The sequence below is a fragment of the Paenibacillus silagei genome, from assembly GCF_017874735.1.
In the GTDB taxonomy this organism is placed as follows: Bacteria; Bacillota; Bacilli; order Paenibacillales; family Paenibacillaceae; genus Paenibacillus_AQ; species Paenibacillus_AQ silagei.
Genome location: NZ_JAGGLV010000004.1, coordinates 113,509 through 228,851 on the forward strand (window position 1 = coordinate 113,509; position 115,343 = coordinate 228,851).

General features: G+C 54.1%; 98 protein-coding genes (2 of these 98 only partly in view). 41 read left to right on the forward strand and 57 right to left on the reverse strand.

Annotation, left to right across the window (positions count from 1 at the left end; translation table 11 throughout):
• From nirB to ric, 3 genes are all read right to left on the reverse strand, one after another.
• Nucleotides 1-116, reverse strand: the start of a protein-coding gene (gene nirB / locus J2Z70_RS07870) for a nitrite reductase large subunit NirB (protein WP_209871249.1). 2,311 nt of this gene lie to the left of the window's left edge; only the first 116 of its 2,427 coding nucleotides appear in the window; it begins with the start codon at nt 114-116; its stop codon lies off the left edge, out of view.
• 225 nt (nt 117-341) lie between these two features.
• Complete coding sequence (locus tag J2Z70_RS07875; RefSeq protein ID WP_209871252.1) at nt 342-1,028, reverse strand: hypothetical protein; 687 nt, start codon at nt 1,026-1,028, stop codon at nt 342-344.
• A gap of 132 nt (nt 1,029-1,160) precedes the next feature.
• Nucleotides 1,161-1,856 carry an iron-sulfur cluster repair di-iron protein gene (ric, locus tag J2Z70_RS07880; RefSeq protein WP_155991686.1) on the reverse strand — a complete coding sequence of 232 codons (696 nt, stop codon included), beginning with the start codon at nt 1,854-1,856 and terminating at the stop codon, nt 1,161-1,163.
• Between the two features lie 225 nt (nt 1,857-2,081).
• Between ric and J2Z70_RS07885 the strand changes: the two genes are divergently transcribed.
• Both J2Z70_RS07885 and J2Z70_RS07890 read left to right on the forward strand, forming a co-directional pair.
• A complete protein-coding gene (locus tag J2Z70_RS07885; protein WP_036698494.1) occupies nt 2,082-2,306 on the forward strand; it encodes a helix-turn-helix transcriptional regulator in 225 nt (74 codons plus the stop codon).
• Nucleotides 2,284-2,727 carry a DUF6773 family protein gene (locus J2Z70_RS07890; protein WP_209871255.1) on the forward strand — a complete coding sequence of 148 codons (444 nt, stop codon included), beginning with the start codon at nt 2,284-2,286 and terminating at the stop codon, nt 2,725-2,727. The genes J2Z70_RS07885 and J2Z70_RS07890 overlap by 23 nt, the downstream gene beginning before the upstream one ends.
• Before the next feature lie 204 nt (nt 2,728-2,931).
• Here J2Z70_RS07890 and J2Z70_RS07895 read toward each other — a convergent pair whose 3' ends face one another.
• The 4 genes from J2Z70_RS07895 to J2Z70_RS07910 form a co-directional block, all read right to left on the reverse strand.
• Entirely contained in the window at nt 2,932-3,654 is a 723-nt protein-coding gene (locus J2Z70_RS07895) for a hypothetical protein (protein ID WP_209871258.1), read from the reverse strand.
• 387 nt (nt 3,655-4,041) lie between these two features.
• Nucleotides 4,042-4,359 carry a winged helix-turn-helix transcriptional regulator gene (locus tag J2Z70_RS07900; RefSeq protein WP_036698497.1) on the reverse strand — a complete coding sequence of 106 codons (318 nt, stop codon included), beginning with the start codon at nt 4,357-4,359 and terminating at the stop codon, nt 4,042-4,044.
• A gap of 125 nt (nt 4,360-4,484) precedes the next feature.
• Nucleotides 4,485-4,811, reverse strand: a complete 327-nt coding sequence (locus tag J2Z70_RS07905; protein WP_209871261.1) for a hypothetical protein — start codon at nt 4,809-4,811, stop codon at nt 4,485-4,487.
• 32 nt (nt 4,812-4,843) lie between these two features.
• Nucleotides 4,844-5,779 carry a Gfo/Idh/MocA family protein gene (locus tag J2Z70_RS07910; protein WP_209871264.1) on the reverse strand — a complete coding sequence of 312 codons (936 nt, stop codon included), beginning with the start codon at nt 5,777-5,779 and terminating at the stop codon, nt 4,844-4,846.
• 161 nt (nt 5,780-5,940) lie between these two features.
• Between J2Z70_RS07910 and J2Z70_RS07915 the strand changes: the two genes are divergently transcribed.
• Both J2Z70_RS07915 and msrA read left to right on the forward strand, forming a co-directional pair.
• Nucleotides 5,941-6,552 carry a TVP38/TMEM64 family protein gene (locus tag J2Z70_RS07915; RefSeq protein ID WP_209871266.1) on the forward strand — a complete coding sequence of 204 codons (612 nt, stop codon included), beginning with the start codon at nt 5,941-5,943 and terminating at the stop codon, nt 6,550-6,552.
• Between the two features lie 98 nt (nt 6,553-6,650).
• On the forward strand, nt 6,651-7,637 hold the full coding sequence (gene msrA / locus J2Z70_RS07920; protein WP_209871269.1) for a peptide-methionine (S)-S-oxide reductase MsrA: 987 nt from the start codon (nt 6,651-6,653) through the stop codon (nt 7,635-7,637).
• A 682-nt stretch (nt 7,638-8,319) separates the two neighbouring features.
• On the opposite strand, the gene J2Z70_RS07925 is transcribed toward msrA, so the two are convergent.
• Nucleotides 8,320-9,459, reverse strand: a complete 1,140-nt coding sequence (locus J2Z70_RS07925; protein WP_209871271.1) for a DUF4349 domain-containing protein — start codon at nt 9,457-9,459, stop codon at nt 8,320-8,322.
• A gap of 372 nt (nt 9,460-9,831) precedes the next feature.
• Here J2Z70_RS07925 and J2Z70_RS07930 point away from each other — a divergent pair, with 372 nt between their 5' ends.
• Nucleotides 9,832-9,984, forward strand: coding sequence for a DUF1540 domain-containing protein (locus J2Z70_RS07930; RefSeq protein WP_076079942.1), 153 nt, complete (start codon nt 9,832-9,834; stop codon nt 9,982-9,984).
• Between the two features lie 191 nt (nt 9,985-10,175).
• Here J2Z70_RS07930 and metE read toward each other — a convergent pair whose 3' ends face one another.
• Together metE and J2Z70_RS07940 are read right to left on the reverse strand one after the other, a co-directional pair.
• Entirely contained in the window at nt 10,176-12,476 is a 2,301-nt protein-coding gene (metE, locus tag J2Z70_RS07935; RefSeq protein WP_209871274.1) for a 5-methyltetrahydropteroyltriglutamate--homocysteine S-methyltransferase, read from the reverse strand.
• A gap of 194 nt (nt 12,477-12,670) precedes the next feature.
• Entirely contained in the window at nt 12,671-13,531 is an 861-nt protein-coding gene (locus J2Z70_RS07940; protein WP_209871277.1) for an undecaprenyl-diphosphate phosphatase, read from the reverse strand.
• Nucleotides 13,532-13,728: 197 nt separating this feature from the next.
• Between J2Z70_RS07940 and J2Z70_RS07945 the strand changes: the two genes are divergently transcribed.
• From J2Z70_RS07945 to J2Z70_RS07960, 4 genes are all read left to right on the forward strand, one after another.
• A complete protein-coding gene (locus tag J2Z70_RS07945; RefSeq protein WP_209871279.1) occupies nt 13,729-14,760 on the forward strand; it encodes an NADH:flavin oxidoreductase/NADH oxidase in 1,032 nt (343 codons plus the stop codon).
• 88 nt (nt 14,761-14,848) lie between these two features.
• Entirely contained in the window at nt 14,849-15,283 is a 435-nt protein-coding gene (locus J2Z70_RS07950) for a MarR family winged helix-turn-helix transcriptional regulator (RefSeq protein WP_209871284.1), read from the forward strand.
• Nucleotides 15,284-15,412: 129 nt separating this feature from the next.
• Complete coding sequence (locus J2Z70_RS07955) at nt 15,413-15,691, forward strand: PQ-loop domain-containing transporter (protein ID WP_209871287.1); 279 nt, start codon at nt 15,413-15,415, stop codon at nt 15,689-15,691.
• A gap of 72 nt (nt 15,692-15,763) precedes the next feature.
• Entirely contained in the window at nt 15,764-16,501 is a 738-nt protein-coding gene (locus tag J2Z70_RS07960) for a class I SAM-dependent methyltransferase (RefSeq protein WP_209871289.1), read from the forward strand.
• 472 nt (nt 16,502-16,973) lie between these two features.
• Here the strand turns inward: J2Z70_RS07960 and J2Z70_RS07965 are convergent, their stop codons facing one another.
• The 5 genes from J2Z70_RS07965 to J2Z70_RS07985 all read right to left on the reverse strand — a co-directional run bounded on the left by J2Z70_RS07965 (nt 16,974) and on the right by J2Z70_RS07985 (nt 22,368).
• Nucleotides 16,974-17,660, reverse strand: a complete 687-nt coding sequence (locus J2Z70_RS07965) for a YitT family protein (RefSeq protein WP_036698508.1) — start codon at nt 17,658-17,660, stop codon at nt 16,974-16,976.
• 321 nt (nt 17,661-17,981) lie between these two features.
• Entirely contained in the window at nt 17,982-18,482 is a 501-nt protein-coding gene (locus tag J2Z70_RS07970) for a Crp/Fnr family transcriptional regulator (protein ID WP_036731809.1), read from the reverse strand.
• Between the two features lie 176 nt (nt 18,483-18,658).
• On the reverse strand, nt 18,659-20,608 hold the full coding sequence (locus J2Z70_RS07975; RefSeq protein WP_209871292.1) for a PTS fructose transporter subunit IIABC: 1,950 nt from the start codon (nt 20,606-20,608) through the stop codon (nt 18,659-18,661).
• A 47-nt stretch (nt 20,609-20,655) separates the two neighbouring features.
• The gene (gene pfkB, locus J2Z70_RS07980; RefSeq protein WP_209871737.1) at nt 20,656-21,567 is read right to left on the reverse strand and encodes a 1-phosphofructokinase; all 912 of its coding nucleotides are present in this window, start codon (nt 21,565-21,567) and stop codon (nt 20,656-20,658) included.
• Between the two features lie 39 nt (nt 21,568-21,606).
• Complete coding sequence (locus tag J2Z70_RS07985) at nt 21,607-22,368, reverse strand: DeoR/GlpR family DNA-binding transcription regulator (protein ID WP_036731798.1); 762 nt, start codon at nt 22,366-22,368, stop codon at nt 21,607-21,609.
• Between the two features lie 388 nt (nt 22,369-22,756).
• Between J2Z70_RS07985 and J2Z70_RS07990 the strand changes: the two genes are divergently transcribed.
• Nucleotides 22,757-23,074, forward strand: coding sequence for a hypothetical protein (locus tag J2Z70_RS07990; protein ID WP_209871792.1), 318 nt, complete (start codon nt 22,757-22,759; stop codon nt 23,072-23,074).
• 26 nt (nt 23,075-23,100) lie between these two features.
• On the opposite strand, the gene J2Z70_RS07995 is transcribed toward J2Z70_RS07990, so the two are convergent.
• Nucleotides 23,101-23,568: a general stress protein gene (locus J2Z70_RS07995; RefSeq protein ID WP_036731792.1), complete on the reverse strand. Its 468-nt coding sequence runs from the start codon at nt 23,566-23,568 to the stop codon at nt 23,101-23,103.
• 184 nt (nt 23,569-23,752) lie between these two features.
• Between J2Z70_RS07995 and J2Z70_RS08000 the strand changes: the two genes are divergently transcribed.
• A complete protein-coding gene (locus J2Z70_RS08000; RefSeq protein ID WP_051478588.1) occupies nt 23,753-24,889 on the forward strand; it encodes an AI-2E family transporter in 1,137 nt (378 codons plus the stop codon).
• 164 nt (nt 24,890-25,053) lie between these two features.
• On the opposite strand, the gene J2Z70_RS08005 is transcribed toward J2Z70_RS08000, so the two are convergent.
• From J2Z70_RS08005 to J2Z70_RS08020, 4 genes are all read right to left on the reverse strand, one after another.
• Nucleotides 25,054-25,458: a hypothetical protein gene (locus J2Z70_RS08005; RefSeq protein ID WP_036731789.1), complete on the reverse strand. Its 405-nt coding sequence runs from the start codon at nt 25,456-25,458 to the stop codon at nt 25,054-25,056.
• A gap of 31 nt (nt 25,459-25,489) precedes the next feature.
• The gene (ung, locus tag J2Z70_RS08010; RefSeq protein WP_036731786.1) at nt 25,490-26,158 is read right to left on the reverse strand and encodes a uracil-DNA glycosylase; all 669 of its coding nucleotides are present in this window, start codon (nt 26,156-26,158) and stop codon (nt 25,490-25,492) included.
• Between the two features lie 71 nt (nt 26,159-26,229).
• Nucleotides 26,230-26,895: a ribonuclease H gene (rnhA, locus tag J2Z70_RS08015; RefSeq protein WP_036731783.1), complete on the reverse strand. Its 666-nt coding sequence runs from the start codon at nt 26,893-26,895 to the stop codon at nt 26,230-26,232.
• A 157-nt stretch (nt 26,896-27,052) separates the two neighbouring features.
• Nucleotides 27,053-27,628: a TetR/AcrR family transcriptional regulator gene (locus J2Z70_RS08020; RefSeq protein WP_209871295.1), complete on the reverse strand. Its 576-nt coding sequence runs from the start codon at nt 27,626-27,628 to the stop codon at nt 27,053-27,055.
• A 159-nt stretch (nt 27,629-27,787) separates the two neighbouring features.
• Here J2Z70_RS08020 and J2Z70_RS08025 point away from each other — a divergent pair, with 159 nt between their 5' ends.
• The 3 genes from J2Z70_RS08025 (at nt 27,788) to J2Z70_RS08035 (ending at nt 30,774) form a co-directional block, all read left to right on the forward strand.
• A complete protein-coding gene (locus J2Z70_RS08025) occupies nt 27,788-28,342 on the forward strand; it encodes a hypothetical protein (RefSeq protein ID WP_209871299.1) in 555 nt (184 codons plus the stop codon).
• A 93-nt stretch (nt 28,343-28,435) separates the two neighbouring features.
• The gene (locus J2Z70_RS08030; RefSeq protein ID WP_209871302.1) at nt 28,436-29,797 is read left to right on the forward strand and encodes a metallophosphoesterase; all 1,362 of its coding nucleotides are present in this window, start codon (nt 28,436-28,438) and stop codon (nt 29,795-29,797) included.
• Between the two features lie 74 nt (nt 29,798-29,871).
• Nucleotides 29,872-30,774 carry a manganese catalase family protein gene (locus J2Z70_RS08035; RefSeq protein ID WP_036731772.1) on the forward strand — a complete coding sequence of 301 codons (903 nt, stop codon included), beginning with the start codon at nt 29,872-29,874 and terminating at the stop codon, nt 30,772-30,774.
• Between the two features lie 120 nt (nt 30,775-30,894).
• Here J2Z70_RS08035 and J2Z70_RS08040 read toward each other — a convergent pair whose 3' ends face one another.
• Nucleotides 30,895-32,004, reverse strand: a complete 1,110-nt coding sequence (locus J2Z70_RS08040) for a DNA alkylation repair protein (protein ID WP_209871305.1) — start codon at nt 32,002-32,004, stop codon at nt 30,895-30,897.
• Between the two features lie 201 nt (nt 32,005-32,205).
• Here J2Z70_RS08040 and J2Z70_RS08045 point away from each other — a divergent pair, with 201 nt between their 5' ends.
• The 7 genes from J2Z70_RS08045 (at nt 32,206) to J2Z70_RS08075 (ending at nt 40,264) form a co-directional block, all read left to right on the forward strand.
• Nucleotides 32,206-32,424, forward strand: coding sequence for a hypothetical protein (locus J2Z70_RS08045; protein WP_245368070.1), 219 nt, complete (start codon nt 32,206-32,208; stop codon nt 32,422-32,424).
• A 214-nt stretch (nt 32,425-32,638) separates the two neighbouring features.
• Complete coding sequence (locus J2Z70_RS08050; protein WP_209871308.1) at nt 32,639-33,634, forward strand: LacI family DNA-binding transcriptional regulator; 996 nt, start codon at nt 32,639-32,641, stop codon at nt 33,632-33,634.
• Between the two features lie 135 nt (nt 33,635-33,769).
• Nucleotides 33,770-35,191 (forward strand): tagaturonate reductase, encoded by a 1,422-nt coding sequence (locus tag J2Z70_RS08055; protein WP_209871310.1) that lies wholly within the window; start codon nt 33,770-33,772, stop codon nt 35,189-35,191.
• A gap of 63 nt (nt 35,192-35,254) precedes the next feature.
• Complete coding sequence (locus tag J2Z70_RS08060) at nt 35,255-36,742, forward strand: UxaA family hydrolase (protein ID WP_209871313.1); 1,488 nt, start codon at nt 35,255-35,257, stop codon at nt 36,740-36,742.
• 250 nt (nt 36,743-36,992) lie between these two features.
• Complete coding sequence (uxaC, locus tag J2Z70_RS08065; protein WP_209871316.1) at nt 36,993-38,414, forward strand: glucuronate isomerase; 1,422 nt, start codon at nt 36,993-36,995, stop codon at nt 38,412-38,414.
• 8 nt (nt 38,415-38,422) lie between these two features.
• Entirely contained in the window at nt 38,423-39,145 is a 723-nt protein-coding gene (locus J2Z70_RS08070) for a rhamnogalacturonan acetylesterase (RefSeq protein ID WP_245368071.1), read from the forward strand.
• Between the two features lie 276 nt (nt 39,146-39,421).
• Nucleotides 39,422-40,264 (forward strand): sugar phosphate isomerase/epimerase family protein, encoded by an 843-nt coding sequence (locus J2Z70_RS08075; RefSeq protein WP_209871319.1) that lies wholly within the window; start codon nt 39,422-39,424, stop codon nt 40,262-40,264.
• A gap of 1,353 nt (nt 40,265-41,617) precedes the next feature.
• On the opposite strand, the gene fucU is transcribed toward J2Z70_RS08075, so the two are convergent.
• The 4 genes from fucU to J2Z70_RS08095 are packed head-to-tail and all read right to left on the reverse strand — an operon-like array spanning nt 41,618 to nt 46,187.
• Nucleotides 41,618-42,058 carry an L-fucose mutarotase gene (fucU, locus tag J2Z70_RS08080; protein ID WP_036698546.1) on the reverse strand — a complete coding sequence of 147 codons (441 nt, stop codon included), beginning with the start codon at nt 42,056-42,058 and terminating at the stop codon, nt 41,618-41,620.
• 23 nt (nt 42,059-42,081) lie between these two features.
• Nucleotides 42,082-42,732, reverse strand: coding sequence for a class II aldolase/adducin family protein (locus J2Z70_RS08085; RefSeq protein WP_036731751.1), 651 nt, complete (start codon nt 42,730-42,732; stop codon nt 42,082-42,084).
• A 53-nt stretch (nt 42,733-42,785) separates the two neighbouring features.
• Nucleotides 42,786-44,396 carry a rhamnulokinase gene (locus J2Z70_RS08090; RefSeq protein ID WP_245368072.1) on the reverse strand — a complete coding sequence of 537 codons (1,611 nt, stop codon included), beginning with the start codon at nt 44,394-44,396 and terminating at the stop codon, nt 42,786-42,788.
• A 24-nt stretch (nt 44,397-44,420) separates the two neighbouring features.
• Nucleotides 44,421-46,187, reverse strand: coding sequence for an L-fucose isomerase (locus J2Z70_RS08095; RefSeq protein WP_339310559.1), 1,767 nt, complete (start codon nt 46,185-46,187; stop codon nt 44,421-44,423).
• A 320-nt stretch (nt 46,188-46,507) separates the two neighbouring features.
• Between J2Z70_RS08095 and J2Z70_RS08100 the strand changes: the two genes are divergently transcribed.
• Nucleotides 46,508-47,281 (forward strand): DeoR/GlpR family DNA-binding transcription regulator, encoded by a 774-nt coding sequence (locus tag J2Z70_RS08100; protein ID WP_209871324.1) that lies wholly within the window; start codon nt 46,508-46,510, stop codon nt 47,279-47,281.
• A 3-nt stretch (nt 47,282-47,284) separates the two neighbouring features.
• Here the strand turns inward: J2Z70_RS08100 and J2Z70_RS08105 are convergent, their stop codons facing one another.
• Nucleotides 47,285-48,124: an MBL fold metallo-hydrolase gene (locus J2Z70_RS08105; RefSeq protein WP_209871327.1), complete on the reverse strand. Its 840-nt coding sequence runs from the start codon at nt 48,122-48,124 to the stop codon at nt 47,285-47,287.
• Between the two features lie 191 nt (nt 48,125-48,315).
• On the opposite strand from J2Z70_RS08105, the gene J2Z70_RS08110 reads away from it, so the two are divergent.
• Entirely contained in the window at nt 48,316-50,253 is a 1,938-nt protein-coding gene (locus J2Z70_RS08110) for an NAD(+) synthase (protein ID WP_209871330.1), read from the forward strand.
• Between the two features lie 90 nt (nt 50,254-50,343).
• On the opposite strand, the gene J2Z70_RS08115 is transcribed toward J2Z70_RS08110, so the two are convergent.
• The 3 genes from J2Z70_RS08115 to J2Z70_RS08125 all read right to left on the reverse strand — a co-directional run bounded on the left by J2Z70_RS08115 (nt 50,344) and on the right by J2Z70_RS08125 (nt 52,473).
• On the reverse strand, nt 50,344-50,772 hold the full coding sequence (locus J2Z70_RS08115; RefSeq protein WP_036731739.1) for a GreA/GreB family elongation factor: 429 nt from the start codon (nt 50,770-50,772) through the stop codon (nt 50,344-50,346).
• A gap of 173 nt (nt 50,773-50,945) precedes the next feature.
• Nucleotides 50,946-51,878 (reverse strand): class I SAM-dependent methyltransferase, encoded by a 933-nt coding sequence (locus J2Z70_RS08120; protein WP_209871334.1) that lies wholly within the window; start codon nt 51,876-51,878, stop codon nt 50,946-50,948.
• 193 nt (nt 51,879-52,071) lie between these two features.
• Nucleotides 52,072-52,473 (reverse strand): RrF2 family transcriptional regulator, encoded by a 402-nt coding sequence (locus J2Z70_RS08125; protein ID WP_209871337.1) that lies wholly within the window; start codon nt 52,471-52,473, stop codon nt 52,072-52,074.
• Nucleotides 52,474-52,570: 97 nt separating this feature from the next.
• Between J2Z70_RS08125 and J2Z70_RS08130 the strand changes: the two genes are divergently transcribed.
• Entirely contained in the window at nt 52,571-53,302 is a 732-nt protein-coding gene (locus J2Z70_RS08130) for a right-handed parallel beta-helix repeat-containing protein (protein WP_209871340.1), read from the forward strand.
• Between the two features lie 21 nt (nt 53,303-53,323).
• Here the strand turns inward: J2Z70_RS08130 and J2Z70_RS08135 are convergent, their stop codons facing one another.
• Entirely contained in the window at nt 53,324-55,996 is a 2,673-nt protein-coding gene (locus J2Z70_RS08135) for a glycoside hydrolase family 78 protein (RefSeq protein ID WP_209871343.1), read from the reverse strand.
• Between the two features lie 157 nt (nt 55,997-56,153).
• Between J2Z70_RS08135 and J2Z70_RS08140 the strand changes: the two genes are divergently transcribed.
• The gene (locus J2Z70_RS08140; RefSeq protein WP_209871346.1) at nt 56,154-57,062 is read left to right on the forward strand and encodes a helix-turn-helix transcriptional regulator; all 909 of its coding nucleotides are present in this window, start codon (nt 56,154-56,156) and stop codon (nt 57,060-57,062) included.
• Between the two features lie 82 nt (nt 57,063-57,144).
• The gene (locus J2Z70_RS08145; RefSeq protein WP_209871350.1) at nt 57,145-58,890 is read left to right on the forward strand and encodes an ABC-F family ATP-binding cassette domain-containing protein; all 1,746 of its coding nucleotides are present in this window, start codon (nt 57,145-57,147) and stop codon (nt 58,888-58,890) included.
• A 132-nt stretch (nt 58,891-59,022) separates the two neighbouring features.
• Here the strand turns inward: J2Z70_RS08145 and J2Z70_RS08150 are convergent, their stop codons facing one another.
• The 3 genes from J2Z70_RS08150 to J2Z70_RS08160 all read right to left on the reverse strand — a co-directional run bounded on the left by J2Z70_RS08150 (nt 59,023) and on the right by J2Z70_RS08160 (nt 64,437).
• Nucleotides 59,023-62,226 carry an alpha-mannosidase gene (locus tag J2Z70_RS08150; protein WP_209871352.1) on the reverse strand — a complete coding sequence of 1,068 codons (3,204 nt, stop codon included), beginning with the start codon at nt 62,224-62,226 and terminating at the stop codon, nt 59,023-59,025.
• A gap of 513 nt (nt 62,227-62,739) precedes the next feature.
• The gene (locus J2Z70_RS08155) at nt 62,740-63,789 is read right to left on the reverse strand and encodes a LacI family DNA-binding transcriptional regulator (RefSeq protein ID WP_209871356.1); all 1,050 of its coding nucleotides are present in this window, start codon (nt 63,787-63,789) and stop codon (nt 62,740-62,742) included.
• 132 nt (nt 63,790-63,921) lie between these two features.
• Complete coding sequence (locus J2Z70_RS08160) at nt 63,922-64,437, reverse strand: stalk domain-containing protein (protein WP_209871359.1); 516 nt, start codon at nt 64,435-64,437, stop codon at nt 63,922-63,924.
• Between the two features lie 249 nt (nt 64,438-64,686).
• Between J2Z70_RS08160 and J2Z70_RS08165 the strand changes: the two genes are divergently transcribed.
• Nucleotides 64,687-65,700, forward strand: a complete 1,014-nt coding sequence (locus J2Z70_RS08165) for an ABC transporter substrate-binding protein (protein ID WP_209871362.1) — start codon at nt 64,687-64,689, stop codon at nt 65,698-65,700.
• 454 nt (nt 65,701-66,154) lie between these two features.
• Here J2Z70_RS08165 and J2Z70_RS08170 read toward each other — a convergent pair whose 3' ends face one another.
• The 6 genes from J2Z70_RS08170 to J2Z70_RS08195 all read right to left on the reverse strand — a co-directional run bounded on the left by J2Z70_RS08170 (nt 66,155) and on the right by J2Z70_RS08195 (nt 73,329).
• On the reverse strand, nt 66,155-67,501 hold the full coding sequence (locus J2Z70_RS08170) for a glycoside hydrolase family 30 protein (protein ID WP_209871366.1): 1,347 nt from the start codon (nt 67,499-67,501) through the stop codon (nt 66,155-66,157).
• A gap of 61 nt (nt 67,502-67,562) precedes the next feature.
• On the reverse strand, nt 67,563-69,203 hold the full coding sequence (locus J2Z70_RS08175; RefSeq protein ID WP_209871369.1) for a type 2 periplasmic-binding domain-containing protein: 1,641 nt from the start codon (nt 69,201-69,203) through the stop codon (nt 67,563-67,565).
• Nucleotides 69,204-69,236: 33 nt separating this feature from the next.
• Nucleotides 69,237-70,124 (reverse strand): carbohydrate ABC transporter permease, encoded by an 888-nt coding sequence (locus tag J2Z70_RS08180; protein ID WP_076081195.1) that lies wholly within the window; start codon nt 70,122-70,124, stop codon nt 69,237-69,239.
• 13 nt (nt 70,125-70,137) lie between these two features.
• Nucleotides 70,138-71,133 carry an ABC transporter permease gene (locus J2Z70_RS08185; protein WP_209871372.1) on the reverse strand — a complete coding sequence of 332 codons (996 nt, stop codon included), beginning with the start codon at nt 71,131-71,133 and terminating at the stop codon, nt 70,138-70,140.
• Between the two features lie 125 nt (nt 71,134-71,258).
• A complete protein-coding gene (locus J2Z70_RS08190; protein WP_036731707.1) occupies nt 71,259-72,278 on the reverse strand; it encodes a LacI family DNA-binding transcriptional regulator in 1,020 nt (339 codons plus the stop codon).
• 295 nt (nt 72,279-72,573) lie between these two features.
• Entirely contained in the window at nt 72,574-73,329 is a 756-nt protein-coding gene (locus tag J2Z70_RS08195; RefSeq protein WP_209871375.1) for a YheC/YheD family protein, read from the reverse strand.
• 217 nt (nt 73,330-73,546) lie between these two features.
• Here J2Z70_RS08195 and J2Z70_RS08200 point away from each other — a divergent pair, with 217 nt between their 5' ends.
• Together J2Z70_RS08200 and J2Z70_RS08205 are read left to right on the forward strand one after the other, a co-directional pair.
• Complete coding sequence (locus J2Z70_RS08200; protein ID WP_209871747.1) at nt 73,547-74,362, forward strand: DUF6492 family protein; 816 nt, start codon at nt 73,547-73,549, stop codon at nt 74,360-74,362.
• Nucleotides 74,363-74,378: 16 nt separating this feature from the next.
• Nucleotides 74,379-75,704, forward strand: coding sequence for a sugar phosphate nucleotidyltransferase (locus J2Z70_RS08205; RefSeq protein ID WP_209871378.1), 1,326 nt, complete (start codon nt 74,379-74,381; stop codon nt 75,702-75,704).
• A gap of 64 nt (nt 75,705-75,768) precedes the next feature.
• Here the strand turns inward: J2Z70_RS08205 and J2Z70_RS08210 are convergent, their stop codons facing one another.
• A complete protein-coding gene (locus J2Z70_RS08210; RefSeq protein ID WP_209871380.1) occupies nt 75,769-76,563 on the reverse strand; it encodes a Nif3-like dinuclear metal center hexameric protein in 795 nt (264 codons plus the stop codon).
• 30 nt (nt 76,564-76,593) lie between these two features.
• Nucleotides 76,594-78,678: an alpha-glucuronidase family glycosyl hydrolase gene (locus J2Z70_RS08215; protein WP_209871383.1), complete on the reverse strand. Its 2,085-nt coding sequence runs from the start codon at nt 78,676-78,678 to the stop codon at nt 76,594-76,596.
• A 185-nt stretch (nt 78,679-78,863) separates the two neighbouring features.
• Between J2Z70_RS08215 and J2Z70_RS08220 the strand changes: the two genes are divergently transcribed.
• Nucleotides 78,864-79,769, forward strand: coding sequence for an AraC family transcriptional regulator (locus tag J2Z70_RS08220; RefSeq protein WP_245368073.1), 906 nt, complete (start codon nt 78,864-78,866; stop codon nt 79,767-79,769).
• Between the two features lie 207 nt (nt 79,770-79,976).
• On the opposite strand, the gene J2Z70_RS08225 is transcribed toward J2Z70_RS08220, so the two are convergent.
• Complete coding sequence (locus J2Z70_RS08225) at nt 79,977-80,630, reverse strand: GntR family transcriptional regulator (RefSeq protein WP_036731680.1); 654 nt, start codon at nt 80,628-80,630, stop codon at nt 79,977-79,979.
• A gap of 227 nt (nt 80,631-80,857) precedes the next feature.
• On the opposite strand from J2Z70_RS08225, the gene uxuA reads away from it, so the two are divergent.
• Both uxuA and J2Z70_RS08235 read left to right on the forward strand, forming a co-directional pair.
• The gene (uxuA, locus tag J2Z70_RS08230) at nt 80,858-81,934 is read left to right on the forward strand and encodes a mannonate dehydratase (protein WP_076081214.1); all 1,077 of its coding nucleotides are present in this window, start codon (nt 80,858-80,860) and stop codon (nt 81,932-81,934) included.
• Nucleotides 81,935-83,551, forward strand: a complete 1,617-nt coding sequence (locus tag J2Z70_RS08235) for a mannitol dehydrogenase family protein (RefSeq protein ID WP_209871386.1) — start codon at nt 81,935-81,937, stop codon at nt 83,549-83,551.
• Nucleotides 83,552-84,262: 711 nt separating this feature from the next.
• Here the strand turns inward: J2Z70_RS08235 and J2Z70_RS08240 are convergent.
• From J2Z70_RS08240 to J2Z70_RS08250, 3 genes are read right to left on the reverse strand one after another with little or no spacing between them, the layout of a single operon-like run.
• A complete protein-coding gene (locus tag J2Z70_RS08240; protein ID WP_209871389.1) occupies nt 84,263-85,849 on the reverse strand; it encodes a glycoside hydrolase family 43 protein in 1,587 nt (528 codons plus the stop codon).
• Complete coding sequence (locus J2Z70_RS08245) at nt 85,846-87,825, reverse strand: YjhG/YagF family D-xylonate dehydratase (RefSeq protein ID WP_425355102.1); 1,980 nt, start codon at nt 87,823-87,825, stop codon at nt 85,846-85,848. The genes J2Z70_RS08240 and J2Z70_RS08245 overlap by 4 nt, the downstream gene beginning before the upstream one ends.
• 41 nt (nt 87,826-87,866) lie before the next feature.
• Nucleotides 87,867-88,625, reverse strand: coding sequence for an IclR family transcriptional regulator (locus J2Z70_RS08250; RefSeq protein WP_209871391.1), 759 nt, complete (start codon nt 88,623-88,625; stop codon nt 87,867-87,869).
• Between the two features lie 96 nt (nt 88,626-88,721).
• Between J2Z70_RS08250 and J2Z70_RS08255 the strand changes: the two genes are divergently transcribed.
• Both J2Z70_RS08255 and J2Z70_RS08260 read left to right on the forward strand, forming a co-directional pair.
• Entirely contained in the window at nt 88,722-89,636 is a 915-nt protein-coding gene (locus tag J2Z70_RS08255) for a dihydrodipicolinate synthase family protein (RefSeq protein ID WP_209871394.1), read from the forward strand.
• Nucleotides 89,637-89,933: 297 nt separating this feature from the next.
• Nucleotides 89,934-90,962, forward strand: coding sequence for a CdaR family transcriptional regulator (locus J2Z70_RS08260; protein ID WP_209871397.1), 1,029 nt, complete (start codon nt 89,934-89,936; stop codon nt 90,960-90,962).
• 602 nt (nt 90,963-91,564) lie between these two features.
• Here J2Z70_RS08260 and J2Z70_RS08265 read toward each other — a convergent pair.
• From J2Z70_RS08265 to J2Z70_RS08295, 7 genes are all read right to left on the reverse strand, one after another.
• Nucleotides 91,565-92,710 carry a glycerate kinase gene (locus J2Z70_RS08265; RefSeq protein ID WP_209871400.1) on the reverse strand — a complete coding sequence of 382 codons (1,146 nt, stop codon included), beginning with the start codon at nt 92,708-92,710 and terminating at the stop codon, nt 91,565-91,567.
• A 27-nt stretch (nt 92,711-92,737) separates the two neighbouring features.
• The gene (locus J2Z70_RS08270; protein ID WP_209871402.1) at nt 92,738-94,039 is read right to left on the reverse strand and encodes a GntP family permease; all 1,302 of its coding nucleotides are present in this window, start codon (nt 94,037-94,039) and stop codon (nt 92,738-92,740) included.
• 415 nt (nt 94,040-94,454) lie between these two features.
• On the reverse strand, nt 94,455-95,057 hold the full coding sequence (locus tag J2Z70_RS08275) for a pentapeptide repeat-containing protein (protein WP_209871405.1): 603 nt from the start codon (nt 95,055-95,057) through the stop codon (nt 94,455-94,457).
• An 11-nt stretch (nt 95,058-95,068) separates the two neighbouring features.
• Entirely contained in the window at nt 95,069-95,209 is a 141-nt protein-coding gene (locus J2Z70_RS08280) for a hypothetical protein (RefSeq protein ID WP_209871408.1), read from the reverse strand.
• Entirely contained in the window at nt 95,184-95,672 is a 489-nt protein-coding gene (locus J2Z70_RS08285; RefSeq protein ID WP_209871411.1) for a hypothetical protein, read from the reverse strand. The genes J2Z70_RS08280 and J2Z70_RS08285 overlap by 26 nt, the downstream gene beginning before the upstream one ends.
• 365 nt (nt 95,673-96,037) lie before the next feature.
• On the reverse strand, nt 96,038-96,283 hold the full coding sequence (locus J2Z70_RS08290) for a hypothetical protein (RefSeq protein ID WP_209871414.1): 246 nt from the start codon (nt 96,281-96,283) through the stop codon (nt 96,038-96,040).
• A gap of 13 nt (nt 96,284-96,296) precedes the next feature.
• A complete protein-coding gene (locus J2Z70_RS08295; protein ID WP_209871417.1) occupies nt 96,297-98,393 on the reverse strand; it encodes a hypothetical protein in 2,097 nt (698 codons plus the stop codon).
• Between the two features lie 694 nt (nt 98,394-99,087).
• Between J2Z70_RS08295 and J2Z70_RS08300 the strand changes: the two genes are divergently transcribed.
• The 5 genes from J2Z70_RS08300 to J2Z70_RS08320 all read left to right on the forward strand — a co-directional run bounded on the left by J2Z70_RS08300 (nt 99,088) and on the right by J2Z70_RS08320 (nt 106,251).
• Nucleotides 99,088-100,878 (forward strand): sensor histidine kinase, encoded by a 1,791-nt coding sequence (locus tag J2Z70_RS08300; protein ID WP_209871420.1) that lies wholly within the window; start codon nt 99,088-99,090, stop codon nt 100,876-100,878.
• The gene (locus tag J2Z70_RS08305) at nt 100,871-102,463 is read left to right on the forward strand and encodes a response regulator transcription factor (protein WP_209871423.1); all 1,593 of its coding nucleotides are present in this window, start codon (nt 100,871-100,873) and stop codon (nt 102,461-102,463) included. The genes J2Z70_RS08300 and J2Z70_RS08305 overlap by 8 nt, the downstream gene beginning before the upstream one ends.
• 87 nt (nt 102,464-102,550) lie before the next feature.
• Entirely contained in the window at nt 102,551-103,507 is a 957-nt protein-coding gene (locus J2Z70_RS08310; RefSeq protein ID WP_036731659.1) for an ABC transporter permease, read from the forward strand.
• A gap of 12 nt (nt 103,508-103,519) precedes the next feature.
• Nucleotides 103,520-104,419 (forward strand): carbohydrate ABC transporter permease, encoded by a 900-nt coding sequence (locus J2Z70_RS08315; RefSeq protein WP_076081237.1) that lies wholly within the window; start codon nt 103,520-103,522, stop codon nt 104,417-104,419.
• 77 nt (nt 104,420-104,496) lie between these two features.
• Complete coding sequence (locus J2Z70_RS08320) at nt 104,497-106,251, forward strand: ABC transporter substrate-binding protein (protein ID WP_209871425.1); 1,755 nt, start codon at nt 104,497-104,499, stop codon at nt 106,249-106,251.
• Between the two features lie 677 nt (nt 106,252-106,928).
• Here the strand turns inward: J2Z70_RS08320 and J2Z70_RS08325 are convergent.
• Nucleotides 106,929-108,134, reverse strand: a complete 1,206-nt coding sequence (locus J2Z70_RS08325; RefSeq protein WP_209871428.1) for a helix-turn-helix domain-containing protein — start codon at nt 108,132-108,134, stop codon at nt 106,929-106,931.
• Between the two features lie 175 nt (nt 108,135-108,309).
• Between J2Z70_RS08325 and J2Z70_RS08330 the strand changes: the two genes are divergently transcribed.
• Both J2Z70_RS08330 and J2Z70_RS08335 read left to right on the forward strand, forming a co-directional pair.
• The gene (locus tag J2Z70_RS08330; RefSeq protein WP_209871432.1) at nt 108,310-109,656 is read left to right on the forward strand and encodes an MFS transporter; all 1,347 of its coding nucleotides are present in this window, start codon (nt 108,310-108,312) and stop codon (nt 109,654-109,656) included.
• An 83-nt stretch (nt 109,657-109,739) separates the two neighbouring features.
• Entirely contained in the window at nt 109,740-110,528 is a 789-nt protein-coding gene (locus J2Z70_RS08335; protein WP_209871434.1) for a nucleotidyltransferase domain-containing protein, read from the forward strand.
• 147 nt (nt 110,529-110,675) lie between these two features.
• Here J2Z70_RS08335 and J2Z70_RS08340 read toward each other — a convergent pair whose 3' ends face one another.
• The 4 genes in view from J2Z70_RS08340 to J2Z70_RS08355 are tightly spaced (at most 16 nt apart) and all read right to left on the reverse strand, a layout consistent with a single transcriptional unit that may run on beyond the window.
• Nucleotides 110,676-111,701 carry a Gfo/Idh/MocA family protein gene (locus J2Z70_RS08340; RefSeq protein ID WP_209871439.1) on the reverse strand — a complete coding sequence of 342 codons (1,026 nt, stop codon included), beginning with the start codon at nt 111,699-111,701 and terminating at the stop codon, nt 110,676-110,678.
• Nucleotides 111,698-112,891 carry a radical SAM/SPASM domain-containing protein gene (locus J2Z70_RS08345; protein WP_209871442.1) on the reverse strand — a complete coding sequence of 398 codons (1,194 nt, stop codon included), beginning with the start codon at nt 112,889-112,891 and terminating at the stop codon, nt 111,698-111,700. Before J2Z70_RS08345 ends, J2Z70_RS08340 begins: the two co-directional genes overlap by 4 nt.
• Complete coding sequence (locus J2Z70_RS08350; RefSeq protein WP_209871445.1) at nt 112,891-114,012, reverse strand: glycosyltransferase family protein; 1,122 nt, start codon at nt 114,010-114,012, stop codon at nt 112,891-112,893. The genes J2Z70_RS08345 and J2Z70_RS08350 overlap by 1 nt, the downstream gene beginning before the upstream one ends.
• A 16-nt stretch (nt 114,013-114,028) precedes the next feature.
• Nucleotides 114,029-115,343, reverse strand: partial view of an ATP-grasp domain-containing protein gene (locus J2Z70_RS08355; RefSeq protein WP_209871448.1) — the 3' portion only. Its footprint extends 29 nt past the window's final position; the window shows 1,315 of its 1,344 coding nt (coding positions 30-1,344); its start codon lies beyond the right edge, outside the window — the gene reads right to left on this strand; the stop codon is at nt 114,029-114,031.

A 115,343-nucleotide genomic window follows, 5' to 3' on the forward strand; every position in this document is an offset into this window, starting at 1 on the left:
TCACTGCCGAAGACAGTAATATCATAAGCGCCGCCCAGCTTCAGAATCTGCTCAATAGTGCCTACTCCCGCCATGCCATTCCCAATCAGCACTAACTTTTCTCTTTCCGCTGCCACTGGTAGACCCTCCTTCAGAAACTCTGATTTCTTCAATAACTTTACCTGATAGAGAAATTATACTGTCCCCAATTCCATGACAAGTGTGACCACAGTCACACATTATGTGAATTTTTTCACACAAGTGGAGATGACTTCTCCTGTCCAAAAAAAACGGATACCCATGCAGTTTCGCACAGATATCCATTCATTTGATACACGATCTCACTCCTATACTTCATTCACTTATTTCAGTACCAGAGAGATCTCCAGCTTGTCCTGCGGACTGAGCTTCATGTCCACTCCATTACCGAGCAGACCTTTATCATTGACCTTCAGTCTCCATTCCTCGCTGCTGAGCGGGGTATATTCCATCACGGTAAGCACCGTCCGGTTATCCTCGGCAAGCCGGACCATACCGCTGTTCTTGAGCAGTCCCTTGACGGACATATCCTGCATAAAAGAAAGCACATGCGAATGTGTCAGCTCCGGCTGCTCGCTCCCCCCGTTCACCGTGATGATGACAGGCTGAAACATCTTTCCGGTTCCGGCAGGCCCTGCTGACATCGTAACGGCCGAACCCGGTTCCAGCGTCGTATTCAGCTCTTGAACCTTCTTGCCGTTCACCTGAACCTCCCAGCTCATATCCGGACCCAGGGAGACCTTATTCACCTCAAGAATACTAGTTCCATCCGCTGAAAATGTAACAACGCCGCTCTTTCTGAACAGCTCTATTATTGAATTCCCAGGCACGTAAGCTTCGTTAAGCAATCTGGCCGAGCTTCCGGCCATTTCACTGTCACCCACCTTGACTGAAAAGGTTAATCCTTGGCCTCCGTTACTGCTGCCGCCATTCTCTGATCCCAAGCCACAACCGCTTGCCGCGGCCAGCAAGAGAAGGCACAGCATGAAGCGCATCCATTTCGTGGACATCCCACGGCACCGCCTTCATATGTATTTTCCCAGACTCTTTAAGGATAACGCATAGAGGAAGGGTTCTCAAATCATTTCTGCCTGAAGAAAAAGTAAAAAGCCCCCGAAGGGACTTCTACCTTGCAGCAGGTCCTATTGATAACGCAGGAACAAAATATTGTTCTCCAGATGTACATGTTCGAAAGTCATGCCTTCGAGTTCTTCAAGGCGGGCATAGGTCAGGCGATAAGTCGTGCAGGCATGTGCGGGCGGTGTGTAGTCATTAGTTACTCTGCGCAGCTCGCGCAGAATCTCTCCGGCCCCGTCATGCTCAGCTTCCAAATTATGCAGCAGTCCGCGCAGCTCCGCAAGTCCTTCTTCGGTCGGGTTCTGAGTGTAGGCCAGCATCTTAGGGAATTCGCTCTCTTCTTCCTTCGCTGTATGCTGCAGCAGCTCTTCACGCAGCATATTGAACAGACGGTGCATCTCTCCGAGGTGCGGTGAATCCTCACCGTGAACGCGGAACACCTTGGTTACATTTTGGCTGATTAGCGGAAGCTCTTCACGCAGATAACGGTGATGCTTGTTCACAATATAATCCACCAGCTCCTCCGAAGAAGCCTCGTTCCAGGCGGTATCCTCTTCCAGAACCGGGTGCTGCTCTTGCAGCTTGTTCAGCTCCTGCACCATTGCTGCCGGATCAAGACCCTTCTCGGCAGCGGCTTCAGCCAGCGGCTTGGCACCTCCGCAGCAGAAATCGATCCGCTGTGCTTTGAAATAATCTGCTGCTTTGGGGAACTGCAGAACAATATCTCTGACCATTGCTTCCGGGGTGAACCCAGGATGAATTGTAGTATCGTTTAATTGATTGGACGCCATGTTGGCCCCTCCTCAGGTTAGATGTAGGTTTGTGCTTCTTTTCACTTCTATACCTTATCACTGGCCTTAGGCGGAACTTGTGATTGTACGCACTGAATATAACAAATTTTAATGAACGCGAACTTTTAGTATTCTTATGTAAAATATACTAGACATTTTGTTTTATATATTTTACAATATGCGTGAGGTGAGGGAATGGGGAAGAATCTGAGGCTCAAAGCCTCCAGAGCGGCAAAAGACATGTCGCAAAAGCAGCTGGCGGATGCCGTGGGGGTCACAAGACAGACAATTATCGCGATTGAGAATGGTGATTACAACCCCACCCTGAGGTTGTGTATTGACATTTGTGTAACCCTTGGGAAGACGCTGGATCAATTATTTTGGGAGGGAACGAAGGATGAGCAGAACGAACCTGGATGAGAGACAATTGCAGCAGCGGCACAAGGCGGGGAATCAGGCATTTCTTTTGATGGCATTCTTATTGCTGGCAGACATGGCGCTGCAAAACTACGGAATGAAGTGGCTGGAATATCCGCTTAGTAATTACGCAATTTTCATGCTGGGTGTGGGTTCCTATCTCGTACGGCTGATCTGGAGCGGTGCATATGTGGGACCGGGCGGAGCACAGGGCGGAGCAAAAGGGAAAAACGTTCTGGGTGCACTGCTGGCGATCGTGGTGGCAGCCTGCATCCTTATCGTTACCTTCGTGAATCCAACCGCCCAATCAGCAGCAAACAGCGGTGCGAACGGGAAGGTGATTCTGATCATTTCCGTTACAGCAGGACTGGTCATCTTAAGCACCGTGTACTTGATCCGGCGGAGGAATAACCGGGCGGAGTAGAGTGGCTTGTACTGCTGAAGCAAAAGAAGCGGAGGGGAAATTTGGAACTGGAGGAGCGGAGCGATCGCCTTTGTGTTTGGATTTCTACCGCGAAGAGCGGTTTGTATCAGGAAATCCAAACACAATAGCGGCCGGAAGTTCAAATGTTCACCGCAGCGACGACTTGGTTTCAAGTTCAACTCTTTTTTTCGAGCTTCACCTTTTCTATCGAACCGTCGCCTGCATGTAAGTCCGCTTGCCCTGCGCATCCTTCAGGTAGGGGCCAAGTCCGGCGAACCGCGAATGATCCACATATACACCCGTCATCCATCTGCCTTCGGTCAGGCCGCCGTTCCACTGCAGCACCAGATCGGGGGCAGAGATCCATTCCTGATACACTCTGATGTTCTTATCCTTATATTCTTTGGCCGGTTTGTTCAATTCGCTCAGCGGTGCCGGGGTAAGGTAGGTGGGCACGAAATATACAGAGATCAGCTCCATATCCTCCTCACTCAGAAAAGCCTCCTCCCCCAAGTAAGGCTGGAGCAGCCGGGTATTCTCATACATGGACCATATCACAGCTTGAAGTACCATGCTCTGGCTAATTCCATTATGAAAAGTAAAACGGCGCTGAGCATTTGAGCCACTCCCTCCCTTAGCCGTTACCGGCTCCAGGCAATGCCGTTCACAACCGATACATTTCCAGCCGGACGGGCCTTGAATCCATTTCTGAAACACACTCCCGCTGTCATTATCCCCTTTATATAGAGAAGAAATGATCTCATACGGCACACCGATCCACGCAGCCCACAGAGAATCCGGGAGATAGCTATGAAGCATGAACAACACCTTGTCATAGATCAGCTGTACTTTAATCGAAGCAGTCTCCAGTTCGGCGACATCCTTTTTTCCATAGGTTATTTCCCGGGAAAACAAGGTGATGGTCATGGTCCTCGCCTCCTAAAAGTTGTGTGAGCCCTCCGCTTCCTTCCATCAGCATCGTCCAAAACACATCCCGTAAGCATCCGCCTGCCGCATAACCCTGGGCTTTTCCTACTTTTGTTAACGCTTCCACACATCCGTAATATTTAGTATGTTCTATTATATTACACAGGTAGGGCCTAAGTGCAAGGTTTATTTGGGCAAAATTTGCATAAACAAGCGGAAACGGCATTGCCGTCCTTATAAAGGACGGTACCGTTTCAGCGAGAAATAGAAGGATAAGTTATCGTGTGCAACCTATAAATTCTTATCTTTCAAGCAGAACAGCATATGAAAAGCCCCTTACCCGGATACCCGGCAAGAGGCTGTCATCAAAAATATATTACGGTACTGCTACTCCACCCAGCTCTCGGCCCAGGACTGGATTTGCTGCATGACCGGCTCAAGCGCACGGCCCTTCACTGTTAATTCATACTCAATGCGCACCGGTGTCTCCGGGTACACATGACGTACCAGAATGCCCTCGCATTCCAGATCCTTCATGCGCTCGGACAGCATCTTATCGCTCATTGACGGAATCAGTCCGGAAATATCCTTGAACCGCTTGGGGCCGCTCATCAAGGTCTGAATAATGAGTCCGTTCCAACGCTTGCCCAGAAACGAAAACGCCGTCTCAAATCTCGGGCACATCGTCAGTTGATGTTCTTCCATGGTTATCACCTCTCACTTATGAAGCTTACAATTAGTTAGTATATATAATTTTACCACATTTATTCTGGAATGAACATCGTTTGTCAAAAAAAAGTTCATTAACCACTATTATTATATTTCCGCTCTCAATCCTTGGTGTCTTCTCCCTTGTGTCTTAGCTGGATGGCCTCTGTAACCACATAGGCAAGATCATCGTTGCTATAGAGAGAGAGTACGCCCAACACCGTATCATCAGATATGAACCCGGCCTCCTCCTCGGATACCGTCAGAGCCAGCGCATTGGCCAGCGCCTGATTGCCCTCCTGCTGCGGATAAGCCTGCAGATATAGGGCATGCGGGTCCAGCTTGTTATTCACACACCACTGGGCAAATACGAGAATCATCATTTCCTCGTCCCGCTTATAGCTCTCGATGATCCGCTCTTCCATCGACTTGTTGTCATAATCCTCCATGTTGTTCTCCTCTCTGCTGCGAATCTGACCGCTCAGCGGCTTAGTCTTGCTGCTAATTCATGGCTCGGCAATACAGCCGAAGCGGAAATGCCACACTGCTCCGGTGTCGCTATATTGCTGAGATAATGGCTGACCGCTCCGCTGAAACCTCTGCGCTCCAGCACGGTATCCCAACTTCCGAAGTTCTGCGTGCGCGGCAACGAGCCCTGCTCATATAATATAACCCGTTCCATGTCCGTCACCTCAACCGATCTGCCATGTCCGTGCAGCTCCAGCTTCTCCAGGTCGGCCCCGGCATCCCGGACCATGCTGTAATGGCCGTTGGTGCCGTTCTCCCAGCCCAGCATTCCCGAAGCCTGCAGAAGTCGCCCCTCCACATCCGCCTTCAGGCTGCTGTGCAGCAGCTCATAATCCCCGCCGGACAGCCAGAGCAGCAGATCCAGCATATGGATCAGGTCATCATGGATCGTCTCATGGCTGCTACCCTGCTGCAGCTTCGTCCGGTGTTTGACTGCGGTGGCTTGGCTGATGCCTCCGGCCTTATGCAGCCAGGATTTGGCGGCGGCATACATCGGAGCATAGCGGCGGTTGAAGCCCACTCCCAGCAGCAGCCCCTTGTTCTCAGCAAGCTCTGCCATCCGGCGGGATTCATCCAGATCATAGGAGAGCGGCTTGTCCACATACACGGACACCCCATGCTCCAGGCAAGAGGTCACAAGCTCATAATGCGTAGTTGTAGGACTATGTATGAACACAGCGTCCAGATCCCAGGACAGCAGCTCCGTAAGCTCGGTTGTCCCCCGCTGAAGGCGATATGCCTGGACTGCCCGCTCGACCGTAGCAGAGGAATGGCTGAGCACTCCCACCACCTCGGCCTGATCATGCCGGGAGAGCAGCGGCAAATAGACTTTACGGGCAATATCGCCTATGCCGATCATTGCCACTCTTTTGCGGACAGGTAGTTTCATTAACAGCATCTCTCCTTACATGTTGGGGGAATTTCTATTCCCTTATAGATGTATTATACCGTGACATGCTGCGGGAACAATGATCTTTGCTTCAATAATTGCTTTAATTGCTTTTTTTTCAGTATGATGAAATGGATGGAGTGAAGAAGGGGCATAGTATAATGAGAAAATGGCTAACGGTTATTCTATATGTTTCGTGCATAATCCTCGCGTTTATCTACAGGTATGAACTCCTGGCCTGGCTTAGAGAGGATCATCCCTTGTATTTGTCCATGCTCGCCGCCACAGTGCTGGCCTTATTTCCGGTCCTGCCCTACAAGCTGATTATCGGTCTGTTCGGGTATGCCTATGGAAGCTTCGCAGGAGCGTTAATCTGCTGGAGTGCTACTACGATCGCGGCAGCCCTTGTCTATGGAGTCGTTACATCCATGTTCCGGAGCAAATCTATGGCCTATCTAAGCAGTATTTCGGCGCTGGACAGATTTGTGTCCGCTGTGGAGCAGCGTCCTTTTGCATCCGTAGTGATTGCCCGGCTGGCACCGTTTATCCCGCAGATGGCTGTGAATATCTACGCCGGTGCCGCCGGACTGCCTTTCTGGAGCTATCTTGGAGCCACCGCACTTGGCAAAATCCCCGGCATCGCCCTCTACGCCTTCCTCGGAGGACAGATGTTCCAGCACCCGCGAAGTGCAGCTGTAGCTATAATCGTGTATATTGCCGTACTGGCTGTGGCCGGATTATCCATGCGCCGCCGTCCTACTGCGGGCCGCTAACGCTTCAAGAATTTCCGGTGTGCTGGCAGTAAGCCTCTATTTGATTTATAATTAAATTGTGATCTATTTAATTGCATTCTACAGATGGAGGGATAACAATGAGTGAATTTCAAGCTGATTCTATAAATGTCAAGACCGAGCAAGCCACCTTCGCCGGTGGATGCTTCTGGTGTATGGTATCCCCTTTTGAAGAGCTTCCCGGCATTGTCAAAATTATCTCCGGCTATACAGGCGGACATACCGTGAATCCGACCTACGAGGAAGTATGCTCGGAAACGACGGGACATGTTGAGGCGGTGCAAATTACGTTCAATCCGGATATTTTCCCATATAGCAAGCTGCTTGAGCTGTTCTGGCAGCAGATTGACCCCACCGATGCCGGAGGGCAATTCCATGACCGCGGCACTTCTTACGGAACGGCCATCTTCACCCATTCGGAGGAGCAGCGCCAGCAGGCAGAGGCTTCCAAGGCGGCCCTTCAAGCCAGCGGACGATTCTCAGCTCCCATTGTGACGCCTATTCTTCCAGCTAAGCCCTTCTATCCCGCTGAAGAATATCATCAGGGCTATCATCACAAGAATCCAGCCCATTACAAGCGTTACCGCAAGGGTTCGGGCCGGGAAGCATTCATCGAAGCTCACTGGACGCATAAGGAGGACCCGCAGAGCCTGAAGGAGCGCCTGACTCCGCTTCAATATGAAGTAACGCAGAACAGCGCTACGGAATCTCCATTCCGCAACGAATTCTGGGATCACCACGGAGACGGGATCTATGTGGATATTGTCTCCGGGGAGCCACTGTTCAGCTCAGAGGACAAGTTCGATTCCGGCTGCGGCTGGCCGAGCTTCACGCGTCCGATCCGGGACTATGTGGTCAAGGAGAAAACCGACCTCAGCCACCTGATGGTCCGCACTGAGGTACGCAGCAAGACAGCGGATTCCCACTTGGGCCATGTATTCAATGACGGACCCGGAGCGAACGGACTGCGGTACTGTATCAACTCGGCAGCTCTGCGCTTTGTTCCCAAAGAGGACCTGGAGAAGGAAGGCTATGGCGAGTACCGTGTGCTCTTCCAGCATGCTTAAGGCTGGAGATCCCGGCTTGCCTCAAGCTATAGCTTCATAAATTGCATAACTTACGTGTGGCTCGAATGTATACTGTTTTCCGCATACATTCGGGCCACACGCCTGTGCATCAGCACAATGTATGCTGTTTTTCGCATACATTCGGGCCACATGCCTGCGTACCTGTACAATGTGTGCTGTTTTCCACATACATTCGGGCCACACGCCTTCGTATCAGCAAATGTATGTTGTTTTCCGCATACATTCGGGCCACACGCCTGCGTACCTGTACAATGTGTGCTGTTTTCCACATACATTCGGGCCACACGCCTTCGTATCAGCAAATGTATGTTGTTTTCCGCATACATTCGGGCCACACGCCTTCGTATCAGCAAATGTATGTTGTTTTCCGCATACATTCGGGCCACACGCCTTCGTATCAGCAAATGCACGTTTTTTTCCGCATACATTCGGGCACACACTTTATCCACAACAGAAGAAAATCATAAATTCCTGAACAACAAGTGGAAACGGCATTGCCGTCCCTATAGAGGACGGTACCGTTTCAGCGAGAAAGATAAGGATAATTATAGCGCGAAGCATATGTATTCTTATCTTTGAATAAAGCCTCCAGCCCGGATTCACGGGTAGGGAGGCTTTATTCTTTACATAAATGATCCTATGTTTATTCGTACAGCCTGCTCTACTTGTTCTGCTTATCTGAATTCTCCTCTTCCGGTGCGGCCGGTACTACAGGTGCCACTTCAGGATGAGGCTGCGATTCCCGGCCTGGCAGACGGTTGCCGCCCAACCGCACTTGTTCAGGATGTGCAGGTTGCCGACGCTTGAAGCTTTTCCGTAACCAGAGCACCAGCGCAACCACCACTCCAGCTACCAGCAGGACGGGGAGAGCAGCCGCCAGTACAACAACAAGCCACTGGAACATCACAGACAACGCCTTCATGCTGCTCTTGAGCGCTTCCGAAGCCCGTTCACCCAGCGGCCCCTCGGAATTAGTCTGTGTAAGGGTAAGACTCTTCTCCGTCTGGTAGAGGCGAAGCTCCACTGTAGAGAACGATACGTTCTGATCAATATACCGCATTCTGCCCTTGATCTGTTCGATTTGCTCCTGAATTTCCCCAAGCTGGTTGGCGAACTGGACGAGATCGGCCGGTTTGGTTGCTTTTTTCATAAAATCAGTATACTGCGCCTCCATCATCTGCTTCGCCTTAAGACGTGACTCCAGGTCCACATATTCCTCCGACACATCCTGCCCCTGGATGCTTCTCTGAAGCTTCTCATGTTTAATCTTCTCCAGATTGTTCAGAAACGGTGAGAAGCCCGCCGCAGGCACTTTTAGGATAAAGGTTCCACCCTGTTCATATTCAGACATATTCTCTGAGAATTCAATAATGTAGCCCCCTGCCAGAGTAACCATATTCCGCACTTCAGTCTGCGCTGCCCCGTAGTCGGTTACCTCCATATTGAGGTTCGCCTTGTAGATCAGCTTCTTGTTCAGCCCTGCTACCACATCGGTTCCGGTGAATCCGGGAGAAGCATCTGCCCCTTGCTCAGCCCCCGCCCCAGGGACTGCCGAATTTCCGCCGCCGCCCTTCACTGCAGCCTGATCATTGACAGCCATCGCCGTGTTAGCTAGACTATCCTCCTTAGCCTCTACCGCAGCAGGCGCACTCTCCGCTGATCCGTCTGATGCTGCTTGATTACTGAACGCGCTTTCTGAATTCGCTGCCGAATCTGAATTGTTACTCGACGCGCCGCATCCCGTCAGAACCACGGCTACAACCACTAGATACAATAAGTAATGCAGACCCCATTTTCGCATGCTCATTCCTCCACTAAGTGTAATTGTATACTGCTTCCGGTGCTTCAGCTTCCGCGGCGAAAGGCCGTTATCTGTATCGGTCCGTTCCGCGCTTATCCCTCTTGACGTTCCAAAAGCTGGAAGGTTGCAGTCATTTAAGCAAAATAACAAATAAGACCATTCAGCCATAGATAGCCTAGTCTGGTCCTGTTTGCGTATTGCCTCTTTATTTGTTACAATTACGATGATAAAACGGCAAAAAAACACCAAAAACCCTATTCGCATAGAATAAGGTTATGGCGCTATTCGGACAAGCTCCACCTTGCCCGGGCAGCTGTAATTGATTTCTTGCCGATTTATGATGCCTACTACTACAAGAGGAGGTGAACCCTCATGGCAAAAGACGTATTGTGCGCAGTTAATTCTTGCACCTACTGGGCTGAAGAGAACAAATGCAACGCTGAGTCCATCTTCGTTGCCTACCACAGCTCCAAGCAGCCTACACAATCTGAGGAAACAGATTGCAAAACCTTCGAAAGCAAATAATGAATCTTTACAGAATATGAAGGAGCCCTCCACAGGTTCCTTCTTTCTTTTTTCATTCTATCAAGAATGAGAATTATTATCAAGTGTTTCCTGCAAAAAACAAACCACTGCGGGCCGGGGATTATACTCTCCCGCTTGCAGTGGTTTTTCTGTCCAAATCTAAGAATCTTAAACGGAATAGCTCCGCCCTGTTAACGGGTCACTGCGCCATGCTGCTCTCTCACCAGGACAGCGGCCTTCACCATGTTGCGCAGTGCGCCTGTGGTCTCTTCCCAGCCCCGTGTCTTCAGTCCGCAGTCGGGGTTAATCCAGAACTGCTGGACATCCAGCACGCGCAGCGCACGTTCGATGGCTGAAGTCATCTCCTCTACCACCGGCACGCGCGGACTGTGAATATCATACACACCCAGTCCAATCCCCTTGTCGTATTCCTGCTCCTCGAAGCTGACGATTAGCTCACCATGGCTGCGCGAGGTCTCAATGGAGATGACATCCGCATCCATCGCCGAGATCGAACCGATCATGTCGTTAAATTCACTGTAGCACATATGCGTATGCACCTGCGTGGTGTCCTTGACATGGTTCGTGGCGGTCCGGAAGGATTTCACCGCCCAGTTGAGGTAACACTCATGATCTCTCGCCTTCAGCGGCAGGCCTTCGCGGATCGCCGGCTCATCGACCTGGATCATCTCGATACCAGCCTCCTCGAGTGCGGATACTTCATGACGCAGGGCGAGGGCGATCTGTCCGGCCACCGCCTCGCGGCTGAGGTCATCGCGGACAAAGGACCAGTTCAGGATCGTGACCGGTCCGGTCAGCATTCCCTTAACAGGCAGCTTCGTTAGTGACTGGGCATACACGCTCTCCTTGACGGTCATCGGCTCGATAAAAGCAACATCGGCATAGATTACCGGCGGCTTCACGCAGCGTGATCCGTAGGACTGAACCCAGCCGCCTGCGGTGAACAGATAGCCGGCCAGCTTCTCCCCGAAGAATTCCACCATATCCGTACGCTCGAACTCTCCGTGTACCAGCACATCCAGACCTAGCTCCTCCTGAAGCGTAATCGCTTCAGCGATCTGCCGCTTGATGAACAAGTCATAACGCTCCTGGTTCCAGACTCCCTTGCGCCATTTCAGACGGGCCTGGCGGACTTCAGCCGTCTGCGGGAAGCTGCCGATGGTCGTGGTCGGCAGCAGCGGCAGACGCCACTTCTCCTGCTGAACCTTGACACGCTCGGCGAAAGGAAGACTGCGGCGGTCCGGCAGCTGGGCAAGGGCACGCACCTGCTCGGCTACATCCTCACGCCCGCGCTCCGGCAGAGCACGGAATACGGCCAGCACCTCACGGCTGCGCTCCAGCTCGGCGGCATAACGCTCTCTTCCCTCGTTCGCGGCTGCCGCAATGAGAACCAGCTCGGCCAGCTTCTCATTGGCAAACGCCAAGGCATTCTTGACCGCAGCCTTCAGCTTGACCTCGCCCTCAACCGTTACAGGCACATGCAGCAGACTTGACGCTGGCTGGAGAATTAACCGCTCCTGAGGCACATAGGTCAGCAGCTTCGCTACCAGCTCCAGCTTGGCATCGGTATCGGCGCGCCAGATGTTGCGTCCGTCAAGGATACCGGCTCCGAGTGTCTTATCCTGCGGCCACCCGAGGCGAGCAACCGACTCCAGATTCTTGCCGCCGTCATGGACGAAGTCAAGACCCAGACCCTGCACAGGCAGCGCCAGCAATGCTTCAAGCGGCTCTGCAGCTTCGAAGTACGTCTGCAGCATCAGGTTCAGTCCTGGTACGGCAGCAGCAATCTCACTGTAAATGTTCTGGAGCAGTGCGGTATCCTCAGCCGTTAAGCCGGTAACAATCGCCGGTTCATCGATCTGTACCCAGGCCACTCCTTCAGCCTGCAGCTCCTGCAGCAGTTGTACATACAACGGGAGGAAGCGTGCGGCAACGGCGGCGATGTCTGCTGCCGGGAAGCCCTTGGACAGCTTCAGGAAGGTATACAGTCCGACTATAACGGGCTTGCCCTCAATGCCTGCCCGCTCCTTGGCGAAGCGGTAGGCAGCCAGCGGTTTATTCGCTGTCAATACCGGAGTCAGGCTGCCGATCTCAGGCACAATGTAATGGTAATTCGTATTGAACCATTTCGTCATCTCACAGGCCGGGGCCTCTGCATTGCCGCGCGCCATTGCAAAATACAGATCAAGCGGAATCTCTCCGCCCTTATATCCGTAACGCGCCGGTACGATCCCGAACATAGCGGCGGTATCCAGCACATGGTCATAGAAGGTGAAATCGCCCACCGGAATCAGATCAATTCCGGCCTGCTGCTGGGTCTGCAAATGCTGAAGCTGAATATCCTCCATCTGCGAGCGGAAGCTCTGCTCATCGATTTTCCCGGCCCAATAAGCCTCCAATAATTTCTTCCATTCACGGTTCTTGCCGATTCTCGGATAACCGAGGCTGCTTGTCTTGATTCCTTTACTCATAGGTGTCCACTCCTCTGTATAATTGTCTGCCCTCATGTCTGCAAGCCTTAATCTGATGCCATCTTACTGCACGCCTTCCGCGCCCTGCAACAGATTCCACGCAATCCGGCTATACAGATTCCCTATAGCAAAACGCCAAAAAAAGCTGCACCCCCATGAAGGAGGAGCAACTTAGACTCTGAGACCCGGCGAAATCAGAACCAGATCAGATAGACCACACCGGCAAGCACAATCCGGTAGATTGCGAAGGGCAACAGCTTGATCCGGTTAATCAGCTTCAGGAAGAAACGCATCGATACCAGTGCGAATACGAAGGCGCTGATGAACCCGGCAATGAAGAACGGCAAGGCATCCAGCGTAAAATACTGCCAGTTCTTCAGCAGTGAAATCAGGCTCGCCCCGGCCATAATCGGCACCGCCATGATGAAGGTGAAATCGGCTGCCGCACGGTGGCTCATGCCCAGCAGAACCCCGCCGGATATCGTCGACCCGGACCGCGAGAAGCCCGGCCACAGGGAGATACATTGGATCAATCCGACTGATAGCGCCTGCCTATATGTAATTTGATCCACACTCTCAGTCCGGGCATTCGCAGGCGCAAAACGGTCGGCACAAATCATGAATAACGCTCCAACCACCAGTCCAATCAGCACAGTAAAGGTTGAGAACAGATGCTCATCGATGTAATCCTCCAGCAGAAATCCGAAGATGCCGGCCGGTAGCAGTCCGACAAGGATATGTGTCAGCTTCAGCCGCCCTTCCGCCGGAGCCTGCCGCTGCCCTTCCGGCACTACGGCCAAGTCCTTGCGGCTGAGCTTCCCGAGGCCCAGCAGATCAATGAACCGGTTACGGAAAATAATTACGACTGCAAGAATGGAGCCTAATTGAATCACTACCTTGAAGGAGTTGGCCGTGTACTTCCCCAGGAACTCCTGCGATTTAAGCCACATATCATCTACGATGATCATATGGCCTGTCGAGGATACCGGAGCGAATTCGGTCAGCCCTTCCACAATTCCCAGAATGATTGCTTTGACAATGGTCAGCAGCTCCATGGCGATCCCCCTTTATTGTTTTCAATATAATAATTGTAAACTCGCACAGCTATTTCTGAAACTTACAGCTCTCTTGCAGTATGGAAAATTTTAATCATAACGCTGACTTGACAGGCAGAAACCAACAGCATATATTTATATGCATGCGCATGCATTTATTGTGTATCCATCCCATGTAGAACGAAGGAGCGAAATTCATGACGAAAGATCTGTTCACCCCCTATGAGTATAAAAACTTAAAACTGAAGAACCGGGTGGTAATGCCGCCCATGTGCCAATATTCAGTTACCAATAAGGATGGCATCGCTAACGACTGGCATTACAACCACTATGTAAGCCGCGCTGTCGGCGGCACCGGACTGATCATTGTCGAGATGGCTGATGTGGACCCGGACGGCCGGATTACCGATTATGATCTGGGCCTCTGGTCTGATGAGCAGATTCCTGCGCTGGCGCGGATTGTGGAAGCCAGTCATGCCCATGGAGCCAAAATCGGAATTCAGGTGGCCCATGCCGGACGCAAGGCGGAGGATGCCAAGGTTCCTGTCTCTTCTTCCGCTATTCCTTTTGACGGCAAGTCCAAGACTCCTCATGCCCTGACAACAGAAGAAGTTAAAGACATGGTACAGAAATTCAAACGGGGCGTAGAGCGTGCGGTCCAGGCCGGATTCGACACTATTGAGCTGCACGGCGCCCACGGCTATCTGATTCACCAGTTCCACTCGCCGCTGACCAACCAGCGGACTGATGAATACGGACAGGATCTGACCTTGTTCGGCCGGGAGGTTATCGCTGCCGCCAAGAGCGTGATGCCTGAGGATATGCCACTGATCATGCGGATTTCCGTCAGAGAATATGTGAAAGGCGGCTACGGCCTCCAAGAGGGTCTGGAGATCAGCAGAGCCTATAAGGAAGCCGGGGCCGATATTTTCCATATCAGTTCAGGTGGTGAAGGAGCCGTTGACGCAGAGAATGGACCGGGCAACCATGCAGCCTATCAGTTACCGCTGGCCAGAACGATCCGCCAGGAGCTGAACGTACCGGTGATTGCTGTCGGCCGCTTGGATGAAGCGGTTCTTGCCAACGCCGTCATTAGCAATGAAGAAGCTGACTTGGTGGCGGTGGGCCGGGGAATGCTCCGTAATCCTTACTGGACGCTGGAAGCCGGTGTGACGCTGCGCAAAGACGCAAATATACCTAAGCAGTACGCATTAGGATTCCCGCGTTAAGGACAATTCGTCAGCAGCTTGCCTATGGTGATGGTATACTGTATAACAACTACTATTCATTACAGGTATACACCGGGAGGATGAAGACATGACTAACCCCCCTTCAAATGATCTGATTAACAGCTGGTTATCGCTCTCTCTGATACAGATGAAGGTGGCCGCAGTCCTTGAAGCGAAGCTGACCGAGAACTATGAGCTATCGCTTAAGGAATTCTATGTATTGCTGTTTCTGTCCGAAGCCCCTGAGCAAAAGCTGAAGCTCCAGCAGCTGGAATCGATGGTCGGGCTTAGCCAGAGTGCTGTGTCCCGGCTGGTCAGCCGCTTCGAAGCCAAGGGCTGCGGAGCGCTGGAGCGCAAGTCCTGCGAGGCAGACCGCAGAAGCATCTATACGTCCCTGACTGCCATTGGGCAGGACAAGGTTGACCGGGCGAAGCAGACCGTTCATGAAGTGCTGCAGGAAGCCTTTCCTGTAGACGACACGCAGCAGCTGCTGAAGCAGCTTATCCAGCTGAAGCAATCCTAGACCCGGGCAGCTGCCTGCCGGGTGAACCCGCCGTCCCTCCCGAGGGGCGGCGGGTTTTTGTCTGAACCTCCCTCTCCCCCTGAGCATACACCATACTATTAAGAAATTAAGTATAGCGGGGTGCAGCATATGTTATTCACAGCTATGCAGCTGGTTGGCGGTCTTATTCTCTCTGTAGGCTGGATTCCGCAGATTGTGCAGATCATCAGGACCCGTTCGGTTGCAGATCTCAATCTGAAAGCTTACCTGCTGATGCTGCTGGGCATCCTTCTTATGGAGGCTTATGCGGTTAATCTGGCGGCGCAGGGGGTCGGACTTGCTTTTCTGATCACCAATTCCCTGTCGCTGGCGGTCGTAACAACGGTCGTCCTGCTGATTATCCGCTACCGTTCCCGAGGGCAACAATGAATTCTGTAGGCTGCACCTCCGTCCCATCTGCGTTATACTTTCTGTAATAAAAGGATGTGGGAGGTTCAATGAATGAAGCAAAATAAGTATGACGACGCGGGTTTTTTTGCGAATTACAGCCAGATGCCCCGCTCTACGGGCGGACTGGAGGCTGCCGGAGAATGGGAGGTCTTCCGTACCCTGCTGCCTGATCTGGCGGGCCAGCGGGTGCTTGATCTAGGGTGCGGGTTCGGCTGGCACTGCCGGTATGCCCGGGAGCAGGGGGCGGCTTCCGTCGTAGGCATAGATCTCTCCGCCAATATGCTGGAGCGTGCCCGTACGATGACAGACGACCCGAAGATTGAGTATCTTCAGCTCGCGATTGAGGATGCCGCATTCGGGGCAGAGCAATTTGATACCGTGATCAGCTCGCTGGCGATCCACTATATTGAGGATTTCGGCAGCCTCTGCCGCCAGGTCCGGCATTGCCTGAAGCCCGGGGGAGCCTTCGTCTTCTCTGTAGAGCATCCGATCTTCACCGCGCTCGCCGCGCAGGATTGGCATTACAGCCCGGACGGGAAGAAGCAGCATTGGCCCGTGGACAACTACCATCTCGAAGGGCTAAGACTGGCTGATTTTCTCGAACACGAGGTTGCAAAATACCACCGGACCACAGCCACCTACCTGGGTACGCTGCTCGAATCAGGCTTCGTCCTGAAGCAGCTGTCGGAGCTGCAGCCGACCCCTGAGATGCTGGAGAAGAATCCGGCCTGGCAGGAGGAGACGCGGCGTCCGATGTTCCTGCTGCTGTCGGCGGTGAAGCAGGAATAGCCGAATTCCGCAGAACAAAATCATCGTACTGGATGAATGAGATTACCTGCGCGCCAGCACAATGTATGCTGTTTTTACCATACATTCGAGCCATGCACCTGCGCGCCCGCATATTGTATGCTGTTTTTACCATACATTCGAGCCATGCACCTGCGCGCCCGCATATTGTATGCTGTTTTTACCATACATTCGGGCCATGCACCTGCGCGCCCGCATAATGTATGCTGTTTTTACCATACATTCGGGCCATAGGCCTGCGCACCGCACAATGTATGCTGTTTTTACCATACATTCGGGCCATAGGCCTGCGCACCGCACAATGTATGCTGTTTTTACCATACATTCGGGCCGCATAATTAAATAAGGGGTAAGCTTCGCTTCCCCCAAAACATATAAATTCTTATCTTTTCAAAAAAAAGACCAGCCGGACGGTAGTCCGCTGACCTTTTATCATCCCCGTGGTTCACGGAGTTCACATTGCATTATTCACATTCACTGTACCTTCCTGAGTCTTGGCAAGTGCGGACGGAATCTTAGGTGCCTGAACCAGCTTCCGTCTGCCCAGAGAGGTTGTAAAAGTGATTACATAACCGGCTACAACTACAGCCATCACAGTGTACAGGGTTTCTCTTAACGGCATATAGAAGAGGGAAAAAGCCAGAACGATTACATCCATCAGGATAAATACGGTTCCTACCTTAATACCTTTCCATTCACTGATCAGCACGGACAAAATATCGTCCCCGCCGCTCGCCCCGCCGCCCAGCAGGACCATTCCTGCGCCCAGACCTGTCAATACCCCGGACAACAGCGCCGCAACCGGCAAGTTATCCTGCAGGTCAATAACCCAGCCGGAATAGCGTTCCATCAGCCCGTAGAATACCGTGAAGGCCACTACGGAGATGAAGGTGTTCACTACGAATGATTTTCCTTTGAAAATGATTGCGATGATGAGTACCGGAATGTCCAAAATCAGGATGCTAAGTGATGGTGAAATCCCCAGTACATACTTGCCGAGCAGCGACAATCCTACGAATCCGCCTTCGGTCAAGTGGTTCTGATAATTAATGTGATAATACGTAAATGCAAGCAATAGTGTTCCGGTCAAAATAATAGCTAACCGGAGCGGCAAACTCATGCCACTGTCTTGTTTCCTCATTACTCGGTCTCCCCTTATCGTATATGGCGGCTAGACGTTCGTGCCAGCCTCTACGGGGGGTTATACCGGAGGAGATGTTGCTCCTTCGCATACAATACTCCCTTCCCTTCGCAGAAGCGGCTTCGTCAATGAACAACGGTTCGCGCACATTCTACAGGGAAGCTAAGTATAAGACAGATCATAACGTTTCCAAATCGTCCTTTGGGGAATCGTCCTTCGGGGACACATGGTATCCTGATCCTTTCTTTAGTTTGATATGTTCTGAATAGATTATACCACGCGGAGGGGCCACTCTAAACAGTTTCCATTAAAAATAAGCAATCAGCCCGGATTCCGCAGCAGACGGTTGACAGTCTCGCGGCGGACGCCGATCAATTGTCCGATCTCTTCCTGTGTCAGCAGATCTGTGAGCTGTGCGCCATGAGAATATTCGGTCAGCCAGCGGGTCAGCAGGGCCATCCGCTCCCCCGGCGTTCCAACCGTGAGATGATCGAGCCTCGTCTGCATGAACCGCACCTTCTCCTGAAGCAACAGGGCGATCTCCATCACCTTCTCAGGCTTCTCCCTCAGCTCCCGGTACCATTCTGCAGCCGGAATCAGCTCGACTTCACTTTTCATCATTGCCACTGCGGTTCCATGCGCCTCCTTCGGCGAAATGAGGGAATGATGCGGAACGGTCTCACCCGGATATAGCAGGTTGAACAATACCATGTTCCCGTTCTCATGCAGTCTCGTGACCTTGAACAGTCCGCTCTTCACCTTGAACAGGTTCTGGCCGCCGTCTCCCTGGCGGAATAAGACCTCACCTCTGTGCAGAATCATTTCGCATTCTCCTTTGCCTTCTCTGTATATATATTTTTAATTATACCGAAATAAGACACCAAATTGGAGGGGCAAGCGTAAAACAGCCATTCTCCCAGAGTTCAACAGCAAAGAAACCGCCTGGGAGCAGAGACTCTTCTCTGCCCCCAGGCGGTTCCAGGGATAGGTATAATACGTTATTTCACTGTGACCGGCTTCTTCCAAAGTCCCAGGATCAGCCCGGAAATTACAGAGCCGATCAGCACAGCCAGCAGGAACAGCGCGGCATTGCTGGACAGGAAGGCTACGAACACACCGCCATGCGGTGCGGGAACATTGAGGTTCCACAACTGGGTAAGTCCGCCGGCTACGGCAGAGCCCAGAATACAGGAGGTGAGCACACGAAGCGGATCAGCCGCAGCGAACGGAATGGCCCCTTCGGTGATGAACGACAAGCCCAGCACATAGTTGGTTACACCGGATTTGCGTTCGGTCTCCGTGAATTTATTCTTGAAGAACGAGGTTGCCAGGGCAATCGCCAGCGGAGGCACCATCCCTCCGGCCATCACTGCTGCCATCATCATTCCGTTTGTATTGCCGCTGGACGTAAACACGCCGATGGCAAAGGTGTAGGCTGCCTTGTTGAATGGACCGCCCATATCAATGGCCATCATCCCGCCAAGCACCAAGCCCAGCAGAATCTTGTTGCCGGTACCCAGATTGTTAAGCGCATCGGTCAGTCCTCCGTTAATCCAGCTGAATAACGGATCGAACAGGAAGAACATAACCGCGCCGGTAATTAGCAAGCTGAATACGGGATAGAGCAGAATCGGCTTCAGACCGTCCAGTGTGCGCGGCAGGCCGGAGAAGGCTTTGCGGAGCATTACCACTACATAACCAGCCAGGAACCCGGCAGCCAGACCGCCGAGGAAGCCTGAATTGGAGTTAAGGGCCATCAGACCGCCGACCATACCCGGCATCAGCGCAGGCCGGTCACCGATGCTCATCGCGATAAATCCGGCAAGGATCGGAATCAGGAAGTGGAAGGCTCCGTCACCGCCGCCGATGCTCTGCAGCAGCTTGACCAGCGCATTGTCGGGACTGGCCACCTGTTCAATCAGGAAGGAGATCGCCAGCAGAATGCCTCCGCCGACTACGAACGGCAGCATATGCGAGATGCCGTTCATCAGGTCTTTGTAGATTTTGCTTCCAATAGAACCGGACTTCACAGGTGCTGAGCCTTCTTCATTGCGTCCAGAGCCGCGGTAGATAGGTGCATCTCCTGCAACTGCGATCCGGATCAGCTCCTCTGACTTGCGGATACCGTCGCTAACCGGACGCTGAAGCACAGGCTTGCCGCTGAAGCGCTCCATCTCCACGTTCTTGTCGGCGGCAACAATGACCCCGCTGGCCCGGGCGATCTCGTCTGCGGTCAGCACATTCTGCGCACCCTCCGAGCCGTTCGTTTCGACACGGATATTGACCCCCATCTCCTTAGCCTTCTTCTTGAGGGCATCCTCTGCCATGTAGGTATGGGCAATACCTGTAGGACACGCTGTTACAGCAACAACGAAGCTCTGTGAATCCGGGTTCCCGGTAATGATTCGTGCCGGTTCAGCTTGCGGTGCGGCTGCCTTAGGAGCAGCCTTCACTGCCGCTGCTTTGGCTTCCGCTTCTGCCTGGGCTTCAGCCTCCGCTTGCTTGGCATCGAATAAGGCGGACACCTCGGCAGGGGTCTTGGCACTCATAATTTGTTCGATGAATTCGCTTTCAATGAGTAACCTGGACAGTGCAGCGAGTGTCCGCAGGTGCATATTTCCAGCTCCGTCCGGCGCCGCGATCATGAAGAATAGGTGGGCCGGCGCTTCATCCAGGGAGGCAAAATCAATTCCGGCGCTGCTCTTCGCAAATACCACCGTTGCTTCGCTAACGGCCTTGGTCTTGGCATGAGGCATAGCAATGCCTCCGCCAATGCCTGTGCTGGACTGGGCTTCACGCTCCATAATCTTCTCCTTGAACAGCTTCGCATCCGTGATGCGTCCGCTGGCCGCGAGACTGGCAATCAGCTCGTCAATGGCTCCTTCTTTCGTTGTAGCCTGCAGCTCCATAATCATCGTTTCCTGTATCATTAAATCTGTAATTTTCATCAATTCTCAACTCCCCGAATGTACTTGAACCTGTTAACCTCTGTTATTCATAGCTGAGATATGGCAATAAGCGGACGAAGCTCTTCAATTAAAACCCGGTCTGCCAGATCATCAGAGAACGCTGTGGCACTTCCTGATGCCACACCGGCACGGAATGCTTCCAGCACATTCCCTGTCAGCGACAAGGTGCCCACGAATCCGGCAATCATCGAATCTCCCGCACCTACTGAATTCCTAACCTGGCCCTTAGGAGCGCTGGCGTGGTAGACTTCTTGCCCCGTAATGAACAATGCACCTTCGCCAGCCATGGAGACCAGTACATGCTTGGCCCCGCCCGTAAGCAGCTTGCGTCCGTAAGTGATAATCTCCTCCCGGGTGCTGATCTGAACTCCGAACAGCTCTGCCAGCTCATGGTGATTCGGCTTGACCAGCAGCGGTCCCTGGGATAAGGCGTCCTGCAAGGCCTGCCCGGTCGTATCAATAACGAACTCCGCACCCTTCTGCTTGATTACTGCAATCAGTTTGCTGTAGAAATCTCCGCCCAGCGAAGGTGGCGTGCTGCCTGACAGAATCACTATGTCACCCGGCTTCAGGGCTTCCAGCTTGTGCAGCAGTGAAGCCGTCTCGGTCTCCGTAATGACAGGGCCGGCCCCGTTAATCTCCGTCTCCTGGCCAGCTTTAAGCTTAATATTGATCCGGGTATCGTCCGCAATAGTAACGAATTCGCCGGCTATTCCCTCCTGGCCCAGCCAGGTGTCAATGTAGCCGCCGGTGAAGCCGCCAAGAAATCCGGTGGCCGTATTCTCGACGCCGAGCTGCTTTAGAACACGGGATACGTTAATCCCTTTCCCTCCGGGCAGCTTCATATCGCGCTTCATCCGGTTGAGTCCGCCCAGTGTTAGCTCTTCTACCTCCACGATATAATCGACGGAAGGATTGAGTGTCACCGTATAAATCATCATTCATCCCTCATTTATAATGTTTGTCTTCCCATCCCATCACACCAGTGTATAATCCACATCCAGCTTCTCAAGCTGCCTCCGGAAGCTATCCGGAATCCCCGTATCCAAAATGCAGTGGTCCATCTCCTGCAGATCCGCAACCTTGCAGAAGGAGATCTGCCCGATCTTGCTATGGTCGGCCAGCAGGATCGTCTGCTTCGCTACCGCGATCATTTTGCGCTTGGTGGCCGCTTCCAGCATATTCGGCGTCGTAATCCCTTCGCGGATATCCAGCCCGTTGGTGCCGAGGAAGGCCTTATCTACCCGAACCATATCCAGCGAGCGTTCGGTCATCGGTCCGACAAAAGCCATGGTGTCCGGCCTTAGCATCCCGCCTGTAATAGACACCTCAATATGGCGGCAGTCCTTCAGCTCGTTCAGCGCCATGATTGAGTTGGTAATGACCTTGAGATTGCGGAACGATTTCAGCGCCCGGGCAATCTGCAGGGTGGTGGTACCTCCGTCAAGGAGAATGGCATCACCATCTTCAATCATCTCCACAGCCTTCCCGGCAATCCGCAGCTTCTCTTCCAGGAACCGGTCTTCCTTGTCAGGAACCGCCGCTTCAAAGTTCACACTCTGCAGGGACACCGCCCCGCCATGCGTACGCTTCAGCAGCCGCGCCTCTTCCAGCTCCTTGAGGTCCCTGCGGATGGTGGATTCAGAGACGGACAGCTCCTGGCCCAGCTCCTGAACCGAAGCTCTTGTATGCTTCTCGACAAACAGCAGAATCATCCGTTTGCGTTCTTCTTCAAACATGCAGCTCACTCCTTAGGATGTGCAGCTACCCGCTGCCGGATTCCTATATATACAGTAACTACTGAATTGAAAGATAAGATGACTGGATTCAAATCACTTGTGACTGATGTTGATCATTTGTGCTCATTTATGATTGTAACAGCGTTTTCATGAACTGTAAAGAGGCTTTCTCTGCTTATTTTTCGCCATAAAATCATGAGTTTAACCCTAACTTTCCAGCCGGATACACTATTGCTGTAAGAATTGGCGTATGCTCTGCTCATTTATGCTCATTTCAGCCTTGTAACTATATCATCCGGTGCGGCAAATTACCTCCCGATTGCCCATTTCACAATGGCAGCGAGCGACATATTTATATTACATATGGGGAAAAGCGGGTGAACAGGAGATGGCCTATTACAATAACAACGGATATGGCAGCGCGGGCGGTAACGGCGGTAATGGCAGTAGCAGCGGCATTAACGGCCACGGAGGGGGCGGCAGTGACGGCCCAGTAGAAACCGAGGAGCTCAGTGCAGAGGATTATGCGATTATTGCCGCCGGCTTCGGCGTGCTCGGGGAACTGTTTGCTTTTTTCTCTCTGGTAAAAGCCAAGCAGGTGACCAAGGAAACTGGCGGGAAGGTAGCTACAGACATCGACCCGGTGCTGTTCGTACAGAACCGCAAAAAAAAAGCAGCCAGACGAAAGTCCCGCCGGCTGCGTTGATCCCTTATATTTTCCGAATCCATCACTTACTTCAAAGGAATGACCTCATGCTTCGCAAATATGACCTGCACCTTCTCCCTCAGCTCCTCTTCGGGCAGAAGGACAATGACAATAATATGCTCCAGATCAGCATGCTCCGCATACGCCTCCGCGTCATCTTGCGGAATCCCCATTCCGATCAGGCTGACCGCAAGACCATCTGTCTCCAGATCCGCCCCCGCGAGCTTGCGGGCTGCCGGACCTGCTGCGACCGCAGAATCCGCGACCATATCCAGGCCTACCCCAAGCCCGCGGGCTGTACCGTACAATCCATTATTCCCCTGCCCCGTCTCCACATCTCCAATCGCGGCATCCTTGCTGATGATCTCCAGCGTGTTCTTCTGCTTCGTGACAGCAGAGATATGCTTCGCCTTGATCCCATTCTTCTTCAATTCTTCGATCGCCAGCACCGCATCACTCCGGTGTCCAAAAATCCCCAATACCAATGTTGGCATGCGGCATCCCTCCTATTACTGCTGCTGCAATATTACCACTCTGCTACTGCGATATTACCACTCTGCCTGTGGCTTGAATCCCGCATGTGGCGGCGGCTCCCGGTCAGGCCTGAATCAATCTCTTCTAATTGGGTTATAAAGATACGTATACATAAACATAACTTAAGAGATAGGGGGGGCTGCTGTGCTTCAAAGCAAGTATTTTCGGACCTGCCTGGCCATTATCGCCTTTTTGACGATTCTGTACCTGGGCTCGAAGGTCATTTTTCTGTTCACACCGCTGGTATCTATCATTCAACTGCTGCTCGTACCCATGATGCTGTCGGGCTTTATGTATTACCTTCTGCGGCCGATTGTCAACTATCTGGGGACCAAAAATGTTAACCGCGGGTTGTCCGTCCTGCTGATTTATCTTGTGTTTACCGGACTGTTCGTCTTATTCTGGGTGCTGGTCTGGCCTACACTGCGCGAGCAAATCCAGAACTTCATTGACAATACGCCTTATCTGGTCGAGGGTATACAGAATCAGTTCAACAAGCTCCAGAATGATCCGTCGTTCTCCCGCTTCTTCAAGGGTGACACGGATGTGACCACACGCCTGACGGAGTATGTGAACAGTGCCATTAATTGGGTGACCAATTCGATGTCCAACCTGATCACAGTGATCTCCAGTATTGTCGTGGTTATCGCTACCCTGCCGATCATTCTCTATTACATGCTGAAGGACGGGCACAAGCTGTCCCCGATTCTTCAGGGCCTGATTCCGAGAAAGTACCGCAAGGAAGGCCAGGAGATGTTCAAGGATATTGACTCTGCACTCAGCGGCTTCATCGTTACACGTGTCCTGCTTAATGTGGTGCTGGGCATCTTGCTATACATCGGATTTTTGCTGATCGGCCTGCCTTATTCTCTGCTGCTCGCCGTGATCTCCATCCCGCTGAATTTCATTCCCTATGTGGGCTCGCTGCTGGCGGCGGTTCCGGTTGTTATCGTGGGGTTCATAGAATCGCCTTCTATGGCTATCTGGTCAGCGGTCGTCATTCTGATCGCGCAGCAGATTCAGGATAACGTGCTGTCACCGGTCATCTATGGCAAGTCGCTGGATGTTCACCCGTTGACAACAGTGCTGCTTGTACTTGTGGGGGGCGACTTCTATGGACTGATCGGCGTCCTCATTGCGCTTCCGGTCTATATGATTATCAAAATCATCTTCCTGCGCATTTACGAGATCATTATCGCCGAACGGGTGGATCAACCCGTACCCGAGCCAAGTGCTCCGCCGGGGATTGAGATTGAGATCGTCAAGGACGATAAGGTATAGTAAAACAACCCCACAAAGTGGGGCTTTAGCGTAGGTGATAACTCAGGTACTTTGCGGGGGCCCCAAAACATATAAATTCTTATCTTGTAATAAAAAGCCCTCCGGCGCTGATGATCTCCGCGCCGGAGGGCTTTTCAATGTACATGCTTGAATGTATCCAGACTTTAGCCCCGCAGCGAGCGGACCACGAAAGTGTGGTTGCCCTTAGGCAGGTTTTGCCCGCCATGCAGCGTCACGGAGCCTTTGGTATGTGCGATGATCGTCGCATTGAATGCCACCAGCTGGTCCCCTTTCCAGACAGTAACCGCTGATTTGAAATAGACGGCATTATCAAACTGCAGACGTTCTCTCATGATATATCCGACCGAATGGAGAACCGGGGGCAAAGCCCTCTCTTTGGGAGCCAGAGCTTTGATGTACACAATATCGCGGAAAGGGACGGCAATCTCCTGATGCCCAATGACAGCTACCGAAGCTGCAAGATCCCATCTGCGCAGAACGCCTTTCATGATCGTATATGGCTGCTCGCCGCAGTACATAATGACCGGTCTGCCAACCCAATGCTTCATGGCTCCACGCCCTTCCCTGTGCCTGAACTACTTATACCTTCGGTATGGACCAGTCTATGCCCTTAAGCCCATGCTGCTCCAGATACTGGTTGGCCTGAGAGAACGGGCGGCTGCCGAGAAATCCCCGGTGTGCAGAGAACGGGCTCGGATGCGGAGACTGGATCACCTTATGCCTGCTGCGGTCAACTACCGCGCCCTTGAGCTGGGCATGACTGCCCCACAGGATGAACACCATCGGTTCTGTACGCTCGTTCAGCTTCTCCATAATAGCATCCGTGAAGGTCTCCCAGCCCAGCCCCTTATGCGAATTCGGCTGGCCCTCGCGTACTGTCAGGACGGCATTAAGCATCAGCACGCCCTCTTCCGCCCAGTGCAGCAGCGATCCGTGGCCCGGCACCTCTATACCGAGATCACTGTGCAGCTCAGCGTAGATATTGCGCAGCGACGGCGGAATCCTTACACCCGGCTCTACCGAGAAGCTAAGGCCATGGGCCTGTCCTGCGCCGTGATAGGGGTCCTGTCCGAGAATCACTACCCGGGTCTTGCTGTAAGGCGTCAGCTTCAGCGCCGAGAACAGCTTGTCCTTCGGGGGGTAGACTGTATACTGCTTATACTCGCGTGCCAGGGCATAGCGCAATTCCTCAAAGTAAGGCTTCTGCGTCTCTTCCTGCAGCACTTCATCCCAATCGTTGCCAAACATTCGGTTCTCCTCCCAATTCCCCTGCTATTAGTATTGTTTCATTACCTGTTATTAACCAGAATAACAGGAACTTATTTGCGGCCATAGTCCGCCTTGATCTCGCCCCATGACTTCGTCTGCCATTTCAGCACCTTGTTGTCATAAGTATGGCTGCGCAGCCAGCTCTCCGCCCGGTCAATCAGCTGCCAGATCTCCTCTGTAGAGGCATCTCGGGGCAAGGTCGTGGCCACCTTTTTCTGCTTGACCCATTTCATTGCATTGACAGAATCACTATAGACCGTCTTGCTGCTGCCTTCCTGCTTAAGATGAGCCAGCGCATGCACAATCGCCAGGAACTCTCCAAGGTTATTAGTCCCTTTGCGGATCGGACCGCAGGAGAAAATCACATCCCCGGTCTGGGTATCTACGCCTTTGTATTCGACCGGTCCGGGATTCCCCCGGGTGCCTACATCCACGGAGATGCTGTCATAATCAATCTCCTCAGATGTCTCCACGCCAGCACTCCTGCTCCAGGACTTGCCTGATTTGCTTGTGCCGGACGCCCCTGAAGCTGCCGCACCGGTTCCCCAGTTGCCCTTCCAGCCTGCCTTGAAGGCTGTCTCAGCCGCCGACTTGCTCTCATAAGACTTATATTTCGCTCCGGTATAATGATCCGTCTGCGCCTGGCATTCCGCCCATGTATTGTAGACTCCAGGCTGCTTGCCTTCCCATACAACGTAGTATTTCTGCTTAGCCATTCCTGTTGCTCCCTCCTGCCGGTGTAACCTTATCCAGAAATCTATTGTAATGCATACCGCGTTCATATTGAAGCCTGAACACACTCACACGCCTGCTGCCAGCCCGAATATCTATTTGGATAAATACCGGCAGGCGCGTTCATACTAATACGGCAGCTCAGTCCAGCACAGCCAGCGTAGTATCAATAATGGTCTGGAGCTTGCCCGCATCCCCCGTTGCCTTGACCATAACCCGCAGTCCAACTAAGGCATTGTGCAGATAAGCAGCAAGCGCCGGAGCCGCATGCCGGGAGGAGAGTTCTCCGGTCTCCTGTCCATGCAGGATCAGCTGTTCCATTAATCTCTCGGTATTCAAAAAAGCCTCATTGGCCCGCTCAGCAGCTTCCGGATCATGAGCCGACAGCTCCACTGCCGTATTCACTAGCATACAGCCCTTCGGCTCCGCTTCACTTCTGTGAACTGTGGCTTCGAATAAGAGGCGGATGGCAGCCTTGGCAGAGGTGATGCCCTCGATCCGGCTCTCCAGCCGGGAGCTTTGAAGGGCTGCAAAGCGCTCCAGCGCTTTTATATATAAGGTATGCTTGTCTCCAAAGGTGTCATACATGCTTCGCTTGTGAATTCCCATGCCGGCTACAAGATCCTGCATGGACGTCTTCTCATAGCCCTGCTGCCAGAAAATCGTCATTGCCTTGAGCAATACATCATCAATGTCAAACTCTTTGCTTCGCGCCATGATCATGCTCCTTTCGCGGTCTATTTTACCATTTATAGAACGATCGGTAAATATTATTGTAGCCGTGTTAACTAAATCACATTAATTCCGCACCAATCATTCTATATTAATTTCAAGGAAAATACCATCAGCATTACACACCCCAAGGAGGTTAACACAATGAGAAAGTTCGCAGTAATACTGGCGGCATTCACCCTGACCCTGCTCATCGGCTGCGGCAACGCAAATAAAAATGCAGGCAACACGGGCACAGCAGGGAACACGGGCAATACGGCAGCTACTGCTGCACCGGATGCAGTCACTTCAGCTTCGGTAGTCGATAACGGAGAAGCCTTCAAGAAGGCGATCAGCAAAGACGGCACCTGGATTGCAGCTACGCTGAAGGACTTGAGCTTCTCCGAGGAGCTTGTGCTCGACGGACAATTCATCCATAAGGAAGAGCCTGCCCGCAAAATCGCGCTCTATACCCAGGATGCCGATCACAACATCACGAACTCCTTCAAGCTCACCGCGCCCAAATTAACGATCCGTAGCGAGAATGCCCGGATTCAGGGAGGGACCTTTGTGGGTGATGTCTACGTAGAGGCTAACGGCTTCGCCGTCGTGAATGCCACCATTGAAGGTAATGTCTATTTCTCCGATGACAAATATCAGGCTACCTATTCCGCAGCAGACCAGGGTAAGGTAACCGGCGTCACCGAAGTGAAAAAATAATGCGGCAGGGTGCGGGGTGTTCCTCTTCGGGCAAGCGGCCGGGGAGAATACCCCTTTTTCTTGTTGTTGCCCGCGAAAAGAGGTGCTGGCCTAATGAAGTTCATCCATAAGTATGCTATCCTTCCCCTTCTGCTCGTGATTCTCTCCTCCTGCGGCGGACAGGACTTAGCGGAGCCGGAGCCGCAATACCGGATTCAGTCCGGCCATGATCTGAGGATTCTGACAACGAGTGACACCCATTATTTAGCGCAGGAGCTAAGGGATCTCGGACCTGCCTTCCAGCAGTTTCTGGCTGCCGGTGACGGCAAGCAGCTCGGCTACAGCAAGGAGATGATGGAGGCGCTGGGCTATGATATCGGAATCCGCAAGCCGGATGTAATGATTATCAGCGGGGATCTCAGCAACAACGGGGAAGAAGCCAGCCATAAGGAGCTGGCCGGACATCTGAAGCGCATCGAGCAAGACACCGGAACCCGGATCTATGTGATCCCGGGCAATCATGATATCCGGAATCCCTGGGCCCGGAGCTTCCGCGATAAGCGCCAATACGCCACAGATTCCGTGAGCGCCAAGGCATTCCGCCAGATCTATGGCAGCTTCGGTTATGATGAAGCCCTGCTGAGAGACGAGGATTCGCTCAGCTATCTAGCTGCCCCGTCAGAGGAGCTATGGCTGCTAATGCTCGATACTGCACAGTACGGAGACAATAAAGCGCTGGGCCATCCCCAGCTGGAGGGCCGGGTCAGTGACCGGACCCTGGAATGGATCGCCGCCTGCGGTGCGAAGGCCGCTGCCGCAGGCGCGCAGCTCGTGACGGTCATGCATCACAGCCTGCTGAATCACAGTGAATTCATTCAGGAGGGCTTCACTGTAGAGGACCATGCCAAGGTTACAGATGCCTTGATGCAGAGCGGTGTACGGACGGTTCTCAGCGGGCATATACACATTCAGGACATCAGTGAATATAGCCATGACGGGGAGCGTATCTATGACATCGCCAGCAGTGCTTTATCTGTTTTTCCCCATCAATACGGACTCTTAACCTATTCCTCCGCCCGTCAGACTCTGGATTACAGCACACAGCGATTAGGGATGGAGCAATGGGCAGCAGCCACCGGCAATACCGATCCGAATCTGCTGGGCTTCAGGGCCTACAGTGAAGCCAATTTCCGCAAGCGGTCTGCCACCCGGAGTTATTCCCGTCTGGCTGAAGATCCCGCTTACGCCAGTTATACGGAGACTGAGCTGAAGCAAATGGCTGACGTTGTCGGAAGGCTGAACGAGAATTACTTCGCAGGCTCTGCCAGTACGGGCAATGCCGCCGTGACCGCCACAGCAGGCTACCGGCTCTGGCAGGACGCCCCGGCAAGCGGAACGAGAAGCTATGTTCTGGAGATGGCCTCGCAGCAGCCGAAGAACAATCATGAACTGCATGTCCAGCTTCCTCAGCGGTGATGTTTGAAAAACTGGAAATAGGTGTAAAATAGACAAGTATGCTTACACCTACTGCTGAGGAGATGATGATCACCATGTTCACACGTATGGATGAGATTATGATTGAAATCCCGGACGTCGAGAAACCAGATCCTAATGCTGCAGCAGCCGTACAAGAGCTGCTCGGAGGCAAATTCGGTGAAATGTCAACACTCAATAACTACTTGTACCAGTCCTTCAACTTCCGCTCCAAGGACAAGCTGAAGCCCTTCTACGACCTGGTAATGAGCATTACCGCCGAAGAGCTGGGCCATGTTGAGCTGGTCTCCCACGCCGTGAACAAATGTCTAAGAGGTTCCACGGCTTATAAGAAACCGGATTCCACACCGCTTGCGGATGTCAAAGACGCACGGCTGTCTTATCATTTCCTGGCGGGCGCGCAGGGGGCCATGCCGTTCGATTCGATGGGCAATCCATGGACCGGAGCCAATGTGTTCAACAGCGGTAATCTGGTGGAGGACCTGCTGCATAACTTCTTCCTGGAATGCGGGGCCAGAACCCATAAAATGAAGGTCTACGAAATGACCGACCACCCTGCAGCCCGGGCGGTAGTCGGCTTCCTGCTTGTCCGTGGAGGTGTTCACGTGGTCGCTTACGCCAAGGCGCTGGAGATTGCCACAGGCGTCAATGTTACCAAGCTGGTGCCCATTCCTTCCTTGGACAACAAAGCTTTCAATGAAGCCAGAAAGTACGAGGAAAAAGGCGTTCATACGAAGCTGTACACCTGGAGCGATAAGGATTTCAGCTCCATTGACCAGATCTGGAAGGGTACTCATCCCGAGGACGGGCTTCCGCTTGAGGTTATTCAGGGCGTACCGGAAGGCTTCCCTATCCCCGAGGCTCCGGAAGTGAAGGAAGAATTCGCACCGGGCATCTCTGCCGAGGAATTCAAGGAGATTGCAAAACGGCTGAAAATGGCCGGGAATATTCATGACTAGCAGCCAGAGCCAAGCCTAGCGGATAATAGCACCGATAGAGAAGCGGATGTCCCGGAAGCCATGAACTGGCTGCCGGAACATCCGCTTTGTTTGGGTATGGATACTTCTAAGATCTCTGCCTTATAACTCCGGCTCAAGCAGCAGTGAGGTATCGGCAACAGCCCGCCCATTCACAAGCAGCACAAGGGTATGCTCTCCGGGATAGTGCTTCCGTGTAGTCAGGTTGGCCCAGCGGTGGGTCCGTGTACCGGAGAGTCTGGTGCCGCCGGGCACGGTTTTGTCGGATAACAGAAACAGCTTGCGCGAGGTCTTGCCGCCGGCCTTGACGAAGTTGATCCCGTATTCAATGCGGATGCGCACCGGACCGCCCTCCCGGATTGTCAGAGTGTATTGCAGCTCACAGTGCTCCCCAATCCGCAGCTCGGCCGGGTCGGCCGTTAGGACAGCCAAGCTGACCAGCGGGGTGCCGCTCTCCTCCGGGGCATATCCGAACAGCTCCATGATCTCAGGGTCCGCCTTGCGGATCAGAGAGCGGCAGCCATGCCGCACAATCCAGTTCGTCTTTACATTACTGCCCAGCCAGCGGCGGGCGGTAGCTATCACGATATCAGGGTGATCCTTCGCGATATCGTTCAGGTTGTTGGCTACACTTTTGCGCACATAGAGTGACGGGTCAGCCTTCAGCTTCTCCAGCAGCGGCAATAGCGGAGACGGATCGCGCTTGAACATCGGCAATGCCTGGCCCCAGGGCAGGCGGGGACGGCTGCCCTCGCTGGCGAGCCGCCGCACATGCTCCCCCGGATGCTCCGCCCAGACCAGCATTTGAGCCATCATCCGCTGCGGGTCACGCAGCAGGAACGGCCTGACGGCAAATTCCGCCGAGGACTTCGGGGTGAACCGTTCCAGCGCCTCCATCGACAGCTCCCAGTGCTCTTCGCTTCCGCCATACACTTCCACGAAATCCGGGAAGATCAGATACGGGAAGCCGACACAGTCCTTATCTATCGCATACAATATCTTCAGTGCTTCCTCATAGGCCGGGGGCAGGCAGCTGCCCAGCGTCTCTGTAATCCTCCGCATCCGTGCCTTCAGCTCCAGCTCCTCCCACGGCTCCCTCATCGCCTCAGCCATGAAGCAGCCTAGCTCGAACGAACTGTAAACGGTTTTAATTTTCATTCCCAGGCTATGCAGGAATTCTTGGTTGTACATTGCTTTCAGGGGTTCGGCCATTCTTGAATTCCTCCTGCTGATGTAATTGGATTCTCTTATAATGAGAGCATACCATACGAACCGGACATCCCTGTGTCAACTTTCGGCTGGATATATATACACCAAGTATAGCCTATGTTCAAATCCGGCAGCCTGTCGTACAATAAGATTTAAGTTTTTTCCCGCTGACGATGAACTTATTTGATGAAAGGACTGGGACTTTTGCCACAGACACTTATTAAAAACATTGACTTTTTCGTAGCCGCACTGTCACAGACCTTCGTATCCGCCCTCCAGCTTGACCCTGACGGAATGTACTCCCAGGTAGGCAGCGGAGTCGTTGACAAATTCTCTGATGAGTATGTCCGGCTAAAAAGATTCGACGGCACCACCTCGCATTACGCCCGCGATATTACAAAATTCCAGCATAACCATGCCTGAGAAGCTTCGGGGTCTCTTCATCAGAGGAGAAGCAGCGCTCGCCTGTGATCCTTTCTCCCCTCTTCAAACGCAGACCCTGGACCCTGATCCGGGTCTGTTTTTGCGTTAACTTTTCACAAAATATTAACGTGTGCATTTCAATAAACTATTGACTTGACGCTGCTGGAGAACTAAACTGAAATCGTTAACAATTCCATGTACCCGGGGAGAACCTATGATTACCATCAAAGATATTGCCCGTGTTGCCGGTGTGTCCCATACTACTGTATCGAGGGCGCTGAACGGCAACCCGCTGATCAAGAAGGCCACCCGGGATAAGATTGAACGGATTGCCGCCGAAATGAATTATGTGCCCAATTACAGTGCCAAGAGCCTGGTCACCAAAAGATCGTTCATCATCGGCCTGTTCTTCTCCAGTATTGAGCAGGGGACTTCCTCAAGCTTCCTGGTGGATGCCATCAAAGGCATTACGCACATTCTCGATGAGAACTATAATCTGACGGTGAACGGGATCGACGGTGTGCAGCATTTCAGCAATATTCAGCCGCAGCGCTTCGACGGCATTCTGGTCATGAGCCAGAGCGATGAAGACAATGCCTTCATCTATCATGTGAAGAAAACCGGCATTCCGCTAGTGGTGCTGAACCGCCAGCTGGAGGACCCCGGCATCATGAACGTGGTCGCCAATGACCGCGAAGGCGTCAAGGAAGCGATTGATTATGCTGTGCAGCAGGGTCACCGCAAGCTGGCTATTATTGAAGGCAAGCCCGGCTTCAAGTCCTCAAGCGAACGTAAGCAGGGCTTCCTGGACAGTCTGATTGCAGGCCGGCTTCCGCTGAACCCTGATTATTTTGCCCCGGGAGATTACAGCATCGAGAGCGGATATGCGGCGATGAGCAAGCTGCTTAGCCTGGAGGACCGGCCTACGGCTGTGTTCTGCTCCAATGATGATATGGCGATTGGCGCCATGAATGCCTGCTATGCCCACAAGGTGCAGGTGCCGGAGCAGATCTCACTGATCGGCTTCGATGATATGATGTTCGCCCGCTATACGAATCCTGCCCTGACCACGGTCCGCAAGCCGATTGCCGAGATCAGTGAGCTCGGCATTACCATGCTGATCCAGCTTCTTCAGCAGCCGGAGACCCCGCCGCAGCAGCTGTTCGTTAACACTTCGCTGGTGGTAAGGGATACGGTTGCAGGAATATAACTCTATTTCAACCCACCGCTATTTTCTGCAGATACGGAGCCTTCCTGGACAAGAGAAGGAATTCCGGATCTTGCTTAAAATAAAATGTTAACGTGTGCAATTTATCACTGTATTCTAAAGGAGATCATGACCACTATGACAAACCGTTTATCCAGAAGCACTCACCCGGGGCTAACCCTCCATCCGGAACGGATGATTCAGTTCGGCGAAGGCAACTTCATGCGTGCGTTCGTAGACTGGCAGCTGCAGCAAATGAACAATCAGGGTCTGTTCAACGGAAGCGCTGTCCTCATTCAGCCCATTGCGCAGGGAACCGGAGGCGTAGCTGATCTGATGGCCGCTCAAGACAACCTCTACACCGTGCTGCTTAATGGCATCATGGACAACGAGACCGTCAATTCCCGCGAAATTATCAGCTCGGTCAGCCGGGTGATTAACCCATACATGGATTATGAAGCTTATCTCGCGCTCGCCGAGAATGATGATCTGGAGTTCATCACCTCCAATACTACCGAAGCCGGCATTGCCTATCTTCCAGGCGACCGCGCAGACGATGCCCCCCCTAAGAGCTTCCCAGGCAAGCTGACTGCGCTGCTCCACCGCCGCTTCGAGCTTGGCAAGAAAGGCTTCGTCATTATCCCCTGCGAGCTGATTGACCGCAACGGCGAGAAATTACGTGAGATCGTAGAACGTTATGCGGCTGACTGGAATCTTGGTGCTGAATTCCTGCAATGGCTAAAGTCCGAGAATACCTTCTGCTGCAGTCTGGTGGACCGGATTGTCCCTGGTTATCCGCGTGACCAGGCTGCCGCCCTCGAAGCTGAACTCGGCTATCTTGATAACGTAATGGTAACCGCAGAGCCGTTCCTCTTCTGGGTCATTGAAGGACCGGAGTCTCTGACAGAGCGCCTGCCGCTGGCTAAGGCCGGACTGAATGTCGTGGTGACACCGGATATGACGCCTTACCGCGAACGCAAGGTTCATCTGCTGAACGGACCGCATACCGCTATGGTCCCTCTGGGCCTGCTCGCCGGTCTTGAGACGGTTGAAGACGTCATGAATGACGGTACCTTCTCCCGCTTCGTGAAGCAGTTGATTGAAGAGGAGCTGATCCCTATGCTGGATCTGCCTGCCGGGCAGCTATTGTCCTACGCCGATGCCGTACAGGAGCGCTTCCGCAATCCGTTCATCCGCCATGAGCTGACCTCCATCTCGCTCAACAGCATTTCCAAATTCAAGGCCCGCCTGCTCCCGGTTCTGCTTCGCTACCAGCAGGAACGCGGCCAGCTTCCGGAGCGGATGACCCTCGCCTTCGCCGCCCTGCTGCTCAGCTACCGGGGCGACCGTATTCCCCGGCAGGACGGCGCAGAGGTACTGGCAGTGTTCGATCAGGCCTGGAGCCAGCCGGACAGCTTCGTGAACACCATTCTTGGCGACAGCAGCCTGTGGGGACAGGATCTGACCCGGCTGCCGGGACTGGCTGATGCGATAGCCGCCCATTTGCAGCAGCTGGAGCATGAAGATTCCCGCGCAGCATTACAGGAACTCGTCGGCTGAACCCGCGAGTTTGCACGAAGAAGTTCAGGGAAGCGCAGCTTACAAACTTTTAGGAGGGCCAACATGAAAAACTTAATGAAAATGAACCCGAGAGATACGGTAGCTGTAGCCTTACGGCCGATTGCTGCCGGAGAAGAACTCACGATAGACGGACTAACGCTTCAGGCCGCCCAGGAGATTCCGCAGGGGCATAAGATTGCCCTGACGGGTTTCAGCAGCGGAGACATCATTACCAAATACGGTTCCCCGATCGGCCATGCCACGGCTCCGATTGCCGCAGGCGACTGGATTCATACGCATAACATCAAAACCAATCTGTCCGGGGAGGAAGAATACGAGTATGTGCCTGATGTCCATCCGGTAATTTATCCGCGCCGTGATTTGACCTTCCAGGGGTACCGGCGGAGTAACGGCAAGGTGGGCATCCGTAATGATCTGTTCATTATTCCGACCGTGGGCTGTGTGAACGGCGTTGCCGAGCAGATGCTTCAGGAGTTCAAGGCCGAGCATCCCGATCTTGGCGGATTCGACAACCTGACCGTGCTGAAGCATCCTTACGGCTGCTCCCAGCTGGGCGATGATCACCGCATGACCCGCAGCATTCTGCTCGATGCCGTTAATCATCCCAATGCAGGCGGTGTACTCGTCTTCGGCCTTGGCTGCGAGAACAATATCGTCTCCGAGTTCCGCAGCATGCTGGGCGATTATGACGGGTCCCGGGTTAAGTTCCTTGTGGCCCAGGAGGTAGGCAATGAGCTGGAAGCCGGTCTTGTGCTGCTGGAGGAGCTGTATGAAGCCGCTGCGAACGACGTTCGTGAGCCGGTTCCGCTCAGTGAGCTGAACATCGGGCTGAAATGCGGCGGCTCGGACGGATTCTCCGGCATTACGGCCAACCCGCTGCTGGGCGCATTCTCCGACTTCATCATCTCTCAGGGCGGAACCTCGGTGCTGACTGAGGTGCCGGAAATGTTCGGTGCGGAGAAGGTGCTGATGGCCCGTGCAGAGAGCAAGGAAGTCTATGAAGATATCGTCTCACTGATCAATAACTTCAAGCAGTATTTCCTCTCTTACGGCGAGCCTGTCTATGAGAATCCGTCTCCGGGCAACAAGGCCGGCGGCATCAGCACACTGGAGGACAAATCGCTCGGCTGCACCCAGAAGGCCGGTTCGTCGCCAGTGGTGGATGTATTGCAGTATGGCGTGAAGCTGCGCAAAAAAGGGCTGAGCCTCTTACAGGCTCCCGGCAACGATCTGGTCGCTGCGTCTGCGCTTGCCGCTTCCGACTGCCAGCTCGTGCTGTTCACCACCGGCCGCGGCACGCCTTTCGGCAGCTTTGTGCCTACGGTTAAGATAGCAACGAACAACGACCTTTTTGCCAAAAAAGGCCACTGGATGGACTTCAACGCAGGCCCCCTGCTGGAAACACCGATGGCCGATGTGCTGGAGGAATTCATCACGTATATCATTGATGTCGCCAGCGGCCAAAAAACACGGAACGAGCAGAATGAAGTGCGTGAGCTGGCTATTTTCAAAACAGGCGTAACTTTATAGAACTTATCCTATATCGATTGAACTTGAAGATTACAGATAAGGAAAAGTGACGGAGGAGAATTTTGGAACTGTAGGAGCGATAGCGTCCGCCTTTGTCACCGGATTTCTACCGCGATTAGCGGTTTAAATCAAGAAATCTGGGGACAACAGCGGCCGGAGGGCCAAACATTCTCTGGAGTCACGGAAATCCTATAACAGAAATATACAAGTACAATCTATATAATAATCCATTCAAAGGGAGATCCTACTCATGTTCCTAAACGAGGACTTCATGTTGTCCGGCGAAACAGCACGGCTACTCTTTCATAATCACGCCAAAACCATGCCCATTATCGATTACCATTGCCATCTGGACCCGCGCGAAATCTATGAGGACCAGCCCTTTGAGAATCTGACCGCAGCCTGGCTGTACGGTGATCATTACAAGTGGCGGCTGATGCGCGCGAACGGCGTTCCTGAATCGCATATTACCGGCGACGCCTCTGATTATGATAAATTTCTGGCCTGGGCCCGTACACTGCCTAAGGCAGTAGGCAACCCTCTGTATAGCTGGACGCATCTGGAGCTCCGCCGTTTCTTCGGTGTAGAGGAGCTGCTGAATGAAGCCACGGCGCCGGCCATCTGGGAGAAGGTCAACCGCAAGCTGGCTGAACCGGGCTTCACCCGGCGCGGCCTGATCCGCAGCAGCGGTGTCAAGGTGATCTGCACCACCGATGATCCGGCAGATTCCCTGGAGTATCACAAGCTGCTGCAGGGGAGTGAGACCGCCTTCCAGGTGTTCCCGACCTTCCGTCCTGACAAGGCGCTGAACATCGATGCCGAAGGCTTCGCCGCCTGGACCCTTAAGCTGGAGTCGGCCTCCGGCCTGCCGGTCAAGAGCTACGCCGGGCTGCTGGATGCCCTGCGTAACCGGGTTGCTTTCTTCCACGAGCAGGGCTGCCGCCTGTCGGACCATGCGCTGGATATCCTGCGTTACGAAGCAGGTGCGCCTGAGATCGTTGAAGCTATATTCGCCAAAAGAATGCAGGGTGCTGTGCTGTCACCGGAGGAAATCACCCGCTACCGCACAGAGCTGCTGACCGCGCTGATCGGCTTCTATCATGACAAGGGCTGGACCATGCAGCTTCACCTGCATGCTTACCGCAACAATAACACGCCGATGTTCCAGCGATTGGGACCGGATACCGGCTATGACGGCATCAACGATCTGCCGCTGACCACAGCGCTGTCGCAGCTGCTTGACCGGGCCGAGAGCGGCAGCGGCCTGCCGAAGACGATCCTCTACTCGCTGAATCCCGGCGACTACCCTGCCCTGCTGGCTCTGCTGGGCTGCTACCAGAAGGACACCCCCGGCAAGCTCCAGCTTGGCTCCGGCTGGTGGTACAACGATACGCGCAGCGGCATGCGCCAGCAGCTGACCCTGCTGGCTGAGGGCAGCCTGCTCGGCAACTTCGTCGGCATGCTGACCGATTCGCGCAGCTTCCTGTCGTATACCCGGCATGAATATTTCCGCCGGGTTCTATGCGGGCTGCTCGGTGAACTTGCCGAACGCGGGGAAGCGCCGGATGACCTCGAGGTCCTGGGGGCTATGGTCCGGGATATCTCTTACAATAACGCAGCCGGATATTTCGGTTTCCAGACTGCCGGCAGCGAAGCCGAAGTCACCGTCTAGATGGAGGCATGCTGAAGATGCCTACTCTCTATATCGCAGGAGACTCTACCGCCGCCCAGAAGGGCGGCGGGGAATGGCCAATGGCCGGATGGGGCGAGTACCTGCAGCAGTATGTCAGCCGGAAGGTGCAGATTGAGAACCGGGCCATCAACGGACGGAGCACACGCTCCTTCCTGGCAGAGGGCAGACTGGCAGACATGGAGCGGGATTTCCTCCCCGGAGACTTTCTCCTGATCCAGTTCGGCCATAATGACCAGAAGCTGGAGGACCCTCTCCGTTACACGGAGCCGCATACCGAATACCGCCGGAATCTGAAGATATTCATTGATTCCGCCCGCAGCCGGGGCAGCTTCCCTGTACTGCTGACTTCCGTGAGCCGCCGCCGCTTCACTACGGACGGGGAACCGGACCCGCAGGCTGTCGGACTCTATCCGCAGGTTATGCGGGAGGTTGCAGGGGAGACCGGGACACCTCTGCTTGATATTTTTGCCGCCTCCCAGCAGCTCTACCGCAGACTGGGAGTGGAAGCATCGGCCGGGCTGTTCATGCACCTGCCGCCGGGCGCACGCCCCAACTACCCGGACGGCATTACCGATGACACGCATTTCTGCAGCTCCGGGGCGCAGCAGATCGCAGCGCTGGTAGCCCAAGCGCTCGCACAGTGCGCGGAGCTGAAGCTGCTGCATCCGTATCTGCGTGCGGGTGTAGCTGGGGGTCGGCAGGCGAGGTAGCCGAAACGCTAGCGCAGTCCGTGAAGCTGAAACTACTGCACCCGTAGCTGTGGGAAGCAGACAAGTGTGTAGTGCGGATTAGGTTATGCATGAGCCTGTGGAGCATTGCAAACATAGCGCACATTATTCGCCATCCTTACATGTTGCTTCAATCCTCAGACAGTATGATCGGGCCGCCTGTGACCACTTTTGGACATAGGCGGCCTTTTTAGTGGAAACCTGCCCTTCGGCGCTCCATGCGAACTCTTATATCTGAATACAAAGGAGTCTAACCCTATGACCGTTCCATTTCACCTGGGCGTCCGTGCCCATGACTTCAAGCGGTGTCCGCTGCCGCAATTAATAGATAAGCTGAAGGAGCATGGCTTCCCGGCGATTCAGTTGGCGTTACATAAATCTTTTCCGGAGAGTGTGGCTGAGCTTGGCGCACTAAGTCCGGGTGCTGCTGCGTACTATGGCGATGCCTTCAGACAAGCAGGTATCAAGATTGCTGTCCTTGGCTGTTATGTGAACATTATTGATGCTGACCCTGCCAAGCGCGCGCAGGCGCTGAGCGACTTCAACACTCATCTGCGGCTGGCCCGAGACTTCGGCGCGAGTCTGGTCGGTACAGAGACCGGCAGTGTAGGTCAGGGGTATACACCGGATAACTTCACGGAGGAGGCTTTTGAACAAGTGGTTGACTCCGTCAGTGCCATGGTTGCTGAGGCCGAACGCTTCGGAGTAACTGTAGGCATCGAGGCAGGCGTCAACCACCCGCTCTACACGGCTCCGTTAGCCCGGCGTCTGCTGGATACTGTACCGTCTAATAACCTGCAAATTATACTGGATGCCGCGAATCTGATGACCCCGGACAATTACCTTCAGCAGGAGCAGATTGTGGCAGAAGCACTGGAGCTCCTCGGAGACCGGATCGCGGTCCTGCATCTGAAGGATTTCACGGTGAAGAACGGCGCCATCGACATCGTTCCTGCCGGACAAGGCATGCTGAACTTCACCCCGCTGCTCCGCTACATGAAATATAAGCGCCCGCATATCCAAGGCCTGCTGGAGAGTACTCCTGAGGAATATCTCCAGGCCAGCGCGCAATTCCTGCGGAACATGTATAACGAGGTTTAACAAAAGTGCTCTGCGGATGGATGTTGGGAGGTTGGATGGGAGATGCTGGATGAGAGATTAGAGATGATGAATGATGAATGCTGAAAGATGAATGAGAGATAATGAATGAGAGATGAGATAAGGAGTTATACGGTCCACACAGTTGGTGTCCTTACCTCTGCCTTACCCATCCGCTCACCTTTGGGGCATTCGCGAATTCAGGGGCATTAGTGCTCTTCATTTGCTCATTTCGCCTGCGTGTGCTGAATTCAGGGGCATTAGTGCTCTTCATTTGCTCATTTCGCCTGCGTGTGCTGATTTCAGGGGCATTAGTGCTCTTCATTTGCTCATTTCGCCTGCCTGTGCTGAATTCAGGGGCATTAGTGCTCCTCATTTGCTCATTTCGCCTGCATGTGCTGAATTCAGGGGCATTAGTGCTCTTCATTTGCTCATTTCGCCTGCATGTGCTGATTTCAGGGGCATTAGTGCTCTTTATTTGCTCATTTCGCCTGCATGTGCTGAATTCAGGGGCACTTGTGCTCCTCAGTAACTCCCTTTGGGCTTTATCCTTCTTTACGCGCGCCTGTGACTGCCCAATGTATTCAGTTTTTCACACACATTTGCTCCACTTGCCTCACTACCCAATGTATTCGGTTTTCCATACACATTTGTTCTACGTGCCTCACTGCAGCCCAATGAATTCGGTTTTTCACACACATTTGGTCCACTTGCCTCACTACTGCCTATTGTATTCGATTTTTCGCACACATTTGCTCTACGTGCCTCACTACTGCCCATTGTATTCGGTTTTTCACACACATTTGCTCCACTCACCTTCGCGCCAGCACATTGCGTCCCAACTTTATACTCCTCTCTACACACAGACGCATATTACAATTACTGTATAGTACAAATAGTGCCCCCGTATCGACGTATGAGGCACTTGTACTGCATTCTTGTGCTGGATTCCTGCACTATAATGTACAGTGGGCAGATACTTTATACGTAAGACTAACAGAGTAATAGAGTAATAGCATAACAAAGCAATCGAGCAATAGACTTTCAAACTAACACCAATAATCTTGCACAAACTGCAGCTTCTCCCCCAACATATACACTCATAGCTGGAATTGTTGCACAAAAGGCAGGATTCCTCCTCTAACTAAGCATCTTGGCCTGCACATTCCTGCATTTCCTGCAACAATCCTCTAGCAGGCCCCTATTTCGGGGTAGCCAGGTTGCATAACTTGCAACATTTGAGGGTATTTGCTCTAAGTGAGCGGTCCTCTAAACGAGTGCTCCCGTAAGCGGATCACTTTAGAAATAGCAATAATACCGCCCAGAGTTAACCGGGCGGTCCGTTGCTTGGTGCAGCTATTCCCCGGCCTCGGGGGAAATCACACCTTTTTTGAGTATAATATTCCCGTAGAGTGCCTCTTCCCCTGTAATTAGAATGGCGTAGCTGTGCTTGGAGCGGTCATAGAAGTCGAAACGCTCTTCATACTCCACCTGCACCGCAGGATCATGCCGGGTGAGAATCTCCTTGTACGTGTCCCATATCACAGGGACTGTGGGGTCTCCCTCCACTACAGCCATGAAGGCCGCCTGAGCCGGAGCATAATGATCCAGCGGTAGCAGCTCCAGGATGGCGTCCAGCAGCCGGGGGATACCGATTCCGTCAGCCCGCAGCACCCGGGAATGCAGCGCATGTCCCGGATAATTGGCGTCTGCCAGCACCAGCTCATCCCCGTGGCCCATCTCCATCAGGGTGCGGACGAGCTCGGGGGAGAGCAGTTTGGGTATTTTTTTGAGCATATTCCTATCTCCTCTCGGCTTCATTACATCCCGTAAAATGATCTCAGCGCCACCAGCTCCTCAATCCGGTGCGGCGGCAGCTCACGCTCTCCCCCGATCATGCGGGTCAGGAAGGTCAGCTTCGCCGTGTACTCAAGCCGCTCCATGTTCATATAAGCAGCCATTACATCCTTGCCCCAGGTCAGGGCCCCGTGGCTCTCCAGCAGCACAGCGGTCTTCTTGCCCAGGAAGGGAGTCAGCGAATCCGGGATCTCTTCGGTCGAAGGCGTCCCGTATACCGCCAGTGGAATGTCTCCCATGGCAATGACGGATTCCGGCATCATCATTTTGTCCAGCGCTTCCCCCTTGATGGCAAAAGCGGTAGCATACGGCGGATGCGCATGAACCACCCCGCCCATCTCCGGCAGCTCGTTGTAGATCTTCAGGTGCATCTTCACTTCCGTGGACGGCCGGTAGCCCTCCGCTGCATCCAGGATCTCTCCCTGCAGATTGACTTTGACCAGCATATGCGGCTGCAGATAGCCTTTGCTGACTCCTGTGGGCGAAGTAATGACCTCAGTGGCCGACAAGCGGGCTGAGATATTGCCGTCATTGGCCGCGATGAAGTCCTTGTTGAACAGATTCCGGCCGATATCGCAGATTAGACGCCGTAGTTCTTCTTCATGATTATTCATAATTGCCCCCTTGATTGCTGCTTGATTGCTGTATGATTGCTGTATGAAGCTTGTCAGTTCTGATGTGAAAAAGACGGCTGGTACCGGAGCGTTGAACAGGACCGGGCTGCCACCCTTCGGACCTCTGCGGGATCGACAGCACCGAGCGCCGTCAATTGCACCAAAAGGTTGCCGATCGCGCTCGCTTCTACCGGTCCGGCAATAACCTCTTTACCGGTGGCATCCGCCGTCAGCTGGCACAGCAGCTTGTTCTGAATGCCGCCGCCGACCATGTGAATACGGCGCACCGGACGGCCGGTGAGCGCCTCCAGCTCGCGGATCGTATCCGCATAAGACCGGGCCAAACTCTCCAGAATCGAGCGGATGATCTCCGCCCGGGTCTGCGGCACCGGCTGCCCGGTGCGGATGCAGTAGGATTCAATCCGCAGCGGCATATCGCCCGGTGTGCTGAAGAGCGGATCATTCGGGTCCAACATGGCGATGCACGCCTTGGACCGGTCCAGCTGCCCGGCCAGCTCGGCGGCTTCCTGATGGCTGAGCGGTTCGCCCGCTTCAGCCCAGCACCGCTGGGTCTCCTGGAGCAGCCAGAGGCCGGTGATATTCTTCAGCAGCCGGTTGGTGCCGCCGAAGCCGCTCTCGTTGGTGAAGCCTCTGGCCCGGGCGGCATCGCATAATACAGGCTCTGCTGTCTCCAGGCCCACCAGCGACCAGGTTCCGCAGCTGATGAATGCAGCGGACGGCAGCGTGGGGCTGAGTCCGGCGGGCCGGTCAGGTCCGGCGGAGCTTGGATCTGGGGAGCTAAGATCGGCGTTGCTAGGATCAGCGCTGCCAGGGCCGACACAGCTAGCATCGGCACAGTTAGAGTCGAAGCCGCAGTAAGGAATGGACGCCACGGCCGATGCGGTGTCATGTGAAGCTCCGGCGATGATCTGGAGCGGGCCGCTGCCCAGCTCTTCCTGGAGTGCGGGCCGGAGCTCCCCCAGCACCGTGCCTGCCGGAACCAGCCGGGGCACAAGCGTCACCGGCAGCTCCAGCCTGCGCAGCACTTCGGCTGCAGGCGCTGTGGACTGCGGATTGAGCAGGCCGCTGGTGCTCCAGATGGTCTGCTCGGCCACGGCCACACCGCTGAGCATATAATTGAACAGATCCGGCATCAGCAGCAGCTGTCTGGCGGTTGTCCGCAGCTCCGGCTTCGCCATAAGATCGGCAAACAATTGATACACCGTATTAATCGGGCTGGATTGGTTGCCCGTCAGCTTGAATTGCTCTGCCGGAGGCAGCGCAGCCTCTAGTACTGAAGCGAAGTCCGCCGTCCGCTGATCCCTGTAATGATGCGGAGCGTACAGCAGCCCGCCCTGCTCATCCAGCAGGCCGTAGTCGACTCCCCAGGTATCCACGCTCAGAGAGCGCAGCGGGCCATACTTTGCCGCAGCCGCTGCAATCCCTTGCTTGATCTCCTCAAGCAGCCGCTGCACATCCCAGTGCAAATGTCCGTTGACCTCTACCGGTCCGTTAGGGAAGCGGTGAATCTCCTCCACTGTCACCTTCCCGTCCCTGTAGCTTCCCAGCATCACTCTGCCGGAGCTGGCTCCCAGGTCGATGGCCAGCAGCCGGATTCCTTGGTTACCGGTTACCTCCATAACTTGCGTCTTCGCCTCTGTCATCTTCCCACCTCTTCACGTGGAGGATTAGTAGAGCGGGCCAAAGTTGCGGCAGGCTCTGTAATCGGCACTCTCCAGATTCTCTGTGCCGAACAGCGACCAGACGCGCGGGCGGAAAATCCGCGCTTCTTCCACGTTATGCATACTAACCGGAATCCGCAGGATCGAGGCCAGCGTAATGAGATCTGCGCCAATATGTCCGTAGCTGATCGCCCCGTGATTGGCACCCCAATTGTTCATCACATCGTAGACAGACTGGAAGGAGCCATGACCGGTCAGCTTCGGAGCGAACCAAGTTGTCGGCCAGGTAGGGTCTGTGCGCTGGTCGAGCGTGTCATGAACCTCTCCCGGCAGTTCTACAGTGTAGCCCTCTACCAGCTGGAGTACAGGTCCCAGCCCCTTGACCAGATTGAGCCGGGCCATGGTGACCGGCATGCCGCCCCGGGTCAGGTAGTCCGTGGAGAAGCCGCCTCCCCGGAAATATTCCTGGGAAGCCGGGCGGAACTGGGTCTGTGCGATACAGGCAGCTGCCTCTTCATCCGTGATGTCCCAGAACGGCTTGATCGCCGGCTTGCCGTCAATGCTCTGCTCGCCGGTGCCGTCCAGCGCTGCCGAGCCCGAATTAATCAGATGCAGCAGACCGCCTGCTGCCGCTCCCTCCAGCTCATACCCGGTCACTCGCTTCACGGCAGCCGGACTCCAGAAGGTGCGCACATCGGCAAAGATCTGCGCTGTATTCGTCAGCAGATAATTGAACAGCATCGTTACCCCGTTCAGGCTGTCATTCTCGGTGGCGACGATATAAGGCGCCCGTCTGCCGTTCCAGTCGAACGAGGAGTTCAGAATCGTCTCCATGAAGTCGCCGTTCGGGAAATGGTCGGTCCATTGCCGCTGGCCCTGGAAGCCGCCCAGCAGGGCATTGTGACCGCCCGCTTCCTCCTCGAAGCCGAGCTTCGCAAGCTGCGGATTGCCGGTCATGAGATCACGGGCAATCAGCGTCATTTTGACAACCGTCTCCCACTGCTCTTCCTTAACCTCTTCACTGAGCTGCAGATGCTGCGGGTTATTATCCGCCCCCACTCGGCAGTTGTCCTTCACCCAGGCCAGCGCCCGCGCGAACTCCTCAGGATCATAGATCCCTTCCTCAAATCTGCGTACAAATTCAGACATATCGATGTATTCATTGCGCATGCCGAGATATTCCTGGAAGAACTGCTCGTTCACGATGGAACCGGCGATTCCCATAGACACGGAGCCCATCGACAGATAGGACTTCCCCTTCATCAGAGCGGCCGCCAGCGCGGACCTCGCGAACTGCAGCAGCTTCACCTGAACATCTGCCGGGATCTCCTCGCTGCTGGATTCCTGGACATCCTCTCCGTAGATGCCGAAGGCCGGAATGCCTTTTTGCGCATAAGCAGACAGAACTGCCGCCAGATATACCGCCCCGGGGCGCTCCGTTCCGTTGAAACCCCATACCGCATGCGGGATGGTCGCATCCATGTCCATCGTTTCCGATCCATAACACCAGCACGGGGTGACTGTAATGGATACGCCTACACCGGCACCCGCGAACTTCTGCGCCGCCGCCGCAGCCTCCTTCACGCCGCCAATCGTAGAATCGGCAATGATACACTCCACCTGTGAACCATCCGGATACCTTACATTCTCCTGCAAAAATGCCGCTACGCGCTGCGCCATGCCCATCGTTTGTGCCTCCAGCGATTCGCGCACCCCGCGTCTTCTGCCGTCAATCGTCGGCCGGATTCCAATCTTCGGATAATTTGCTGTCACTGCTGTTCCTCCCCGAATCGTAAGTTGATAGTATGAGAACATTACACTGGAGCTATGGCTCCGATTAGTAAGCGCTACCAAATACAGCCTCTGCGGTCTGCACACTTTTGTCTTTCATCGCAGGCTTTCCATTTCTTCTACATCATAAAATCACTCACCTTCAAAGTCAACACTATTCCACACATTAATTTTGGTTGTTATGTGGTTTTGTGTGATATAATGACGTTAAACTGTGGAATCCTCTGTAATTGCGGGATTTATGTTAGGCGGCAGATTATAGTAAACTGTATACAACTACATAACGTAAGGGTGGGCATGATATGAAGGCTTTTGAACGGCGGGATCTGGTCATTAATGAGCTCTACAGGCATAAGAAGGTTCACGTTGCGGATCTGGCGCAGAAATTCGGTGTATCGGAGGAGACGATCCGGCGCGATCTCGACCGGCTGGACAAGGAGGGCATTGCCAAGAAGAATTACGGCGGGGCGATTCTGAACGCTCACACCAACGAGGACCCCTCTTACTCGCACAGGCATCAGGTCAACATTGAAGCGAAGCGGAGGATTGCGGTAAGGCTGCTGGAGCTGATTAATGACGGGGACAGTGTGATGACGGACACCAGCACAACGGCTTTTGAAGGCTTGCGGAGAATCGTGGAGGACAAAAAAAATCTGACCATCATCACCAATTCCCTGGCGGTATTGTCAGAATTCCAGCATTCCGGGCAAAAGCTCATCTGCACGGGAGGCCTGCTCGGGCCGGAGACCAGCTCTTTCGTAGGGCCTACGGCCTCGCAGACGATTCTGAAATATAATGTGGATGTGGCCATATTCAGCTGCAAGGCACTCTCCATGGCGGGCGGACTCTGTGATTCCAACGAAGCGGAGACCGAGCTTAAGGTGCTGATGCAGCAGCAGGCGAGCAAGGTGATCCTTCTGGCTGACCATTCCAAGTTCGACCGAATCGCCTTCATCCGTCTGTTCAGCTTCGACAAGGTCGATTATATCGTCACCGATCAGCGGCCGTCTGAGGAATGGATGGAGTTCCTTGCCAAGTATCAGATCTCCCTGCTCTACCCTGTTGACTCACAATAAGTCTTAATTTTCACGCTTAAAAGCCTGCGCCGACACGTACACGAACCGTTCCGCTCTGGCCATCATATGGAACTTCTGCTCCGGGAAGTGGCGGTACAGGTAATCCACGAAATAGCCCGGATTCTCGGCATTGCCGGCGAACAGGTCATAATGCAGCGGCACCACAGTCTCAAAGCCTGAGGTCGCCGCGAACTCCGCCGCTTCCCGGTAATTCATATTGCCGACGATATTGCGGCTCCCCCGGTAATAATCGCGTCCATTAATCGGCAGCAGCGCCAGATCGATCTTCCGGCTGCCTACCTCCTCAATCAGCTCAGGGAACAGCACGGTATCCCCGGCATGATACAGCCTGACCCCGTTCAGCTCCAGAATGTAGCCCACGTACTTAGGATGACCCTGTTCATCACGCTCCAGTTGCTCATGCGCCGCTGCCACCGGATATACCTTCAGCCCTTGTGCGGGCTCTGCCTCCTGACCGGGCAGGGCAGCAGCCAGACGCTCCGTGCCGATGCCCAGCTCCTGCAGACGCTCCAGGCAGACAGCCGGAGCCATGAACTGCGCGCCCGGATTCAGTCCGGCCAGCACCGGGAGGGCCTCCTCATCCAGATGATCCGAATGGTCGTGGGTAATCAGGCAGACCTCCATATTCGTAATCTCCCCGGGCAGGGCTGGCGGCGGGAAAGTGCGGTCCGGGTTCGGGGATACATAAGGATCAATATAGACGGTCACCCCCGCCCCCTTGACAATAACGCTGGCTTGTCCGAGGAACCAGACCGCCAGGCAGCCGTAAGGCACCTCTGTGCTGCGGATTTCTTCGATCAATTCTTGTCCTGTTAATGGCATAATAGTATGCTCCCTTCCTCTTCTATCTCTCATTCATCATGGCTGGCTGTTACATCCCTGTTTAGTTTATACCCGCCGGAAGTCAAATGGAAGCGCTTGTACAAATCCCTGCTTGTTACGGGTGCCGAATGATGGGTACAATTATTAAATAGTGTAACTACAACAGGATAGGTAAAGGACAGGTGAAATGAATGCAGAATTACGGATTCGCAAGAGTCGCCGCCGCTTCCCCGGAACTCCGGGTGGCTGACTGCGTATTCAATGCAGACCAGATTATTGAAGCCATCAATACAGCCAGCACCCAGGAGGTGGAGTACCTGGTACTCCCGGAGCTGTGCATCACCGGCTACAGCTGTGCGGACCTGTTCCTCCAGCCCCGGCTGCTGGAATCCGCGATGCAGGCGCTGCTGCGGATTACAGCCGCAACGGCAGAGCACCGGATGATTGTCATTGCCGGTCTGCCGGTCTCCATCAAGAGCAGGCTGTTTAACTGTGCCGCTGTCCTCCAGCAGGGCCGGATTCTAGGGATTGTGGTCAAGACCTGCATTCCCGGCTACAGCGAATTCTATGAGCCGCGCTGGTTCGCCGGAGCGGAGGAGCTGGAGGTGACCGAGCTGCGGATCGGCGGATCGGCGGTGCCGGTGGGCAATGATCTGATTTTTGCCTGTGAGAGTGACGGGAACCTGTCGTTCGGTGTGGAGATCTGCGAGGATCTCTGGGTGCCGGTGCCGCCAAGCAGCCTGCTGGCCCAGGCCGGGGCCACGCTGCTGTTCAACCCGTCAGCCAGCAACGAGCTGGTCGGCAAGGCTGATTACCGCCGCCAGCTGGTCGGCAGCCAGTCTGCCTCCTGTGTGGCCGGTTATGTCTATGCCAGCTGTAATACCGGCGAGTCGACAACAGACGTTGTCTTCGGTGGACATTCGCTGATCGCAGAGAACGGCCAGCTGCTGGCCGAATCGGAACGCTTCACCCACGAGAGCCGGATGATTACCGCCGACATTGACCTTCCGCGGCTTCAGTATTCCCGCACCGTGATGGGAACGTTCCGGGCCGGCAAGGGCGGACGCAATTACCGCGAGATTCTCTACGCTGCGCCGCTCAGCAGCAGCACCCGGCGGGAGCTGAAACGAAGCGTAGGCGTCAACCCGTTCGTGCCGGGCAATCCGCTCCAGCGGGACGAACGCTGCCAGGAGATTCTCTCGATCCAGACCTCCGGCCTGATGAAGCGTATCCGTCACATCGGCACCAAGCAGGCTGTGATCGGCATCTCCGGCGGCCTCGACTCTACGCTTGCGCTGCTGGTTGCCGTGCGGGCTATGGAGCTGCTCGGGCGTCCGGCCAGTGATGTGCTGGCGGTCACAATGCCGGGCTTCGGCACGACCAGCCGCACGTACGACAACGCGGTAGGCTTGATCAAGGCACTCGGCGCCTCGATGAAGGTCGTTGACATCAAGGCGGCCTGCCTCCAGCATTTCGCGGACATCGGCCACGACCCCGAGGTGCATGACCTGACTTACGAGAACGTACAAGCCCGCGAGCGTACCCAGATTCTGATGGACCTCGCCAACAAGAACGGCGGGATTGTCATAGGTACAGGCGACCTGTCCGAGCTTGCGCTGGGCTGGTGTACCTATAACGGCGATCATATGTCGATGTACAGCGTGAATTCGGGCATTCCGAAGACGCTGATCCAGTATGTTGTCGCCTGGTATGCGGACCACGAAGCAGACGAGACGGTGAGCAAGTATCTCTACAGCATCATCGAGACCGGAATCAGTCCGGAGCTGCTGCCGCCTTCGGCAACCGGAGAGATTGTCCAGCTGACCGAGAATATTCTGGGCCCTTACATTGTGCATGACTTCTTCCTGTATTACATGCTGCGTACAGGCGCTTCTCCCGGCAAAATGCTCTATCTCGCCCAGCACGCCTTCGGCGAAGCCTACCCTAAGGAGCAACTAACCGCCTGGCTGAAGGTGTTCGTCACCCGCTTCTTCACCCAGCAGTTCAAGCGCTCCTGCCTGCCGGACGGACCGAAGGTCGGTACGGTCAGCCTCTCGCCGCGCGGCGACTGGCGCATGCCAAGCGATGCTTCCGCCGCGCTCTGGCTCCAGGAAATCGAAGAACTGTAGCTCCTGGCCGCAGCAGCATGGCCTAAGGCAAAGAGGCGTCCCCCATCATCACAGGATGATCAGGGACGCCTCTTTTGTCAGCAATCTGCTTCACTCATACCGATTATCAAGAATCAAGACTTCATCGCTGCCGAACGGAGTCTGAATCGTTACCGTCTCTCCCGGGCACGCCAGAATCAGCCCTCTGCCCATGGGCGACCAGAGTGAGATGCAGAATTCATCCAGCTCGGCTTCACCGGGGATGACAATCCGGTACGGCTCATCAAGCGTCTCCTGGCCGATCCGCAGCGACACCCGGGACCCGACCAGCACCATAGAACGCTCCAGCGCATCGTTGTCACCGGACAGAATCCGCTCCACCGTCTCCTGATAGCGCTTGATCATCGCCTGTACCTCTGCCCGCTCAGCCGGAGACTCCCACGTTCCCCTGTCCAGAATGGAGAATTTATGCTCATCGAGATAGACCAGCTGCTGCACCAGCTCCTCGCGTAAGGAAACGGTTCTGAGACTATGGCTCATAGTAGATTTCACCTACCTTCTTCATCAGGTCATGCTCGAAAATACGCTGGTTCCTGCTCATAGCCCTCAGTCCTCCTATATAAGAAAATAGGTCCCGCGCAGGGACCTATTCTCTATGATAGCATCTTTCCCGGGAAAGACAATCTCATGTGCAGGGGATGGCGTGCTCCGGTTCAACCCTTCACAGAATCGGCAGATTTCCCGGATGTTCCGGCAGCGGCCCGGCTGTACATATTCAGGTCCTGCAGCTTAATCAGCACCTTGCCGAATCGTCCTCCTTGGCGGACAACGACTTGCTGCTGCGGGTAGGCCGTGTGCAGATAGTCTGTAACTACCTTGAGGGTAGCCTCTCCCCCGTCCAGATGATGCAGCGGCAGCATCTCCATCACCTCAGCGGCTGCTGCTTCCAGTGACAGCTCCTTGCTTTTCGCTTCGCGGGTAATGATCGTCTCATAGGAATAGCCCTTCAAATATAATAATTGGGTCAGATAAGCCATATCCGAGGACTCTGCATGAACCTCCCGGCCCGTCAGCAGCGGCAATACTTCATTCATCAGGCTATGCTCCTGCACACCTGCCGAGGTGCTGATATAGCAGTATTGCCGGGCACAGCTGATCACCTTCTCCGTGCTCTCCCAGTCGAAGACCGCAGGACACATGGAGACGAAGACCAGATCGAAGGCGTTCAGCCAACCCCGTGCGGCAATGTCGATATTCTCGAATGCTTCATGCACCAGCTCCACCTGTCCCGTAGCCGCTCCGGCCGTGTTCTTCAGGAACAGCTCCGCCAAGGGAACATTAGGCTCTACTGCTGTAACCTTGGCCCCCCGCTCGATAAAAGGAACCGTGAACCCGCCCGAAGCCGCCCCCACATCGAGAACAGTCAACCCGTTAAAATCCACGCCCTGGCCTTCCATCCAGCCGATAATCCGCTCGCTCCGGTCCCGCCCGGCACTGCTGAATACCTCTTCATTGAACACCTGCGCTTTATGATCGAAGCTCGTGTGCGGATTCATACCCATCGCCTTGAACTTGTTGGCCATTGCCTTGGGATCTTCCTTCCAGGCCTTCTCCCATACGCTTGCATCGAATAATCCGTTATTCATTACTAATTCATCCTCTCCTGAATGTCTTGATTTTCTTAACTGCAATGCAATTACATAGACTTAAAAGATTTTGAATATCTATAATACCCGCTAAATAAAAACGGCTGTACCGCCCCTGAGGGGACGGTATCCGTTGCAGCGGGAAATAGCAGCACACAGAATGGCGCAGAATGACATTGCATGATGCCAGCGCTTATTGACAGGCCAGCATCTTCTCGGCAAGCTCGGACATCATTTTGTTACGCAAATAGTCTTCCATCTGCCCTTCGGCCTTGACCATCTCCTGCTGAATCAGACACTCACTGGGATGGTCCAGGGTACAGTCGAACAGCGACGCTGTGCCTTCAATGGCATGGATGATATCCAGAAACGAGATTTCGTCCCCCTTGCGCCGCAGACGATACCCGCCATTCGCCCCGGAGGCAGACTCGATCAGCCCGGCCTTGACCAGCTTCGTCAGAATCTTAGATAAATACGTAGGCGATACATTCTGCCGCTCGGCCAGCTGCTGCACGCCCATCGGCTTATCGGGAGTGTGCGCGACCAGGAACAGCATCGTGTGCAGAGCGTAGTTCGTTGCTTTGGAGTATTTCATCTCTTATTCCACCTTACATAAGGACTATGTCTGAAATTACAGACTTTATTTATCTATAATAGCGCTTATGTGGGGAGATTGCAAGGGGCAGGGGGGAATGAATGGGGCAAGGGATGGGGGAAGAATCAAAAGTGAATGCTGCTTTGTTGTTATTTCAGCAGGCAACCTACGTCCGCACCGGCACATTGCATTCGGTTTTCCGCCTACATCCAGCCCGCGCGCCTCCGCACTGCCCATTGTGTTCGGTTTTTCGCCTACATTTGGTTCGCGCGGTTCACACCTGCCCAATGTGATCGGTTTTTCGATTACATCTGGTCCGCACAGCACCATCCAGCGCAATGTGATCGGTTTTTCGATTACATCTGGTCCGCACAGCACCATCCAGCGCAATGTGATCGGTTTTTCGATTACATTCGGTCCGCGCACTACCATCCAGCGCAATGTGATCGGTTTTTCGATTACATTCGGTCCGCGCACTACCATCCAGCGCAATGTGATCGGTTTTTCGATTACATCTGGTCCGCGCACTACCATCCAGCGCAATGTGATCGGTTTTTCGATTACATTCGGTCCGCGCACTACCATCCAGCGCAATGTGATCGGTTTTTCGATTACATTTGGTCCGCGCACTACCATCCAGCACAATGTGATCGGTTTTTCGATTACATTCGGTCCGCGTACTACCATCCAGCGCAATGTGATCGGTTTTTCGATTACATTCGGTCCGCGCACCTCGCACTGGCACAATGTATTCACACTTTCCAGCACAACAAAAAAACAGAGCCCCGTACTCCCGAGGGCTCTGCATCGCAGCATTATCAATGGCTGAAATAGCCCGTCTACACGCCACTTACTTCCGCAAAGGGTACTGGAATCTGTATTCCCCGGAGCCGAGTGTAACCTTCACCACCTGTGCCAGCTGCTCAGCGGAATGAATGCCGGGGACCTGCTCAAGCGGCTGCCCGGCCGCCATTCCTGTCTCCGACACTTCGCCCAGCAAGGCGTCCGGCAACAGCACCGTAGCTGAGGTATTCGGGGGAATCACGGCGATCAGCCCGATTGTCCCGGAATCTATCGTCCATTCGGAGCGGATCGTCCCGTACATGGATTCCAGACTGGCGGCAGCCGAGGTCAGTCCGCCTCCCGGATGCGGCTGGATCAGGAACTGCTTATAGCCCGGCCCTTCCTCTGTCTGCTCGATCCCGGCCACATGGCGGTACAGGAAATCCCCTACCGCCCCATAAGCATAGTGGTTGAAGGAATTCATCGACGCACTCCAGAAGCTTCCGTCCTCCTTCACTCCGTCCCAGTGCTCCCAGATCGTAGTTGCGCCGTGGGTAATCGGATACAGCCAGGATGGATAGTCCGTCTGGAGCAGCAGCTTGTAGGCAGCCTCGGAATGTCCCGCATCCGCCAGCACCAGATTCAGATAAGGCGTTCCGACGAAGCCGGTCGTAAGGTGATACCCGCTCGCTTCCAGCAGCTGTATTAGTCTCGCCACCGTACGGTCCTTCGCACTCCCCTCCACTAGTCCGAACATTAACGCCAGCACACAGGCCGTCTGGGTAGCTGGCCCTTCCTCCCCCGCTGGCAGGATATACGCTTGGTTGAACGCATCTTTGACCTGGTGATGAAGCTGAGAGTATTTCTCTACATCTTCTGTCCTGCCCAGCACCTTCGCCGTCTTCTCCATCAGCTGGACCGAATAGGCATAGAAGGCCGTTGCGATATAATTCCGGTCCGTTGCACCCACATGACTGTCGGCCTTGGCATCCAGACCCAGCCAATCTCCGAAGTGGTCGCCGGTATTCCACAGGAACTCATCCGTACCCTGGCGGCGGATATACTCCACCCAGCCCTGCATGCTGCTGTACTGCTGCTCCAGAATCCGCTTATCCCCGTAACACTGGTAGACTGTCCACGGACAGATGACCGCCGCATCGCCCCAGGCTGCAGAGGAATGCGCCTCCTCCCCAAGCACATGCGGAATCACGTAGGGAACGCCGCCATCCTCCCGCTGATCCGCAGCCAGATCCCCCAGCCATTTGCTGAAAAACGGTGCTACATTCATCAGATACGCCGCCGTGCGGATGAACATCTGTGCGTCGCCGGTCCACCCCAGCCGTTCATCCCGCTGCGGGCAGTCGGTCGGCACATCGACGAAATTGCCCTTTTGCCCCCAGAGGATATTGTGCTGGAGCTGATTCAGCAGTGCATTGGAGCAGGTGAAGGTGCCGGTCGGCTCCATATCGGAATGCAGCACCACGCCTGTGAAGTCCTGCAGGTCCAGCGGGTCCGGGAAGCCGATCAGCTGGACATACCGGAAGCCCTGGAAGGTAAAACGCGGCTGGAAGCTCTCCCGGCCCCCGCCTCCGGCGATATAAGTAACGGTCTGCCGGGCTGTCCGCAGGTTCTCGGTATATACATTTCCCTGCTGATCCAGCACCTCGAAATGCCGCAGCTGATATTCCTGACCCGCCGCGCCATCTACGGTGAACCGCAGCCAGCCGACCATATTCTGGCCCATATCGAGCACTGTCTCCCCCGCAGGAGTGCGGATGAGAGCAACAGGTGCCAATTCCTGGACCGCCCGGACCGGATCATTCTCCTGTGCAAGCAGAATATGCTTGGCATACGGAAGAATCTCCGCAGCCAGCCACAGCGTGTCATCGTAACCCGGCGTGCTGAAGCCGAGCTGCGCCAGGCGGGCGTCATAGGTCTCCCCGTGATACAGCTCCGACATTAGCAGCGGGCCGGGCAACACCTTCCACTGCGGACCGCTCCCTATGATCTGCTCCGTGCCGTCCTTATAGGTGAGATGGAGCTGCAACAGCAGCGCTGTGCGGTTGCCATAGATATGCTTCCTGTGCTCCCAGCCGAGATTCCCTTTGTACCAGCCGTTCCCGAGCCAAGCTCCGGCCACATTGTCCCCTACCACCAGTTGTTCCGTTACATCATACGTCTGATACTGCAGGCGGTGGCTGTAACTGGTCCACCCAGGATTAAGATAAGTATCTCCGACCCGCACTCCGTTCAGCTCCAGCTCGTACAACCCGAGACTGGTCACATAGATCCGGGCCCGGGCGAGCGGCCGGTCCACCTGGAAGCTTCCGCGCAGCAGCGGACTTTGCTCCGCATCTTCCGCAAGGCAGGCCAAAGGAGCCGTAATCCATTCTGCGGTCCACTCCTCCGGCGAGAGCAGCCCCATCTCCCACCAGGCCGCCTGTGACCACTCCGTAGGGCGGTTGTGCTGATCCCATATTTTCACCCGGTAATAATAAATCTGCCTGGACTGCAGCTCCAGCCCCTTCAACTCGATATGGAGAGATTCACCAGACTCCACTCTGCCCGAGTCCCACCATATGCTCCCGAAATCCGCCGCACCTGCCACCTGTAATTGATACGCCTGCTGCCTCACATCGCGCTCATCCGCATGCAGCTGCCAGCTGATTCTCGGTAAGCGGATATCCAGTCCCAACGGATTCTCCTGGTACTCCACTCGCGGTTTTTGGATAGCTATCATTGAATACACCTCACCTTTTATAGGATTAATCCTGTATACCTGTATATATGATGCGCTTTCTATTACAATTATAGGATTCCGCTTGGTTTGCATGACCTGCAATATGGACATTACACCGGGGTAAAAAGGACTTTATGCCATCTGGAGGAGGGAACTGATGGATTCGGCCAACCATACGCTAAAAGGGGAGTATTTCTTCCGGGGCAATCTCCTGTTATATGTGAACCGCGCTACCGAGACCTATGATCTTCCGCTTCACTCCCATGACTTCATGGAGCTGACCTTCGTGGCCGAGGGCAAAGGATTTCATTATATCGGCCAGAAGGCTCACCCGACCGGCAAGGGCCAGCTGCACTTCATTCCTGTCGGCGTGTCCCATGTCTTCCGTCCGTCTTCACCCAGCTCTCTGCATGAGCCGCTTGTCGTGTACAATTGTTTGTTTAAGCCGGAGCTGCTGGACCGTCTTGCCTGCGTGATTCAAGACCCGCCGATTGCCTCCTACCTGGAGCAGATCAGAGAACAACGGCTGCCTTCCTTCTCCCTGACGGATCTGAATGGTTCCATAGAGAACCTGTTTCTGGCGCTTCACCGTGAGTTTCACCTGCCGCAGAGCGGCTCGGACGGCTATTTGCTGACCCTGTTCATTCAACTGCTGATCAGTATCTACAGGCTGGAGCATGATGAGATTCAGTTTCCGCTGGGCAAGCAGACGCAATTTTTGCAGATTCTGAATTACGTCCACCTGAACTATGTGCAGGAGATTACCCTGACGCATCTCTCACGCAGCTTCGACTGGAGTGAACGGCATCTTCAGCGGCTGTTCAAGGCACATACCGGGCAGACCTTCTACCGGTACCTGCAGAACGTCCGGATTCAGAAAAGCTGTCTGCTGCTAATCCAGCAGCCCAATTCGCCCGTTCACCTCATTGCAGAGCAGGTAGGCTACCGCGATCCGTCAACGTTCAATCTGGTGTTCAAGCGGATTATCGGCACCACACCGGGGATCTACCGACAAACACCGGGAAGGAAACAGATGGAAGCGGTGAACCCGGAGGAACAACTTTAACGCGGAATCATTGATGTTATTAGGAAATAGTGTTAGGCTATCAACGGTAAACTCCATTCCAGCTACACAGAAAGGTAGTCCTATGATTAAAGTTCAACACCTGTCCTTCTCCTTCCCGCAAAAAGAGCTCTACACTGACATTTCGTTTACGCTCGAAGAGGCGCAGCATTGCGCTTTTATCGGAACCAGCGGCAGCGGAAAAAGCACCCTGATCGATATCCTTATCGACCGGAACAGATATTTGTTCGACGGTACAATAGAGATGGAGCCTGATTGCAGCATCGGGTATGTGAGCCAGTTCGCCAAACCTGACCAGTCTCTAGACACCACCGTGTTTGAATATATAGCCGGACCTTTCATTAAGCTACAGGAGGAAATACAGCTCATCTGCACTGAGATGGAGACCTCGGCGGATATTGAGCCGCTGCTGGAGAAGTATCAACTGGCTCTGGACGCTTTTGAGGCTTTGGGCGGAGATGATTACGAGAGTCTCATTCACAAAAAGCTGAATCTGGCTGACCTCATGAAGCGCAGGGATCTTAAGGTATCCGAGCTGAGCGGCGGGGAATTCAAGCTTGTTCAGGTAATGAAGGAAATGCTGAACCGCCCCGACTTCCTGATTATGGATGAGCCGGATGTCTTCCTGGACTTCGAGAACCTGAATGCGCTCCGGCAGCTGATTAACGCTCATAAGGGAATTCTGCTGGTGGTTACGCACAACCGTTATCTGCTTAACCATTGTTTTAACAAAATCATTCACCTGGAAAATAAGGAGCTTCAGGAGTTTGACGGCCGTTATCTGGAGTACAACCTCTCCCTCCTTCAAACCAAAATAGAGCTGCAGGAGCTGGCCCTCGCTGAACAGGAAGAGATTGAGCGCAACGAGAACATCATCGATAACCTCCGGGCGATCGCCACGTATAATTCAGAAGCCTCCAGAGGAAGAGCACTGAAAGCGAGAGTGAAGTTCCAGGAAAGACTGGAGGCCCGCAGAATCAAAGCGCCGTTCGTGGACATTAAGCAGCCGCAGATTCATTTGGGGATGGTGCGTGAGCCGCAGGACACTGACGCTCCTGTAGTCACAGTCCAGGATTACCGGGCGGCCTTCGATGAGCTGCTGCTGGACAAGGTTAGCTTCGAGCTGAATGCTGGTGATAAAGTCGCCCTGATCGGTCCGAACGGTACCGGCAAAACAACCCTGCTGCGCGATATTGCGCGGGGCCGGCACGACTCTATAACCCTCAATCCGGAGGCTGCGGTAGCTTATCTGTCCCAGCTTCAAGGCGAAGTGCTGAACGATTCCAACACCCTGCTCGAAGAATTCATCGAGGCCGGGATGGCTACGTATGATGAGATCCGCTCCCATCTGGCAGGCTACGGCTTTGAAGGCGAGATCGTGAACCAGAGAATAGCAGCCCTGTCCGGCGGCGAAAAGAATTTGTTACAGCTGGCCAAGGTGTCTGCCCTGAAGGCCAATGTCCTGCTGCTAGACGAGCCGACCAGCCATCTGGACACCTACACGCAAATCGCGCTGGACCAAGCTATCCAGGAGTACAAGGGCGCGATTCTCATGATCTCCCATGATTTCTATTCCGTAGTCAACGGGATGGATTATGTACTGATCATTGACGATAAGACGGTCCGCAAAATGACGATCAAGAAATTCAAGAAGATGATCTATGCCCGGCATTTCGATAAAGATTACCTGGAGCTGGAGCAGAAGAAGAAAGCAGCCGAGACCCGGGTAGAACTGGCGCTGAAGGATAATAATTTTGAGCTTGCCAAAAGTCTGGTTGCTGAGCTAGAAGAGCTGATTAAACGGATGTAAGCAGACAAGAACAGTTATATGTTCAAAAAAAGGCCGCCAATTTCGGCAGGATGTAGTGAAAACTCTCCTGCCGAAATGGCGGCCTTATTGATGTGCATTACCCTGCCTGGACGGGCAGATCAGACGCAAGAATCAGGCAAAAGTCAAATGAACCGTATGGATCTCATAAGGCTTGAAATCAAGCCGGATCGCAGGCCCCTCTACTGCCTCAGTATCCAGCGGGCGTTCCATCAGATCGCGCACCTGCCAGGAGGAGACGGCATAATCGCTGCTGACATCCGCCGTGCAGCGTGTTCCGGTGAACTCATGCAGCCGGACGATACAGCCACTGCCGTCTTCGGCCAGCTTCACAGCATCGATCGCAATGTTCGGGGCATCGCAGATGATCAGGGATTTGCCGGCTCCGGCAGTGTAGGCTCCTTCGACGGCCAGCAGCGGCTGGTTCAGCGCCCATGCTTCCTGCACCGTGCCCGCAGCCACCCAATCCCCTTCATGCGGAAGCAGCGCATACGTGAAGTTATGCTCGCCCTGATCCGCCAGCCGGTCAGGGCTGGTTGCCGATTTGATCAGCGACAGCCGCATCGTATGAGCCTTGATGTCATAGCCGTATTTGCAGTCGTTCAGCAGGCTGACCCCGTAGCCCCGCTCCGACAGATCGGCCCACTGATGGCCCACACTCTCAAACCGTGCATAATCCCAGCTTGTATTCCAGTGAGTCGGCCGCTTCACATTGCCGAACTGGATATCATAGGTCGCTTCCGTAGCCCTCACGGCAACCGGGAAGGCCGCCTTCAGCAACTGGTGCTGCTCATGCCAGTCTACATAGGTCTCGAAATCAATCCGTGCGCTTCCGGCATACACCTTGACCTTCTGGATAATCGAGGAATCCATGTAGCTCCAGACGAATTCCAGCACCGCCTGGAGCGGGCCGCATTCGGTCAGCTTGACGGAGCGCAGATTGGTGATGACCTGCATTTTCTCCTGGTAGAAGAGGTCGATATCCCACGCATCAAACATCTTCGGCTTATCCTCGAACACTTGGAGTACATTGCCGCATTCGCCCGGTGCCAGCACCTCGCGCGCGGCGCTGCGGTCGAAGACCCGGCTAAGCTGTCCAGATGCATTCCACTCCAGAATATAATAAGGAGTCGTTAGTGTGGAATCCTGCCAGTGGAAAGGAACGGTAGGTTCCGGCTGAGCGGCTTCGGAACCGCCAGGCTCAGCGGCCACAATCACTGCGCTCCCCATTGCCGGGACCGCCGGCGTCTCCACCAGCCACTGCCCGCCGGAGCGCTGTGCAGTAAGCCGGTTACCTTCAGCATCTGTCCAGACAGCATTCTCCGCATCATGAGGCACAGTTGCCAGCCGGGGAGCGGTGAAGAATGCGCTGTTAAACAGCGTATATTCTGTCTGCACCGGGGCTTCCGCCGGAGGGAGGTCTGCTTGCGCCGCAAGCGAACCTTCGGCAGACGCAGACGCGGGACCGACAAGTCCCTCCACAGCCGCTGTCCGCGCCGCCAGGCCAAGCTGCTCTGCTTCGGCATATTCCACCCGGGAATCCTGGTACACCTCATGAATGGAGGAGCCGGGAATAATATCGTGGAACTGGTTGCGCAGAATGATCTGCCAGCCTTCCAGGAGCGCGTCCGCAGGATACTGGCCGAATCCGCCGCTCTCCGCCGCCCAGAGCATCTGCAGCCATTCCGCTTCGCGGTATAGCAGCTCCAGCTTGCGGTTCATTTTTTTATTATAGGCCTGGCTGGTATAAGTTCCCCGGTGGTACTCCAGATATAGCTCCCCGTCCCAGGTATGCACATACTCCTCCGTAGCATCTATCGTCTCATGGAGACGCTCGAAGTACTCCGCTGCCCGGCCTGTCTTCACCTGCGGAAGACCCGGCATCGTATCCAGCCGCCGCCGCATCTCCAGCATCTCGCGGTTAACACCGCCGCCCCCGTCCCCGTAACCATAGGACAACAGCAGCTCACGGTTCAGGTTCTTGTCCCGGTACTGTTCCCAGATGCCCTGCACAGAGAAAGGCTCGATCAGGCCGTTATAGGTGTAATACCAGGCCCCCGAATCCGGTCCCTCGGGTGTGGTGATGAAGTGGGTCAGCACCTCACTGCCGTCAATCCCCCTCCACTGGAAGGTATCATGCGGCATCCGGTTGTACTGGCTCCAGCTGATCTTGGTGGTCATGAAGGTGTCAATACCCGACTTGCGCAGAATCTGCGGCAGCGCCCAGCTATACCCGAACACATCCGGCAGCCATAGATATTTGCAGTCCACCCCGAACTCCTCGCGGAAAAACTTCGTCCCGTACAGAATCTGCCGCACCAGCGACTCACCGCTCGTCAGATTGCAGTCCGCTTCCAGCCACATTGCCCCTCCGGCTTCCCAGCGGCCTTCCTCTACACGCTCTTTGATCTCACTGTAAATTTCCGGGTAATCCTGCTTGATATAGGCATAGAGCTGAGGCTGGGTCTGCAAAAAAATGTACTCCGGGAACTCCTTCATCAGCCGCAGTACGGTGGAGAAGGAGCGGGCCGCTTTCTCCCGGGTGTGGGTAAGCCGCCACAGCCAGGCCACATCGATGTGTGTATGGCCGATGGCGGTTACCGTTACGGGATGCTCCTGCTCCAGCCGGGACAGGTCTGCGAGCAGGCTTGACTCGGCCTCCTGAACTGAGGCATAGAACGCCGCGCTTCCGGGTCTGGACCAGTCCAGCTTGTTAAAGGCCTTGTTCAAGGCGGTTAGCAGCTCATGCTTCTGAATCTGGCTGTCTTGTAGCTGCTTGATCGTACCCAGCGCAGCCCGGCCGGTATAATAGAGATTGTCAGTGGACTCATCCAGATAGGCCAGCTCCGCCCGCTTGATCTTGTGCTCCTGCGGGATGAGCTGCCCGTCGCCGTTCAGGCCTGACCATAAGCGGAAGGTGAATTTCAGCTCCCGCCCGGCCGCGCCGTCTTCCAGAAATACCTCCTGATGGTTGGAGTCCACCCCCTGATAAGGCTTCCCGTCCAGGTACAGCAGCGATTCGAACCCGCTGTTATTGCCCCCGCCGGTACGTCCGAAATCGAACAGCCCGACAACACGTTTCCCCCGCCATTCGGCTGGAACGGTTACCTTGCGGTGCAGCCACAGATAAGCATCATAGCCGGTCCAATGCTCCCCGGTCCGCAGCTTCCTGTCACCATCAAGAACAGGCGGATAGGCACCATTAGCCCCCTCCAGATCCTCAGTAACCTGCCACTCCTCAAGCATAATCCCCTCACGGTACCTGTAACTCTCCAGCTCTCTCAACCGCGCACCAAGCTTATCTTCTGTCCAGAACATTAACATTCTCCTCTCATGTTATAACACGTGTTATTAAGCAGGCAAAAGTAGTGGGCGGGCTGAGATCAGGTGCATTAGTGCTCCTTATTGGCTCTCCTAGCCCACTTTCGGCTAATTCAGGGGCACTAGTGCTCCTCATTCACTCACCCAGCCCACTTTCGGCTAATTCAGGGGCACTAATGCTCCTCATTCGCTCTCCCAGCCCACATTCGGCTAATTCAGGGGCACTAATGCTCCTCATTCGCTCTCCCAGCTCACTTTCGACAAATTCAGGGGCACTTGTGCTCCTCATTCACTCACCCAGCCCACTTTCGGTAAATTCAGGTGCACTTGTGCTCCTCAGTCGCTCATCTAGCTCACCTCAAGTAGCACATCCAGCCCACTTCCAGCCAACTCAAAGGGATTTATCCCTCTCCTTCCTGCTTCTGGCCCATCCGGCGCACTCCACGCTACCAGCCGCGTCAGCTCCACTACCTCCAGCACTTAACACTTTAGCTCCGCTTCCACCAGCAGCTACGCGCTTTCCCCCGCCCTCAACACGGCCGGGAGCCAGATTTTCCCGGCCTGATGACCAGCCTTGTTGCCGTTCCCTCCGCTCATCTGTGCGAGCAGGCAGCGGACGGCTTCCTCTCCCATACTCACATAGGGGATCTCTACGCAGCTTAAGGAGGGCAGGCTGAGCCGGTCGCCTTGAATCGTGTTGTCTGCTGCCATAATACGCAGGTCTGCGCCGATCCGTAGGCCCAGCTTATGAGCAGCCCGGTACAGGTCAGGGATCGCGCTCGACCAGTTAACCAGGAGCGGCGCAGACGGCTGACCGCTGCCCACCGTAAGCCTCTGGAGACAATCTGCCCACGCGCCGCCATGCTCCTCCAAACGAACGATTACCGGCTCCATCCCGCGCGATGTACACCAGCTTGTGTAGGCCTCCCGGCGGTTCCGCTCCGCCCAGTTATCCGCCTCCCCCTCGTGGTACACCTCGGCGTAGACCGGCCCCGGCTGCTGTGCCGTGCTTTCCCGCATCAAATAATTCATTGCGGTCTCCACACTGCCTGAATAATCGGCCAGTACAGACTGTACTCCCGGCACTTCCGCATACCCTTCCACGGAGACGTAGGGGACTCCGGCAGCGCTGACACGGGAGGCCCATTCCTCGTCCCGGTAGCTGGTGTGGTCCAGAGTGACAATGCCGTCGATCTTCCGTTGGTGATACAATTCCAGCAGCTCGGCTCTGCCGCCCGCATTCCCCTTGGGGCGCGGGGAACAGAGCAGGATGTGATACCCGCCCAGCTCACACTCCCGCTGCATTCCTTCCAGCAGCCGGATGAACAGCGGATGACGCGTATCCCCGTAAGCGGCCAGCGTCATGCTTCTTCCTGTCTTCATGCTGCGCGCACCCGCGTCCACATGATAATTCAGCTCACGGATGGCTTCCAGCACAGCCTCGCGCGTATCGGCTCCAACGCCAATGCCGGGCGTATCGTTCAGCACCGCAGAGACTACACTGCGCGACACGCCAGCCCTTTTGGCTACATCGAAGCTGGTCACTCTTTTTTTGCTCATACTAATTAGCACCTCAAGGGAAGTATAACACGTGTTATAAATCAATGTATAGCGTCTTAATCATCATACCCATCCGCCCCAAAAAGCCCCGCAGCCCATAATCAACATCATTCATGGCACGGGGCAATTTATTTATTTCTGCAGCTCCTGGTCCTTTTGCTTCAGCAGGTCGGCGTATTCTTCCTTGTACTGTTCCAGCTTCTGCTTGAGCTCGGCATTGCCGGGACTCGTCTTCAGCAGGCTGCTGGTGGTCAGGATGTTAGTTACCACGGAATCAATCTTCTCGTCAATAATATCAATTTTGCTCTTGGCCGCAGTCAAAGCAGGATCTGGTGTAGTCACCGGCACTGGACCAACCAGCGAGCTTCTCTCGTCGGACAACGGAGGAGCGGCTTGTCCTTTATCATCCAGGCTAATCGTTTTGCCCTTCACTGTCACTTTGAACCCGGCCAATTCACCAATCGCCCGTACGGGCGCGTAGCTCTTGCCATCAATCACAATGGCCGGATCTGCCAGCTTTTTTCCATACACATTTACCGTATACTCCGCCTGAATGGCCTTTCCTACCAGTGTTGCAGAAGCACCCAGCGCCTGCGCACCCACCATCAGTATCGCTCCGGCAATGACGCCGGCAGCAATCTTTTTCATAAGAAATTCACTCCCTGTATAAGACTATGACTATTATTCTATCATTTTATAGCGGCGGGTGCTTCTCTTCAGTTGTAAATTGGCTTACAGTTATTTTTTCCCAATGAGAAAAGAGTTCTGATTGTCCCCTACTTACCTTGGATCAGACCAACTTAGAGATTGACAAAGCGGTATTTCCTCTCTATCATAGTTAAATGATAATGATTATCATCTTCATTCAACTACATACCTTCTAAAGGAGCATAGCACATGCCAAGCCTCAAAAAATTAGTACTCCCGTTAACCCTGCTTCTCTTCACCTTGATCCTGGCCTCCTGTGGCCAACCGGATAACTCGGCTGCGACAGCTCCGGCAGCAGCCGCCACAAGTCAGGCAACCGTAGCGCCTGAGGCCAGCCCGGCAGCTGTCACGGAAGCGGCTGCTGCAACACGGAAGTATACCGATTACAAGAAACGGGAGGTTGAAATCCCCGCCGATCCCCAGAAGATTGTGTATGTCGGCAGTAATCCGGGTGACCTGCTGGCGCTGGGGATTAAGCCTGCGGGAGCTTCGCTAAGCGTCATCGGTACTCAGGTGGCTTACCCCGATCTGCTCGAAGGGATTGAGGACATCGGGTATCCGTTCTCTGCTGAGAAGATTCTGGCCTTATCCCCGGACCTGATTATCTTCGACGATTGGGACGAGACCGGGATTGAAGCGTTAAGCAAAATCGCACCGACCGTGGTCGTAGGACTGGACGGCACCTTCCCGACGGAGGAGCGTGTCCGGCAGCTCGCTGATTTGTTCGGCCGCACGGAAGCTGCTGACCGCTGGTTCAATGATTACCAGGCGAAGGTGGAGTCTGTGAAGAAGCAGCTCAATCTTACTGAAGGTGATACAGCTACCTCCCTGCTGGTGCTTGGCTCCGAGCTGTACATTATGGGCGGCAAAGGTCTGAACGAAACGCTGTACGGACAGCTTGGCTTCAAGCCGGCGGAAGGCGTACAGAAGCTGGTCGATGCCGGCGAACGGTTCGTAACCATCTCTGACGAGGTGCTGCCACAGTATATTGGAAAGCATATGTTCCTCCTTACCGACACCAGCAGCAAGACGGCTGCAAGACAGAGCGCGCTGATGGACAGCGGCTTATGGAAAGCGATCCCTGCCGTCAAGGAGGGCCGTGTATACACCTTCGACAGCAAATATAACTTCGATGACCCGATTACCCTCGACCGGCTGCTGGATGAGATCGTGGAGATTTTTGGCAGCAAGGGTAAACAGTAATTAGAAAAATATCGCGCTGGCGAATTGTATTCGGTTTTTCGCATACATTTAGACCGCATACCTCGTGTGTGCTCATTGTAATCGGTTTTCCGATTACATTTAGACCGCATACCTCGTGTGTGCTCATTGTAATCGGTTTTTCGATTACATTTAGACCGCGTACCTCGTGTGTGCTCATTGTAATCGGTTTTTCGATTACATTTAGACCGCATACCTCGTGTGTGCTCATTGTAATCGGTTTTTCGATTACATTCGGCCCACATGCCTCGCGACAGCGTATTGTAATCGGTTTTCCGCACACATTCCGTCCACGCACATCTCGCCAGCCGATTGTGTTCGCTTTTCTGCATACATTCCGCCCACGCACCATCACACTACTCCTAAAAAAGACTTAGGCTGCCCGGGAACATCCCGGCAGCCTAAGTCTTTGTCTAGCCTATACTTCTACTCCCGCTTACCTGCCCGCCCTCACCGAAACCGCACCCTTCGCGGCGATATCAAGGGTCAATAATTTTTCCCCCTCCAGCCGCACAGCCACGGTCTCCGGGGTCTCTCCGTCGTTGAACAGGACGACTGCGATGGACCCGTCGCGGTTGCGGAAGGCTACGGAACGCACGGGCTCATGACTGGCGGCAGACTCCAGGCGCAATGCTCCGGGGCGGATCACCTTGCTGAAATGTGCCAGTGCATAGTAGTCCAGAGTGTACGTCAGCTCCCGGGTCTGCTGGTTGACCGTCACTACCCCGCGGCAGGTGCTCTCCCCGAAGCCGGGCACCGTAGGGCCGTTCAGTTCATCCAAGGCCATATTCCATAGCACGAACGATTTGCTGTGATTCCGCAGAATCTCAATTCCCGTGCGCATCACATTGGAGAAGGCCTGCTCGAACGGGGGAATCCATTCCCCGCCGGAGCCTTCGGTGAAATGGACCTCATGATCCGGGTAGGCCGCCTGCACCTCCGACTGCGCGGACGCCGCGCCGCCGTACCAGTGCCAGGCTACGCCGTCCACCTCTTCCGCGGCTGCCTCCAGCACAGACAGCGGATAATCCGGCCGGTCCCAGTTATGGTCGTAGCAGAAGATTTTGGCGGCCAGCCCGTGCTGCCTGAACGCAGGCTTCAGATAGTCCCGGATGAACTCCCGCTGCTCCTCCGGCAGCATCAGCATACTGGGGTAATGCTGCGGCTCATAGAGCGGCTCGTTCTGCACAGTGACAGCATAGATAGGTAAGCCATGAGCGGCATAAGCCTGAATATAGCGGACAAAATAATCCGCATACACCCGGTAATACTCTGGCTTCAGCCGTCCGGCGATCATCGAGCCGCTGGTCTTCATCCAGCCCGGCGCACTCCAGGGGGAGGCCATCAGCTTCAGCTCAGGATTAAGTCTAAGTGCCTCCTGCACCAAAGGAATGATGTCTGCTTCATCGTGGGCGATGGAGAATCCGGCCAACTCCGGATCGCTCCCGCCTTCAGGCAGGTCGTTATAGCTATAAACCGTTCTGGCATAATCCGAGGCTCCCATGGGATTACGCAGGAAGGACAGGCCGATGCCCGCCTGCGGATCGAACAGCTTGCGCATTACCTCCGTCCGCTGCTCTGCACCCAGCACCTGATGGATCAGGTAGGCGGCCGAGTCGGTGAAGGAAGCCCCGAAGCCATCCATCTCCTGATAGGTCTTACTCGCATCAATGTCTACGGTGACCGTAACTGCATCATCAGAAATCTGCGGCAGCTGTGCTGCGGACTGCTCTATAAACAGCTCGTTCTCTCCGCTGGACTGGTACATGATCATTTCCCGCATGTGTTATCCCTCCATCTTCTTATATAAAAGGGCCCAAAACGGGCCCTCCCTTGCGCCTTGCCTACTTAATGCCCAGCTTGGCCTTATTGGCTTTCATCTTCTCGCTGCGGACCTCTACGATTTTGCTCCAGTTGTTCTTGTCCAGGAAGGCCTTATGCTCCGCCAGAATGCTGTCAAAGGTTGCCTCGTCCTTGGCACGGATCATGCTGACCAGCGTGGTGTTCCAGTTCGTATTAATGGCCGTCTGGTCGCGGGCCTCCGCCGTCCCCTGATCGGGGTTAATATTCTCCAGGATGAAATGCGGCTTCAGCTTGCCTTTACCCCATTCCTGCATCTGCTTGATCGACTCGGGGAAGGCGTCCTTGCTCAGCGCTTTGTGGCGGTCATGTCCGAAGAACATGAATTCGCCCATCCGGTAGTCCTTCTTGAACTTATCCGCATTATTAAGCTGCAGGTCCTTCACTTCCGGCAGCAGCTCAACCGTACCGTCGGGATTGGATTTATAAGTTACACCTTCAATCCCGTAGTTCATCAGCTTCTGCCCTTCTTCGCTCAGCAGATACGTGAAGATCTGAATCGCTTTGGCCGGGTCCTTGCAATTCTTGGTGATGTAATTGATCATCCAGCCGGTAATCCCGGATTGATTGAGGGTCGGCTGATGCCCTACGGTGCTCTGCGGCCCGTCAACAGCCATATACTCCTTGCCGGGATTGGCACTCATGAAAATCTGCAAATTGCCGCCCTGCTGTGGAGTACCGTCAAGCAGCATGGTCGCATATTTGCCGGACTTCACCTTTTCCTCAAAGCCGGTTCCGTCATCTGCGAAGCTGTCATCACTGATCGCCCCGTCCCGGTACACGGCATTCAGCGTCCGCAGCCAGGTCAGATAATCCTCATCCAGATTGCGGTTGTAGAACTTGCCGTCCTCCGTCTCCAGCGGAACGCCGATGAAATCCTGCAGCGCATCCCCGAGCGAGCCGGTCCCTTCCCCGATAGCATTGAACCCGAAGGGAATCATATCCGGGAATTTGCTCTTAATCTCATTCATTGTCTTCTGGAAGGCCTCCGGGGTCCCGAAGTCAGGGCTGCCCAGCGCTTTATACACATCCTTGCGGATGACAAAAGCCGTCTTCGCCGGAATATTGCCGCTGTCATAATCCGCCTGTGTATTGGAATAGTTCGGATAACCGTAGGTTTTGCCGTCCTTCAGCTGGAACCAGTTCAGCGTGTCGGCAGCAGCCACCTTGTTGAAATACGGGTCATACTTCTCCGCCAGCTCATTGAGCGGAAGCGCCCAGGTGGAGGCCTTTTGCACAACCGGGGAATTGGAGTCGAAGATCGTCAGCAGATCCGGCATATCGCCGCCCGCGAAGAACGTATTCAGCTTCGTATCGTCCCCGGTAATGAACTTGATGTTGATGTTCAGATCCTCTTTGATTTTCTTGGTGACTACATCCTTGCCGAAGTCCGTATTCCACCAGTCTGCGTTCACATACCAGGTTAAGTCCGTAGTCTCCTCTTTCTTATCGAGCTGCCAGGCCGGAGTCTCCGGGTCTACCGTATACCGGTTGTCCAGGGACACCTCTACCGCCTTAGTGGAGCCGCCGCCCGAGCTGCAGCCTGCCGCCACCAGCATAGCCGCCATCAGGAGCAGCGCGGATTTTAGCGTTTTTGTGCCGAGAACCTTAGTCATCTTGATCATCTTCTTGACCTCCTATAATGTAGTGAACCTCTTCTACTCCTTGACTGCCCCCAGCATCATGCCCGAGATGAAGTACCGCTGAAGAATGGGATACATCGCAACAATCGGCAGTGTGGTAATGACAATGGTGGCCAGCTGAACTCCTTTGGTGGTGGTCTCAATGACGACGGAGCCGCCGATATTCTGCATGGACTGGGTCTGCGACTGCACAATAATCTCATACAGCTTCATCTGCAGCGGGTAGAGCGCCTGATCGGTGATATACAGCTTCGTGGTCATGAAGTCGTTCCATTGTCCCACCCCGTTGAACAGGGCGATGGTGGCCATCGCGGGCATGGACAGCGGAATGAAGATTTTGAGGAAAATATGCCAGTCGCCTGCGCCGTCAATCTTGGCCGACTCCTCCAGCGAATCCGGCACGTTCCGGAAAAAGTTCATCAGAATCACCACATCGTAATAACTGAATAATGCGGGGATAATGTAGACCCAGAAGCTGTTCAGCAGCCCGAGCGATTTGATAAGCAGATACGTCGGAATCATTCCGCCGGAGAAAAACATCGTGATGACGCCCATCGCCACATACAGCTTGCGGCCGCGGATGTATCTTTTGCTGAGACCGTAGCCGATCATTGCGCAAAAGAACACGTGGGTGATCACCCCGAGAAACGTCTTGGCGACCGAGACAACGAAGGATTGACCGATCGTGCTGTCATTGAAGACCGCCCGGTAATTCTCCAGCGAGAATTCTTTGGACCAGAAGATGAATCCGCCCTCGGCAAGCGCCCTGCCCGAACTAAGGGAGGAGATAATTACGTTCCATAGGGGAACGAGGATAATAACCATGAAGCAGACCAACAGCACCTTATTCACCGCATCAAAGATCCGGCTGTCGAGATCTTCCCGTATGACCTTCCGATTCACTCTAACGCCCCCTCTACAACACGGATTGATTATCGTTCAATTTACTGGTGACCTTGTTGGCCATAAGCAGCAGGATTACCGAGACAATGGAGACACCGAGGCCGACAGCCGTAGCATAAGAGAAATCGCCCTGCGTCATCCCCATGCGGTAGACATAAGAGTTGATAACCTCTGCTTTCTCCCGGTTCTGCGAGTTCATCAAGACCAGCGTCTGATCCAGATTCGAGCCGAGTAGGCCGCTTACCGTCAAAATCAGATTCAGGCTGATGATCGCCTTCATGTTCGGAAGGGTGATATTCCAGATCTGACGCAGCCGGCCGGCTCCATCAATCCGGGCCGCTTCGTAGTAGGTGGGGTCAATCTTGGCCATAATCGCCAGATACAGAATGGTGCCCCAGCCGGCTTCCTTCCAGATATCGGACAACGTGGCAATCCACCAGTACTTGCCTGCATCCAGCAGGATGTTGGAAGGCTTCGAGATCAGCCCAAGATTCAGCAGCAGCTCATTGAACAGCCCCGAGGTGGAGAACCAGGTGATCAGCATCCCGCCCAGGACGATCCACGACAGGAAATGCGGCAGATAGGAGATCGTTTGGACGAATTTTTTGAAGCGGCCCATGTTCAGCTCGTAGATCATAATGGCGAGGATAATCGGAATGATGAACCCGATCCCAAGCTTCAGGAAGCTGATGCCCAGCGTATTGATGACAGCATCCCAGAAATATTCGTCCGACAGAATAATCCTGAAGTTGTCCAGGCCCACCCAAGGTGCAGTAGACAGGGTATCAATGACCGTGTAATTCTTGAAGGCAATGGTCAGCCCGTAGATAGGTATGTAGCAGAAAATAATCATAAAAATAATGCCCGGCAGCACCATCGATTGAATCTCCCACTGCCTCTTGTAATCGGTTACAAATTCTTTGATCCGCTGCCCCACAGGCTTCTTGGCGGACGGCGGAACAGCTGGCGGGATGGAAGCTGATGTTGTAGACGCTGATGTTTTATTCATGATCTTGTCCCCCTCTCCATTGAGATATCCTGATGGTGCTCACATTGGTGCTCAAAGCAATAAAAACGTTTTTATTTTGGCGCAAAAAATCCCCCTCCTGTAAAATCAGTTTCACCCGCTGCCCTCTATCTGCGGTCCTTCCGCTCCAGCTTCACATGACTTGAGCCTCTTACTACAAGCTCACCCTGCAGCTTCTGTGCTGCGCCCTGCTCCTTGTCTTGAATCATGCGGACCAGATGATCGATCGCCAGCATGCCCTGTCTTGCAATCTGATTCCTTACCGTCGTGAGCGGCGGCGAATAATAAGGGGCGATATCAATATCATCGAAGCCCATCACGCTAACATCCTGCGGCACTTCATAACCGTAGCTCTTGAGCGCTTGAATACAGCCCATTGCACTGATATCATTGCCGGCCAGGAAGGCGTCGGGGACTCTCGCGGGATGCAGGCGGAGGTAAGACTTCACGGCATTATAGGTGCTGTCCTCCTCAAAATACCCCTGGAGGATAAACTCCTCCTCCACCGGAAGCTGGTATTCACGCAGCGCGGCCAGATAGCCTTCCTTCCGCTGCACGCTATCGAACATCGTATCCACGCCGGAGATATAGGCAATCCGCTTATGCCCCAGGCTGATTAAATACTTCGTAGCCTCATAGCCTGATTCATAGGAATCAAAGATAATGCTGCCCATCCCTTCATCCTCCAGCACCCGGTCCAGAAACACCGCCTTGATCTTGTCTTTCTTCATAGCGGCAATGTCCTGCTCGTCGATGCCCAGCTCCTCATAGATAATGACACCATCCACCCGCCGTCCGAGGATATTGCTCATAATGACTTGTTTGTCCTTGGTGACGAATACATTCAGGCCATAGCCCAGGCGGTCGCACTGACGGGACATGGATTCTACCAGCTTGTAGAAGTATGGACCGGATACACTTGTTGTGAAAAAACCCAGCATCTTCGTGGTACCCGATTTCAGCAGCTTACCGTTCAGATTCGGCACGTAATTCAGGCGCTGGGCCACCTTCAGAATATGCGCTTTGGTCTCCGGGCTCAGCACATCCACATCGTTCAGGGCGTTGGAGACCGTCGAGATGGAGACCCCGGCTTCCCGTGCGACATCTTTGATCGTTATCTTAGCCATATCAATGTTCCTTTTTGATAAAAACGTTTTTATTGACTCTAAAGTAACATGAAACCGCTTTAAATACAACACTTTTTCTCATGGGCTTGTCCTGCCACCTTTTCCGCTCATTATTGCCCGCCAGACACAAGGCCTAACCTCTGTCTAGCATACAATAACTTCTATGTCATTAAATTCATCTTATTTTACTATAAGACAGCGGGATTTAGCTATGCCGGAGTAAGGTTACACATCACAGCCTTATGCCGAAGAAAGGCCTTGCACAGCTTGGCAGGCCCTCCTTTGGCATATCGTATTATTTGGTCAAGCCCACACGCCGGTAACGCATCACTCTGCGGTACATGGATTTATCCTTCAGCTGATTAAAAATGTAGGGATCGGGATTCATATTCACTTCAATGATCCACGGCTTCAGTGAGTGGTCTAGTCCGACATCTACACCGAATTGCCGGTGGTGCGGATAAGTCTTTTTCAGTTGCCGCGCTATGCGTGTGCCCAGCCGGTTCATTTCCCCCTTAAGCTGCACAAGCTGCTGCGCAGACAGATGGGTAGAGAGCAAATGCTCCACTGCGGTCGGTTTGCCGCCGCTGTGGTAATTGGTCACAATTTTGCGCGGATGCCCCAGCCGCCCGATAATCCCCGTAGCTTCCCATACGCCCTTGGGACTGAGCTGCACCATCACCCGGATATCGAAACGGCGCCCGTGATGCTTCAGCAGATGGATACCTTTTTGCAGCAGATAACTCCTCTTCCCGATTCTTGTCGCCAGACTGTGATGAAAAGCCTCAAACGTAGCGAAACGGCGCACGGTCTCCTCATACTGATACATATATCCCTGCCGGTCCTTCCACTCCGCGCGGATCACGCCCATGCCATACGTTCCCCGTTCCGGCTTGATATAGATCATTCCATAGCCGTGCATCATCTGCTCCAGATTACGCCTGTTAAATCTCCGGGTATCGGGGATGAACCCCTTAATACTCTCGTTCTTAAGCAGCAGTTGTGTCTTATACCATTTGCTCAGTCCTGAATGAATGGGTTTGGCTGTCACTTATGCACTCTCCTGTCCGGGCTGGGAGCCAACGCTCCGTTTTAACATAAGATTACATATTCACTGCATCCTATGCCGCCGGAGGTGCCGTGGAATATATCATTTGCCCCGTATAGAAAGATTAACTTGTGCGGGATAATTGCCCTCTCCATAGCAGCTCAGCAGGCATACGCTAGTGAAGACGATCAAATGTCAATATATGTATGGAGATGAATCTATGTCCCTTGCTGCTGTAAGTGTAACCTCAAGCGCTCCACCGATCGACGTCCTGATTCCTGCTATCGAAAAGGATCTCGCCACCCTCCCTTATGTGATTGATAGTCTTCGCCGTTATGTTCAGCACTCTATCAGCAATATCTACATTGTCTCGCCGGAGAATAGTAGAATCAGACAGCTGTGCTCCCGGAAAGCTTGCATCTTTGTCAATGAAACCACCGTCCTCCCATTCACCAAAAAAGCGATCCGCTATTCCTCCTCCCGCTGGAACCGGTCAGGCTGGCTGTATCAGCAGCTGCTCAAGATGAATGGGGATCAGGTGTGCCGTGAGAAGTATTTCCTGGTCATTGATGCAGATACGGTGCTCATCCGTCCCCATCGCTTCCGTGCCGGCGGGAAAAGTATCTTCTATTGCCGCAACTGGAGCCAGCCGGAGTATTTCCGCACCTACCGCAAGCTGCTCGGTACCCCTGCGCCTTCACCCAAGTCGTTCGTGACCCACTACATGCTGTTTGATTCCGCGAAGCTGGCCAGTCTCAAAAGAAAAATAGCAGCCCGCCACGGCATGTCCTGGCACGCGGCTATTCTGCACTCTATCAACAAGAAGCGGCAGTTCGGCTTCTCCGAATTCGAGACTTATGCCAACTACGTGTACAGCGCAGACCGCACCTCTGTGCTGCTCAAGAATGCCAATAATAAAGCACTGAAGACCCCGGCGGGCTCGCTGACTGAGGCGCAAATCCGGAAGTACGCCGGGACTTACCGTTCGCTCTCCTTCCACCAGCGCAAGGGATACTCCACTCCGGGCAAGCCTTAAGGAGGCAAGAAACGTGATGCATACTATTCTTCTGTGCGGCGGCTCCGGCCAGCGGCTGTGGCCTCTGTCCGGCAGCATCCGCTCCAAGATGTTCCTGCAGCTCCTGCCTGCACCGGGCGGGGACACAGAATCCATGATCGGGCGGGTATGCCGTCAGCTCAGTCAGGCCGGACTGGATAAATCCCTGTTGCTCGTGGCCCATCAGGAGCAGGTAGCCCTCACGCAGCGGTATACCGGAAGCAATTATCCGGTAATTGGAGAGCCGTGCAAGCGCGGCACCTTCACTGCTGCCGCGTTCGGCGCGCTGCACTTGCTTGCCACCGGAAAGGCACAGCCGGAGGACATCATCTGTATCGCTCCAGCAGACATGTATGCGGATGATGATTTCTTCCGCCAGTTCCATCGATTCGAGGCACTTCTGCCCGATTCTGGGGCCGAACTCCTCCTGCTTGGAACGAAGCCTGCCTATCCCTCAGAGCAATACGGCTATATCGTCCCGGCACAGGAGGACGATGGCGGGTATGCTCCGGTACTATCTTTTGCAGAGAAGCCGGATAAAGTTAAAGCCCTGGAGTTGATGCAGGAGAAGGCCTTATGGAATTGCGGGGTGTTCGCTGCGCGGCTCGGCTTCCTGCTGGAGCATCTGGAGCGGCTGGGGCTGCCTGTGGAATTCGCAGCATTAACCGCACTGTACCCAGAGCTCCCGGTGCGCAGCTTCGACAAGGAAGTGGCAGAACGCAACACCAAGGCTGTTGTCGTAAGGCATGAGGGGGAATGGTCCGACCTGGGAAGCTGGGATACGCTGACAGCCCGGCTGCCATCGCAGGTTATTGGAGTAGGCGGGCTATGGGGAGAATGCGGAGACAGTCACCTTATCAACGAGCTGGAGGTGCCGCTGCATGTCATTGGGGTCTCCGGTATAGTCGCCATAGCCGGTCCCGAAGGCATCCTGATCGCAGATAAGAAGGACGCTAACACCATCAAGGATATTCTGGCGGAGAATTCAGTAACGGAGCCGAGGTATGGTGAAACGGGCTGGGGCAGTTATACCGTGCTGGACCGGGAATCAGACGGCTCCCGGCTTGTCCTTACGGCAATGCTTACCCTGCTGCCGGGCCATAGCATACCTGAGATGACCTGTGATCATTGTACCAAGTCCTGGATGATTGCGTCCGGCCACGGTGAGGTACGGGTGGATGGGTGCGCAGCTGAAGCAGCGGCAGGCGGGATCTATACCATAGCCAGAGGACAACGACATACGGTCAGCGCCTGGAGCGCAATGAAGCTCATTGAGGTGCAGATAGGCGAAGCGGGGGATAACCAGCGTAGGCAGAATCGCTGACACAACAAAGAGATATCCCAAACAGCCGTGGCGGGCGGTTAGGGATATCTCTAAGCTACGCTAATTATAGGATTTGAAACACTGGCTGCTCTTGAATGTATTGTACCGGCACCTCCGGGAACTGACGGCTCAGCCGCGCCGCCAGCAGCTTCATTCCCGGCGCTTCGCTCTCGGCATGGCCGAGCATGATGAGTCCCCTGTCCTTGCCCTGCCGGACCGCATCGCGGATATACTCAGGCACCTCCCATTCGGGCCCTTCACCGGCGATGACCAGATCAAGCGACTCCTGCTCATACATCGGGATGACCGAATGGCCATTCCCCCGGTAACCGACCAGTACCCCCACTCTGGAGCAGGTGGCGGAGAGGTTCCCGGCAACGCGGACATAAGGGATATTCAACTTCTGCTTCAGATACTCTGCAACCCCGGAAACGGTCATCTCAGGAATGGAGAGGATCGACACCTCGGGCAGATGCCTCTCCACATAGGCTTCCCATTCCAGCTCCTGCAGCAGTCCTTCCACGATCCCGTCCAGCGCATAGCGGTGTATCGTGTCATGGAAGCGGTAGATGCCTACCCCGCTGCTTGAAATCAGTGCAGACTTCTCCTGGTAGACGGAATCCTGCTCCAGCGCGCTACCGTGACCTTGGTGGCTATAAAATACACCTTCATGCGTGATCACCAGGTTGGCGCCAAGCCGGGCCGCCTGCTCCACTACATATTGCGAAGCGGCGAAGGCAGTCACGATTCCCTGCACTTCTGTTCCCGCAGCGTCCGGCTCAAGCTTATCCACCGTATTCACGGGCAGCTGTATCCCTGCGGCTAAATGCTCCATCACATCACTGAACGTCAGTGCCATGATCTTCTCCTCCTTGATATTACCTATAATTTAATAAATAGTCCGTCCCAATGCATCTGCAATCCCGCTCTTGCGGTAGAAATACGTATTGATCTGGTCGCGCCATTCCTTGGCATGAGCCGCCTGCCCCTGAAGGCGCTCCTCCACCTGAGTGTACAGGCCTTCTGCGATGCTGCCCTTCAGTCCGCCCCATGCGTCCAGCAGCCCCTCGGCACGCTCTGCACCTTCGAAATGCGTATCGTAAATATGCTGGATCACGGTTTTGCCGGAATGCAGCACATGAGTGTACGGCACATGATGGAAGAACAGCAGCAGCTCATCAGGGCATTCCTCCAGGGAATCATAACGTACGGCGTTGCTGCCCATATACTGGGCGCTGTACCCTGTGCCTGTCGCCACGGTCCGGTCTACCCCGATGCCCTGATGATCGGCATAGTGGTAGGTGCCCCACATTGAATATTCATAGCCGTCCACATTCGGGCCGTAGTGATGCTCGGGATTGATCATCCAGCCTACGCCAAGCGGCGATGTATAAGACTCATAGATCTCCCAGGAGTCCAGCAAAATCCGGCTGATCACTCCGGCAACCGCTGTGTCCGTGCCGAATGTCAAGGCGATCCATTCGGCCGCAATCTCCTCCGCACTCAGCTCAGGATTCCAGGCCAGCCGGCCGAAGCCGTAGAGATTCGCCTGAGCCAGCAGATGGCCGGTCCAGTTGCGGTCATTGCCCACATTGGATACCGCCGCAATCCCGCTCAGGCGGTTGCCCCACAGTGATCCGTCAACGATCCGCTTAACTGGGGCCGGACCGCCCTTGGCCTGCGTATCGAATTCCATAATCTCCTTCCACTGCGGAACGAGATAGCAGACATGGCGCTGCTGTCCGGTATATTCCTGGGCGATCTGGAATTCGATCACATGGTTCGTCCGTTCCAGGGCACCGAAGAGCGGAGATACCGGCTCTCTGACCTGGAAATCCATCGGGCCGTTCTTGATCTGCAGAATGACATTATCATGGAACTGGCCGTCCAGCGGCTTGAAATGATCATAAGCCGCTCTGGCCCGATCTGTCTTGCGGTCACGCCAGTCCTGCTTGCAGTTGTATACAAAGCAGCGCCAGATCACGATGCCGCCGTAAGGCTCCAGGGCTTCCGCCAGCATGTTGGCCCCGTCTGCATGGTTCCGTCCGTAAGTGAACGGGCCGGGACGGTTCTCCGAATCGGCCTTGACCACGAAGCCGCCGAAATCGGGAATAGCAGCATAGATGTCTGCGGCTCTCGACTTCCACCATTCCTTCACGCCGGCATCCAGCGGATCAGCGGTGCCTACTTCCCCTTCATGCATAGGTCCGGCGAAGTTCACGCACAGGTACAGACGGATGCCATAGATGCGGAAGATATCCGCGATTCTGGCCACATCCGGCAGATAGGTGGAGATAAACAGCGTCTCCAGCGCATGAACGTTCACGTTGTTGATCGCTATAGCGTTAATGCCGGCGGTAGACATCAGCCGCGCATAGTCTGTAATTCTGTCCATATCCTTCGTGAACTGGTTATTCTCATACAGGAAGGATCTGCCGGAATAGCCGCGCTCCACACTGCCGTCGAAATTATCCCAGTGATTAATCATCCGCAGCGAATTCACAGGATTCACTATTTCATCCAGATTCTCAATGTCCTTGCCGCTGGCAATCAGGCGCAAAAGATGGAAGACGCCGTATAACACACCTGCCTGGGAGGAAGCCCCTACAGCGATGCATTTAAGGGACTGGCTGGTTCGGATGGCGAACCCTTCTACTCCTACAGCTTGGACGGTCTCGTCCTCGAACAAGCCCTGGAGCAGCGGATGATCACCCGTGAAGGTGCCGAAGGCCACACCGAAATCTTCAAGCTGCGGCTTGGAGACAGCCTCAAGGTCCAATAGTGAGGCAATGCCTCTTGTCCATTCCTGAAGTGCAGCCTGGATGGTCTCCCCGCCTTCTGTAACGGATACTGCTCCGCACCATTTCGCATATTGCTTATATAGGGGGCCTTGTTGAAGCTTAGGATAGCTTAACCACGCATTGTATCCGCTGTCATATTGTGCAGCATACTCATTCCCGGATTGTTGTCTCATGTCCATATCTCCTCTGCATACATCTTGTATACTAGATTTCATTCAGGTTCATCCTACCACGCAGCCGCAGCCCCGGAACATTGTCAAATCACGCTAATATTTACCCAAATCAAGCAGAATCCTGTATACTAATAACAAGTGTACATCCCTATCATGAGAACGCAAAGTATCAGGGGGCGATCCTATTGGTTGCAGCTTTTGAACCGCCGGTCCCGGGGCAAAGCCTTAGTGAAACTATCATCCCGGATGTGAAAACCACGCTCAACCTGTTCGGCATGCATCTGCGCAAGGTGAGCGGGGAATGGGATTATCCGCAGCACGCCCATCCCCAATATGAATTCAATTATGTGCTTGAAGGAGAGCAGCTGCTCACCGTCAACAACCACAGCTACCTTCAGCGCGCCGGGGATCTGGTCCTCTTGAGGCCGGGCGACATCCACTCCAGCCGCAGCGGAAACGGCGGGGCCTTCACCTATTTTTGCATCCATTTCGATATTGATGACAAGCTGTTCATTTCACTTCTCAGCCGGTTGAATCATGTATTATTCACCTCAGAGAGCAATGTTGCCCACAGATTAGGACCGCTCCTCAGCAGGCTGGTGGAGATTTCCACCTCCGGCTCCGGCAGCATCACGATCTCCCAGCGCATGAGGCTGCAGTCTGCCGTCTTCGAGCTGTTCGCCCAGCTCTGGGAGGTCTTCTCCCTGGAGGCTGACAATTCCTCCCCGGGCACTTATGAGCGGATCGAGCTGGCCCACCAGATCCGCAGCCGTCTCCAGGGGCTGGTCTATCAGCAGTTCAAGCAGGAGGTACCCTATGACAGCCATTATGGCGTTGACGACATCGCCGCTGAGCTGGGGATCAGCCCTTCGCACTGCTACCGGGTCTTCCGCCAGGTATTCGGCCTCTCCCCCCGCGTCTACCTGTCTGAGCAGATGCTGCATGAAGCCAAGGTACTGCTGGATGACCACAGCCTGAGCGTCAGCCAGATCTCCGGCTTGCTCGGCTACCGCGATATCGCCCATTTCAGCAGACAGTTCAAGCGCTGGAGCGGCCAGTCGCCGCGGGAATACCGCGAGGGCAGGAGCTAGGCAGAGCGCGGAGCCTGTACAGCTGTATATCAAGTAGAAGCGGCTTCGCCGTCCTTTTAAAGGACGGTACCGTTTCAGCGGGAAATAGAAGGATAAGTTATCGTGTGCAACCTATAAGTTCTTATATTTTTAGTAAAAGCCTGCCTCCATCGTTGATGAGGGCGGGCTTTTTGCGCTATTGCGGGCGGGGCTTGCTGAAGGCCAGCCCTATTTTTTGATATACGTGGCGAAATGCTCCTGGAGGTTCTTGGAGTCGATATCCGCCCGCAGATGGTGGTGCAGCAGCTCGTCGATCCCGGCGGTGTCCCCCTGCACGATATAATCCAGCAGCTGCTGGTGCTCCTGCCGGATGGCGGCCAGCTTCTCATCCTTCAGCATGTGCAGCTTCCGGTAGCGGATATAGTGCACATTGAACTGCTGGAGCACACCCCACAGGAATTCGCGCCCGGCCAGGCCGAACATGGTGCGGTGGAACTGGTCATCAAGCTGCAGGAACACCTCTGCTCCCTCCGCCTGCTCAATACACTTCTGCTGCTGCGCAAGGTTGTCCCTCAGCTCATGCAGCCCTTTAAGCGGGATATTCCCGGCCAGCGATTTCATAATCTCCTTCTCCAGCACATTGCGCAGGTAGATAATCTGTTCCACGGACTCCAGGTCTATGAAGGATACGAGATTGCCTTTTTTGGGATAAATATCGACGTATTGCTCCAGGGACAGCTGCTTCAGCACATCACGGATCGGCGTCCGCGACAGCTGGAAGCGCTCGGACAGAGCCGTCTCACTGATCATCGCCCCCGGCTTCAGCTCAAGGGAGAGAATCTCCTGCTTGAGGTAGGCCATTATTTCTTTTTTGGAAGTCATGGAATAGACCAACTTTCTGTTCGGGATTGTTCTTCCCCCCATTATATAGAAAAGGGATATGAATTTCATTGACAAAGATGAACGCATATTCTATGATCATTACGAATCCTATCTTGTATACAAGATTGTGCCACATGTAACGCTGGTTCTGTAAGGTCAATTGTCACAAGGCTTCGAATGGTTATCATTTGTATTTATGCTTATCTTACTTAAGGAGGAAAATGATAATGAATATGACTTGGAGATGGTACGGCGAGGGCAATGACAACATCACTCTTGACCACATCCGTCAAATCCCGGGCGTTATGGGCATCGTCTGGTCGCTGCACCACAAGGTGGCCGGTGAGGTCTGGGAGATGGAAGACATCCAAAAGGTTGCCGATCAGATCACAGCCAAGGGGTTCAGCACAGCGGTTGTTGAAAGTGTCAACGTTCATGATGATATCAAAATCGGACTGCCGTCCCGCGACAAATACATTGACATCTATATCGATACCATCCGCAAGCTCGCCAAGGTTGGCGTCAAGGTCATCTGCTACAACTTCATGCCGGTGTTCGACTGGACCCGTACCGAGCTGTACAAGGAGCTGCCGGACGGCTCGAACGCCCTCTTTTATGAAAAGGCTGCCATTACTGATAATCCGCGCGAGATGGTAGACCGCATTCTGAAGGGTGCCGGACAATTCACGATGCCTGGCTGGGAGCCGGAGCGGCTGGCCAAGCTGGATGAGCTGTTCGCGGCCTATGCTGACGTTACCGAAGATAAGCTGTTCGACAACCTGAAATATTTCCTGGAGCGCATCATTCCGGTGTGTGAAGAAGTGGATATCAAAATGGCAATTCACCCGGATGATCCGGCCTGGCCGATCTTCGGACTGCCGCGCATTATCCGCAGCCGCGATACGATCCGCCGCTTCCTGGACATGGTGGACAGCCCGTATAACGGCCTGACCTTCTGCACCGGCTCTCTCGGCACCAACCCGGAGAATGATCTTCCGGCGATGATCCGCGAGTTCCACGACCGGATTTATTTTGCCCATATCCGTAATGTGAAGGTGTTCGAGAACGGCGACTTCATTGAGGTATCCCACCGGGGCCGTGATGGCAGCGTAGATGTTGCGGAGGTTGTTAAGGCGTATCATGAGAGCGGCTTCACCGGTTATGTGCGTCCGGACCATGGCAGACATCTCTGGGGCGAGGAAAAGAACTGCCGTCCGGGATATGGCCTCTACGACAGAGCGATGGGCATCATGTATCTGCTCGGCGTATGGGACAGCCTGGAGAATGTCAAGGGGGCCAAGTAAATGCTGAGTCTGAGCAGAAGCAGCATCGCGGACCGGGAAGCCTGGGAAGCCGCAGGGGTAGAGCTGCCGCAGTTCGATTTCGCAGCGGTAGCGCAGAATACGTTAGAGAAGCCGGAGTGGGTTCACTTCGGGGCGGGGAATATTTTCAGAGGCTTCGTGGCGAATGCGCACCAGAAGCTGCTGGACAGCGGCAAGGCCAATACCGGCATCATCGCCGCCGAGACCTTCGACTTCGAGATGATCGACAAGGTCTATAAGCCTTACGATAATCTGACCCTGCTGGTGCTGATGAATGCAGCCGGCGACTTCCAGAAGCGGATCGTCAGCAGCATTGTCGAAGGCATCACTGCAGATAAAACGCGGGAAGCGGACTACAGCCGCCTGACTGAGATTTTCGAGAATCCCAGTCTGCAGATGGCGAGCTTCACGATTACGGAGAAGGGATATTCGCTGACCGGTCCTGATGGGCAGTATCTTGGCATTGTGCAGAAGGACATTGCCGGCGGACCGGAGCATCCGGTTCATGCCATGAGCATCGTGGCTTCCTTCGCCTACAAGCGTTACCTGAAGGGCCAGTACCCGATGACCTTCGTCAGCATGGACAATTGCTCGCATAACGGCGACAAGCTGAAGAACGGCATGGTTACCATCGCCAAGGAATGGGCCGCCAAAGGTCTTGTAGAGGAAGGGTTCGTGGCTTACCTGGAGGATGAGCAGAAGATCACCTTCCCGCTGTCCATGATCGACAAAATCACCCCGCGCCCGTCCGAATCCGTCCAGGCAGCATTGCTGGAACAGGGAATCGGCGGCATGGATGTGATCGTCACCTCCAAGAACACGTACACTGCTCCCTTCGTTAACGCGGAGATCAGCGAGTATCTGGTCATTGAGGATAAGTTCACCAACGGACGTCCGGCGCTTGAAGAAGCCGGTATTATCTTCACGGACCGCGACACGGTTAACAACGTGGAGACGATGAAGGTAACCACCTGCCTCAACCCGCTACATACGGCGCTGGCGGTAACCGGCTGTCTGCTCGGCTACACGCTCATTGCCGATGAGATGAAGGACGCCACACTTCGCAAGCTCGTGGAGACCATCGGCTACAAGGAAGGCCTGCCGGTTGTGGTTGATCCCGGCATCCTGAGTCCGAAGCAATTCCTGGACGAGGTGCTGCAGGAACGGTTCGCCAACCCGTTCATCCCTGACACTCCGCAGCGGATCGCCACCGATACTTCACAGAAGGTCGGCATCCGCTTCGGCGAGACGATCAAGTCGTATATCCGGCGGGATGATCTTGACCCGGCCCAGTTAACGGCCATCCCGCTGGCAATTGCCGCCTGGTGCCGGTATCTGCTGGGCGTGAACGATGAAGGCGCTGCGTTCACGCTCAGTTCCGACCCGCTGCTGGAATCGCTGCAAGCGCGGCTTGAAGGTGTTGCCTTGGGCGCGGATGCTGCTACGGCTGCTGGCGTGCGCGCGGTGCTGGAGGACCAGGCCATCTTCGGCGTGGACCTGTACGCCGCCGGACTCGGCGGGACGATCGAGGGCATGTTCACCGAGATGCTGGCTGGTCCGGGCGCGGTAAGAGCTACGCTGGAGAAGTACACCGCCTGAGGACGGGCGGATGTGCGCGAACATAAGTAGAAAGGCTAGGCTCTCCTTGAAAAAGGAGGGCCTAGCCTTTCTTGTATGGTGACCTTGTAAGGATCTCTTTGGTAGGGTGATAATGTATAAACCGGTCTGCTTAGCTGAGTGTTGCGTTTCTGCTGCACCAAATCACACTAGACTGCGGAAGTTGGCCCGCGCTGGCGGTGGAAGCTGAGGCACTCTGCTCTTCATTTACTCACTTTGCCCGCTTCCGGAGGATTCAGGGGCACTTGTGCTCCTCATTTACTTGTTTAGCCAACTTTTCAGGGATTCAGGGGCACTTGTGCCCCTCATTTGCTCGTTTAGCCAACTTTTCAGGGATTCAGGGGCACTTGTGCTCCTCATTTGCTCGTTTAGCCAACTTTTCAGGGATTCAGGGGCACTTGTGCCCCTCATTTGCTCGTTTAGCCAACTTTTCAGGGATTCAGGGGCACTTGTGCTCCTCATTAACTCAGTTGGCGCGCATCTGGAGAAATTAGTGGGATTTATCCCTTTCATTTCCTACGATCGGCCGATTTTGGCAGATTTAATGGGATTTATCCTTCTCATTTCCTCCTGCCGCCCATTTTTAATGAATTCAATGGGATTTATCCCTTTCAATTGTTCATTCCACTAGTTTCCCTTTCAGCCTTAGTCTCATGGGAGCATCCTTTTCGATGCTCCAGGTATAGGCCAATGCTACTCCTGCTCCAGATACTCGAAGTAATCAAAATCCGCCGGATGCAGCGTGCCGCTGAGGTCCTGGGCGCATATACCGATGAAAGTTCCGGTAAAACGGATATAAGCCGGGAAGTCATCGGACAGATGATAGATTTCCAGGGCCGGGCCGATCTTCTCCCAAGTGGATTCGCTAACCTTGTAATAGAACTGGGCGAACTCGCCGTCGATGATGACCTTAAGCGACACGCTTACTCCGGCAGGCAACGGAATCTCAGGCGTCAGGGTGTCTTCATAGACTCCATCCTTGGAACGGATGAGTCCCAGGGTTCGGCCACCGAGGACTTCATCGTGCGTGATCCGCAGATAGAGGTAATCCTTCGTGTCGTAATAGACGATCAGGCCGGCCATCTGCTGGAAATGCTGCGGCTCGAAGTCGACCGAGGTCTCGGCGCTACAGCGGAAGGCCTGCTGGCGCAGGGCGACCAGGCTCTGGCGGTGCATGGAGCTCATCGACTCCCTGCCCTTCAGGCGCAGATAGCCCGGACGCTCCTGAAGCGAGAGCCAGGATTCATCAGCCGGCACGCGGAGCGTGCTCCAGCGGACATCCAGCTGCGGAGCCTCGAAGTCGTCACGCGGAGCGGCTGCGGCAAAAGGATGCGCCGGAAGATCCGGTCCCTCCACCGTCAGCGCTGGAGCGTTTCCGCCCCCGGACAAGGCCAGCCAGCCGTCGGCGGTGAATTCGACGCGCTGAATCGCAGTCTCCCGGCCCAGATTGCAGTACTTGTCCTTGACCGGACGGCCGCACAGATGGACCATGTACCATTCACCGGTCTGGGTCTCGACCAGGCTGGCATGGCCCGCTTTTTGCAGCGGCAGTTCAGGGTTGCCTGCCGAGGTCAGCAGCGGATTAACCGGAGCGGTCTCGTAAGGGCCTTCAATCTGCTTTGCGCGGGCTACGGTCACCGCATGATCATACTGCGTACCGCCCTCAGCGGTAATCAGATAATACCAGCCGTCCTTGCGGTACAGATGCGGGCCTTCGGTTAGGGCCAGCTCCGTTCCCTTATAGATCGGAGTAACCGGTCCGACCAGGCGCTGCTCTTCCACCGAATATTCCTGGAGCACAATACCGGCAAAGCTGTTGCGGCCGGTACGGTGATCCCACAGCATATTGACCAGCCATTTGCGCCCGTCTTCATCATGGAACAGCGAAGGGTCGAAACCGCTGCTGTTCAGGTACACAGGCTCTGACCAGGGGCCTTCGATATTCTCCGCAGTCACCAGATAGTTAGGTGTATCCTTGAAGGCACCCTGGCGGCTTTTGACATCGGTATAGATCAGATAAAAGAGTCCATTGTCGTACGTGAGGCAAGGTGCCCAGATGCCGCCCGAATCAAGGTCCCCTTCCATATTGAGCTGCGAGCTGCGGGTCAGCGCATACGTAAGCGGCCGCCAGTTCACCAGATCGCGCGAATGATGAATCCGCACGCCGGGGAACCATTCAAAGGTTGAAGTAGCAATGTAGTAGTCATCTCCAGCCCGGCAGATCGACGGGTCCGGATGAAATCCGCGCAGAATCGGATTATGAATCAGATTTCGGCTCATAGTTTCTCCTCCAATGCTTGCCGTCCTGCTTCCAGTAAGGCAATGATTTTGTCAGTGTCGTAAATGCAGCCCTTCCAGGTTCCGCCGCTGGCCGCCTGCAAAGCAGCCCACAGCCGGGTGTCCTCCGGCAGACCCGGATCTACCGCCAGGCCCGGATGCGGCGTCCGCGAAGCCAGAATCAGCGTCCCCGCTTCCTTGGTCAGCGGCTCATCTCCCTCACCCACCAGATTGACGCTTCCTTCCAGGTTCACGGTATCAATGCGCACTTCCACCCAGTCATTATCGCGAAGCTTGCCGAGCGGGCCGCCTGCCAGCGCTTCCGGCCCCATATGGCCGATGCAGGCACCGGTGGATACGCCGGAGAAGCGGGCATCTGTGATCAGGGTGACATATTTGCCGTAAGGCAGATGCTTGAGCGCCGAGGTGAGCTGATAAGTCTCCTCCATCCCCGTTCCACTCGGTCCGCGGCCGATAACGGCCAGAATATCCCCGGCATGAACCATACCCAGCTTGATACTGCGGATGGCGGCTCTCTCTGTGGTGAACACCTTCACTCGTCCGGTATGGCGATAGACACCCTCGCTGTCCAGAACGGCAGGATCGATCGCGGCCGATTTGATGACTGCGCCTTCCGGGCAGAGATTCCCGACCGGGAACGTCATGGTGGACGCCATGCCCTGGCGCTTGGCCTCTTCCGGGCTCATGATTACAGAATCCGGGTCTACGCCGTCTGCTTCCAGCAGCCGCTGGCGCAGCTCCGTCCGGCGCTGGGAGGTCTCCCACCAATCCAGATTCTCGCCCAGTGTCCGCCCGGTCACCGTCAGCACGGACTCGTCAATCAGTCCCAGCTTGCGCAGATGGAGCATCACCTCAGGAACGCCCCCTGCCAGGAACACCCGAATTGTCGGATGCGGTACCGGACCATTCGGCAGTACGCTGACGAGGCGCGGAACCATCCGGTTCACCCGGTTCCAGTCCTCGACGGTCGGAACCTTCAGCCCGGCGGCATGGGCGATGGCCGGCAGATGCAGCAGCAGATTCGTTGAACCGCCGAAGGCAGCGTGCAGCACCATCGCATTCTGGATCGACTGATCTGTCAGAATATCGCTCATGACGATTCCGTTCTGATCCAGATGCTGAAGGGCCCGGGCCGACTGGCGGCCGATGTTCTTCCAGATCGGCTGCCCCGATGGGGACAGGGCCGAGTGCGGCAGCGCCATGCCCAGCGCCTCTGCAATGACCTGAGCGGTCGCGGCGGTGCCAAGGAATTGACAGCCGCCGCCCGGCGTCGCGCAGGCCCGGCAGCCGAGATCCGCCGCTTCTTCGAGGGACAACTCTCCGTTGCTATACCGTGCCCCGATGCTCTGTACCTTACCTGCGTCTTCCCCCTCCACCGGCGGAAGGGTTACACCGCCGGGGACGATAACTCCGGGCAGCTTATGCATACCGGCAAGAGCCAGCAGCATAGCGGGCAGGCCTTTGTCGCAGGTAGCTACGCCAAGCACACCCTTGCGGGTAGGGAGTGAACGAATCAGCCGCCGCAGCACGATGGCCGCATCATTGCGGTAAGGCAAGGAATCGAACATGCCTGTGGTTCCCTGGGAACGGCCGTCACAGGGATCGCTGACATAACCGGCGAACGGAATTCCCTCATTCGCGGTAAGCTCCTCCGCAATCGCTTCCATCATCACGCCGATCTCCCAGTGACCGGTATGGTATCCGAGCGCCAGCGGAGTGCCGTCCTCACGCCGGATGCCGCCCATCGTTCCGAGAATCAGGTACTGGGGCCGGTTCAGCAGCAACGGATTCCAGCCCATCCCGGCATTCTGTGTCATCCCAAAAATCTCTCCGCTCGGCGCATTCCGCAGCACCTCCCCGGTGATCGGCAGCTGGCCTGCCGGACCTTCCGCAGCGGTATGTACCGGAACAGCTTCGATGATGTCTTCCTTCATAATCTCTTGTACGGTCAATTTCATATAAATCCCTTCTCTCCCTCAGAATGAATGTGCCCGGATGTCTATGACAACGAGAGCTTCGCCGCAAGCAGGGTTACCTCCCGGACCGCAGCTTCCTGCTTCGCTGTGAAGGCATGCTGAAGCATCGAAGTACTGACAGCGGCAACGGCCTTGCCTGCGGCATCCAGAACAGGCGCAGCGGCGCAGCTAATGCCTTCGATAATCTCTTCGCGGTCCATGGCATAGCCAGTTCTGCGAATATCGGCCAAGGCCGCTGTGAATTCAGCCCAATCCGTCAGCGTATGTGAGGTGACTGCGGATAAGCTTTTGCCGGAATAACGCCGTTCCAGTTCTCCCTCCGGCAGCAGCGCCAGCATCATCTTGCCCATCGCCGTCGCATGTGCCGGAAACCGCATCCCGGGGCTGGACTCCAGCCTTACCAGGGATTGCCCCTCCTGCTTGGCTAAATAAATAATCTCATCGCGGTCCAGCACCGACAGCTGAAAGGTCTCCCCCACCGCCGCGACACTCTGCACCGACTCTGCCAGAAACCGCTCTACCAGATTCATATTCTGCTTAAGCGAATCATTATAGACGGTATTATAATAGGAGATCCCGGCGCCAAGCACATACCTCTCGCCCGCACCCTTCACCACCCACCCCAGAGTCTCCATTGTGCGCAGCAGCGAGAACATCGAGCTTTTGTTAATGCCGGTCTCCTCGCAGAGATCTGTCATTTTGAGCGCTCCGGTCTGTCTTGAGATGGCCTTAAGAATCAGATCAGCCCGTTCCAATGCCGGAACCCAGTACTTCTGGTCCACACCTTCATTCCCCTCTCATAAATCCATTGATTAAGCCTTTCAAGTTCACTATAATAATCATATGTTTATAATACCAAACCAGGAGGCAAAAATAAAATGAAACTTAGCCACCCGAATGCAGGTGTCATTCCTCCCGTTCCGACCATTCTGGATTCCGCCGGAAAATTCGACCGTGACGGAATGAAGCTGCTGATCGACAGCCTGATCGCCAAAGGGGTTCACGGTCTGTTTTTCCTTGGAACGGCCGGAGAATTCACCCTGTTCACCGCAGAGCAGCGTGAGGAGATCGCAGAGCTATGCCTGGAGTATACGAATGGCCGTCTTCCGGCCTGGATCGGCACCGGCAGCAATACCGTTGCTGAGACCCTCCGGCTCTCCCGGCATGCCGCTGAGCATGGAGCTACCGGCATCGTCATTATGAATCCGTATTACTACAAGCTGAGCGGGGACGCCCTGTTCGCCCATTATGCCGCTGTGCTGGAAGCGGTCGATGTGCCGCTCATGCTGTACAACTTCCCGGCCATGACCGGCCAGGATCTGACTCCGGCGTTCGTTGCCCGCCTGGCCGCACATTATCCGAATGTACTCGGCATCAAGGATACCGTGGACCAGCTTAGCCACATCCGCCAGATGATCATGCAGGTTAAGGCGGTTAGTCCGGACTTTTCCGTCTTCTGCGGCTTCGACGAATATTTGCTGCCTACGCTGGCTGCCGGAGGAGACGGGGCGATCGCTGCCAGTGCGAACTTCGCTCCAGAGCTGATGCTCGGCGTGTATGACAGCTTCAAGCAGGGGGACTTAGCCGGAGTACTGTCCTTCCAGCAGCGGCTGATCGAGATTCCGGCGCTGTATGCCATCGATGACCCGTTCATCGCTTCGATCAAGGAAGCCGTCCGCTTGTCGGGTGTTCCAGTATCCACCTTCAGCCTGGCTTCGCCTGGGATATGGAGTGCGGAGCATGAGGAGAAGCTGAAGCTGATTTTCAGCCGGGCGGGTATTGCCCAAGAGTAAGCGAAATTTATAGCACCTACTCATCCATTCTTATTTTTCACAATTCCCCCTTCTATTAAGGTCAGCCCGTATTGGGGCTGGCTTTTTTTGGTGCTGGGCGGTGCTTAGTCCTTTTCCTAGTGCGTCTTCTTGTACGTTTCCCTCGTAAAATTCCTCGTGAGATTCCTTGCAAGGCTCTTAGTGAGGTTCCTCCTTTCTTCGCGGTGAAGGTTGGTCTATAATTTTGTTCAGATGCACAATGAGTGAAGTAGAGGCAATATTGGCGGTTACCCGCTCAAGACGAGGAGGGCGTTCCGGTTGTTTCAGCTATCGGAGAAGCAGGCGCAGGAGATTGTAGACAAGATGATGATGGACATCCCTTATAACATCAACATCATGAATCATGAGGGGATCATCATCGGCAGCGGACATAAGGCAAGGGTCGGCACCGTTCATCAGGGGGCTGTCGAGGCGCTGTCCACCGGGCAGAGGGTCGAAGTCATGGAGGACGGGCGATATGAGAAAAAGGGCACCAACGAACCGATTGTCATCGGCAATACCCGCGTAGGTGTAATCGGGATCTCCGGCAGCCCGGAAGAGGTCCGGCCCTTCTGCAATATCGTAAGAACCACGGTATCGCTGCTCATTGAACAAAGAAACACGCTCGAGCATCTGGCCAGCGAAGCCAGTCGCAAGAAGGCTCTGCTGGAGATGCTCCTTGACCATCAGGGAGCATATTCCCAGAAGCTGCGGAAAGAAGCCGCAGCCTATCAGATAGATCTTCTGCTGAAGACCACCGTGCTGTATCTCAAGCATGTGCAGCCGGAGCTGGATGAGGCGAAGCTTCTGTTCCTTCACCCGTCCTTCCAGCTCGACGGGGATACATGGGTAATCCTAGTCCAGAACCGGCCGGACTGCAGCCGATTAATCGCGGAGCTGATGCATAATCAGCCTCAGCTCCTGCTGTCTTCGGGCCGGCTGGAAGCCAGTATCGCGGAGGGCTACCGTCAGGCCAAAGCTGCCCTCGGCGTTCTTCTGGCGCTCCGCCCTGCTGCGCAATCGATCCGCTACGAGGACGCGGAATTCCTGGTGAAGCTCAGCCAGTCGAGCCTGTCAGACAAGCCCGGCACGGCAATCAAGCTGGAGGATACCGCCGATCTGCTGGAGACGCTCCGCAGCTTCATCAATCACAATTGCAGCGTCTCGCAGACGGCTGAGCAGCTGAACATCCACCGCAATACACTGCAATACCGCCTGAAGCGGATCGAGAGCATCACCGGCAAGGACCCGAAGAACCTGCTGCAGCTCTTCGAGCTTACGCATGAGCTGCTGGCGCTGTATAAGTAGATACTATAAAAGAAGCACTTGCGATTAGAACTCAAAGCCTGGTCGTCGCTGCGGTGAACATTTGGACTTCCGGCCGCTCTTGTGTTTGGATTTCCTGATTTCAAACGCTTCTCGCGGTAGAAATCCAAACACAAAGGCGGTCGCTAACGCTCCTCCAGTTCCAAATTTCCCCTCCGCTTCTTTTTGCTTATTGTTAATTTCTTAAGTGCTTCTTCTATAAGCTAAAATTTCAGTACGATCATAGGTGGATTAAGTACATCTAATTTCCGGCTGATGGGTACGCTGGGGAATTTAATTGGAAAAAGGGCATTTAATTCAGCCCAGCTCCCGCCAAACGCAGGTTTCGGGCTAAGCAGTTGTACTTTTTCCATCTAAAATCCTCAAATATAAGATTTCAGAGAAATTAAATGCCCTTTTTCCACTTCTTACTTGGGAGTAAGGTTGCGGCACCCCGTCAATAAAAGCAATTGCCCCGGAGGATCATATCCACCGGGGCAATTCTATGCAACGTAACTATTAGCTACATTCCAATATTCACTTACCTTTGCTATTCACTAGGTTCCGCTACATTAAACTCCGCTGCTCCATTCACTTAACTAATCTTACTGCCCGCTAAGCTTCAGCAGCCTGGCGATATTCTCGCAGGTCCGCTCGACATTGGCGGGGCCGTCAGCCAGCAGCTTCTCCAGGCTCGAAGCGCCGGGAACGATGCCGAAGACGGCGTCGATCCCTTCGGCGTAGAGCGTCTCGATTCCCTCGCCGATATAACCGGCCAGGGCGATGACTTTTTTGCCGCTGGCTTTGGCGGTGCGGGCTACGCCGTACGGCGTTTTGCCGAATTTGGTCTGGAAGTCAATCCCGCCTTCTCCGGTGAAGACGAAGTCCGCCTGCTCCAGCTTCTGCTGAAGCCCTGTGTATTCAATCACGATCTCGATTCCCTTCTGCAGCGTGGCCTGCGTGAAGATCATCAGACCCGCGCCCAGTCCCCCCGCTGCACCAGCTCCGGGAAGGTCACGGACATCCTTGTGAAGCTGCTGCTTCACCACCGCCGCATAATGGGCCAGATTGGCGTCAAGCTGCTGCACCATGTCGGGCGTGGCCCCTTTTTGCGGACCGAATACGGCTGAAGCCCCCTGCTCCCCGCAGAGCGGATTGGTCACATCGCAGGCAACGATGAGCTGAACCTGCTGCAGTCTCGCATCTAGCCCGCTAACATCTACACTCGCCAGCCGTCCCAGGCTGCCGCCGCCGCGCGGAAGCAACTCTCCCGCTTCATCCAGGAATCGGGCGCCGAGCGCCTCCGCCATTCCGGCACCCCCGTCATTGGTAGCGCTGCCGCCGATGCCGATGATGATTTTGCGGATACCACGGTTCAGACATTCCAGAATCAGCTCGCCCGTGCCATAGGTAGTGGTGATCAGCGGATTCCGCTCCGCCTTATCCACCCGCTGAATGCCGCTGGCCGAAGCCATCTCGATTGCCGCCGTCTGGCCGTCACCGAGAATGCCGAATTGTGCCGTCACCGGCTGTCCCAGCGGTCCTGCAACTTCCAGATAATGAATCTCTCCGCCGGATGCGTCGACAAGGGATTGTACGGTTCCCTCCCCGCCGTCCGCCATCGGAACATGGATGTAGGTTGCTTCAGGGTATATTTTGCGGAGTCCGGCCTCCATCGCTGTACATACTTCTTTCGCGGTCATGCTCTCCTTGAAGGAATCCGGCGCCAGCACAAAGGTTCTCTCTCTCATGTCCACACCTCATCTATTATATTGATCTTAGAGTAAAAATCCGTAAACCAGCGTAGCCACAATCGTCATCGTGCCGCCAACTATGGCCTCATACGGGATGAGCCCCATACGTTGCTTGATCGACATTTTCATACTGTCCGCCGTAACATGGAAGTAAGTGCCCTGCGGCAGCGAGTCGATCACCGTAGCTCCGGTATGAACCATTACAGCTGCAGCCAGCGGAGCCGTGCCCATATTCAGAATGGCCTGTCCGAAGGAGCCGGTAGCGACAATAACACCCGTGGATGTTGAGGCGGTAGCCGCAGCCATCAGTATCCCGGAGATCGGTGCCAGGAACGTCCCGGAAATCCCGGACAGCTCAATCAGATGCACCACCTGGGCGGACAGATCGGAAGCGGAGATCAGACCGGCGATGCCGCCTGCTCCGATCAGGATCAGGATGGTTGCAGTCATTTTGCTAAGGCCGGAGGATGTGTATTGCAGCACCTTGTTGCCTTGTCCCATCGCCAGCATCCCGATAATCCCCGCCAGCGGCAGAATATAGAGCGCATCCACCTTAAGCTTGGTTAACGCTTCGATCCCGGAGATGGAGCCGATCGGGTTAATCATGAGCAGGACGATAGCCACGAGCGGAGCCACAATCGCTCTGCTAAGCGGCGGGTAAGCGGCCGTATTCGCGTTGTCTGCACCGTTTGCAGCTTCTGCCGTGGTAACCATGACGCCTTTTTTCTTCAGCAGGGTTGCTAAGATAACGGTTACAATTAATCCGCAGATTGCCGGAATCACGCCTGCCAGCATGACATTACTCAGATCAAGATCAAAGCCGCGCGCAGCAGCAATCGTATTCGGATTCGGTGAGATAATGTTACCTGCCTTCCCTCCGCCCGACAAGGCCAGCAGCAGCGCCAGCTTGGAGATCTCCATTTTGTTGCCTACAGATAAAGCAATTGGAGCCACAATCAGCACCGCTACCGGAATGAATACGCCCATTGCCGTAATGACCATAGTTGCCAGCGCGAGGGCCAGAATGGCCTTGCTTCCGCCGAACTTTCGGACAATAGCCTGGGCTATGGCTTCAGCCGCACCCGACTCCATCATCACACCAGCGAGCACACCGGCGGCCAGCACCCGCAGCACCGTGCCCATTACACTTTGTGTACCGCTTACAAGAACACTTACGGTCTGTTCGAGATTGGCTCCGCCGATCAGCGCCCCTACAATGGCACCCAGGAACAGAGCGTAGACCGGATTCAATTTTCTAAGGATCAGAATAATGGCAATTGCCAGTCCTGCGAGCGCTCCATACCAACCAATGATTAATCCTTCCATTTCAAATATCCCCCTAACAACTTGTTGAACACGCTCTCATTATAAGGTCTGGGGGGAGGAAAAGAATATTGATGAACGGACGAAATGCATTGTGCAAGTGACCAACGGATTAGAAGGTTATACGGATCATTTCTCTAGCAGTGTGGTTAACAGCTTTTGCTGATTGCGGTACTCCAGCGGGCTTACACCTTCGTCACACTATCTGATGATTTTCTCATTCGGTTAAATCTTCGAACAGGCATGAAAAGTTAGCTTAACGACGGTGCTTAGGTAAATAAAAAAACAAGTCAATCATGGTAGCATCTGACCATAATGACCTGTTTGATGTTTAGTAAAACTTCATATGGGGCTGATTTGGGTAAAGTCTGTTTGAGCATTGCTACCCATTTCACTCGGCACTGGTAGCCAATTCCTCTTAGCCACTTACTTCACATTTTTCTAACATCCATTTCTTTGCTTCATCTGATTTCAACAAAATCGGCTTCTCCAACGTACCAATATTAATACTTTTAATATGAGCTTCTTCTATACCTTTAATATTATTTAAAGTCACTCCGCTTAATAATGTTTCTTCAAATGTCGCTACACTTATATCTATATTTTCTAGTCTTGCCCAACTAAAATCCGTTAAGTAAAACGATACATTAATCAAATTACAATCTAGTAAATATGCATTTCTAAATATTGCTTCCCAACAATCACCTTTACTAAATCTACTGTTTTTAATGACGCAGTTGGTAAAATCCGTATATCTAAGATCTGATTTATAAAAATCACATTTATCTATATATGCATTTTTAAATGTTGACGAGGCTAATAATGATGTGTGAAAATCAATATTTTCCAGTCTGAGATCATCAAAAGTACACTCAATTAAATATGCTTGTTCAAACAATATATCGGATAAATCAATACTTCTTAAGTCCACTTCATCTAACTTTAACATTTCGCCTTCTTTTCCAATTGTCTCAACCCACTTTTTATGCAAATCAAACTTCCTATTAAGATTCCCTTCCATTTTCCCACTCCTTAAGGATACCATATTATTTTATCTGTTACTCCTTCTTCATCAATTGCTTTCTTGAGTTGTTCAACATGCTCAGGCTCCATTTTTCTTGTGTCAATAATTACGTTGTTCCCATTATCAAATTCTTTTTGTAGCTTTTTCATACCTTGTTTGATAGTAAAGGCACCTTTTTTTGGGATTTGTTATAGGAATTCCATTGTCACCACTTGGGTATGATTCAAAGCTTTTCACGTCCCACTTTAAACCTGAAAAAGTATCAATAAACTCTGCTCCATTTTCTGCTTGAGGATCACGTACTAGCTTTCCCAATTGACCTCTTTCTTCTACTGCTAATCCAACTTCCCTTTCCCTGATATTTTTAGGTTCTATTTTCCCATTACTTGCTGGATCCCGAGCTAAGTCATCCAATTCCTTCTGAGTTCTACCGCCCTTATAATTTCCAGCCTTATCATAAAAGTTAGGTTTGCTACCTTCTGCCGTCCCATCAATCTTACCGCTCCCACCCTCCAAACCATCCATATACCGCTGCTGCACCGGCGTCTTCGGCAAGGCTGGAGTATCGGGAATCTCTCCTATCTTGAAAATAAACCCTTCCGGCGTCTGCACTGCCCGTCTCCTATTTCGTGCCCATACGTCTGATTAAACCACCCCACGTAGCTCGTATAATTCATTCGACACTGGGTAGGGTCTATTTCATTTACCGCCGCCATCCATGTCACAGAATGAAAAAGCCACAATACGAAACATTAGCTCGTATTGTGACAATAGTATTACAGGATTTTTGCAGGACTCATTCGGTTAACATATTTAGAAACTCTCCCAAGCTATAACTTGTAAAAAAAAGTTGCGGGTTCTAAATCTGAGTCCTCTATATGATTTCAAACGCAAATAGATGGCTTTTTTTATCAAGAATTCATTCGGCACTGGGTAGCCCCATGTAAGGACAATAACTTTGATTAAATTACCCTAACTCAAGAAGCGTATGACGTTGTATCAGGAAAAACTCCATCTCCTTGTTTAAGTATTCTAATAAGTTTTGAAGCCGCAGAAAAATAATAAAAATTAGTATTCGTATCTGGAACCTTCTCAAGCTCTTCAGGTTCTCCACTAATTTTGTCCAACCTTAACTTCCCCAATCTATCTTTATCAGGACCAAATTTATACACTACAAAATCTTCTGTTTCTTCTTCCTTTACCAATAAAACGTATGTAGCCATGCTTATCTCCTCCTCATTCTTCGAATACGCTATCTGACCAATTATAATACTTTTGAGCTTCTGCATGTCCTTGTTCGTAGGAAGCTCCATGCTTTTTCATGTAATTAGATTCAAACAATTCATGGTTAAGCAATGAGATGTCATTCTTATTATAGTTCCCTTTCATTAATCGTTCCCACGCTAAAGCTTGTTGATAATTTGGATCAAATAGCCTTACTTCACCATTATCAAATTTATGCTTTTCAATGAATAGATGATTCTTAATCTGCAGAATATCAGCCTCCTTCCAACCTGTGTTCTTAGCTATGTCACTCGTATCATTTTTCATAATTTTAAAATCTTTATACATATTTATTGCCGCATCTTCTTGTCTCATATACTCAGTTACGGAAGTGAATTTCGCTTTAGGAACATCTACATTATCAATTCGTTCACCCTTAGCATTGTGCGTTGGGTTAGGCGTCCCGTTAGGATGAATTTTACCCGTCCCCTTAACCCCACCACCCTCCAAACCATCCATATACCGCTGCTGCACCGGCGTCTTCGGCAAGGCTGGAGTATCGGGAATCTCTCCTATCTTGAAAACAAACCCTTCCGGCGTTTGCACTGCCCGTCCCAGATCCGGGAGCTTTTGCTTGATCCCTTGCAGGGCCTCCTTCGCTGCTTGGGTGACGGCTTCTTCTACCTCACCCAATACTTTTCCTACTTTGCCAGCCTTCGTGACTTGTAGTCCAGGAACCAGGATAGAAGCGACCGAGCCCAGCATTTTCGCCTTCTCTTCGAGTGTACCTTCGTCAAACTGATGATACGCCTTCTTCGCCGCTTCGACCAGCACTTCCGGATGCTCGATGAGGTATTGCGCTTGCTGCTTCATTTCTGTGGTGGTTTTGACCGGGTCCACCACTAGCTTGAAGGCAAGGGTTGCCGTATCCGCCACACCCATGGCGACTTCTTTTACCAATCCTTCGGTAAATGCCAGCACCACCGCGTCCGCCTGACGAACCCAATGCTCCCCTTTCGTTAGCCCGTATGTCTGTTTCAGCCACTCTACATAACTCGTATACATCGGAGTGAGATATTCATTCGGCACATAGACTTTCGCCTGATAAAAGTCCCAGGTGGTCTCATTTTCCTTGTTGTCTGCAGTAATTGGCGTGCCGTCCGGCAGGGTGAGGGGCGGCCCGTTCAACCGCCGCTCCGCTTCGATCTGCTCCTGAACCTGCTTAAGAGCCGATGCGATCTGAATTTCCTGCCGCTTGGCTGCAAGCTGACCCCGCGCATACGCTCCGGCGGCAGTCTTCTCCATCGCCAGCCGCAGGAGCAGCAGATATTCTTCGTTATGTAGTAAGGGGACCTTGTCCGCTGTAATCGACGGATCATACTCACAGGCGGTAACCGCTGGTTGCTTATAATGGGCGCTTAGATCCTTGCCGGATTCATAGTAGATCTTGGCTACGCCTAGAGAAGCCAGCTTCTGCCGGGCCTCTTCGGCCTTCGCATGAACAGCCTCCATCTGGGCCTGATTGCCGAACGCCTGATACACTTTGAAGGCCATCTGTGCCTTGGCGATCTGATTCCGCGCCGCGAAGATATCGTTCAGCTTACTTTGTGCAGCGATTCTTTCTACGGTCAAGAGGCCGGAGGTCTGAATAACATTCCTGAGCTGCTGCACCACCGGGTCCCTGCTAAGTTCATCTTTTCTGGATAGAGCCACAATCGAAGTGATGAGATTCGTCGCACTTCGCTGCACAAATTCAGGGATGGAGACACGCCCGTTGGGTGCTTGCAGCCCCAAGCTGCCGAAGGCTGCAAGCAAAATAGTAAACTGCCCGCTCAGCTTGTCCGCCTGCCGCTTATTCTCTTCCTGCAACTCCGAGACGCCTCTCAGGGCGACCCGGATAATATCCTCTAATTTCTCCGCTTCTACGGTTAATTCATTAATCAGGACCTGGGCCTTGATCATATGATCGCCCATCGGAATCCCGCCCCAGCCGCTGGACTGGCCCTTCAATTGAAGATATAACCGATTGGTGTCCTGACTCACTTGGCCGATCTTCGTTTGCAGGCGCCTGACTTCATCTTCGTTAAATACAAGCTTCGTGGATGCCATCTTCACCCTCCCGTCGTACACCATACTTACCTGTAAGTTATGTACACAAATTCATAGAATCATGGACTTGCAACTTCTTGCAAATATACTGAGTTCTCAGATGATTCATTAACTCGCTTGAAAGATACTTTTTCTGGTATTGATCCAAGGTTGTATTTATGATTACGTTACCATCCAAGTAGAAGTCACCGGGCCAAATGTATGTGGAAAACCGAATACAATGTGCTTCCGCGAAGGGATTCGGGCCAATGTATGCCAAAAACAGCATACATTGTGCCGGTGCGCAGGTGTGGCCCGTATGTATGTGGAAAACAGCATACATTTGCTTGCGCACAGGCGCTCGGCCCAAATGTATGCCAAAAACAGCATACATTGTGCCGGTGCGCAGGTGTGTGGCCCGAATGTATGCCAAATACAGCACACATTGTGCCGGTGCGCAGGTGCATAGGCCAAATGTATGCGATAAACCGAACACAATAGATGGTCCCGCATACTTCTTCAGAATGGAGTTCCAGTATTCCATCTAAGTATTCAATAATTATCCAATATTGATGTGCAGATCCCTTTATTATCGGAATTCGTTTCCATAAAGTTTATCAAAAAAATATTTTCATGACATATATTGGCTGCCTGTTTCGCGCTATACTCTATTGTAAGCGTTATTATAATTGTGCTTACGGAGGCGATTTCATTCGTGTATACCCGTATCATCACCTTCATGAACAACCTGAGGCTCAGGACCAAGCTCTTTCTCTCTTTCGGCAGCGTCGTCCTGATTCCGGTGCTCATTGTGGGGGTGTTCCTGACCAGTGAGCTGCGGAATATGGCAATGAACAATGCGCTAAAGCAGATTACGGCGAATGTCGACCGTGTGAAAAAACGGACCAGTGAGATGCTGAACGTTCCGGTGGATATCGTCTACCGCCTGTCCAATGACAGCCGGCTGGAGGAGGCTGCGAATCACCGGTACGAATCAGTCTATGATGTGGTGCAGGCCTATTGGGATTATCCCGACTTCCGGGATTTCGTCCGCCTGTACAAAGAAATCTCCAGCATCCGGCTGTATATCGACAACCCGACGGTGCTTAACAACTGGGAATTCCTCCAGGCTGATGCCGCAGTTACCCGGGAGCCCTGGTACCAGCTCGCCCTCGCCCAGAAGGGACTCGCGTTCTGGAGTTATATCCCCGACAGCCGCAACGGCCAGTATTATCTCAGCCTGATCCGCAAGGTGGACTTCCTCAAGCAGCGCACAACCGGTGTGCTGGTCGTGAATGTCAATTCGGATCAGCTCAGCAGCATCCTGAAGCAGGAGACCTTCGAGACCTTTATCGTCGATGAGAACGATCATATTGTCGCCTCCAACCGGGCAGGTACCCTCGGCAAGTCGCTGCACGAAATCAACCTGAAGCCGCTGTCCACCCTTGCCGGGCACGGGCCTGCGGATATCACGATCGACGGGCAGTCCTTCAAAATGCTGATCGACGATTGGCATCCTGTGGGCAGCCTGAACAGCCTGCGGATCATCTCTATTTTCTCCGTAGAGAGTATTGTAAGTGAGCCTAACCGGATTATTTCCCTGGCTTCTTCCGTCATTATCTCCTCCCTATTCCTTGCAATCATCCTAATCTACTACTTCTCCCGCCTGCTCACCGGACGCATGCTGCATCTCAGCAAGCATATCTCCAAGGTTGCCTCCGGCAATCTGGAAGCCAGGCTCGTGATCGACGGCAAAGATGAGATCGGCCAGCTGGCCCGGCAGTTCAACCACATGGTCCGCAATGTCAACGAGCTGATGAGCGAGGTGCAGGAGTCCAACCAGCAGAAGAATGCTATCCTGCTGAAGCAGAATGAGATCAAATTCAAAATGATGGCCAGCCAGATCAACCCCCATTTCCTGTTCAATGCCCTGGAGTCGATCCGGATGAAGGCCCACACCCGCGGCCAGACCGATATTGCACAGGTCGTCCGGCTGCTGGGCAAGATGATGCGCAAGAATCTGGAGGTCGGCGGGGGCAGAATTACCCTGCAAAGTGAGCTGGAGACCGTAAACTGTTACCTGGTCATCCAGAAATTCCGCTACAATGACCGGCTCGCCTACGAGCTGTATGTTGATCCGGCAGCGAATACCTTAAAAATTCCGCCGCTTATTATTCAGCCGCTGGTGGAGAATTGTGTCATACACGGCCTGGAGGACCGGATGGACGGCGGAATGGTCCGGGTGGATATCCGGGTGGAGGATGCCCTGCTTAAGGTTCAGGTCTCCGATAACGGAACCGGAATCCCGCCGGCCCGGCTCGCAGAGCTGCGGCAGATGCTGGACAATAACGATGACTATGAGACCCACAGTATCGGAATGCGTAACATCCATCTGCGGCTGAAGCTGACCTACGGCCCGGAATGCGGCCTGGTTCTGTCCAGCCAGAGCGGATACGGCACACAGATCAGCTTCGCCATCCCTATAAGGAGTGATTCCTATGTATAGTGTGTTAATTGTTGATGATGAATTGTCTATCCGCGAAGGGCTTGTTACTCTGTTGGATTGGGAGAGTCTGGGCTACCGGGTAGTGGATACAGCTGCCAACGCGGTTGAAGCCAGGCATAAGGCTATGCTGTATTCTCCGGACCTGATGATTGTCGATATCCGTATGCCCGGGAAGGACGGGCTGGAGCTGATCGGCGAGCTGCGGGAGGATCATGAGGAGCTGCATATTCTCATCCTGAGCGGCTATGCCGACTTCAGCTATGCCAAGCGTGCACTGTCTTACAATATCGATAACTATCTGCTTAAGCCGGTCGATGAAGAGGAATTGCAGCTGTATCTTACCGGCCTGTCCACCGTACTGAATGCGCGGCTGACGCACCGCAAGAATCATGAGGCTGTTAAGGTCTGGAGCCGGGAGATGCTGGTTCAGTCCCTGCTGATGGAGAGCGGTCTGCATCCCGCCCCGGCGCTGATGGAGTCGGCGCTGGAAGCAGGGCTGCTCTGGGATGCCTACCAGATCGTGCTGATCCGGCTGCTGCTCCAGGATCATGCGGACAACGGACCTTCCAGCAGCGTCAAGTCCCGGCTGACGTCAAGCTTCGAGGACAATAGCCGGGGCATCGTATTCGCGCTTGATTCTTATCTCGGGGTGCTGCTTCAGCCCTCTTATCAGAAGGAGCTGGTAAGCAAACGGATGGCCCGGCAGATCCGTGAGGCCGCTGCCGCTGAAGGACTGGAGTGCATCATCACCGCCGGGGATATGGTGGACAGTCTGGCGGAGCTGCAGCTCTCCCATCAGTCGGCGCTGGCGCGGATGAAGGATCACTTCTTCTATGATGAGCCGGGGATGATCGGCCCGGATTCGCTCAAGCTGAAGCAGGGGCTGCCTGCGAACCCCCAGGATACGGAGAGCAGGCTCGCCCCTGTGATGGACCGGCTCTATTTCGCCATGGATACCGGCAATCTCAGCGTAATCTCTGACCTGATCCAGGAAGCAGGGGACCTTATGGCTGCTGCGGGCTTATCCGAGATGGCGGTGAAATCCTACTATGTCCGGGCCGTCACTACTATGTCCGGCAAGCTCTCCGTTCATTATAAGGAGCTTAGCGCTGCGCAGAGCCTGATGGAGGAGCAGATTCAGCAGATCTACAGGCATACCTCCCTCCCCCAGCTCCAGCGTTATATCTCAGGTCTGCTGGAGGAATACGCTGGCGGGATTATACGCGACGATATGGATGTCCTGATGAAACGGATGGTCGATCTGATCCACCGGCACTATGACGAGAATCTGAAGCTGGAGACGCTGGCCGATGTGTTCACCTATAGCAGTGCCTATCTGGGTAAGCTGTTCAAGAACACCATGGGCTGCTCCTTCAACACTTATCTGGATACGATCCGCATTGAGAAGGCCAAGGAGCTGCTGGACCAGGGCTGCAAAATCCATCAGGCTGCCAGCAGTGTCGGCTTCAGCGATGTCGATTATTTCCGCGAGAAATTCAAAAAAATCGCAGGCATCTCCCCTTCCGCTTACCGGAGAAAGGAGCCGGAGAATACCTTTTCAGAAAGCGCTTACGAAAAAGACTGATTTCCCCCTGTTTTTACACTTAAATCTTCGGGTGTTTCCCGTCCTGGCGGCAGATTATGATAAAGCTATATCGAAGGAGGGACATAAATGAAAGCGATTACCACCACGATGAAGCCGGAGCCGAAGAAATCTGCTGCAAGCTTCTGGGGGAAATTCCGGCAGCAGAAATACCTCTATATGATGGCTGTTCCTTTTGTCCTCTGGGCCTTTGTCTTCAGCTATCTTCCGTTATGGGGGTGGATGATGGCCTTCCAGAAGTATAAGCCGGGCAAATCCTTTTTCGAGCAAAAATGGGTCGGCCTCCAGTACTTCCGGGAGCTGTTCCAGGATGAGCAATTCTTCAACGCCCTGCGCAATACGCTGGCCATGAGTATCATGGGACTGCTGGCGGGCTTTATCATTCCGATTATCTTCGCCATTCTGCTGAATGAGGTACGGCTGCAGGTGCTGAAGCGCTTTGTTCAGACGGTGTCGTATCTGCCGCACTTTGTGTCCTGGGTGGTTGCCGCCGGGATCATTACCAAGATGCTCTCCACGGACAACGGTGCCGTCAATGACCTGCTGATGGGCCTTCATATCATCAGTGAACCGATCCAGTTCATGGCCAAAGGCAATCTGTTCTGGGGCATTGTCACCGCCTCGGATGTCTGGAAGGAGACGGGCTGGAACACCATTATCTATCTGGCCGCCATCTCGGGCATCGGACCGGAGCTGTACGAAGCAGCCAGGGTGGACGGAGCCAGCCGGCTCCAGCAGGTGCGTCATATTACTTTTCCGGGCATCCGGGGTACCATCGTGATCCTGCTAATCATGTCCATCGGCCATCTGATCAGCATCGGGTTCGAGAAGCAGTTCCTGCTCGGCAACAATCTGGTGCGTGACTACTCGCAGACTCTCGACCTGTATGCCCTGAATTACGGGCTGGGGATGGGACGGTTCTCCTTCGGGACGGCGATTAATATTTTCAATTCCGTGGTGAGTGTAATTCTGCTCTTTACAGCCAACGGCATCTTCAAAAAAATAACCAAGGAAAGCATCATATAGGAGGCCCTGCTCATGATTAAAAAACTGGCTGCGGCATCCTGGTCGGACCGCATCTTCGATTTGGTTGTCTATCTCGCGATTACGGTGGTTACTGTTGCTACGCTGTACCCTTTTCTGAATGTACTGGCGATCTCCTTTAATGACTCGACGGACAGCATCAAGGGCGGGATTACGATCTATCCCCGGGTGTTCACCTTCAAGAATTATGAGACGATCTTCGCCTTCTCCGGCCTGATTACCGGCTTCAAAATCTCGGTACTGCGCACGGTTATCGGGACTCTGCTCGGACTGGTCAGTGCCTCCATGCTGGCCTTCACCTTAAGCCGGGTGGACTTCCAGGCCCGCAAGTTCGTCTCTACCTTCCTGGCGCTGACGATGTATGTATCGGGAGGCCTGATCCCCTTTTACATTCTGATTAAAGATCTGCATATGATGGGCACCTTCGGCGTGTATGTTCTGCCCGGTCTGGTGAGCGCCTTCAATGTGTTCGTGATCCGCTCCTTCATCGACGGTCTGCCTTACGCTCTTCAGGAATCTGCCAAGCTGGACGGAGCCAATGACTTCACCATCTACTGGCGTGTTATTCTGCCTCTGACCAAGCCAGCCTTGGCAACCATCGCCCTGTTCCTGGCCGTCGGCCAGTGGAATGCGTGGATTGACACCTATCTGTATAACGGCTCGAAGGACTCGCTGACCACGCTGCAATTCGAGCTGATGAAGGTCATTCAGAGCACCACGACCAACGCGGATAATTTCCGCGGACGCAATATGACAGAGGTCATGGCCCAGATCTCCCCGGAATCGGTCAAAATGGCAATCACCATTGTCGTCACCGTTCCCATTCTGATAGTCTATCCGTTCCTGCAGCGCTATTTCGTCAAAGGCATGACGCTGGGTTCGGTCAAAAGCTAATCGGCTTAAGCGGTATCTTCAGGCTGAGGCCTGTGAATACAATATGTTTCTACCAGACAAAGGGAGGGTTTCTATTCATGACAAGAAAGACGGCGAAACCGGTTGTGGCGCTGATGGTGCTGACCTTGCTGCTTAGTGTGCTAGCAGGCTGCGGCGGAGGCAATAATAACGGCAACAAGAATACGGCTGAGAATACCGGGGCCAAGGCTACGAACAGCGGCAATGCCACGGCAACAGCTGAGGCTACGGCGGCGGCTGAGGACCTAAGTCCCCTGACACTATCCTTCTTCGCTGAAGACCCTAATCCGAACTGGAACAATATGAAGGATGAGGTCAGCACTGTCATTACGCAAAAGACCGGCGTCACCCTCGATGCCGAATTCGCTGTCGGTGATCCGCAGCAGAAGATTGCCCTCATTGCAGCGGGCGGGGATTATCCCGATATTATCTCGGCTAAAGGCGACATTGGTAAGCTGGTGGATGCCGGCGCGGTCCTTGATCTGACTGATCTAATCGATAAGCATGCCCCTAACATTAAACGCGTGCTCGGCGATAATCTGGCCCGGGCCAAGTACACGAATGAAGACCAGTCAATCTACGCTATCCCAACCTGGGCAGCCGTGGATGAGAAGAAATTCGTAGCGGGCGGCGGCTTCGAGCTGCAGCACCGGGTATTGAAGGAAGCCGGGTATCCGGAGATCCGCACGGTGAAGGATTATGAGAACGTAATCAAAGCCTATCTGGAGAAGCACCCTACAGATGAGAACGGCAACAAAAACATCGGCGTCTCCCTCAACGCGGATGACTGGCATATGTACATTTCCGTTACCAACCCTGCGGTAGCTACAACCGGCGGCTCCGATGACGGAGAATATTACGTCGATCAGGAGACGCATGAAGCGATCTACCACTTCCGCCGCCCGGAAGAGAAGGAGTATTTCCGCTGGCTGAACCACATGAACGATATCGGCCTGCTTGACAAGGAGAGCTTCGTGCAGAAATACGACCAGTACAAAGCCAAAGTAGCGACTGGACGCGTGCTTGGCCTAATTGACCAAGACTGGGACTACAATGACGCACAGCAGGCGCTCAAAGCCGCCGGCAAATTCGATCAGACTTACGGACATTATCCGGTCACCTTAACTGAAGAATACAAGGAAACCAGCTTCTGGCCTACCGGCTTCATGGGCGGCTACGGCATCTCTATCTCCACCACTAACCCCGACCCGGTGCGGACGATCAAGTTCCTGGATTACCTGGCCTCCGATGAAGGTCAGATCCTGAACAACTGGGGTATTGAAGGCAAGCACTATAAAGTGGAGAACGGCAAACGCGTAGTTCCGCAGGAAGTCCAGGACCGCATCAACAACGACAACACCGCCTTCACGAAGGAAACGGGCATTGGCTTCTACTGGAATATGATGGTCCATTACGGCGACGGTGCCAAGGATTCCACCGGCAACTACTACACCAAGAACTTCCCTGAGCAGCTCGTGCTTGGCTATAGCGATGTAGAGAAGGAGACGCTGGCAGCTTACAAAGCTACTACCTGGAAGGACCTGTTCCCGAAAGAAGAGGAATTCAAGGAGAAAGCCTACGGCGCAGCCTGGAACATTTCCATTCCCGGTGAGGATGAAGTCTCCATTTTGGGCAATAAAATGAAGGATATTACCTGGAAGCGCATCCCGCAGGCCATTCTGGCCAAACCGGCTGAATTCGATAAAATCTGGGATGATTACATGGCCGATCTGGAAAAAGCCGGCGTTAAGAAAATGGAAGCTGGCTATACCAAGTATGTGCAGGACCGTGTGGAGCTGTGGACCAGCAAATAAACAATTGATATAACTTGAGCTAAAATGCACAGATCAAAGGAGTAGTCGCCACTGCGGAGATTTTGGACTTCCGGTCGCTGTTGTTTCCAGATTTGCTGATTAAGACCGCTGGTTGCGGTAGAAATCCGGAAACTGCTGATGCTTTCGAAGCTAGCTTTCCTGCGGAAAGCTTTCAGGCGAACGCTACGCTCCTACAGTTCCAAAATCCCCTCCGTTGCTCCCTCCTATTTTCTAAAGTTTGTAGTTCAACCTATATTTCATTGCAAAGGACACCCGTGCGGAATCGCACGGGTGTTGTTTGCTGTAATAAGGATGGTTAGTGGCTCATCGGATCTAAACGTGTGAGAATTACTTTAACTAACGGCTTGCTGAGGGGTTACCTCACCCCGAATCAGGTGCAAGGGGAAGTCTTAATTGTAATTCGTACAACTAAATCGTCCGATGTGCCGCCAAATCTCCGTTTAGATGTAGTTCGTACAATTAAAATGCCCCTATATCTGGATTTTCGCCCATCCGGGCAAATGTAGTTGTACAGACTACAATTAGAAGAGGATGTCCATCCGTTTCACAGTTTTTAGTTGCACAGAATACACTTATGCCTGTTTTTTCGCTATAAACATAGCTTCACTCCTTACTGCACTTATGGGATAAATCACTTGTTTAATTCTGATGGTCTACTAGCTATGCAGCTCGTGGTAAGTTTTGTTAATCATTTCGGTGTATATGGAAGGCGGGTATTCCTTCACCTGATCGTAGGCGAATTGGGACAGCCGCAGTGCTTCCTCCTTCATGCCCCGGCGCATACAGATCTGTGCGCGGTAAGCATAAGCTGTCAGCAGGTTGGCGCGGTCAAGCGGGTGGTAGACCTGATCACCCGGCTCGGCTTTGGACAGGCTGATCAGCGCTTCATCGTCCTGGCCGAGATGATACCTTGCGATGCCGGACATGAGCTGGACGCTGGACGCGTACTGTTCATCCTCCTGCGGATACTGCTCCGCCAGCGCAAGAACCTTGCTGTACTCTCCCTTAGCTACCGCAAGTCTGATCTCTCCGATCACCACCAGCTTCAGCGAATCCTCAGATTCGGTGAATTCTGCGAATGCCCGGGCCTTCTTCATGTCCTCCTCTGCCGCCAAGGTCTCTCCTTCGGTCAGCGCCAGGATACCGAGCACCCGGTACAGATGATCCGTCATATAGTAGATTCCCTCTTCCCGTGAAACCTGCAGCGCCGCCAATGCAGCTTCACGGCTTCCCGCATAATCCCCCAGGGCAGACAGACTAATACTCTCGGCATAATGAAGATCGATTTCAAAGATAAAATCATTCCCCACCTTATTATCCTCGTACTCCTTGCGGACCCGGCGGATCAGCTCCAGCCCGTCCGCGTATCTGTTCTGCGCGAAATTCAGGGCATAGGAAATATACTGCACCTTCGCCCGTTCCACGAATAAGCCGAAGCGTTCATAGATCAGTGCTGCCCGTTCCAGCTCCGCTTCCCCGCCTCCGGCTCCCGTATAGAAAAGGGAACTTACATAGAACTCCAGCAGACGCGCAGCATCAATCGTCATCGGAAGCGTACGCTCCGTGAGCGGCTGAAGCCGCTGGATGACCTCCCTGTAATTCTTCGCCTTGAACTCAGCCTCCATCTCCCGGACAAGCGGAGCAAGCTCCGCCTCCTCCTCGCCTTCGAGGAAGTAGCCCGGATCAACTCCCAGCCTGCCGGCCAGAACCTGCAAGCTGTTCATCGAGGGCAAGGCGCGTCCATTCTCGATTTGACTCAGCATGCTCTTGGTCATATGGTCTCCGGCAAGGTCCGTCTGCGTAAGCCCCTTAGCCTTGCGCAATTGCTTGACTTTCTCTCCGATGGTTTGTTTGGTGGTCATCTGCTTGCCAACTTTCCAGGTAGCTTTTCTTTTCAGTATAGCTTACCTATACCCTAAGAGAAAGCTGAAAATACGCTAAAGTTAAATTATATTAAACTTTTTGTTGTATTCTTCAACTTTTACTCATACAATAAGTTTAATTAAACTTAGCTTTTTGATCAAAGGGAGTGCTATTATGTCTCAAATAACATCCGCAGCCCATGATAAGGCAGCGACTAACCGTAACATATTTCTCTTCTTTAGCAGCAAGCTGGTCTCTGTTCTCGGCTCCAGTATGTACACCTTCGTAGCTGGTCTGTTCATTCTGAATGAGACTGGTTCAGGGAGCAGCTTCGCCGTTACACTGCTGTGCGGGCTGCTGCCCGGTATCCTGCTGTCCCCCTTCGCCGGTGTGCTCGCCGACAGAGTTAACCGCCGCAGGCTGCTGATCGGCTCGGACCTGGCCAGTGCCCTGATTATGTCCCTGGCCTTTCTATTCGTCTCGCTGGAGGGAATGTCCCTATGGACTATCTATTTGTCGCTCATTCTATTATCTATCTGCTCTACCTTCTATAGTATTTCAGTCTCCTCCTCGATGATGATGCTTGTAGACAGCGGCTCCGTCCAGCGGGCCGGATCACTGAATCAGATTGCCGGATCGGCTGGCCACCTGCTGGCTCCGATTCTCGCCGGTCTTCTGTATGCCTTCCTTCCCCTTCAGGATTTCATGCTGCTGAACGCGGCAGGCTTCATCGTTTCGACCGTGATGGGCTGCATGCTGAGATACAAGCCGATTCCACGGCTTCATGCTGCCCTTGAACCTGCCGAAGCCGCTGGCCCCCAGCCGCTCCGCGAACGTCTGGGCACTGCTGTTAACGGGGTACGCACGAATCTGAAGGAAGGCTTCGCTTATGTGATCCGCCGTCCGGTCCTCCGCTCCCTGATGGGGATTGTGTTCTGGATTAATTTCTTCGTCGTCGCCCTGAATGTTGTGCTGCCCTACGTTGCAGTACAGACACTCGGACTCTCCTCGAAGCAATATGGAGTCCTCGAAGCGATGCTGGCGGCAGGCGTACTGCTGATGTCGCTGCTGCTTGCTATACTTCCCCAGAGCAAGAGTCCGGTGAAGCCGATCCTCGGAGGCTTAAGCGCGCTGGGAGTGTTATTCCTCGCACTGGCGGTTCCGCTGCTGCTGCATTTCACCCCGAAGGCCACCTTCCTTCTCTTCCTGCCGCTGCTGGTCCTTATCGGCGTCATGATTATGGTCATTAATATTCCGATTCAGGTCTATCTGCAGCAGACCACCGGGGAAGAGTATCGTGGACGCGTATTCGGGCTGGTGGAGGGCATCGCCGGTTCCATCGCTCCGCTCGGAATGCTGCTCTATGGAGTCCTCCTCGACCGGATTCCCGGCTCGTTCATTCTGCTCGTCTCCGGTGCAGCTATTCTGGCGGTTACGCTGGCCGGACAGAGAGGCCTTGTCCGCAGCAGTGCCGCTGATCAACAGGCCGCTCAGGGGAAGACAGAGCAGGCGGGGGCCTGAATGTCTGAATTGACCATAGCTGGCAAGCTGTCCAATTGATACGCTTAACGCAGCAGAATCTAATCAAGGAGGCGGAACGTTATATGTACGCGCACCACAGGCAGACGCTGGAGAAGCTGGCGGAGAAGCTGGAGCAAGACCCTGCTTGTCTGGCGGCAATCACCAGCGGATCTGTAGCCAAGGGAACCGCCAGCGAGACCTCGGATGTGGATGTTCATCTGGTCTTCACAGATGAAGCCTATGCGGAATATGAGCAGAACGGCAGGCTCTCCTACGTGGACCGGGAAGTCAGCACCTATGAAGGCGGATATGCCGATATCAAGGTGATCAACCGCCGGTTTCTGGAGCTTGCCGCCCAGCGCGGCAATGAGCCGACGAGGTATGCTTTTACCGGTGCAGAGGTACTATTCTCCAGAATTCCGGAGCTGTATGAGCTGGTGGCCCGGATTCCCGTCTATCCCGAGGAGAACCGCGAGCGTAATTTGCGGGAATTCTGTGCCCAGATCTACCTGTACGGGCTGTATTTCGCCAAGGAAGCGGGCCAAAAAAATGACGCCTACCTGCTCGCTCATACGGCGGTCCAACTGGTGTTTTTCAGCGGACGGATGATTCTGGCGTATAACCGGCTGCTTTTTCCAAGCCCTAAAGGGCTGCTGGATGCTGTCGATGCTGCGGAAGCCCAGCCGAAGAATTTCCGTACACTGGCAACAGAGCTGCTGCAATCGCCCAGTGCACATAAGAGTGTGCGCTTCGCCGCGAAGATGCTGACTTTCTATAATCATGGCTTGTCCTTCGAGCAGGCACTCGGGATCTATGTGCTGAACAACGAGCGTGCCTGGATGGAGCAGCCTCCTTCCTTACAGGATCGCTAGTGTAGACAGACATTCATATTTGGGCATACTTACTGGAATCTCCAGCGGACTAGTGAAACAGCAAACAGCGGCCCCCACAAAGGGAGTCGCTGTTTGCTGTTGCTGGAATTAGCTGCTGTCAATGGTCTCACTCTGCTAGCACAATCGCTATAGTGGAAGCACCTCAGAGACCCGGCGCCGCTGCGCCTCAGCCATGATCCGGGCTTGCAGCTGCACCCGTTCCCAGGTAGCACTCAGGCCCTCGGCCTGCTGCCCGCTCATGATCGCTGCAAAAGCCTCCAGCTGGCCCACATAATAGTTCAGCGGTTCGAATTCGCATAGGGTGGTACGGTTGTCCGGCAGATCATGCCGGATTTTGAGCTTATAGAACCCCTTGATCGGCCGGAAGAAATCGGGGACCGTCAGCACGGTATGGTCGAAATACAGGGTATGCGAGGCCCGGAAGGGCAGCTCAAAGGAAGTGAGACACTCGGCCCTCAGCCCGTTCTTGTATTGCAACGCCGCCTGAAAGGTCCAATCGCAGCCATCCGGCCCGTCAAAGGCCGACTGTGCCAGGATCTCCTCCGGCTCAAGACCGGCAAGGGTCTGCACGAATTGCAGCCAATAGCAGCCCAGATCGGCAAAAGCGCCTCCGCCCTTAGCCTTAACACTCCGGTAATTTCCGGCATGCCTGTTCTTGGCAGGAACGGAGATTCGGGTGCTGATCCTGCGCAGCGCGCCGAATTCGCCCGAATCGACGATGCCCTTCAGCGACTGCTGCCAGGGGTGACAGGCAATCATCAGCCCCTCGGTGAGCTTCGGGGCTGCAGGGTTCTCCTTCGCCAGCCTTAACTGTTCCGCTTCTTCAGGATGGAGACAGATCGGCTTTTCCACCAAGACATGCTTGCCCGCATTCAAGGCCCGGATCGCCCACTGCGCATGAAGCTCATTGCTGAGCGCAATATATACTCCATCCAGATCGTCCAGCTCCAGCAACTCGTCCAGACTAGCCGCCACATAGGGAATTTGGTACGCCTCAGCCATGGCCTCCGCTTTCGCCAAGGTACGGTTGGCAATCGCCGTGATCTTCACCTTGTCCACTATCCGTGCCGGCTCCAGCATCGCTGGAACCGCAATACTCGAGGCGCCCAGAATGCCGAGCTTATAGCTTGGCTCCTCTACCACACTGCTCATATCTGAGCCAGCGCAGCATAGGTGTTGAGGTACAGCACATTACATTTGGAGCAGGCCGGGGACAGGCCTTCGTCCAGAATCCGCCGCAGCCGGTCGTAGCGCGCTGAATTCCATATTTCGGTGAGCGAGTATTCATTCACATTGCCAATCGCCAGCTCGCCAAAAAATTTACAGGCACTCACCATCCCGTTCGGGGCAATATCCACCCGGGTACTGAGCGCCAGACATTTCGACGTACTGCGGGATTTCATCGGCTTGCCGGCCACGAAATCCTCAATCTCATCAAAATCGAGACCCGGCTGGTAGCGGATTCGGGTATTGTGCCAGGTATTGCTGTTAATCCGCCGCAGATCTTCGGTCAGCCTGGTGATATTCTCCGGCTTGATATGGTATTTGAACGCATGCCAGCTGCTCCGTTGATCCGGCGGAAGCTCGGCCAGCCACTGGAAGTGTTCATCGTAGAAGCGGTCCATCGCAAAACTGGTGTCTTCCGAGATATACCATGGGAAGCAGAGCAGGACCAGATCCACACCCTTTTGTTCAAAAAACTCCACTAGCTCATATAATCTCCCGATCATATTGTCGTTGATCACATTATGCACCGAGATCCGGCCGCGGAAGCGGCCCTGCTCGCGCAGCTCCAGCAAACGGTCAACGGCGTCGATGACCTTCTGGAACGAATTCTTGCCGCGCAGGAAATCATGCTCCTCCTGGAACCCCTCGATCGGGATCAGCAGCTCCAGATTGTCCGAGATTGCACACAGTTCCTCCTCGAACTTAGGGATCATATAGGCATTGGTACAGATCGTAGTATCGCGGGGATGCTCCTTAAGAAGGTCCAGAATCTCCTTGGCCTGCCGGTGAAACAGCGGCTCCCCTCCCCATAAATACAGGCGGGACTGCGCTTCGTCCGTCTCCTCCAGCAGCCTCTGGATCATTCCCAGATCCATATCCAGGTTCTGCTCTGCGGTATCCATATCATGATGGTAGCCGGATTCATTCCATTGATAGCAATGCTTGCAGCGCAGATTGCAGCGGTTGGTCAGCTTGAGGGACATAATCTCCGGCATCACTGTCTTGAAGCCGGGATCATGCTTGCGTTCCCTGTGCGGGACCACCACATTCTTGATCGTACGTTTCAATGCCTCGAAGGACTGCTCGTCCAGGCTCACTCTGCTGGTTGGCTGCATCAGCTTCTCCCTCCTGCTGTGGATAATTGTTCGGCATAGCTTGCCGCATAGTCCGGGTATTGACCTCTAGCGGCTCTGAGATTATTCGCCAGCTTGCGAAGTACATCATCATCATATCCTGACTCTGCCCACTCCCCGTAAGTAATACCGTAACCAAGCCCGACCCACAGATCACTGTTGATCTTCTCGTGCGGGCCGAAGGGGTCGAGCAGCACCAGCGGTGTACCCGAAGCCAGCGAATCTATCAAAGCGCCGCCGCCCGGCTTGCTGATAACAGCGGACGCCTGCCGGATGACTCCGTACATCCCCTCCCCGTAGCTCTGGCAGGGCGGGAAACGCTCTGTCCGGTTACCGGTTACCTCTGCAAACGGCGGGAAGGTATACTGCCCGCTGTCATCCTTCGTCCAGGTCCGCCACTGCGGATCATTCATATAATAACGTCTGCCGCGGACAGGCCCGCCGATCTCCTCAATGCTGTAAGCGGCAATATCCAGCTCGTACCCCGCCGACTCCAGCGCGTCAAATTTCTCGCGGAAGGTGCCGATTCCCCAGCCGCCCCCATGAACGACCAGCCGCCCGTTCCTCGCCGCAGCAGGCAGTGCTTCCCCAGATCCGGCATCGATGCTGCACATAATCTCCTGCTTCCCGGGATCATACATACTTACTTCATGGTAGCCTTCTGCGTAAGCCGGATTCAGCTTGCGCAGATTCTTCCACGATGGCGACAGGTCAGCGTCAATATACAGCAGGTCAGCATACACGCTTACCCCCGCCAGCTCACGGTACTGGTCCATAACATGCACCCAATGCCCGGACAAGACGATGAAGTGCTGCCGTTCCTCCTGCTTCCATTGCTGCAGCAAATGCTCAACGGCTGCGGGATCAAGGCTGCTTCTTATATCGGACGGTATTTTCTGAGAAGTCAGGGCTACGGCGAAGCTCTGCTGGTACGCCCTGCGGCTGTTGTCTGTCTGCTCCTTTTTGCGCTCAGGCATTAAGGTCTCGAACACCTCAATCTCCGCCTGAAGGCCCAGCCCGGTTAACTTGCGTTCCAGCAGCAGACCAGGAACATAGAAACCAAGGCCAAAGCCCGAGCATAGAATCGTCACGGTGTTATTCATTGGAGGGTTCCTTTCTTTATCGCAGGATAGTATAGCCTGTGCGCATGAGAGATTCGTCCAGCGTATGGATGAGTCCACGCTTGCTGTCTTCACTCCGGTAAGTCAGGGCCGCATACAGTTTGCCCTTTGTGGAACCGGCAGCACGGGAGGGGTCCAGCGGCTGGAGCGCGCTAGAGGTCAAGGGCATCACACCTTCACCTGCCCCCAGCGAGAATAAAATCCCCGTCTCCTCCATCCGCTCCAGCAGCTCCTCATAATGAACCTTGCCCATAGCCGCCAGCGGTACCTGAATCAGGCATGTGTGCATACCTTCCTGCTTGAACCGGCGGTCTACATGATGCTTGATCAGACTCATCGACTTGCGGGCATTGATCTCTACCAGAGGCGCCAGGCTTCCGTCACGCAGCAGCATGGAATCAACACACACCTCACCGTAATATCCGTCAGCGTGCAGCTCCCGGCCTATGCTGTGCATGGTCTCCCAGTAGCCTTCCTTGTCCAGCTTATCCAGCAGAGACGGCTGCGGGGAGCGGGATTCTCCGAAGGCGAAGCCCTTGTTCACCAGCTGCTGGGCAGACAAAAGGGTGACCCGGCCTTCCGGATCAATCTGAAACTGGCAGGAGAAGTCTGTCTCCCGGTCCAGCAGAGGCTCAAGGACAAACCGGATTCTTTTGCCCTGATTGCGGCTCGATTCCAGATGCCCGGCCATCCGGCGCAGCATACGCTCTGAATCCACCAGCTGATTCCCTTTACCGGATACCCCATACTCGTCCTTGATCAGAAAAGCCCCCTTCTCCAGCAGTGCTTGTCCCGATTGCAGCAGCTCCTCCAGACTGTCGACCACTACCGCAATATTCGGCAGCCCAAGCCGGTCCCGCATCGCTGTAGAATAGCTCTTGGTATTCACCGCCCGTACAATCTCTTCATCAGGCAACGTAGGCAAAAGCTTGTACCGGCTAACCGCCTCCTGTGTCCCGGGAAGCACGGCGAAGGGCTCCAGCAGCGCTCCTTCCGGTATTAAGCGGTCCGGTTCCTGCCCGGCGTCCATCCGGCCCAGCAATTCAAATATATTCAGCGCCGCCTGTGCGGGAACAGACTCCACTGTCTCCAGGCGGAGCGTATCCATATTGGTGCTGAAAGCATAACCGAGCGCTTGCAGATAGTCATATTGTGCCCGGTTCATCCCCTGGCGGGTTAAGAGCACATCGCCGCTCCCGCAAAAGACAAACAGCATTTCATCCATCGCCTGCACGATAGCCAGCGCCTTCGCATCGGGAATGGCCGGCAAGGAGGCCAGATCCTCCTCCCGCCAGTACCGCTCCGACTCCAGG

Coding starts and splice junctions, on each gene's coding strand:
- J2Z70_RS07945 (WP_209871279.1), top strand. CDS start 13,729: ATGACGAAAGATCTGTTCACCCCCTATGAGTATAAAAACTTAAAACTG.
- J2Z70_RS08335 (WP_209871434.1), top strand. CDS start 109,740: ATGTACGCGCACCACAGGCAGACGCTGGAGAAGCTGGCGGAGAAGCTG.
- J2Z70_RS08170 (WP_209871366.1), bottom strand. CDS start 67,501: ATGCGGGAAATGATCATGTACCAGTCCAGCGGAGAGAACGAGCTGTTT.
- J2Z70_RS07885 (WP_036698494.1), top strand. CDS start 2,082: ATGGGGAAGAATCTGAGGCTCAAAGCCTCCAGAGCGGCAAAAGACATG.
- J2Z70_RS08055 (WP_209871310.1), top strand. CDS start 33,770: ATGACAAACCGTTTATCCAGAAGCACTCACCCGGGGCTAACCCTCCAT.
- J2Z70_RS07930 (WP_076079942.1), top strand. CDS start 9,832: ATGGCAAAAGACGTATTGTGCGCAGTTAATTCTTGCACCTACTGGGCT.
- J2Z70_RS07995 (WP_036731792.1), bottom strand. CDS start 23,568: ATGCCAACATTGGTATTGGGGATTTTTGGACACCGGAGTGATGCGGTG.
- J2Z70_RS08105 (WP_209871327.1), bottom strand. CDS start 48,124: ATGCCATTAACAGGACAAGAATTGATCGAAGAAATCCGCAGCACAGAG.
- J2Z70_RS08145 (WP_209871350.1), top strand. CDS start 57,145: ATGATTAAAGTTCAACACCTGTCCTTCTCCTTCCCGCAAAAAGAGCTC.
- J2Z70_RS07940 (WP_209871277.1), bottom strand. CDS start 13,531: ATGGAGCTGCTGACCATTGTCAAAGCAATCATTCTGGGAATTGTGGAA.
- J2Z70_RS08050 (WP_209871308.1), top strand. CDS start 32,639: ATGATTACCATCAAAGATATTGCCCGTGTTGCCGGTGTGTCCCATACT.
- J2Z70_RS08315 (WP_076081237.1), top strand. CDS start 103,520: ATGATTAAAAAACTGGCTGCGGCATCCTGGTCGGACCGCATCTTCGAT.
- J2Z70_RS08085 (WP_036731751.1), bottom strand. CDS start 42,732: ATGAATAATCATGAAGAAGAACTACGGCGTCTAATCTGCGATATCGGC.
- J2Z70_RS08160 (WP_209871359.1), bottom strand. CDS start 64,437: ATGAAAAAGATTGCTGCCGGCGTCATTGCCGGAGCGATACTGATGGTG.
- J2Z70_RS08135 (WP_209871343.1), bottom strand. CDS start 55,996: ATGATAGCTATCCAAAAACCGCGAGTGGAGTACCAGGAGAATCCGTTG.
- J2Z70_RS08330 (WP_209871432.1), top strand. CDS start 108,310: ATGTCTCAAATAACATCCGCAGCCCATGATAAGGCAGCGACTAACCGT.
- J2Z70_RS08190 (WP_036731707.1), bottom strand. CDS start 72,278: ATGGCTAAGATAACGATCAAAGATGTCGCACGGGAAGCCGGGGTCTCC.
- J2Z70_RS08235 (WP_209871386.1), top strand. CDS start 81,935: ATGCTGAGTCTGAGCAGAAGCAGCATCGCGGACCGGGAAGCCTGGGAA.
- J2Z70_RS08060 (WP_209871313.1), top strand. CDS start 35,255: ATGAAAAACTTAATGAAAATGAACCCGAGAGATACGGTAGCTGTAGCC.
- J2Z70_RS07985 (WP_036731798.1), bottom strand. CDS start 22,368: ATGTTTGAAGAAGAACGCAAACGGATGATTCTGCTGTTTGTCGAGAAG.
- J2Z70_RS07925 (WP_209871271.1), bottom strand. CDS start 9,459: ATGCGAAAATGGGGTCTGCATTACTTATTGTATCTAGTGGTTGTAGCC.
- J2Z70_RS07905 (WP_209871261.1), bottom strand. CDS start 4,811: ATGGAGGATTATGACAACAAGTCGATGGAAGAGCGGATCATCGAGAGC.
- pfkB (WP_209871737.1), bottom strand. CDS start 21,567: ATGATTTATACGGTGACACTCAATCCTTCCGTCGATTATATCGTGGAG.
- J2Z70_RS08120 (WP_209871334.1), bottom strand. CDS start 51,878: ATGAATAACGGATTATTCGATGCAAGCGTATGGGAGAAGGCCTGGAAG.
- J2Z70_RS07950 (WP_209871284.1), top strand. CDS start 14,849: ATGACTAACCCCCCTTCAAATGATCTGATTAACAGCTGGTTATCGCTC.
- J2Z70_RS08295 (WP_209871417.1), bottom strand. CDS start 98,393: ATGGCATCCACGAAGCTTGTATTTAACGAAGATGAAGTCAGGCGCCTG.
- J2Z70_RS08345 (WP_209871442.1), bottom strand. CDS start 112,891: ATGCAGCCAACCAGCAGAGTGAGCCTGGACGAGCAGTCCTTCGAGGCA.
- J2Z70_RS08205 (WP_209871378.1), top strand. CDS start 74,379: ATGCATACTATTCTTCTGTGCGGCGGCTCCGGCCAGCGGCTGTGGCCT.
- J2Z70_RS08200 (WP_209871747.1), top strand. CDS start 73,547: ATGTCCCTTGCTGCTGTAAGTGTAACCTCAAGCGCTCCACCGATCGAC.
- J2Z70_RS08265 (WP_209871400.1), bottom strand. CDS start 92,710: ATGAGAGAGAGAACCTTTGTGCTGGCGCCGGATTCCTTCAAGGAGAGC.
- J2Z70_RS08165 (WP_209871362.1), top strand. CDS start 64,687: ATGCCAAGCCTCAAAAAATTAGTACTCCCGTTAACCCTGCTTCTCTTC.
- J2Z70_RS07990 (WP_209871792.1), top strand. CDS start 22,757: ATGGCCTATTACAATAACAACGGATATGGCAGCGCGGGCGGTAACGGC.
- J2Z70_RS07975 (WP_209871292.1), bottom strand. CDS start 20,608: ATGAAAATTACAGATTTAATGATACAGGAAACGATGATTATGGAGCTG.
- rnhA (WP_036731783.1), bottom strand. CDS start 26,895: ATGGCTAAGCAGAAATACTACGTTGTATGGGAAGGCAAGCAGCCTGGA.
- J2Z70_RS08150 (WP_209871352.1), bottom strand. CDS start 62,226: ATGTTCTGGACAGAAGATAAGCTTGGTGCGCGGTTGAGAGAGCTGGAG.
- J2Z70_RS08310 (WP_036731659.1), top strand. CDS start 102,551: ATGAAAGCGATTACCACCACGATGAAGCCGGAGCCGAAGAAATCTGCT.
- J2Z70_RS08225 (WP_036731680.1), bottom strand. CDS start 80,630: ATGACTTCCAAAAAAGAAATAATGGCCTACCTCAAGCAGGAGATTCTC.
- J2Z70_RS08325 (WP_209871428.1), bottom strand. CDS start 108,134: ATGACCACCAAACAAACCATCGGAGAGAAAGTCAAGCAATTGCGCAAG.
- uxuA (WP_076081214.1), top strand. CDS start 80,858: ATGAATATGACTTGGAGATGGTACGGCGAGGGCAATGACAACATCACT.
- J2Z70_RS08270 (WP_209871402.1), bottom strand. CDS start 94,039: ATGGAAGGATTAATCATTGGTTGGTATGGAGCGCTCGCAGGACTGGCA.
- J2Z70_RS07955 (WP_209871287.1), top strand. CDS start 15,413: ATGTTATTCACAGCTATGCAGCTGGTTGGCGGTCTTATTCTCTCTGTA.
- J2Z70_RS08340 (WP_209871439.1), bottom strand. CDS start 111,701: ATGAGCAGTGTGGTAGAGGAGCCAAGCTATAAGCTCGGCATTCTGGGC.
- J2Z70_RS07970 (WP_036731809.1), bottom strand. CDS start 18,482: ATGATTCTGCACAGAGGTGAGGTCTTATTCCGCCAGGGAGACGGCGGC.
- J2Z70_RS08175 (WP_209871369.1), bottom strand. CDS start 69,203: ATGATCAAGATGACTAAGGTTCTCGGCACAAAAACGCTAAAATCCGCG.
- J2Z70_RS08115 (WP_036731739.1), bottom strand. CDS start 50,772: ATGAGCCATAGTCTCAGAACCGTTTCCTTACGCGAGGAGCTGGTGCAG.
- J2Z70_RS08275 (WP_209871405.1), bottom strand. CDS start 95,057: ATGGAAGGGAATCTTAATAGGAAGTTTGATTTGCATAAAAAGTGGGTT.
- J2Z70_RS08110 (WP_209871330.1), top strand. CDS start 48,316: ATGCAGAATTACGGATTCGCAAGAGTCGCCGCCGCTTCCCCGGAACTC.
- J2Z70_RS08320 (WP_209871425.1), top strand. CDS start 104,497: ATGACAAGAAAGACGGCGAAACCGGTTGTGGCGCTGATGGTGCTGACC.
- J2Z70_RS08255 (WP_209871394.1), top strand. CDS start 88,722: ATGAAACTTAGCCACCCGAATGCAGGTGTCATTCCTCCCGTTCCGACC.
- J2Z70_RS07900 (WP_036698497.1), bottom strand. CDS start 4,359: ATGGAAGAACATCAACTGACGATGTGCCCGAGATTTGAGACGGCGTTT.
- J2Z70_RS07965 (WP_036698508.1), bottom strand. CDS start 17,660: ATGAGGAAACAAGACAGTGGCATGAGTTTGCCGCTCCGGTTAGCTATT.
- metE (WP_209871274.1), bottom strand. CDS start 12,476: ATGAGTAAAGGAATCAAGACAAGCAGCCTCGGTTATCCGAGAATCGGC.
- J2Z70_RS08305 (WP_209871423.1), top strand. CDS start 100,871: ATGTATAGTGTGTTAATTGTTGATGATGAATTGTCTATCCGCGAAGGG.
- J2Z70_RS08210 (WP_209871380.1), bottom strand. CDS start 76,563: ATGGCACTGACGTTCAGTGATGTGATGGAGCATTTAGCCGCAGGGATA.
- J2Z70_RS08155 (WP_209871356.1), bottom strand. CDS start 63,789: ATGAGCAAAAAAAGAGTGACCAGCTTCGATGTAGCCAAAAGGGCTGGC.
- J2Z70_RS08040 (WP_209871305.1), bottom strand. CDS start 32,004: ATGGCCGAACCCCTGAAAGCAATGTACAACCAAGAATTCCTGCATAGC.
- ung (WP_036731786.1), bottom strand. CDS start 26,158: ATGTTTGGCAACGATTGGGATGAAGTGCTGCAGGAAGAGACGCAGAAG.
- fucU (WP_036698546.1), bottom strand. CDS start 42,058: ATGCTCAAAAAAATACCCAAACTGCTCTCCCCCGAGCTCGTCCGCACC.
- J2Z70_RS07895 (WP_209871258.1), bottom strand. CDS start 3,654: ATGACCATCACCTTGTTTTCCCGGGAAATAACCTATGGAAAAAAGGAT.
- J2Z70_RS07875 (WP_209871252.1), bottom strand. CDS start 1,028: ATGTCCACGAAATGGATGCGCTTCATGCTGTGCCTTCTCTTGCTGGCC.
- J2Z70_RS08245 (WP_425355102.1), bottom strand. CDS start 87,825: ATGAAATTGACCGTACAAGAGATTATGAAGGAAGACATCATCGAAGCT.
- J2Z70_RS08185 (WP_209871372.1), bottom strand. CDS start 71,133: ATGAATAAAACATCAGCGTCTACAACATCAGCTTCCATCCCGCCAGCT.
- J2Z70_RS08035 (WP_036731772.1), top strand. CDS start 29,872: ATGTTCACACGTATGGATGAGATTATGATTGAAATCCCGGACGTCGAG.
- J2Z70_RS08350 (WP_209871445.1), bottom strand. CDS start 114,012: ATGAATAACACCGTGACGATTCTATGCTCGGGCTTTGGCCTTGGTTTC.
- J2Z70_RS08100 (WP_209871324.1), top strand. CDS start 46,508: ATGAAGGCTTTTGAACGGCGGGATCTGGTCATTAATGAGCTCTACAGG.
- J2Z70_RS08075 (WP_209871319.1), top strand. CDS start 39,422: ATGACCGTTCCATTTCACCTGGGCGTCCGTGCCCATGACTTCAAGCGG.
- uxaC (WP_209871316.1), top strand. CDS start 36,993: ATGTTCCTAAACGAGGACTTCATGTTGTCCGGCGAAACAGCACGGCTA.
- J2Z70_RS08005 (WP_036731789.1), bottom strand. CDS start 25,458: ATGAAGCATTGGGTTGGCAGACCGGTCATTATGTACTGCGGCGAGCAG.
- J2Z70_RS08020 (WP_209871295.1), bottom strand. CDS start 27,628: ATGGCGCGAAGCAAAGAGTTTGACATTGATGATGTATTGCTCAAGGCA.
- J2Z70_RS07960 (WP_209871289.1), top strand. CDS start 15,764: ATGAAGCAAAATAAGTATGACGACGCGGGTTTTTTTGCGAATTACAGC.
- J2Z70_RS08025 (WP_209871299.1), top strand. CDS start 27,788: ATGAGAAAGTTCGCAGTAATACTGGCGGCATTCACCCTGACCCTGCTC.
- J2Z70_RS08125 (WP_209871337.1), bottom strand. CDS start 52,473: ATGAAATACTCCAAAGCAACGAACTACGCTCTGCACACGATGCTGTTC.
- J2Z70_RS08070 (WP_245368071.1), top strand. CDS start 38,423: ATGCTGAAGATGCCTACTCTCTATATCGCAGGAGACTCTACCGCCGCC.
- J2Z70_RS08130 (WP_209871340.1), top strand. CDS start 52,571: ATGAATGGGGCAAGGGATGGGGGAAGAATCAAAAGTGAATGCTGCTTT.
- J2Z70_RS07910 (WP_209871264.1), bottom strand. CDS start 5,779: ATGAAACTACCTGTCCGCAAAAGAGTGGCAATGATCGGCATAGGCGAT.
- J2Z70_RS08030 (WP_209871302.1), top strand. CDS start 28,436: ATGAAGTTCATCCATAAGTATGCTATCCTTCCCCTTCTGCTCGTGATT.
- msrA (WP_209871269.1), top strand. CDS start 6,651: ATGAGTGAATTTCAAGCTGATTCTATAAATGTCAAGACCGAGCAAGCC.
- J2Z70_RS08090 (WP_245368072.1), bottom strand. CDS start 44,396: ATGACAGAGGCGAAGACGCAAGTTATGGAGGTAACCGGTAACCAAGGA.
- J2Z70_RS08280 (WP_209871408.1), bottom strand. CDS start 95,209: ATGAAAAAGCTACAAAAAGAATTTGATAATGGGAACAACGTAATTATT.
- J2Z70_RS08140 (WP_209871346.1), top strand. CDS start 56,154: ATGGATTCGGCCAACCATACGCTAAAAGGGGAGTATTTCTTCCGGGGC.
- J2Z70_RS08240 (WP_209871389.1), bottom strand. CDS start 85,849: ATGAGCCGAAATCTGATTCATAATCCGATTCTGCGCGGATTTCATCCG.
- J2Z70_RS07890 (WP_209871255.1), top strand. CDS start 2,284: ATGAGCAGAACGAACCTGGATGAGAGACAATTGCAGCAGCGGCACAAG.
- J2Z70_RS08215 (WP_209871383.1), bottom strand. CDS start 78,678: ATGAGACAACAATCCGGGAATGAGTATGCTGCACAATATGACAGCGGA.
- J2Z70_RS07915 (WP_209871266.1), top strand. CDS start 5,941: ATGAGAAAATGGCTAACGGTTATTCTATATGTTTCGTGCATAATCCTC.
- J2Z70_RS08290 (WP_209871414.1), bottom strand. CDS start 96,283: ATGGCTACATACGTTTTATTGGTAAAGGAAGAAGAAACAGAAGATTTT.